The sequence below is a fragment of the Kitasatospora sp. NPDC094019 genome (assembly GCF_044764505.1).
Lineage (GTDB): Bacteria > Actinomycetota > Actinomycetes > Streptomycetales > Streptomycetaceae > Kitasatospora.
The window spans coordinates 512,737-625,704 of the sequence record NZ_JBIWIF010000002.1 but is presented as its reverse complement, the minus strand read 5'-3'; the positions used below and the strand labels follow the sequence as shown (position 1 = coordinate 625,704).

Genomic DNA, 112,968 nt, shown 5'->3' with positions numbered 1-112,968 from the left:
TGACCGGGGAGTGCGCGGCGGAAGGCGACGTGCTCGTCGTGCCGGGCGAGGACGCGGAGGCGTTCGCCCTGCCGGGATTCCGGGGACGGGCCGGCCGGGTCGTGGTCACGGAGGGCATGCTCGGACTCCTCGGGCCGTCGGAGCGCGCCGTTCTGTTCGCCCATGAGCGGGCCCATCTGCGGGGGCGGCACCACGCGTTCTCGGCCGTCGTGGTCCTCGCCGCCGCCGTGCATCCGGCGCTCGCGCGGCTGGGACCGGCACTGGACTTCCACCTGGAGCGGTGGGCGGACGAGGCCGCCGCGACGGTGGCCGGGGACCGGAGGACCGCCGCGACCGCCATCGCCCGGGCCGCGCTGGCCGGCGCGGCCGGGTCCGGAGGACGCGGTGGCCGCTTCCCGTCGGTCAGCACCGGCCCGGTCCCGCTGCGGGTCCGGGCCCTGCTGGAACCGGAGCCCGCCGGGCCGCGCGGACGCGGACCACGCGCGGCGGCGGCCGCCCTCGTCGCGGCGGTGGTGGTGTCAGCTGTGCTGGCCCTGGGTCTCGCCTACGGGCTGCACGAGTACGTGGAGCACTCGGCCCGGGAGATCGTCGGCCGCTGACGGCACCGGTGCCGGACGGACCGGCCGGACAGCGGCCCGGAACTCAGTTCGGCACCGGCCCCGGGGCCGCCCCCTCCTTCGTGATCAGGGTCCCGTCGTCGCCGTCGAGCGCGAGCAGCAGATCAGCGTGCGCCGACAGCAACGGCAGGTCGTGGCTGACGAGGACGACGGCGAGGCCGCGGTCGGCCCGCAGGCCGCGCAGGAGTTCCATGATGCCCTCGGCGGTGTCGGCGTCGAGGGCCGAGGTGACCTCGTCGCAGAGCAGGACGTCGGGTTCCGCGGCCAGGGCCCGGGCGATGGAGACGCGCTGGCGCTGCCCGCCGGAGAGCTCGTGGGGGTAGCGGCCCGCGTGGTCGGGAGCGAGGCCCACGGCGGCGAGCAGTTCGGCGACGCGGGCGTCGCACCGGTCGGCCGGGTGGCCGAAGTGGAGCTTCAGCGGGCGGGCGAGGGCGGCACCGACGGTGCGGACCGGGTTGAGGGCGCCGAGCGGGTTCTGCGGGACGAGTTGGACGCGCCGCCGCTGGTCGCGGGTGCGCCGCCGGTAGGAGGGGGCCAGGAGTTCCCCGCCGAGGGTGATCCGGCCGGCCGCGGGGCGGTGGAGCCCGGCGACGGAACGCAGCAGGGTGGTCTTGCCGCATCCCGACGGGCCGGTGATCCCGGTCAGGGTGCCGGACCGCAGGGCGAGTTCGAGGCCGGCCAGGACCTGGCGGCGGGTCCGGCCGGTACCGACGTGGGCGTCGAGTGCCCTGACCTCGACGACGGCTCCCCCGGCCACGACCGGGGCCGGAGCCACGACCGGGACCGTCGCCGGGGCAGTGGCAGTGGCAGTGGCCGTAGCCGTACGGGCGGGCCGCAGCGCGAGCACGTCGTCGGAGCAGCGGGCGACGAAGTCCGCGTCGTGGCTGGTCAGGGCGATAGCGATGCCTTCGCGCGCGGCGAGGCCCCGCAGCAGGTCGGCGATGTCGTCCCGCAGCGCGGCGTCCAGGCCGGCGGTGGGTTCGTCGAGGAGGAGCAGCGCGGGCCGCCTGGCGAGGGCGCGGGCGAGGGCGACGCGCCGCTGCTGCCCGCCGGAGAGGTTCGCGGGCCGGCGCTGTTCCAGACCTTCGCCGACCGGCAGGCGGACGGCGCGCATCAGGTCCGCGACCGGGGTCCGGCGTCCCTGCGGGGAGGTCTCGCGAATGAGCCGGTCGACGCGCGCGCGGGGGTTGAGGCCGGAGCCGGGGTCCTGGCCGACGAAGGCGAGCCGGTGGCGGCGCAGTCGGCGCAGTTCCTCGGCCGGGAGGGCGAGGATGTCGTGGCCGAGGACGTCGAGGCTTCCCGCCGCGACGCGCGCGCCCGGCGGGAGGGCGCCGACGAGGGCGCGCAGCAGGGTGGTCTTGCCCGCGCCGGAGGGGCCGGTGACGGCGGTGACGCGGCCGGGGGTGAGGGCCAGGGTGGCGTCGGCGAGCAGCGGGGTGTCCCCGAGCGCGATGGACAGGCCGACGGCGCGGGCGACGGGACCGGCGGTGCTCACGGCACGATCGGCGGTACTCGGGTCGGGTTGGGTGCTGCTCACAACGGGGTCTCCGGGGTGGGCCGGGCGGGGGCGAGGGCTTCGGCGGCGAGGTTGACGCTGATGGCGAGCAGGCCGATGGCGAGGCAGGGCGCCCCGACGGCCCACGGGTTGAGGGTGATGCCGGCGGCGTTCTCGCGGATCATCAGGGCCCAGTCGGCTTCCGGGGGCTGGGGGCCGAGCTGGAGGAAGGCGGCGACGGAGACGATGTAGATGCCTTCGACGAACCGCAGCCCGAACAGGGCGAGGAGGGTGGAGCGCAGGTTGGGGAGGACCTCGTGGACGGTCAGGTGCCAGAGGTTCTCGCCGCCCGCGGCGGCGGCTTCGACGAAGCCGGTGGTGGCGACCGGGGCGGCCGCGGCGGCCACGATCCGGACGGCGTAGGGGATGCCGAGGACGGTGGCGGCGGCCGCGACGGCGAGGCGCCCGCCGCCGGGCCAGGCCAGGGCGACGAGCATGATGGCGAGGACGGACGGCAGCAGGATCGTCAGGTCCGCGGCGCGTTCGATCCACCGGCCGAGGGCCGGGCGCAGGACGGCGAGGATGCCGACGGCGGTGGCGACCGCGGTGACGACCAGCGCGATGCCCAGAGCGGTGGCGATCAGGGGCGCGCCACCGGTCAGGAGGCGGCTGAGGACGTCCCGGCCGAGCTGGTCCCCGCCGAGCGGCGCGTCGCCGCCCGCTCCGCCGTAGGGGAAGGTGACCGGGGTGTCGATCGGGTGCGGGGCGAGCAGCGGTCCGGCCAGGGCGAGGGCGACCAGGAGGAGGGCGGGGACGGCGCGGGCGAGCACCCGCCGCCGGTGGCGTCGGGCGGTCGGGGCGAGGGCCGCGGTCGGGGCGTCGGCGGTCATCGTCGCTCTTCTCCGAGGGTGCTGGCGCGGACGAGGTCGGCGGCCAGGAGCAGCAGGCTGATGGCGGCTCCGGCGGCGGCCACGACACCGGCGACGAGGGGGGTGTCGCGGTCGGTGACGGCTCCGGCCAGGACGGCGCCGATGCCGGGGTAGTTGAAGAGCGTCTCCACCACGACCGTGCCGCCCAGCAGCATGCCCGCGGAGGTGGCGATGCCGACGCTGATGGCGGGCAGGGCGCCGGGGAGCATGTGGTGCCCCAGGACGCGGCGCCGCGGCAGGCCGTCGAGGATCGCGGCCCGGACGTGCGGCAGGTCCGCCTGGTCGGCGAGCGCGCCGCGCACGATGCGGGTGTTCCAGCCGATCTGCGGGACGGCCAGGGAGAGCAGCGGCAGGACGATCATGGTCCAGGTCTCGGGTCTGCCGTCGGGGCCGGTGAGGGTGACGGCGGGCAGCCAGCCCGTCCACCGGGACAGCAGCAGGAGCAGGGCGACGGAGACCACGAACTCCGGGAGGGCGAACGCGGCGGTCGACAGGGTGTCGACGGTCCGGTCGACCCGGCCTCCCGGGCGCAGCGCGGCCCAGCCGCCGAGGGCGAGCGCACCGACGGTGCTCAGGGCGAGGGCGAGGGCGCCGAGCAGGAGGGTGTTGGGGAAGGGGCCGGCCAGGACGTCGGTGACGTGCTGGCCGCGGGCGGTGGTGCCGAGGTCGCCGGTGGGAAGGCCGGTCATCCAGTCCCGGAAGCGCTCGGCGACCGGCCGGTCGAGGCCCAGGGCGGTGCGGCGGGCGGCGAGGTCGGCGGCGGTGACGCCCCGGTCGGTGGTGGCGCCCGCGGCGTCGCCGGGCAGGAGTTCGACGGCGGCGAAGACGGCCGCGAGCAGGGCGACGAGCATCACCAGCCGCCTCGCGGCCTGGCGGGCGGCCCGGCCCGCACCGGGGAGGATGCGGGCCGGGAGCCGTCGCGGCGCGCGGGCGCCGGCCGGGTGGAGCGCGGTCAACGCGCCAGCCAGGTCTTGTCGAGCTGGACGCGGCCGTAACCGGGGAGCCCGGGCAGGTCGCGGACGGCCGCTCCGGCGAGGTCGATGCCGTCGGCCATGCCCCAGAGCAGGTAGCCGGACCTGGCGAACTCGATCTCCTGGAGCTGGTGCAGCAGCTTGCCGCGCTCGGCGGCGTCCGCCGTGCCCATGGCCTTGCGGTACGTCTCGTCGAAGGCCGGCTCGTTCCAGCCGGACTCGTTCTGGCCGGCGTCGGAGAGCATCGTCTTGGAGGCGAAGAACACGACCGAGTCGTTGGTGCCCCAGTAGGTGGTGTAGAGCGCGCCCTTGAGCCAGGTGTCGTCCCAGAAGATCTTGGAGTCCTGCTTCACCACGTTGATCTTCACCCCGGCCTCGCGGACCTGGGTGGCGAAGAGGGTCGCGGACTCCGCCAGGCCCGAGATGTCCTCGGTGGTGACCAGGTCGTAGGTCTTCGAGGTGTCGAAGCCGGCGTCGGCGAGCAGCTGCTTGGCCCTGGCCAGGTCGCGGGCGCGCTGCGGGAGGTCCTTGGCGAAGGCCGGGTCGCCGGTGCCGAGGATGTCGTTGCCGACGCTGCCGTAGCCGGAGAGGACCTGCTTGACCATGGCGTCGCGGTCGACGGCCAGCTTGAGGGCCTCGCGCACCCGCGCGTCGGCGAAGGGGCCGTCGGCGGTGCGCATGACGATGGGCATCGCCATGTCGTTGGGTCGGCGGACGATCCGGACGTCCTTGCGGGACTCGGCGGTGCGGGCGGCGACGGCGCCGACGTTGGAGGCGACGTCGATCTGCCCGGCGAGCAGGGCGTTGGCCATGGCCTGGGGGCTCTCGAAGAGGCGCACCTCGACGGCGTCCAGCAGGACCTTGCCGCCGTACCAGTTGTCGTTGCGCACCAGCCGGGCGTTGCCGTCGCGGTACCAGTCGAGCTTGAAGGGGCCGGTGCCGGGGGCGCCGGCGACCGCGTCGTCCTTGGTGTCCTTCTTGAGGACGAAGGTGGTGAGCCGGGTCAGCAGCGGCAGTTCGGCGTTGGGGTAGTCGGAGACCAGGACGACGGTCCTCGGGCCCTCGGCGGTGATGCCCTCGGGCTGGATGCCGGGCAGGCGGCTCTTGCCGGCCGGGGTGTTGCGCAGGCGCTTCAGCGACCAGACCACGTCCTCGGCCGTGACGGGGGTGCCGTCGTGGAAGGTCGCGCCGTCGGCGAGGGTGAACCGCCAGCTCTTCAGGTCGTCGGAGGGCTTCCAGGAGGCGGCCAGGCGCGGCGCGGTGTTGGTGCTGTCCCCGGGTATCGCGAGTGTGTCGTAGATCAGGCTGAGGATCAGGTAGTCGCTCTCGTTCGCCTGGGTGCCGTGCGGATCGCGGGTGACGGCGGACGCCTTGCCGAGCGCGCCGATCTTCAGGGTGCCGCCCGCGCGGGGCTGCTGGGAGGCGCCCGCGGAGGGCGCGGCGTCCTTGGACCCGCCCGTGCCGCCGCTGCCGCAGGCGGCGAGCGCACCGGCCGCCCCCACGCCGGCTCCGGCCCACAGCAGCTGTCGTCTGGTGACGCCCACGTTCGTTCCTCGTTTCGGGGTTGTGCTCGATTTGCTTAGGTTTACCTACCCTAAGTTTCAGCCGCGGCGCAACCGGGCCGACAGGGCATACCCCGACCCCGACCGTGCGTCAGCCACCCACAATTATCCCTCTCAGCAGGGAAGTTGAGGCTTCGATGCCCGCGCCGAGCCCGACAGAACTACGACTACGTAAATGTAGACACAAAGTCGGGGTAAGGCTTGCCTTACCCCGAAGACGTTGTTACGTTTCCTGTCGTCCGGCCGTTCGAGCCGCCTTCGAGCCGCCCCGGACCATCACCCGACGAGCACCTCCCGTCGCCGTCCCGCACCGGCGCGGTGATGCCGTGCGCCCGCTGCCTCCCCCTCTCCGTTCCCGCCCCCGGAAGGCTCCGCCGTGCCCACCTGCCCTGCCCCGGTACGCCGTCTCGACGCCGACGCCGTCACGGAACTCACCTCCGCCGCCGCCCGGCTGCTGGACCGCCACGGCTCGGCCACCAGCCCGGCCCTGCTCGCCGACCTGCCCGCGGCCTGCGCCGGGCTCGGTGCGACGCTCCACCGCCGGCTGCGCCCCGTCGACACCGCCGACGGCCTGTTCGTGCTCCGCGGCCTCACCGTCGACGACACCGATCTCGGCCCCACGCCCGGCCACTGGTCCACCGTCGGCGACGCCGGCGCGCTCTGGGACGTGGTCCTCCTGCTCGTCTCCACACTGATGGGCACCCCGATCGCCTGGGACGGCCAGCAGGACGGCAGGTTCGTGCACAACATCGTGCCCTCGCCCGGCCACGAGAGCGAGCAGACCGGCGCCTCCAGCTCCGTCCTGCTCACCCCGCACACCGAGGACGCCTTCCACCCGGGCCGCGCGCACCTGCTGCTGCTGTGCTGCATGCGCAACCACGACGCCATCGCCACCACCGCGGCCAGCGTGCGCCTCGCAGAGCTGTCCGAGGCGGACGTCGAGCAGTTGAAGCGGCCGGTGGCCCCGATCCTGCCCGACGACGCCTACGAGCAGGCCCGGCAGTTCGGGGGCCGCCCCGCACCGGTGCCCACGCTCTTCCCCGCGCCCGACGGCCTGACCATGCGCTACGACCCCGCCTACACCCCGCAGGACGGGGCGGACGAGGCGTGGCGCGAGGCGTACGGGCGCCTGGGCGGGGAACTCGCCCGCGTCTCGGTCGCGGTGAGCCTGGAACCGGGTGACGTCCTGGTCGTCGACAACGACCTCGTCGTCCACGGCCGGGTCCCGTTCCGGGCCCGCTACGACGGCACCGACCGCTGGCTCAAGCGCGCCTCCGTCCGGGTCGGGAACCGGCCCACCCGACCGGCCGCCGAGGCCGGGGAGCACGGCTACGGCCAGACCGCCCTGACCGCCTGGGCCTCCTGAACCGCCCGGGCCCCCGGGCCCGCCACCACCGCCGCTCACCACTCCGAAGGGCACACCCATGGACCGGGACGACACCACCCTGCGCGTACTGTCCACCAGCGACCTCGCCGGCCTGGACATCACCCTCGCCGACGTCGTCGACACCGTCGAACAGGCGTACCGCACCCTCGCCGCCGGGCAGTCCGACAACCCGCGCAAGCTCACCGTCAAGCCCGCCGACGGCCACTCCGTCTCGTACGCCATGCTCGGCCGCGACGGCGTGCGCAACGTCGTCGCCGTCAAGACCTCGTACAAGCACGGCCTCCACGAGAGCCGCGAGAACCAGCACTACTACACGACACTCACCCTCTACGACGACCTCACCGGCCTGCCCGTCGCCATGATGGACTGCTCCCGCATCGGCTCCCTGCGCACCCCCGCCGTCTCCGCCCTGCTGGCCCGCGAGTGCGCCGCACCCGGCGCGTCGACCGCGCTCGTCATCGGCACCGGCACCCAGGGCCGGCTGGCCCTGCCGTTCCTGCTCACCGCCCTGCCCGGGCTGGAGCGCCTGCTGCTCTCGGGCACCCACCCCGACGGCATCGCCGCCGTCCGCGCCGAACTCGCCCGGCACTTCCCGGAACGGGAGATCGAGCTGGTCACCGACCTCGGGGCCGCCGCCCGCGACGCCGACGTCGTCCTCGCCACCGCAGGCGGGCACACCCCGGCAGCCGTCGAGGCCGACTGGCTCCGCCCCGGCGCGGTCTCGATCCTCGTCGGCCACGGCCTCGCCCCCTCCACCCTCCACCGGGCGGACCGGGTGATCGCCACCAGCGAGGCCCAGATGCGCGTCACCGGCACCGACATGGCCGACCCGGACGGCGAGCTCCCCGCCGTCGACCTGGAACTGCCCGTCGTCCTCTCCGGCGTCTCCAAGGCCCGCACCGCACCCGAGCAGCGGATCTTCGCCTACAACAGCGGACTCGTCGTCACCGACATCGCCCTGGGCCACCGCTTCGCCCAGCTCGCCGCCGACCAGGGCCTCGGCACCGAGGTGGCCTTGTGGCGCTGACCCTGCCCGCCCGCCCCGACCCGCTCGCCGACCGGATCCACGGCAGCGGCCTGCTCCAGGAACTCGCCCACGGCCTGCGCGGCCCCTTCCACTACCTCCTGCCCGAGCGGTTCGACGCCAACCTCGCCGCGTTCCGCGCCGCCCTCGCCGACGCCGGGGTGGAGGGCCGGATCCACTACGCGAAGAAGGCCAACAAGGCCGCCGTGTTCGTCGAGCGCTGCGCCGCCGCCGGCGCCGGGCTCGACGTCGCCTCCCTCGGCGAACTCCGCGAGGCCCTCGGCCACGGTGTACGCGGCGAGGACCTCGTCGTCACCGGCCCCGCCAAGTCCGAGCAGTTGCTGCGCGTCGCCGCCCGGCAGGGCGCGCTGATCGCCGTCGACGCCCTCGACGAACTGGAACTCCTGCTCGGCCTCGGCGGCGACCGCCCGGTCCGGGTCCTGCTCCGCCGGTACCCGCCGGAGCAGCCGCGCAGCCGCTTCGGTCTGGACGACGCCCAGCTCGACCGGGCGCTGGAGCGCTGCGCCGCGGCCGGGGACACCGTCCGGATGGAGGGCTTCAGCTTCCACCTCTCCGGTTACGCGGTCCGACCGCGCGCCGACCTCGCCGGCGAACTCCTCGAACTCTGCCTCAAGGCCCGGTCGGCGGGCCTGCCGGCGGACCGGCTCAGCATCGGCGGCGGCTTCCCCGTCGACTACGTCGCCGCCGACGTCTGGCACGCCTTCCTGGCCGAGCAGGGGCCCGGGCACTACCACGGCGGCAAGTCCTTCGCCGCGGACGACTTCTACCCGTACCACTCCCCCGTCGCCGGCGCGGACGCCCTGCGCGCGATCCTCGCCACCAGCCCCGGCGGCACGGGTCCGAGCCTCGCCGCCCGGCTGCGGCGGGCCGGGGTGACGCTCCTGCTGGAGCCCGGCCGCGCGCTGCTGGACGGCGCGGGCTCGTCCGTGTTCCCCGTCCAGGGCGTCAAGGACCGCGCCGGGTACGGGATCGTCACCGTGGACGGGACCAGCCTCAGCCTGTCCGAGCAGTGGTTCAACAGCGAGTACCTGCCCGACCCGGTGCTGCTGCGCGAGCGCGCCGACGATGCCGACGCCAATGGCGACACCGCCGCCGATTATCCCTACCCGGCCTGCGTGGGCGGGGCCAGCTGTCTGGACTCCGACCTGCTGACCTGGCGCAAGATCCCCTTCCCCGCCCGGCCCCGGGTCGGCGACCTGCTCGTCTACCCCAACACCGCCGGCTACCAGATGGACTCCAACGAGTCCCCGTTCCACGAACTCCCGCTGCCGCCGAAGGTCGTCGTCGACCACCGCGGCGACCGCCCGCGCTGGCGCCTCGACCGCTGACCCCCGCCCCGCCGTCCCCACGGAGCCCCACCATGACCGACGCCCTGAACCGCCCCCCGGTGGTCGACCGGATGTCCGACCTCATCGGCCGCACCCCGCTGTTCGAGCTCGCCCGCGCCGACAACGGCGCCCGGCTGCTCCTCAAGCTGGAGATGTTCAACCCCACCGGCAGCGCCAAGATCCGGATGGCCCGCCAGATGGTCCTCGACGCCGAGGAGCGCGGCGAGCTGCACGAGGGCGGCCACATCATCGAGTCCACCTCCGGCAACACCGGCCTCGGCCTGGCCGTGGTCGCCGCCGAACGCGGCTACCGGTTCACCGCCGTCGTCGACAACCACGCCGCCGTCGACAAGCTCCGCGGCATGAAGGCGATGGGCGCCGAACTCGTGTACGTCGACGCCGACACCGACGGCGAGGAACTCCACACCGCGGCCCGTGAGGAACTCGCCGAGGAGATGGCCCGCGGCAAGGACAACACCTTCTTCACCGAGCAGCACAACAACCCCAGCAACGCGGTCGGCTACCACGCCGTCGGCCGCGAGATCGCCCAGGCCCTCGACCACCGGGTGGACGTGCTGATCGGCGCCGTCGGCACCGGCGGCGGCCTGTGCGGGACCGCCCGCGAGCTCAGGAAGTCCGTGCCCGGCGTCGCCGTCGTGGGCGTCGAACCGAAGGGCTCGATCGCCTTCGGCCCGCCCGCCCACGACTACTACCAGTCCGGCACCGGAACCCCCGAGGGCGCCAGCATCGGCCTGCTGGTCGACTACGACCTCATCGACGAGGGAGTGAAGGTCGGCGACATCGAAGCCTTCGCGACCGCCCGCGTCGTCGCCCGCCGCACCGGCCTGCTCATCGGCGGCTCCGCCGGAGGTGTCGTCCACGAGGCCCTGACCCGCCTGGGGACCCTGCCGCCGGACGCCGTGATGGTCGCATTCATCAACGACGGGGGCGAGAAGTACATGGACACCGTCTTCAACGACGACTGGATGAACGCCCGGGCGCTGCTCGACGACGCCGTGGAGGCCGACATCGACGAGACGCTCACCAAGCTCCGCCGGCCCTGACTTCCGAGAAACGTGACACCCACGATGCAGCAGCCAGCCACCCTCGCCCGCGACAGCCGCGCCCTCGCCGCACTCGCCGTCCCGCTCGCCCTCACCCAGCTCGCCCAGGTCGCCCTCACCACCACCGACACCGTCATGATGGGCGTGCTCGGGACCGAGGCCCTGGCGGCCGGCGGCCTCGCCCTGGTCGTCTTCAACCAGCTTCGGACCATGGGCGTCGGACTCGTCACCTCGGTCGGCAACCAGGTCGCGGCCGCCGCGGCCCGGGCCGAACGGGCCCGGGGCCCGGAGGACGGGAACCCGGGTGACGGGGACGGGAACGCCGCCGCCCTCGGCGCGGGCAGCCTCGACAGTGGCGGGGACGCTCCCGTCCGGGGCGCGGGCGACGAGGACGTCCGCGACCTGGTCCGGGCGGCGATGGCGGTCGCCACCCTCGCGGGCCTCGCCGGCGCCGTCCTCATGGTCCTCATCGGCCAGGCCGCGACCTGGCTCGGCCAGGACGCCGCCGTCGCTCACCGGGCGCAGGGCATGATCGCCGCGCTGGCGCCGGGCCTGCTGCCCTGCCTCTGGTTCCAGGCGATCCGCCAGTTCACCGTCGGCATGCGCCGCCCGCAGGCCCTGCTCCGGATCACCATCGCCTCCGTCGCCGTCAACGCCGGGCTCGACTGGATCCTCATCCACGGCACCTGGGGCCTGCCGGTACTCGGTCTCACCGGTATCGGCGTCGCCACCAGCTGCGTCCACCTGCTCTCCTTCCTCGCCCTCTACGCCTCCGCCCGCCGCGACCCGCGGCTCGCGCCGCTGCTGCGCCCCGACTTCTGGCGCGCCGACCCGGCCACCGTGCGCCGTCTGCTCGGCCTCGGCACCCCGATCGCCGCCACCTACGGCTCCGAGGCCGGGTTCTTCTCCGTCACCGCCCTGCTCGCCGGCAGCTTCGGCGCCGCCGCGCTCGCCGCCCACACCGCCGTCAACCAGTTGGTCTACATCGTCTTCCAGGTCGCCGTCGGCCTCTCCCACGCGGCATCCATCAACGTCAGCCGGGAGCTCGCCCTCGGCGAGTACGCCGCCGCCCGCCGGATCAAGAACACCGCCCTCGCCTGCGGCGCCGTCGTCACCACCCTGGTCGGCATCGTCTATCTCGCCCTCCCCGACCTCGTCCTGCGGCCCTACTTCGACGCCGGCTCGGCGGCCGACCAGCGGGGCCTGGAGATCGCCACCGGCCTGCTGGCCGTCGTCGCCGTCCTCCAGTTCTTCGACTGCGCCCAGAACATCGGTGTCGGCCTGCTGCGCGGCCTCGACGACACCGGGAGCGGCTTCCGGATCACCCTGATCGGTTACTGGCTCGTCGGCCTGCCCACCGCCTGGCTCCTCGCCCACCCGCTCGGCGGCGGGACCCGCGGCCTCTGGCTCGGCCTGCTGGTCGGCCTCGCCACCACCGCCGTCCTGCTGCTGCGCCGCTACGGCCTCGCCCTCAGCGCGAAGGCCGCCGCCGACTCCGCCCCGGAACCGGCCGCCGTCTGAACCCGGGGCGCCGCCCGGCCCCGACACCGTGTCGGCGCCGGGAGACGGCAGGGCCGGGGCGCCGCCGAGCGGGGGCTCGGCGGTGCCCCGGCACCCCGCGATCACGCACCCTCCGAGCCCCCGCAGCGAGGCCCGGAAGGTGCGGACCGGGAAGGGCACGTACTCCGACGCGGGGGTGTCGAGCTCTCGCGTCCGGGCACGCACCGGTCCTGGGAGGGCCCGGTCAGACGGTGAGCAGCGCCGGGGAGGCGGCCTTGTCGACGGGCAGGAAGTCGTCCGGGACGGGGTACTGACCCAGCACGTAGTTCAGGATGGCCGCGTGCATCGCCTCCACCGGGGCGATGGTGGCGGCGGTCGCGATGCCGCCCGCGCCGGTGACGTTGTAGGTCGCGAACAGGTAGGTCTGCGCGGCCTGCTCCTCCAGCATCAGGGCGAGCTTGGCGACGTCGCCCACACTGGTGGCCTTGCCCAGCGCCTCGGTCGTCTCGGCCTGGTTGGTCAGCGGCACATTGGTGATCGCGGGCCTGCCGGCCCCGGTCAGCACGGCGTTCCAGGCCCTGGCGTGGTCGGCGTGCTGGGCCATCGCGGTGGTGACGAAGGTGGCGACGGCCGGCGGCACGGTGCCGAGCCGGCCCTTCCCGGCGGCGTCGAGCGTGGCCCGGTAGGCGCCGACCGCCTGGTTCTCCAGGGCGGTGGCGAGCGCGACCACCTTCAGGTCCCCGGTGTACTGCCCCGACTCGGAGGCGGACGGCGGCATCGAGGCACCGGCGGACACCGGCGGGGCGCTGCCGGTGGACTTCCCGCTGGAACAGGCCGCGACGGTGAGCGCGACCGCCGCCCCGCCCGCGCCGAGCAGGAAGCGGCGGCGCCCGAGGTCGCGCGACCGGCCCTCCCGGCGGGCGCGCAGCTCATCGGTCAGGTCCAGGGCACTCGCCCGCATCGCGGGCAGGGTGTCCCGGTGCGCCTGGTCCATCTCGGCCGTCAGGCGGGTGAGTTCGCCCTCGCTGATGGGAAGCTCCCAGCCGCCCTCGGTGCTACGCGTCACTTGACGGCTCCTTCACTGATCGGGGACGCGTTCTCGGTCCGGTAGAAGGCGTCGGGGAAGCCGACGCTGCCGGCTGCCGCCGGGAGCTTGGCCGGGTCCACCGGGATGGTGACCAGGTCGGCGGCGTTCCCCGCGAGCAGCGCCTGCACGGCCAGCAGCGTGGCCCGGTGCTGGGCCTCCACCGGGGCGACCGAGGCGAAGAGCTTGCGCAGGTCCGCGTTGGAGACCTGGGCGACGTTCTTGGTGTAGGTCTGGGCCGCCACGTCCTCCAGGGTGATGGCGAGCTTCACCACGTCGGCCGGTCCCTTGATGGTCGGCAGCGCCTGGTCGACGACGGCCTTGTACTTCGGGTCCGGGTTGTTCTGGGCCTGGCCCCCGGCCTGCGTGGCGGCCGCGTTGAACGCCATGGCGTGGGCCTGGTGCTGCTGGGTGGTCTTGGCGATGAACGCCGCCACCGTCTTGTTGCCGTCCTTGATGAACGGCAGCCCGGCGGCGGTCTGGTAGACGGCCACCGCCAGGTTCTCCAGGGACGCGGCGGTCTGCAGCGCCATGATGTCGTCGGCCGCGGAGGCCGAGGCCGAGGGCGACGGGCTGTCCGCGAAGGCCCGGGTCCCGCCGATCAGCGCGGCCATGCCGGCCGCTCCGGCCAGGAAACCGCCGCGCTGCCACCAGCGTCCGCGCCGGACGGGTTCGGCCGCCTGCCCGAAGTCGATCAGCGCACCCCGCGTGATTCGCAGCGCGTCGCTGTTCAGGTCCTCCGACTGCTCGGTGAGTTCATCGAGCAGCCGGGTGTCGATGTGCTCTGAAGGCATCATGCTCCCGTCTCCGGCCTGGGCCCGCGGCTCGCGGGCTCGTCCGTCCGGGATTCGGGGTGGGGCGCGCCGCGGCTTGCCCGTCGGGCCGAGAAGTTCTGTATTCACCCGTCGGAGTGACGGGTCGGCACGGCGTTGCCCTGCCGACCCGCCACCCGGACCCGCCACCCGGACCGGACGGACGAACCGGGCGGATGAGGCGAGCAGACGAACGGTCAGGTGAACGGCAGCACGAGGACGGGTTGCCCGCTCGGGCGGGCCGATCCGCCCGAGGGCTCCACGGTGACCCCGACCCCCCTGGCACCGTCGATCCGGCCCGTCAGCAGCAGCTGACCGGTCCCGGTGGGCAGCAGTCCGGCCGGGCGCATGGTGCCGGCGTCGTCGAACCACAGCTCGTAGGCGCGGTCCGGGGGCAGTTCCGGCAGGCCGGCGGCGAGGAACACCGCCTGCCCGCGCTCCCGCGACCACACCACCGTGCCGGTTCCGGCTCCGGCGCCTGTGCCCGCCGTCGCGAGTCGGGCGTCGGCCGCGGTCAACAGCTCCCCGACCGCGGCCTGCCCGTCCCGCGACCGCGCTGCCTCGGCCCGGGCCCGGGCGGCCTCGCCCCGCTGGTGCACCGCGATCGCACCCGCCCCGGCGGCCAGCGCCAGGCAGGCCGCCAGCGCGACCCGCGACCGGAGCCGCCCCGGCCGGGCGGCGCGACCGGAGCCGCGACCGACGGCTCGACCCGTCCGGCGGCCCGTGCGAACGGCAGCAGCGGGGCCGCCGCTCCCGGCGGCCGGACCGACCGGCGGCGGCAGCTGGCGGATCCCGGCGAGGCCCGCCATCACCTGCGCCTTGAGCGCGGGCGGCGGCGTGAGCCAGTCGGCCGAACCGAGCCGGGCCAGCGCCGACCGGAACCCGGCCACCTCCTTGACACAGGCCGGACACCCGTCGAGATGCCTTTCGAACGCGGCCCGCTCCGCCTCCGGCAGCGCGTGCGCGGCGTACGCCCCGGTGAGACCGTGCAGTTCCGGTGCCGCGCTCATGATCCGACCCCCAGGCAGTCGCGCAGGCGGATCAGACCGTCCCGCATCCGGGTCTTGACGGTGCCGAGCGGGGCGCCGAGCAGATCCGCCACCTCGGGGTAGGTGTACCCCCGGTAGTAGGCGAGCGAGATCGACTCGCGCTGGAGCTCGGTCAGCGCCTCCAGACAGCCGCGGACCTGCTCGCCCTCCAACCGGTGCTCCACCTGCTCCGCCACCTCGTCGAAGGCCGGACTGTGCGACCGGGCGGCGACCCGCTGCTCCCGGTCGGTGGCCGCCTGCGCCGACCGGACCCGGTCCACGGCCCGCCGGTGGGCCACCGTCAGCGCCCAGGACATCACGTCCCCGCGCTGCGGGTCGTAGCGGCCGGCCGTGCGCCACAGCTCGAACATGACCTCCTGGGTCACCTCCTCGGACTGCTGGGGATCGCGCAGCACCCGCCGCACCACCCCGAGGACCGGGCCCGCCACCGCGTCGTACAGCCGGGCGAACGCCTGCTGGTCGCCCCCGGCGGCTCGGGCGACGAGTTCCTTGAGCTCCGGGCCCCGCTGCCCCGGGACCGGTAGCCGGACGACGGTGTTCATCCGCCCGCCCCTCGGCCGCGGGCGGCGTCGCCGCCCCGGGACGGGGCCGACGGCGGGGTTTCGCCCCACGGCCTCACAGCGGACATCGCGACCTCCCATCGAGGCGGGAGCCGTCCCGGCACGGACGGCTCCCGCGGCACACCCCGGGCATTCGGTGCCGGGCGGGAGCCGGATTGGTGCGCCGCGAAGTATCACTCGTACGAGTGACGGCCGGTCGGGGGGTACGGGTGCGCCGGTCACCTCCCGGGCGGGGTGAGGGCCGGGACGGTTCCAGGACCGGCCCGCGGACTCAGGACCGGCCGGCGGTTTCAGGACCGGCCGGCGGTTTCAGGACCGGCCCGCGGTGGACGCCCGGAGGTTCAGCGCCCAGTCGTGGCGGCGGACGACGCCCGGTTCGGCCGTCCCCGCCAGCAGGTCGCTCAGCAGGGCCGCGCACGCCCGCCCGTACTCCCCCGCCCGCAGGTCGACGGCCGTGACCTGGGGGTTCGAGCCGCGCGCCGCCGCGCCGTCCACGCAGGCGGCCACCAGCAGGTCGGCCCCCGCCCGCAGTCCGGCCCGCGCCGCGCCCGCCAGGACGCCGGAGACCGCGCCGTCGGGGGCGCACACCACCGCGTCCAGGTCCGGGACGCCGGCGATCAGGTCGGCGGTGGCGGCCTCGGCCTCGGTCGGCGTGGCCGCGAACGGGACCGTACGGACGATCACCTCCACGCCCTGTGTCCGGCTCCAGGTCCCGGCGGCCTCGCGCAGCGCGGCGGCCCAGTCGGAGCCCGGCCCGGGGGCCAGCAGGGCGGGGCGGCGGGCGCCGCGTTCGGCGAGGTGGTCCAGCAGCGCGGCCAGCGAGGCCGCGTTGTCGCAGACCACCGCGCCGCTCGGCGCGACGCCCCCGCCCAGGTAGCGCTCGCCGGTGACCACCGGCACGCCTGCGGCGAGGAGGTCCGGGACCTCCGGGTCGTCGACCTCGGGGTCGATCACCAGCAGCCCGTCCACCCGGGAGGCGAGTCCGCCCGCGGACGCGCTGCCGGGGGCCAGCAGGACGAGGTCGAGACCGTCCTCCCGGGCCCGCTCGACCGCGCCGAACGCCAGGTTCATGTAGTAGTCCAGGCGGGTCGCGGTGCGCGGGAGGTGCAGCCCGATCGCCCCGGTGCTGGCCCGGCGCAGGCTGCGGGCCGCGGTGTTCGGCCGGTACCCGAGCGCCCGGGCGACGTCCTGGATGCGCTCGCGCGTCGCCCCGGACACCCGCCCGGAACCGCCGAGGGCGTTGGAGGCGGTGCTCTTCGACACGCCGGCCGCCCGGGCCACGTCGATCAGGGTCACGGGGCGGCTGGTCACAGCCCGGAAGTCTAGGCCCTCGCCCCCGCGATCTCGCGGCCCGCTCCCGCACCTCCTTGCTGGAACGTTCCAGCACTGCATAAAGTGCATCTTGCTGGAACGTTCCAGCACCAGCTACCCCACCCCTGGAGAGATCCGCATGACGCGTGGATTCGATGTTGTGGAGACCGGTGTCGCCGAGCTTCGCGCGGCACTGGAGACGGGCCGGACCACCTCGGTCGGCCTGCTCGACGCCTACCTCGCGCGGATCGCGGCCTACGACCGCCCCGGCACCGCCACCGCACTCAACGCGCTCGTCGTGATGAACCCCGACGCCCGCGCCGACGCCGAAGCCTCCGACGCCCGCCGCGCGCGCGGCGAGAGCCTCGGCCCGCTCGACGGCATCCCCTACACCGCCAAGGACAGCTACCTCGCCAAGGGCCTCACCGCCGCCGCCGGCTCCCCGGCGTTCGAGCACCTCGTCGCCCAGCGCGACGCCTTCGCGATCGAGCGGCTGCGCGCCGCCGGCGCCGTCCTGATCGGCCTCACCAACATGCCGCCGATGGCCAACGGCGGCATGCAGCGCGGCGTCTACGGGCGCGCCGAGAGCCCCTACAGCGCCGACTGGCTCACCAGCGCCTACGGCTCCGGCTCCTCCAACGGCTCCGGCACCGCCACCGCCGCCTCCTTCGGCGCGTTCGGCCTCGGCGAGGAGACCTGGTCCTCCGGCCGCGCCCCCGCCTCCAACAACGCCCTGTGCGCCTACACCCCCAGCCGCGGCGTGATCTCGGTGCGCGGCAACTGGCCGCTGGTCCCGACCATGGACGTCGTGGTCCCGCACACCCGCACCATGGCCGACCTCCTCGAACTGCTCGACGTCGTCGTCGCCGACGACCCGGACACCCGCGGCGACCTGTGGCGCGCCCAGCCCTGGGTGCCGATCCCCGCCGCCTCCCAGGTCCGTCCCGCCTCCTACCCGGCCCTCGCCCCCGCCGACGCGGCGGCCGCCCGCGCGGCCCTCGCCAGCAAGCGCGTCGGCGTCCCCCGGATGTACATCAACGCCGACCCCGAGGCCGGGACCAACCCCGAGGGCGGCATCGGCGGCCAGACCGGCCAGCCGATCGAGACCCGCGCCTCCGTCCTCGACCTGTGGCAGGCCGCCCGCCGCGACCTGGAGGCCGCCGGCGCCGAGGTCGTCGAGGTCGACTTCCCCGTGGTCACCAACTACGAGGCCGACCGCCCCGGCGCGCCGTCCCTGCTCACCCGCGGCCTGGTCGGCCGCGACTTCCTCGCCGTCGAGATCGAGGACCTCTCCGCCTGGGCCTGGGACGACTTCCTGCGCGCCAACGGCGACCCGGAGCTCAACACCCTGACCCAGGTCGACGGCGACGGCATCTGGCCCAAGCACAACGGCGAGCTCCCCGACCGCTACCCCGGCTTCGACGACACCATCGGCGACTACCCGCGCTTCGTGCGCGAGCGGCCGTACGCCTCCTTCACCGACATGCCGCACCTGGAGGACGGCCTGCGCGGACTGGAGCAGACCCGCCGGACCGACCTGGAGGACTGGATGGACGGACTCGGCCTGGACGCCGTGGTCTTCCCCACCGTCGCCGACGTGGGCCCGGCCGACATGGACGTGGACGAGGCGTCCGCGGACCTCGGCTGGCGCAACGGCGTCTGGGTCGCCAACGGCAACCTCGTCCCGCGCCACCTCGGCATCCCGACCGTCAGCGTGCCGATGGGCACCATGGCCGACATCGGCATGCCGGTCGGCCTCACCTTCGCGGGCCGCGCCTACGACGACACCGCCCTGCTCACCCTGGCCGCCGCCTTCGAGGCCACCGGTGACCGCCGCACCACCCCGCTCCGCACCCCGCGGCTCACCGCCGAGTGAGCCCCCGGCGTGGGGGGCCCCCCCCCGGGGCGCGCCCCCCCCCGGGCCGCGCGGGGCGGCGCGGGGCGGGGCGGGGGCCCCCCCCCCCCCCCCCCCCCCCCCCCCCCGGGGCCCCCCCCCGGGGGCCCCCCCCGGGGGGGGGCCCCCCCCGGGGGGCCCCCACGCCCTCGGGACGGCTCGGGACGGCTCGGGACGGCTCGGGCCTCCGCCGCCCGGCCGTCCGCCGCCCCGGGCCAGCACCGCCGCCCCGGGTCAGTACCGCCGCCCCGGGTCAGTACCGCTGGGCCTGGGCGACCCGCGGGACCAGCGCCTTGTCCCGGTCGAGCGGGCTGAACGCCGTCGGGGCGGCCGTCGCGCCGGCGGCCAGGTCCTTCACGTTCAGGAACGTGGTGTCCACCACCGAGCCCCCGTCCAGGAACTCCACCTTGATCGCGTAGGAGGCCGTGTCACGGGTGCTGTTCACCACCGTGACCAGCGCCGCGTTGAAGCCGGCCGCCTGCGCCTTCGGCAGCCCGGTGATCGTGACGTCCGAGGTCGCGTTGCCCGCGCCCTCCACCTTGGCCAGCGCCGCCTGGGCCTCGGCGCGCCCGGCCGCGATCTGCGCCGAGACCGAAGCCTCGAACGAGGCCGCCGCCGCCGAGGCGGAGGCCGCGGCGGCCGACACGGACTCCAGCACCGACTCCTTGGCCGAGGCCAGGGCCGACGGCACCTGCCCGGAGAAGGAGTTCGCGTCCGGGGAGAACGGGCGCGAGCTCGTCGCCGGCGAGGAACTCGTCGAGGACGAGGAGCACCCGGCCGCCACCAGGACCGCGCAGCCCAGCGCGACCGCCGTGAGCGCCGATCGCCGGTGAGCGGAGGAGGCCGCGGGAGCCCGGTGGGACCCGTCGAGGAATCGTGACATGGGTCGCTGCCTTCGCGTCGCGGTCGGACCACGAACGGTCCGGACCTGCTGCGCTCCAGCTTCGGCGCCCGGTGGACGGCCCCGCGAGCGTGCGTGGGCCGAACGGGCCACCCGGCCCGGCAGGGGACCCGCACCGGCACCCGCACCCGCACCCGGGCGGGATCCGCACGAGGTGGCCGCGCCCCGGGACGGGTCCCATCATGGAACCGGGGGCGTGCGCCGCCCTGCTGTTCCGGCGGCCCGCTTCCGCCGAACGGGTCGTCCGTCGCGGACCCGGGCCGGTGCGCGGGGCGGTACCGCGACGCGAAGTGGCGGGAGGACGCCCGTGGGTGTGGTCGGCGAGGTGACGCCGCTCGCGCTGGGCATCGCGTTGTCACCGGTCCCCGTCGTCCCGGCGATCTTCCTGCTGTTCACGCCGCGGGCCAGGGCGACCGCCGGAGCGTTCCTGCTCGGCTGGACCGCCGGGATCCTCGCGGCGGCCTCCGCGTCGGCCGCGCTCGCCGTCGTCGTCGAGGCCCGGGAGGAGACACCCGCCTGGGCCTCCTGGACCAGGATCGTCCTCGGCCTGGTCCTCCTGCTGCTCGCGGCCCGGATGCGGGCCACCGGCGGGAAGAAGGGGACCCCGGCCTGGATGCGGACCCTGACCGGCGCGACACCCGCCAAGGCGCTGCGGCTGGGCCTGCTGCTGTCGGCGGCCAACCCCAAGGTCCTGCTGCTGTCCGCGGCCGCCGGGCTGACGATCGGCTCCGCCGAACTCGGCGCGGGCCGCGGCACCGCCGCCCTGCTGGTGTTCACGGCCGTCGCCGTCTGCACCGTCGCGCTGCCGCTGCTGCTCCACCTCGCCGCGGGGGAGCGCGTCCTCGGACCGCTGGGCCGGGTGCGGGCCTGGCTGGAGACCCACAACAGCGCCGTCACCGCCGTCGTGCTGTCCGTGATCGGTGTCCTGCTGGTCGTCGAGGGCGCCACCGCGCTGTGACCGCCCTCGGCCGGGCCCGGCGTCAGCCCGCGCGGTGGAGGTCGCACTGCTGCTGGACGGCGGAGGGGGCGTCGCTGCTGACGATGGAGACCCTCGGGGGCGGCCCGGGCGCCGGAGCGTCCTCGGTGGTGCAGACGAGTTGCTGGACGGCGGTGGTGGTCAGGGACGCGGTCGGCCAGGACAGGCGCAGGGTGACGAGGCCCGGGGTGCTGGTGGCGAGGACGGTGGCGGAGGCGGGCAGTGCGCTGTAGAACCCGGCCCGGGCCTCGGCGTCGTCGGGGCCGGCCAGCAGGGTGTTCAGGGTCTGCTGCAGGTCCTGCCGCACCGGGCCCGGGCGGATCGCCAGCCCGATGCCCTGCGGTCCGGGGAAGTACAGCCGGGTGCCCGGCTGGATACCGGTGGCGGCCCGGCCGCTCCTGACCGCGCCGGTGCTGGGGATCGAGCAGCCGGTGGCCAGCAGGAGCAGCGAGGCCGCGCCCACGACAAGGCGGCGGTGGCGGTGGCGGAGGGTCACGGGGAGTCCTCCGTCGGATCGCCGTCGAGCGGGGCGGGCCCGCGGGGCAGGAGGAGGGTGAACACCGCACCGCCGTCGGGAGCGTTGGCCGCCTCGATGACGCCGCCGTGCAGGCGGGCGTTCTCCTGGGCGATGGCCAGCCCGAGGCCGCTGCCCTCGGACCGCCGGCGCGCCTTGTCGGCCTTGTAGAAGCGGTCGAAGAGGTGCGGCAGTTCGGCGGGCGGGATGCCGGGGCCGCGGTCGGTGACGGTGAGCACGAGGTCGTCGTCCGCCTCCCGCAGGCGCAGCCGGACCGGCGGTCGGCCGTGGCGCAGGGCATTGCCGACGAGGTTGGCGACGATGACGTCGAAGCGACGCGGGTCGAGCCGGACGGGCAGCGCTCCGGGCAGGTCCAGCTCGACCCGGTCGCGCCAGCCGCGGAGGTCCAGGGTCTCGCGGACGGCGGTGGCGGCGTCGACGGACTCGGTGTGCAGCGGGGCGGCCCCGGCGTCGAGGCGGGAGATCTCGATCAGGTCGTTGACCAGCCTGGCCAGCCGGGCGGTCTCGTTGCTGATCATGCGCAGCGCGGTGGCGGTGTCCTCGGGCAGTTGCTCGGCGTCCTCGTCGAGGATGTCGGTGACGGCGACCATGGCGGCCAGCGGGGTGCGCAGTTCGTGGGAGACGTCGGCGGCGAACCGCCGGCCCTGGGACTCGACCGCCCGCAGGTCCTCGATGGTGCCCTGAAGGGTGCGGGCGGTGTGGTTGAACGTCTTGGAGAGCTGGGCGAGCTCGTCGTGCCCGGTGACGGTGAGGCGGGTGTCGAGCCGGCCCTGGGCGAGGGCGTGGGCGGCGTCGCCCAGGGCCCGGACCGGGCGCAGTACCTGGCGGGCGGCGAGCAGGGCGAGCCCGGCGGCGAGGACGAGGGCGAAGACGCCCGCCCCGGCGGCGGCGGCGAGCAGGCCGGTGGCGGCGTTCTGCTCGCGGTCGAGCGGGAGGACGGCGTAGACGGTGAGGCCGGAGGGCGCGTGGGGCGCGGCGGCACCGGTGACGGGGACGCCGGTGGCGAGCCAGGGCCGGCCGTCGGCGGTGAAGCGCTGGAACGCGGCGTGGCCGGCGGTCACCGTCGCGGTCAGGGCGGGCGGGACGTCGACGGGCTGGGTCCACTCGGAGTGGTCGTCGCCGTGGGCGGCCAGCACCCGCCAGTCGCGGAATCCGGCGGTTCCGGACAACTGTCCTACCAGGCTGTCGAGTTCACCTTGGGTCGGCGGGAAGGGCAGGCCGGGGGCGAGGGTGTCGACGCGGCGGCGCAGCTCGTCCAGGGTGGTGTCCTGGGTGAGTTCCAGGGTGGAGTTGGTGGCGGCCCGGTAGGTGAGGGCGGCGGTGGCGAGCGCGCTCAGCGCGGCGACGGCGAGGAACCCGGCCAGCATCCGGGGCCGCAGGCCGGCGAGCGCGCGGCGCAGCCTGGTCCGGCGCGGCGGGGGTTCGGCGGTCACAGCGGCCCGAAGCGGTAGCCGAAGCCGCGGACGGTCTGGATGTAGCGGGGCTCGGCCGGGTGGTCCTCGATCTTGGTGCGCAGCCGGTTCACCCCGGCGTCGACCAGGCGGATGTCGTCCTGGCGGCCGAGCCCCCACACCGACTCCAGCAGCTGTTCGCGGCCGAAGACCCGTCCGGGCGCGGCGGCGAGCTCCAGCAGCAGCCGCAGCTCTCCGGCCGCGAGCGGGACCGGGACGCCGCGCTTGGTGACGGTCAGCGCCGCCCGGTCCAGTACCAGGTCGCCGTGGACCTCCCGCTCCGCCTCCGGGCCGGGGCCGCCGGCGCGGCGCAGCACGGCCCTGATCCGGGCGTCCAGCACCCGGGACTGGGCGGGCTTGACCACGTAGTCGTCCGCTCCCGCCTCCAGGCCGAGCACGGTGTCCACGTCGTCACCCCGCGCGGTCAGCATGATCACCGGGGTGGGGCCGGCCTGTCGCAGCCGTCGGCACACCTCCAGACCGTCGATGCCGGGCAGCATCAGGTCCAGCACCACGATCTCCGGCGGCTCCCGGCGGGCGCGCTCCAGCCCCTCCTCCCCCGAGGCGGCGCCGCGCACCTCGTGGCCCTGGCGGCGCAGTCCGAGCGCCAGCGCCTCCCGCACCGAGTCGTCGTCCTCGATCAGCAGTACCCGTGACATAGCGGCCAGTATTCCGCCCCGACCTGCGGGAACAAGGCCGTGGCGCGGGTGGGCCGAAGGTTGTTGCAGAACGCTCATACGCGGCTCACAGCTCCCGCAAGGGCGCGGCGGAGGGTCGTGGACAGAGGCCGGGCAGCGCCGCCGGGCCGTGTCCCCGAAGCCGCGAGGAGCGAACCGCCGTGCGTCACCACCAGGACCCGAAGCCGTCCGGAGCCACGCCGTCCGAGGTCGGGCCGTCCAACCCGACCCCGTCCAGCTGGTACCCCCGGGCCGACGCGCTCCCCCGTCCGGCCCGCCGTCCCGATCCCCGGCCGGCCCGCCGCCGCACCGCCCTGCTGCGGGCGGGCGTCCTGGGCGCGGCGGCGTTCACCCTGCTGGGCGCCGCGGGCGCGTGGATGGGGACGCCCGGACCGCTGCACCGGCTGACGGGATCGCCCGCCGACCCCGCCCCCACCGTCACGGCGCCGGACCCCACGCTGCCACCGCCGGTGGTGGACATGAGCATCTCCCGGCAGTCCGAGGACGCCGGCCGGACCGTCAACCTCACCATCGACGACGGCCCCGACCCGCAGTGGACCCCGCGGATCCTGGACGTCCTCGCCCGGAACGGCGCCAAGGCCGTCTTCTGCATGCTCGGCCCCAACGCCCGGGCACACCCGGACCTCGCCCGCCAGGTCGTCGCCGCGGGGCACCGCCTGTGCGACCACACCGTCAGCCACGACACCGCCATGGACCACAAGGACGTGGCGTACCAGGAGCGGGAGATCACCGAGGGCCTGCGAATGATCCAGGAGGCCACCGGAGGCGCGCCCGTCCCCTACTACCGCGCCCCCGGCGGCGCCTTCACCCCCGAGAGCCGCCAGCTCGCCGCCGCCCACGGCATGCGCCCGCTCGGCTGGAACGTCGACACCCGCGACTTCGAACGCCCCGGCGTCGAGCGCATCGTCGAGACGGCGAAGGCCCAACTGCGGATCGGCCCGACCGTCCTGCTGCACGACGGCGGCGGCAACCGGGCCCAGACCCTGGCGGCCCTGGAGGAGCTGCTGCCGTGGCTGAAGGCCAACGGCTACGCGTTCAGCTTCCCCCAGCGCTGAGTCCCACCCGCGCCGAACCGCGCACGCTCCGCGCCCGGGAGGCGGGGGCGGGGTCAGGGGCGCCAGTAGTTGTTGGCGGCGGCGATGGTCCGGAACTCGACGGCGACCACGTGGGCGGCGGCGACGAGGCTGTCCGGGTCGGTCGAGTAGTTCGGCCGTCCGCCCTTGAGCACGTCCAGGTCGGGCTGGACGTTGTGGACGGTGTGCCGGGCCAGGGTGAGCGCCAGGGCCCGGCCCTCCTCCGGCGTCGCGGTGATCAGGGTGTTGCCGGGGACCAGGACCAGTCCCTCGTCGGGTACACGATTCATGAGCCTTACTGTCCGGCCGCGGGAGCGGTCGCGCGGCCCGGGAGCGGCGGCTGCTGCGCCGCGCGGGTGAGAGGACGGGCCGGACGTCCGGGTCTCGGCGACACTGGGCCGCATGGACGACTTCCTGTCCGAGTCGACGCTGCACGACGTCGTCGACCTGTTCGTACGGCTGGTCGAGTTCGCGGGCGCGCTGATCATCTTCATCGGCGCGGTGTGGGCGTTCGTCCGTTTCGCCGCCCTCTGGCTCCGGCCCGCCAGGGCCGCCGGACCCGGGACGGACCCGCGCGGGGACTTCACCCGGATCCGGCTGGGGATGGGCCGCTTCCTCGTCCTGGGCCTGGAGTTCCAGCTCGCCGGCGACATCCTGCGCACGGCCGTCGCCCCCACGTTCACCGAGATCGGCCAGCTCGGGGCGATCGCCGCGATCCGCACCGCGCTGAACTACTTCCTGGGCAGGGAGATCCGGGAGGAGCGCGCGGAGATCGAACGCTCCACGGGCACCGGACGCCCGGAGGCTCCGGGCCCCGCCGCCCGGCCCGCCAAGGGATGACCGGCACCCTCCTACCGCAGGCGGCGCTCTGGGTCACCGTGCTCGGGATCGGCGCGGCGGCCCTGGCCGCCCTGCGCCTGCGCCGGGTCCGGCCCGCGGTGACGCTGCTCTCCGACTACCTCCTCGCGGCGGGACTGATCCATCTCTCCGGCCGGGCGTCCTGGGCGGCGCTGGCCCTGGCCGCGGGCACCGCCGCCCTGCGCGTCACGCTCGACCTCGACCTGCGGGCCCTCGCCGTCCATCGGCGGGAGAGCGACGCTCCGCCGAGGGACTGAGGTCGTCCCGGCGTGGTGTGCCGGGTGAACGCACGACGCCGCTGGCACCGGACTGTTCCCCTGGGGTGGGGGTGGTCGGGTGTCAGCGGCGTGTGTCGTGGTGCGCCCCTGTCGGGGGCGGGGGTGTTACTTGGTGAGGCCGGCCTTGACGGAGCAGACGGGCCAGGCGCCGGGGCCCTGGGCGGCGAGGACCTTCTCGCCGATGGTGATCTGCTGGGCCTTGGTGGCCTGGTGGGCCTGGGGGGCGTAGGCGGTGCCGCCGAAGGCGGCCCAGGTGGAGGAGGTGAACTGGAGGCCGCCGTAGAAGCCGTTGCCGGAGTTGACGGCCCAGTTGCCGGTGGCCTCGCAGGCCGCGACCTTGTCCCAGACGGTGGCGGGGGCGGCGGAGGCGGCGTTCGCCGTGACGAGGCCGGCCACCGGCAGGGCGAGGACCGCCCCGGCCATCAGTGCCGTCCGGACGCGGTTGCGGCGCTTGGTGGCGGTGGTGGCGGTGGTGGTCTCGTTACGGAAGGTCATGCGGTTCCTTTCGGAGGTGTGCGGGCGTGCGGAACCAGGCCCTGGGGGCTTGTGGTTTCGCGGGGCTCGCACGGCGTTCCTGGTGAGCGTGTGCTCGTTCGGTGCGACGCATTCGAAGTTACGGGGGTGGGGGTGGTGTTTCAAGGATTCGCAGGTTCGGGCACGTCAGTGAGGGGTTACCGCTGGTATGGATCATGAAAATGGGTTGATTTGAAGGCAAATGCCCCGATTTTCAAGATCGAAGATGGCCGAAGGTGGCCCAGCCCACACCCCTCCCCCCGTGAGCCCGCGCACATCCTCGACACCCCGTGACGGCCGCCCGCACCACCGGTGACAGCACGACCCCCACCCGGGTGGCCCGGACCACAGCCCTCACCCCTGGTACGGCTGCCGTCGCACCGCGCGACGGAATCCGCCCCGGACTCCCGGGCGGGCCTTGCGGTGACGGGTGGGCATGACAGAGGATCGGGCCCACTCACCATGATCGACTTCTGCTCGGTCGTGGCGACCTGCTGATTCACTTCCCACCGGGGGTACCGATGACCGCGCACGCAGACCGCCAGCACGACGGCGCCACCGAGGAGGGCGGGCGGCGGCCGGGGCGGCGGGCGCTGCTCGCCGGGCTGACCGGGGCAGGGGCGGTCGCGGGCGGCATGGTCCTCGGCACCGGCGGCGCCTCGGCGGCGCCCGCGGCGGTCACCGCCGGCCCGGCCGACTACGTGGTCGACGTCATCACCAAGGGCGCCGACCCGACCGGCCGCACGCCCAGCGACGACGCGTTCCGCCGGGCCGCCCTGGAACTGCTCGGGGGCGCCCCCAAGACCGGTTACTCGCCCAAGAAGGTGCTGCTCGTCCCGCCGGGCACCTACCTGCTGACCCAGCCGGACTCGCTGCTGCCGATCACCCACGGCACCGACAACCCGGGCGTGATCGACGGCATCTCCATCAGCGGGTACGGCAAGCGGCTCTCCCGCGTCGTCTACGCGCCGACCGTCCCGGACACGGTCCTGTGGACCAACGACGGCCGCTACAAGAACATCCGCCTCAGCGGCCTGACCTTCGAGAGCCGCGACGCCACGGCCACCTTCAACCTCGCGGTCTCCGGCGTCGGCAAGGGCGTCCAGGACACCTGGTACACCGACGTCGAGTGGCACGGCACCTGGAAGGCCGGCATCGTCCTGGACGGCCCGGCCGGCACCTCCAACCTCAACAGCGAGATGGGCTGGGACCACTGCCAGATCAGCGGCTCCTACGCGGACGCCTTCCTGGTGATGGGCGGCAAGCCGACCGAGAGCCAGCAGGACCAGTTCCTCAACTACTGGTTCCGTGACTGCAAGGTCGAGTTCCAGTCCGGCGTCTTCGTGCGCAACGAGCGCGGCGGGTCGATGAACTTCATCGGCGGCTCGTACATCCTCGTGGACGAGAACTCCACCGGCACCTTCTTCAAGCTCAACGCCAACAGCCCGCGCGCCGACTCGGTGATGCGGCTGTACGCGCAGGGGATCCGCTTCGAGGTGCGCGGCAAGGACCACAAGGTCATCGACTCGGCCTGGTACAAGGGCACCATCACCTTCGTCTCCTGCGACGACACCGCGAACTCCTTCAAGTCCTTCGCCACCGACGCCGTCCCGCACGTCTACCGCTTCAACGCGGTCAACCCCTCGCGCGGGCCGATGATCCGCTACCAGGACTGCGCCCTGCTCGGTTCCCACCACGTGACGACGGCCACCGCCACCACGGCCGGCAAGGTGCTCTACGACGGCTGCCGCTTCGCCGACACGGCCACCGCCGCCACCGCCCTGCGCTGGACCGGCCCGACCCCCTGGTACGAGTTCCGCGACTGCCTCGGCGAGGGCGTCCGCATCCCCGACGTCAAGGCTCCGTAGCCGCTCGCCCCGGCCCTACGGTCACAGGCCCGGGGCGGCGCCGGTCCACTCCCCCGGGGCCGACGGCTTGTCGAGGGCCACCCCCGCCCTCGACAAGCCCCGCGCTGCCCCATCACCAGCCGGTGGTGGAGTACCTGCGCGGCCGGGCGCCCGCCGGGACGGTCTGGATGTACCGGCGGGGCGAGGACGGAGCCGACGAACTGGTCGCGCGGGTCGCGCCCGTCGGCCCGTGATCGGCGCTCGGCGGTGGCCCCGCCGCGGTGTCGCGGCTACCGCTCGGGCGAGGCGGAGCCGGTGGCGGGGGCCGGGTCGGGCGGGAGTGCCGCGCGGATGGCGGTGAGCAGCTGTGGCACCCCGCGGCCCGGGGCCGTTCCGCCCTCCGTGCCTTCGAGCAGGTCCGGGGGGAGGCTCGCGAGCAGGTGTTCCGCCTCGCTCAGCAGGTCGCGGCCGCGGCGCAGTTCCTGCTTCATCCGGGAGACCTGGGTCCGCAGTCCGCCGAGCTGACGGCGGGTGGCTTCGAGGCCGTCGTACTGCTCGGGCGTCAGGACGACGACCTGGACGCCGTTCAGCGTCACCACTCGGGGCTTCCCGGCCTTCGGCATGGCGAGGGACCTTTCCGGATTCAGAGGAGCGCCGTTCCCGCGGACCCTGCGGTGGCTTCCGCGATGGGGCGGCCGGGGCCCTCCGGCCCCTCGAAGCGCACGGTGGGCTCGAAGTTGGCCCGGCGGGCGGCACGGCGGAAGACGGTGAGGACGGCGGGGCCGACGACGAGCACGGCGGTGAAGGTGGTGACGGCGCGGCCGGTGTCCCAGCCGAGCGAGGTGGCCAGGTCGAAGAGCAGGTAGCGGTGCCACTGCTCGGTGAAGGGGAGGCCGGGCAGGTAGGCGACGGAGCTGTTGGGGTCGGTGGAGAACGGCCAGAAGGAGAGGTTGAGCAGGAAGCCGAAGAGGTAGCCGGAGAAGGCTCCGTACGCGGCCAGCATCGGCACCTCCCAGCGGCGCCGGATGCGCGGCAGCAGCCCGGCGAGCAGGCCGACGAAGGCGCAGCCGAACATCTGGTAGGGCATCCAGGGGCCGACGCCGCCGGTCAGCAGCGCGGAGGCGAACAGGGAGGTGCAGCCGAGGGTGAAGCCGAAGCCGGGACCGAAGACCCGCCCGGCCAGGACGAGGAGGAAGAAGACCGTCTCGACGCCGGCGGTACCGGCCCCGAGCGGTCGCAGGCCGGCGTTGACGGCGGAGAGGACGCCGAGCATGGCGAGGGCCTTGGCGTCGATGCCGCCGGAGGCGATCTCGGCGACCACCACCGCGAGGACCAGCACCAGCAGGGCGCCGAAGATCAGCGGCGGGGCGTAGTTGGAGCCGAACTTCCCGGGGGCGACGACGAAGGGCCAGGTGAAGGCCACCAGGCCGATGAACGCGGCCAGGGCGATGACGATCCGGGCCCGGCCGGGGATGCGCACGGCGGTCATCGGGCGGCCGCCGCGGGCTCCAGGGCCGCCGCCACCTGACCGACCGTCAGGCAGGCCAGCGGGGCCATGATCTTCGCGGTCTGCGGGGCGAAGGTCGGCGAGGCGACGATGACGTCCTCCGTGCGGCCGTCCGCCACGATCTCGCCCTCGGCCATCACCACCACCCGGTCGGCGGCGGAGGCGACGAACTCGACGTCGTGGGTGGAGACCACGATCGTCCGCCCCTCGGCGGCCAGGGCGTCGACGATGCCGGTGAGCGCCTCCTTGCCGTGGTAGTCCAGCCCACGGGTGGGCTCGTCCAGCAGCACCACCCTTGGTGCCGCAGCGAGTTGGATCGCCAGGACCAGGGCCAGCCGCTGGCCTTCGGAGAGGTCCCGGGGATGGGCCTCGTCGGCGATGCCGGGGGCGAGGCGGTCGAGGATCTGGCGTGCGGCCGGCCCGTCCGCGCGGTCGGACTCCAGGTCGCTCTGGCCGAGTTCCTGGGCGACCGTCTCCAGGTACAGCAGGTCGGTGGGGGTCTGCGGCACGAGTCCCACCAACCGGCGGGCGCGGGCCGCCGACAGCCGCTTGGGGTCGGCGGCGGGCCCTCCGTCGGCGCCGACGACCTGGACGCTGCCGCCCTGCCGGGGGCCGGAGCCCTGCAAGGCCCACAGCAGGGAGGACTTGCCGGAACCGTTGCGCCCCATCAGTGCGGTGACCTCGCCGGCCCGCAGTTCCAGGCCGACCTCCCGGACGGCGACCACCGGCCCGTGCCGGACGACCACCTTCCGGGCTGTCAGCACCGTCTCCCCCGCCGGGGCGGACCGGCGCGGCGGGGGGATCCGCACACCGGTGAGGCTTTCGCGCAGGGGCGCGGCGGCGCGACGGGCGTCGCGGACCGAGAGCGGCAGGGGCTGCCAGCCGGCGAGACGGCCGAGATCGACGACGGGCGGCGCGATCACGGTGTCGCGGAAGACCTCGGCGGGCGGGCCGTGGACCACGGTGCCGTCACCGGGCAGGTAGGCGACCCGGTCGGCGTACTGGACCACGCGCTCCAGCCGGTGTTCGGCCAACAGCACGGTCACCCCGAGGTCGTGCACCAGCCGGGTGATCGCGGCGAGCACCTCCTCGGCCGCGGTCGGGTCGAGTGCGGAGGTCGGTTCGTCCAGGACCAGGACCCGGGGGTGGGCGGTGAGCACGGAGCCGATGGCGACGCGCTGCTGCTGGCCGCCGGACAGCTCGTGGAGCGCGCGGTGGCGCAGTTCGGCGAGGCCGAGCAGGTCGAGGGTCTCCTCGACACGCTTGCGCATCACCTCCGGCGGAACGGCCAACTGCTCCATGACGTAGGCGAGTTCCTCCTCCACGGTGTCGGTGACGAAGCCGGCCGGCGGATCCTGGCCCACCACGCCCACGACGTCGGCCAGTTCGCGCGGCGGGTGGTGCGCGGTGTCCCGGCCGTCGACGGTGACCCGCCCGCGCAGGGTGCCGCCGGTGAAATGCGGCACCAGACCGTTGACGGCGCCGAGCAGGGTCGACTTGCCGACGCCGGTGCGGCCGACCACCAGGCAGAGTTCGCCCTCCGGGATGTGGAGGTCGACATCGCGGAGCACCGGGGCGGCCCCGCCGTCGTACACCACACCGACCTGGTCGAATCGGATCACTTGGTCACCTCGGTGGTCGTGCGGTCGGTGCTGTCGGCGCTGGCGACGCGAGCACGGCGGGTACCGGTGCTCTCGGCGCGGGTGCTGTCCGCGCCCGTGGTGTCGGCGCCGGTGCTGTCCGTGCGCGCGGCGCCGACGGTCGGCCCGGGCGGGCGGCCGGGTGGTGGCGCGATCACCCCGGCCGCGCCGGCCAGCAGCAGGGCCGCCACCGGGACGAGCGGAAGGGTCGGCCAACTCAGCGGGTAGAGGGAGGGGTTGAGGTCGGTGACGTCGTAGCCGACGGTCCCGAACAGCAGGGCGGCGGCGGCCACCCCGCACCCGGCCACGCCGAACTCGGCGGCCCGCCAGCGGTCCGGGCGGTAGGTGGTGCGCCTGACCCGCCGGCCCCCGAGCACCAGACCGGCCGCGCACAGCCCGGTCCCCGCGAACAGGGCGGGAAGTCCCAGCGCGGCGGGGGCGGTTCCGTCCAGCAGCCCGTACACCCCGGCGCAGAGCCCGCACATGCCGAGCAGCATCAGGGCGCCCGTGGTCCGGCGGGACCGGCGGGTGGCGGCCCCCGCCCGCCCGTAGCCGCGCGAGTCCATCGCGGCGGCCAGGTGCAGCGACCGCTCCAGGGCGTCCTCCAGCACCGGGACGACGATGCTGCGCAGCGCGCGCACGCCCTTGGTCCGGCCCGCCCGCAACCTCCGGGCCCGGGCGACGCGTTGGACGCTCTGCACCAGTTGCGGGGCGACGCTGAGCGACACCGTCACGGCGACGCCGAGCTCGTAGAGCGCGCCCGGCAGGACGCGCAGCGCGCGCTTGGGGTTGGCCAGGGTGTTGGCGGCGCCGATGCAGCAGATCAGGCACGCCAGCCGCAGTCCGTCGAAGGCCGCCGAGAGGGTGGCCTCCAGGGAGACCGGGCCGCCGATCTCGATGCCCGCGTACCAGGCGGGGGTGGGGAGGTGCGGAAGCGAGAACAGCAGGTGGTCGTGCGGGGTGATCCCGGTCGCGAAGACGCAGCGGAACACCACCCGGATCGCCACCACGGTCAGGGCCAGCCCCAGGTAGTACTTGAATCCCCGGGCCCACGGTGCCTCGGTCCGGCGGGCGGTGACCACGAAGCCGAGGACCGCCAGGACGAGCAGGAGCAGCAGCGGGTTGGTGGTGCGGCTGGCCGCCGTCGCCAGCGCGAGCGCCCAGGTCCACCAGGCCAGCGGGTGGAGGTCGCGCGGGATCCGCCGGCCTCTCCCGGCCCGCCCGGAGGCGGGGTGCGGGAGGCCGGCGGCGGGCTTGTCGAGCGTGCTCACCCGGTCACTCGGCCTGTCGCCGGCGGCGACGGCCGACACCCAGCGTGGTCAGGCCCAGCAGCACCAGGAGCACGACGCCCACCACGGCGGGGACGATCGAGCCGGAGTCGTGCGGCGCGTCGGCGGCCGGGGCCGCGTTCATCACCACCGGGCCGGCGGCCTGGGCGGCCGCCGAGGTCGTCGGCGCGTCGGTCGGCGCCGCCGGAGCGGTCCCGACGGCCTCGGGCGTCTCCACCGGGGCGGGGGCGGGCGGCTCCGTGCCGGCGCCGTCCGGGGGCGGGAGCACCGCGGTGTCCGTCGCCGGTGCCGGATCCGTCGGCACCGGTGCGGGGGCCGGGGCCCCGGCCCCCGGGGTGACCGGCTGGGGACGTCCGGCGCCGCCGGTGGTGCCGGTGGTGCCGTTGGTGCCGTTGGTGCCGTTCGGAGTCGCCGCCCCGGGGGCCGGCTTCTTCGGCGTCGTGGCACCACCGCTCGTGCCGCTGCCGCTCGTGTTGCCGCCGGTGCTGCCACCGCCACTCGCGCCGCTGCCTCCGCCGGAGGTGCCTCCGCCCGAGGAGCCGCTCCCCCCGGTGGCGGTGCCGCCGGACGAGGCGGAGCCACCGGAGGCGCCCCCGGTCGCCGCGCCGCCCGTGCCGCCGCCGGTGCCACCGCTCGTGGAGCCGCCGTTGCTTCCGGTCCCGGGGTCGGTCGGCGGCCGGGTCGGCTCCGGGGACGTGCCCGTCCCGCCGCCCGTCGACGTGTTGTGCGCCCGCAGGGTGTCGGGCGCGACGGTCGGCCGGCCCTCGGTGCCCTCGATGTTGGTCCCGCCGAAGATCCACAGGTCGACGCTGCCGGGCTTGGGCTGGTAGCTCATCGCGCCCAACTGGCTGTACGACCAGTCGTTCTGGCCGGGATCCGCGTGCCAGTACGACCAGTAGGCCGAGGCCGGGGGCGTCAGGACGCACTTCTCCTGGTCCGGGGCGGGGAACTGCTTGCCGCCCTGGAAGCCGCTGTAGCCGATGCGGCAGATGAACGCCGGACCGTCGTGCCCGGTGCCGGTGGTCTTCCAGCCGCCCTGGTTGAGCAGCGTGAACCCGGTGGTCGGGGTGGTCCCGCAGGAGCGAAGCAGTGGACCGCCCCACTTGCTGAAGTCCACCGCCAGCACGACTCCGGACGTGGTGGTGCACTGCTCGATCGGCAGCGGGGCCGCGACCGCCGGGCTCGTGGCCGCGCCGAGACCGCCGGCCGCGAGGGCGAGCGTCGCCGCGGCGGCTCCGAGCAGCCGGCCGATCCCCCGGATCACCGGTGACGCCCCGGGGTCGAGCCCGCGCGGCGGCGGGCGACCAGGACCGCGCCGGCTCCGGCGGCGGTCAGCAGTGCCGCGACGGTCGCCAGGCCCAGCGCCTCGGCTCCGGTGCCGGCCAGGCTTCCCGTGTCCGGCCGGGTCTGCACCGGCCCGGCCGGGACTCCGCCGCCGGGTCGCGGGCCGTCGACGGCACCGGGGTACGGTCCGTCGCCGCCACCGGCGACAGGTCCGTCGGCGGGCGGGACGACGCTCCCGCCCGCGGGCGGGGTGACCGACCCTCCGGAGGGCACGGGACTACCGGTGGCCGACGGGGAGGCGGACGCGGTACCGGTGGCGGTCGGTGTCGGTGTCGCCGTGACGGTGGCCGTCGGGCTCGGGGTCTGCGTGACCGTGGCGGTGGGCGTCGGCGTGTCGGTCGCGGTGGGCGTCGGTGAACCGGTCGGCGTACCCGTTGCCGTCGGCGTAGGCGTGCCGGTCGGCGTACCCGTCGCCGTCGGCGTACCCGTCGCAGTGGGCGTCGGCGAACCGGTCGGCGTACCCGTGCCCGTCGCGGTCGGGGTGGGCGTCGGCGTGCCGCCGAGCTCGCGGCGCAGGGTGCCGAAGGAGATCCCGGTGGCACCCCCGACCGCCTGGGTGGAGGCCCGGACGTCCGAGCCCCGCTGGCCCTCGGAGGCGACGTTGAAGCCGCCGTCGCCGTTCTGCTGCCCGGCGAGGGAGTCGAGCGCCTTCGCGATCCTGGGTGCGTGGGCGGACTGACGAAGAGTCATGCCCTGGATCGCGAGGGCGGCCGAGTTGGTCGAGTTCCCGGACGCGCCGGGGAAGCCGCCGTCCGGCAACTGCCGCCCGGCCAGCCAGGAGACGCCCTTGTCGATGGCTTGGGCGGCCTCGTCCCCGGGGACCAGCGCGAGGGCCATGACGGCCATCGCGGTGCTGTCCACGTCGGAGTCGCCGGTGGCGGGGATCAGGCTCGGCCAGGAGCCGTCGGTGTGCTGGAGGCTCTTCAGGTAGGTGACGGCGGCGGCGGCGTTGGCCGTGTCGCCGGCCCGCAGCTGCGCCATGATGCCGAGCGCCTGGGAGAACACCGAGGTCGCCCAGGTGTAGTTGCCGGGTCCGGCGCATCCGGCGTTGTCGTCGGCCTTGGCGCAGACGGCCGCGGCCAGCGCGGCGATCAGGTCGTGGCCGCCGAAGGCCCGCGGGTCGCGGCCGACCACCTCGGCCAGGAGGGCCTCCTTGCCGATCGAGCCGCCGCCGGCGTACTCGGTGCCGATGCCGGTCCAGTCGTTGACGGTCCGCTCGCCGGTGTCCTTGCCCTGCTGGTCGAGGAAGTCCACGATCCGGCGCAGGGCCGCGTCGTCCGCACCGGTGGCGGCGAGCGCGAAGGCCCCGTCGATGGTCAGGCCGAAGTCCGCGAAGTCCGGGAACGCCTCGTAGTAGTGACCGCCGATCAGGTTCGCCGGGGCGGTCAGGTAGGCACTGCCCCGGGCCAGGTCGGGGATCCTGCCCGCGGGCGCGGTCGGGGTGGCGGTGGAGCCGTTCGGGTTGTGGCGGACCGTGGTGGGATCGGTGCCGGTCAGCGCCAGCACGGCCTGCTCGGTCGCGGCCGCGTCGGCGTCGGTCGTCGACTCGTCGGGGAGGAAGCCGCCGTCCTTGCCCTGACGGCCGCCGAGCCATGCCTTCGCCGCGCTCTGCCTGGCGCCCTGGCCGATGGCGAGCAGGGCCTGGGCTCCGGCGGCGGTGCTCACGGTGTCACCGGCGGCGCCGACGTAGGGGGCGTAGGAGCCGTCGGCCTGCTGGCCCGCCACCAGGCGGTCGGCGGCCTTCTTCGCGATGGCCTCGCCCCCGGCCGTCCCGCGCAGGGCGAGGACGGTGAGGCCCGTGGCCACCGGGTCGGCCTCGCAGTAGCCCCCGGCCACGATCATCGAGCCGGCGATCCCGCCGTCGGCGCACTGGAGCACCGCGAAGCGGGCGAGCGCCGACGCGGGCGGCGTCACACCGGCGCGCCGCAGGGCGACGACGCCCCATGCCTGGGTCCAGGGCGAGGCCGCGCCGTAGAAGTCCCCGGCGGCCGTGCACTTGCCGTTCTCGCCCTGCCCGGCGCAGACGTGGTCGGTGAGCGCGGCGATCAGGTCACGGCCGCCGAAGGCCCTGGGGTCGCCCTCGGTGCTCTCGGCGACCAGGGCCAGCAGTGCGGCGGCCCTGGAGTCGGGCTTCCCGGCCGGTCCGTCCGGGAACAGGAACTCGTCGGTGTGTGCGGCGAGGTGGGCGACGACCTTGCGCAGGGCGGGGTCCTGGGTCCCGGCGGCGGCGAGGGCGATCGCGGTCTGGGCGGTCCGGGGGAAGTCGGCGCCCTCGAAGGCCCAGTTGCCCATGTATTCGCCGTTGACCAGCTGGGCGGCCAGCCAGGCGGCCGCCGCGGCGGGGTCGCCGGGGGTGGCGGACGGAACGGTCGGGCTGGGCGAGGGGGACGCGGTGGCCGACGGCGAAGGCCCACTGTTCTTGGCGCGGACGGAGTCCGGGGTGAAGCCGGGCGCCCCGCTGGTGCCGCCGATGTCGGTACCGCCGTAGACCCATGCCTCGACCTCGCCCGGCTTGGGCTTCTGGCTCGCGGCACCGAAGCGGCTGTAGGTCCAGGTGTCCTGGCCGGCCTCCGCGATCCAGTAGGACCAGTACGCCGTCGCCTGCGGGGTGGTGGTGCAGGGCTCCTCGGCGGCGGTCGGGTACTGGGTCCCGTTGTCGAAGGTCCCGTTGCCGAGCCGGCAGATGAAGGCGGGGCCGTCGTGCTCGGTGCCGGTGGTGCCGAAGCCCGCGTTGTGCAGCAGGTTCATGCCGGTCGTGGGGTGGGCGTCGCAGCCCCGGACGACGCCGCCGCCCCAGTGGCCGAAGTCGACGGCGACGATCGCGCCGGTGGTGGCCGTGCACTCCTCGATCGGGTCGGCGGCGGCCCGGCCGGGATGTCCGAGCAGCACGGTGCCGCCCGCGGCGACCGCGACGGCGCTGGTGGCGACGAGGGACGTGAGCCCCCGGAATCTGTGGCTCGTACGACTGCTGCTGGGCCTCACTGGCGACTCCCCGATCGGTCATCGGGTCGCACGACGCAGCCGACGGCTCCTCGCACGAGGAACCGCCCGGACCGCGTCGTAGTCCACGACGACGCAAGCACTTCTGAACGACGCCCCGGCGCAGGCATTCCGGCTCATCCGCCGGTGAGGACGGATCTACGGTTGCGGGTCAGCGCCGGAATCGGACCGGCTTCCCCTGACTGCCGAGGAGTGAAAATCGGTTCATCAGACCATGTGGCTCCGAGAGCCGTCAACGGTGCGTCATGTCACCTTCCCCACCTCGTGGTCCTTCCGGCGGTGCGGTAGCGTCCCCGGTGGCCGAGCGGGGGAACCCGGTGCGAATCCGGGGCTGACGCGCAGCGGTGTGGAGCGGCGCGCGGCGTCGCTCCGAGCCCGAATGCCCGTGCGGCCGCGCAGCATCAGCGACAGCCAGCCCACGCGATCCGGGCGGCGGCCGCCCCGCCGCCCCGCGCCCTCACCGGCGCCCGGGCCGGGGCCGGATCGGCGCCCGCCACTCCGAGGAGTCCCCGTGTCCGTTCCCGCCCTCCCGCGCTCCGTCCCGTCCCGCGCCGCCTCCGCGGTGACCGTCGCGGTGGCCGCCGGTGCCCTGGTCCTGTCGGCCGTTCCGGCCCACGCGACCGCGACCCCGGCCCAGATAGCCACCTCGAAGAGCACCGGTGTGACCTACCTGAAGTCCCTCCAGGCTTCCGACGGCAGCTATGTGACGGGTGGCGGCCTCTCCAACGAGTGGGCCTTCAGCGCCCTGGCCGCCGCGGGGACCGCCGCCGCCGACGTCACCCCCGGCGGCGACCCCACCAAGAACGCCCGCCTCGTCTACCGCAACCAGCTCGCGGCCGCCGGCTGGCCGGGGGCCGCCCCCGTCGCCACCGACTACCAGCGCGGCACCCTCAACGCCTACGCCGCCGGCATCGACCCGGCCCGCGTCGGCCCGGGCCGCAACCTGATCGCCGACCTCGTCGCGTACTGGCAGACCGCCGAGCCCGGCTACTACGGCCCGTCCGCCAACTTCAACGGCACCGTCTTCGGGCTCCTCGCCCTCGGCGGCGCCAAGACCCAGGGCGGCACCAAGCGCGTCCCGCAGGCGCTGCTCGACGCCTCCGCCACGGCCGTGCGCGCCAACCAGCACACCGACGGCGGCTGGAACTACAGCAAGGCCGCCGGTGACCCGACCGAACTCGGCAAGGGCAGCGACATCGACATGACCGGCGCGGCGATGGCCTCGCTGTGTGTCGGCGGCGTCCCCAACACCGACCCGGCGGTCGTGGCCGCCAAGAACTTCCTCAAGGGCAAGCTGCTGTCCTCCGGCGCGTTCAACGCCATGTGGGGCGCCAACACCGACTCCAACGGCTGGGCCGTCTCCGGCCTCAACGCCTGCGGCATCAACCCCCAGGGCACCGACTTCACCAGCGGCACCGGCAAGACCCCGGTCGACTTCCTGATCGCCCAGCAGTTCAAGCCCGGTGGCGGGTTCAAGTACCTGCCCACCGACACCAGCCCCTCCTCCTACGCCTCCGTCGACGGCCTGCGGGCCGTCGCGGGCGCGGGCTTCACCGCCACCCCGCCGGCGCCCACCGCGGCCGGGGAACCGGCGTGGGCCGCCACCACCGCCTTCACCGCCGGCACCGCCGCCCGCCTCGCCCTCGTCGTCGACAACGGCACCGCCACGCCCAAGGTCTGCGCCGTCACCCTCACCCCGACCGGCAGCACCGTCACCCTGGGCGACGTCCTCGACGCCGCCGCCACCGCCACGCCGAGCGGCTGCGTCACCTCCGTCACCCCGGCCACCGGCACCGGTACCGTCACCGCGATCAACGGCACCGCCAACAGCGGCCCGTCCACCTGGAAGGTCAGCCTGGACGGCGGCACCGCCACCGCCGCCGCCCGCGCCACCACGGTCAACGTGGGCGACACCGTCTCGCTGCGCTACGGCAGCTGATCCGGGACGCACCACGGGCCGAGGGTCCCCGGGTACCGGCTACCGGCTACCGGCTACCGGCTACCGGCTACCGGCTACCGGCTACCGGGGACCCTCGGCCAACCGCTCGTTCCGCCGGGGTGGCGGGAACACGCGGCAGCGAGGACCATCACCGTGCGGCCCGGCCGCACCGGCGAACACACACAGGGGGACGGATCCACATGAGGGCTTCCAACTGGGCGGCGGCGTGCTACGTCGCCCTGGTCACGGTGTCGGCCGCGCTGGGCGGGGCGACCGAGAACGGCCGCTTCTACCTCGCGGCCGTCGTCCTGACCCTGCCGATCGGTCTGCTCGCCCTGGTGGCGGTCTACGTCGTCCGGGGGCTGCTGACCGGCGTGGGCGGCCTGTTCGCCACCACGCGACTGCCCGACAGTTCCGACCCCGCCTGGCTGACGGACGCGGGGATCGCGGCCAACACGGCGCTCTTCGCGGCCGCGGCGGTCGCCACCGTCCTCGTGGCCCGCCGCCTCTCCGCCCGCCGCCGGACCCACCGGACCGCCTGAACCAGGCCGAACGCGGTCTCAACCAGTGGGCAGAATGGTGGAACGGGCTGCCCGGGGCGACGGTCTGCGTCTACGCTGGCCCCTGTAGCTGGTTCGTCCTGCCCGCCAGGCAGGACGTCGTAAGAGGGAACCCGGTGACGCCATTCGACTGGCCAGTCCGGGACTGCCCCGCAGCGGTGAGCGGGAACGACCGCCGTCATACGCACTGGGTCCGAGCCGGACCCGGGAAGCGACGGCCAGTAGGTACCCGTCCTCGACGAGGACGGGTGTGCCCGCGAGTCCGAAGACCTGCCCGCTGCCCGCCCCCGGAGGATCCGCGGGCGGCTGTCCGATGACCTCGAGGGCGGGTCGGCGACCACAGCAGGCGGTTCAGGCACGCCCGTCCACGGCGGCCGCCGTCCGGCTCGTCGTCCCTTCGCGCCCTCGTCCCGTCACCGGGCACTTGAGGAGCAAGACTCGCGAAGGAGAGTCCCTTGACCACGAAGTCCGCAGCCGCGGCCACCCGGGCCACCGTCCACGGCTACCCCCGCCAGGGCCGCAACCGGGAGCTCAAGAAGGCCATCGAGGGCTACTGGAAGGGCGCGGTCACCGCGCAGGCGCTGCTGGCCACGGCCGCCGACCTGCGCCGCGGGAACTGGCAGCAGCTCGCCGACTCCGGCATCGAGGAGGTCCCGACCGGGGACTTCTCGCTGTACGACCACGTGCTCGACACCACCGTCGCCGTCGGCGCGATCCCCCTGCGCCACCGGGCCGCCGTCGACGCCGACCCGCTCGACGGCTACTTCGCCATGGCGCGCGGCACCCAGGACGTCGCGCCCCTGGAGATGACCAAGTGGTTCGACACCAACTACCACTACCTGGTGCCCGAGCTCGGCCCCGACACGGTCTTCACCGCCGACTCCGCCAAGGCCGTCGGCGAACTCACCGAGGCGCTCGCGCTCGGCCACGACGCCCGCCCGGTGCTGGTCGGTCCGGTCACCTACCTGCTGCTCGCCAAGCCCGCCCCGGGCGTGGCCGCCGACTTCGAGCCGATCACCCTGCTCGACCGACTGCTGCCCGTCTACGCGGAACTGCTCGCCGCGCTCAAGGCTGCCGGCGCGCGGTGGGTCCAGCTGGACGAGCCCGCCCTGGTCCAGGACCGCACGCCGGCCGAACTGAACACCGCCGCCCGCGCCTACCGCGAGCTCGGGGCCCTCACCGACCGGCCCAAGCTGCTGGTCGCGAGCTACTTCGACCGTCTCGGCGAAGCCCTGCCGATCCTCGCCAAGGCTCCCGTCGAGGGCCTGGCGCTGGACTTCACCGGCCCCGCCGCCGCCAACCTCGACGACCTCGCCGCCGTGGGCGGTCTGCCGGGCAAGCGCCTGGTCGCGGGCGTCGTCGACGGCCGCAACATCTGGATCAACAACCTGGAGAGGTCCCTCGCCACCCTGGCGACCCTGCTCGGCCTCGCCGACCGCGTCGACGTCGCACCCTCCAGCTCCCTCCTGCACGTACCGATCGACGCCACCACCGAACGCGACATCGACCCGCAGATCGCCCGCTGGCTCGCCTTCGCCAAGCAGAAGGCCGCCGAGACCGCCCTGCTCGCCCGGGGACTGCGCGAAGGCACCGGCGCGATCACCGCCGACCTCGCCGCCAACCGTGCCGATCTCGCCTCCCGCGCCACGTCGCCGATCACCCGCGCCCCGGCCGTCCGCGACCGGGTCGCCGCCGTCACCGGCGCCGACGCCCGGCGCGCCCAGCCCTACCCGGTGCGGGCCGAGGCCCAGCGCGCCCGCCTCGGCCTGCCGCTGCTGCCCACCACCACGATCGGTTCCTTCCCGCAGACCACCGAACTGCGCGTCGCCCGGGCCGATCTGACCGCCGGTCGGATCGACTCCGCCGCGTACCGGGAGCGGATGGAGGCCGAGGTCCGCGAGGTGATCGCCTACCAGGAGAAGGCCGGCCTGGACGTCCTGGTCCACGGCGAGCCCGAGCGCAACGACATGGTCCAGTACTTCGCCGAACAGCTCACCGGCTACCTCGCCACCCGGCACGGCTGGGTGCAGTCCTACGGCACCCGTTACGTCCGCCCGCCGGTCCTCGCCGGCGACATCTCCCGTCCCCACCCGATGACCGTCGACTGGTTCCGCTACGCCCAGGACCTGACGGACCGCCCGGTCAAGGGCATGCTCACCGGTCCGGTCACGATGCTCGCCTGGTCCTTCGTCCGCGACGACCAGCCGCTCGGCGACACCGCCCGCCAGGTCGCCCTCGCCCTGCGCGACGAGGTCACCGACCTGGAGGCCGCCGGCGCCGCCGTCGTCCAGGTCGACGAACCCGCCCTTCGCGAAACCCTCCCGCTGCGCGCCGCCGACCGCCCCGCCTACCTGGACTGGGCCACCGAGTCCTTCCGCCTCGCCACCTCGGGCGTGCGCGCCGACACCCAGATCCACACCCACATGTGCTACGCCGAGTTCGGCGCCATCATGACCGCGATCGACGAACTCGACGCCGACGTCATCTCCCTGGAAGCCACCCGCTCCCACATGGAGGTCGCCGGCGAACTCGCCGCCGCCGGCTACCCCCGCGAGGTCGGACCCGGCGTCTGGGACATCCACTCCCCCCGCGTCCCCAGCACCGACGAGGCCGTGGAACTGCTCCGGGCCGGCCTCGCGGCGATCCCGGCCGAACGGCTCTGGGTCAACCCCGACTGCGGCCTCAAGACCCGCGGCTGGACCGAGACCCGCGCCTCCCTCGACAGCCTGGTCGGCGCCGCCCGCCGCCTGCGCGAGGAACTCGCCGGCTGACCCGTCGGCACGAACTCGGGGGGCGGGCGCGGCGGCGGTGCCGCGCCCGCCCAGGCGGCGCCACTGCCGCCCGGGCGGCAGTGGCGTTCAGACGGCCACGGAGGACAGGCCCAGGTTCTGGTAGATCTCCGTCGTGACCGTGGAGAAGTTCATGGTCATGAAATGCAGCCCCGGCGCACCCTCGGAAAGCAGCCGGCCGCACATGGCGGTGGCGTGCTCGATTCCGGCGGAGCGGACCGCCGCCGGGTCGCCCTGAAGGCGGAACATGCGCTCGGAGAAGTCCGACGGAATGACCGCGGTGCTGAGACTCGGAATGCGCTGGAGCGACCGGATCGTGGTCACCGGCATGATTTCCGGGATCACCGGCATATCGCATCCGACGCTCTGGAGACGGTCACGGAATCTGAGGTAGCTGTCCGCTTCGAAGAACATCTGGGTGATCGCATAATCCGCGCCGGCCCGCCATTTGGCAAGGAAATGGCGGATCTCCGAGTCCCAGTCCGGCGATCTCGGGTGCATTTCCGGGAAGGCCGCCACGCCGACGCAGAAGTCCCCGGACTCCTTGATCAGCCGCACCAGGTCCGCCGCGTACTCGACACCGTCCGGGTGACGGGCCCACGGACCGAGCGGGTCGCCGGGCGGGTCGCCACGCAGCGCCAGGATGTTGCGAACTCCCTGGTCGGCGTAGTGTCCGAGGATGTTCCTGAGTTCGGCGACGCTGTGGTCGACGGCCGTCAGGTGGGCCGTGGGAGTGAGGGTCGTCTCCTGGGCGATGCGGCCGGTGACCTTCACCGTCCGCTCCCGGGTCGACCCGCCGGCGCCGTAGGTCACCGAGACGAAGGTCGGGGAGAGCGCCTCCAGACGGCGGATCGCATTCCACAGTCCGGCTTCCGCCGCGGTACTGCGCGGTGGCATGAACTCGAACGAATAGGAACGCTTCCCGGTGGCGAGGAGATCGCGCACGGATGCCGCCCGGTCGTTACGGGTGGAGGGGGTTCCGAGTGTCATGCCGAGAGGCTATACGGAATCCGGGACAGGGCACTGCTGGCGTCCGTAGAGTGATACGGGCTTGTTCGGAAAGACATCCTTCGATGTCCGGATCCAAGGCTCGCGCAGTGGATCCGCAGCGGCTCCGGACGTTGCACAATAGAGGCATGGAAAGACAGGCGAACACTCTTCCCGGCCTTCCCGTCCGGGGCCGGTGCGCGGTGATGGGAATTCTCAACGTCACGCCCGACTCGTTCTCGGACGGCGGCAGCTGGCTGGATCCGGGCCGGGCCGTGGCGCACGGGCTCGCGCTCGCCGCCCAGGGTGCCGACATGGTGGACGTGGGCGGGGAGTCGACCCGCCCGGGCGCCCGCCGGGTGCCGGTCCAGGAGGAGCTCGCCCGGGTCCTCCCGGTGGTGCGGGGCCTCGCCCGCGAGGGTGTCCTGGTGAGCATCGACACGATGCGGGCCGAGGTGGCGGAGGCGGCGCTGGACGCCGGCGCCCGGATCGTCAACGACGTCAGCGGAGGCCGGGCCGACGACCGGATGGCGAAGACCGTCGCCCGGTCCGGCCTGCCGTTCGTCGTCATGCACTGGCGGGGGCAGTCCCGGGCGATGGACGCGCTGGCCGGCTACCGGGACGTCGTGGCCGACGTGACCGCGGAGGTGGAACGCCAGCTGGACGCCGTGGTCTCGGCCGGGGTCGACCCGGCCCAGGTGATCGTCGACCCCGGCCTCGGCTTCGCCAAGAGCCGCGACGACGACTGGGCGCTGCTCGCCGCCCTGGACGCCTGGCACGCGCTGGGACGACCGCTCCTGGTGGGACCGTCACGCAAACGCTTCCTCGGCGAACTCCTCGCGGACCCGGCGACCGGCGAGCCCCGCCCGGCCCGGGAGCGGGACGACGCGACCACGGCGACCGCCGTCCTGGCCGCCGCCCGAGGCGCCTGGGCGGTGCGCGTCCACGAAGTGAGGTCCGCCGCGGACGCCGTGCGGGTCGAGGCGGCCGTGCGCGCCCACCGCCCGGTGGCCGACCGGTGGGCGCCGTACCGCGGCGGGTAGGGGTCGGCCATGGCCCGCCGCGCCGCCGATGGCCCCTCACCTGCGGATTCCTCGCAGGGAAGCGGCGGTTCCTGCGAATTCGGCGAACCGGCCGCGGTGGTACGTTCGCAGCGTCCGGACAGGAGAGGAACGGTGGGCGCCATGGCACGTCCGACCGGGCGGAAGATCTACGCCCACGCCAAGCTGCGCCGGCTCCGCCGCGAGCACGGGATGAACCAGGTCGAGCTGGCCCGCGAGCTCGGCATCTCGACCAGCTACCTCAACCAGATCGAACACAGCCAGCGGCCGCTCACCGCCGTCGTGCTGCTGCGGATCTCGGAGGTGTTCGGGATCGACCCCGAGTTCTTCTCGGAGGCCGAGGAGGAACGTCTCGGCACCGACCTGCGCACCGCGCTCGCCGACGAGATCTGCGGCGGCGCCGTCCCGGCCGAGGAGATCGCGGAGGTGAGCCGCGACCACCCCGAGGTCGCCCGCGCGCTGATCGCGCTGCACCGGGGTTACCGGGCGGCGGCCGCGCGCATCGCGGATCTCGGCGGGACCGGGGAGCCCGGGGCCGCGGAGGGCATTCGGCCGGCCGAACCCCATGACGAGGTCCGGGACTTCTTCTACGCCCACCACAACCACATCGCCACCCTGGACGAGGTGGCCGAGCGGACCGCCGCCGCGCTCGCGACCGGCGCCGCCGGAAACAGCAGCGGACACGGTGCAGGACGAGGTGCCGGACACACGGCAGGACACACCGCCGCCGCCCTGACCGCCCGGCTCGCCGAGCGGCACGGCGTACGGGTGGTGGAGGCCGATCCCCGGCGGGCCGCCGACCTGCGGCGCCACGACCCCGGGACCGCCACGCTCCACCTCTCGCCCTGGCTGACCGACGGCCGACGCGCCTTCCAACTCGCCACCCAGCTCGCACTGCTGGAGCACCGACCGCTGCTCGACACGCTCGTGGCCGCGGCCGGGCCCGACCTCACCTCGCCCCAGGCCGCCGACCTGGCGCGGATCGGCCTGGCCAACTACTTCGCCGGCGCGCTGCTCATGCCCTACACCACCTTTCACGCGGCCGCCGAGGAACTCCGGTACGACATCGACCTGTTGCAGACCCGGTTCGGCGTCGGCTTCGAGACCGTCTGCCACCGGCTGAGCACACTCCAGCGTCCGGGCCACCAGGGCGTCCCGTTCTCCTTCCTGCGCGCCGACCGGGCCGGCAACATCTCCAAGCGCCAGTCGGCCACCGACTTCCACTTCTCCCGCCTCGGCGGCACCTGCCCGCTCTGGACCGTCTACGAGGCGTTCTCCTCGCCCGGCCGGATCCTCACCCAGGTCGCCGAAATGCCGGACGGGAAACGCTACTTCTGGATCGCCCGGACCGTCTCCCACGGCGGCTGGGGCCACCGCGCCCCGCGCAGCGAGTTCGCCGTCGCACTCGGCTGCGAACTCCGCCACGCCCACCGCCTGGTGTACGCCGAGGGCGTCGCGGTCAACGCGCCCGGAGCGGCGACCCCGATCGGTCTGGGCTGCCGGATCTGCGAACGCCGCGACTGCGCGCAGCGGGCCCGTCCGCCGGCGGGCGGCCGCCTGCTGGTCGACCCCGACCGGCGCGGCCGAGTGCCCTACCCGGTACTCGGCGAGACGTCCGACGCCGGTCCGTGAGACGTCGGCCACCTCTTCCCGCCCCGCGGTCTACGACTCCGCCGCGCCGGTTCCGGTCCTCCCGGCGAGGATCGGCACCGGCCGCTGGCCGGGGCCGTGGTAGGAGGCCAACGGGCGGATCAGGGCGTTCCGGGAGAGCTGTTCGGTGATGTGGGCGGTCCAGCCGGTGATCCGGCTCATCACGAAGAGCGGGGTGAAGACCGGGGTGTCGAAGCCCATCAAGTGGTAGGCCAGACCGGCCGGGTAGTCGAGGTTGGGGTGGATGCCCTTGCGTTCCAGCATCGCCCCGCGCAGGGCCGTGTGGAGTTCGGCGAGCCGGGGTGCGGCGGGGTCCGCCGATCCGGCCAGCAGATCGTCGAGCGCGGCCTGCATGATCGGGACGCGGGAGTCACCGTGCTTGTAGACCCGGTGGCCGAAGCCCATGATTTTCCGCTCGACGGCGAGCGCCTGGTCGAGCCAGCCGGCGGCGCGGGCCGGGTCGCCGATCTCCTCCAGCATGTGCATCACGGCCTCGTTGGCACCGCCGTGCAGCGGGCCCTTGAGGGCGCCGATCGCGGCGGTGACCGCGCTGTAGAGGTCGGAGAGGGTGGAGGTCACCACCCGGGCGGTGAAGGTGGAGGCGTTGAAGCTGTGCTCGGCGTACAGCACCAGGGAGATCTCGAAACAGCGCACCACGTCGGGCGCCGGAACGGTCCCGAAGCACATGTGGAAGAAGTTCTCGGCGTACCCGAGCCCGGGGTCCGGCGCGATCGGTCGCAGGCCGCGCCGTCGGCGCTGGTCGGCGGCGACGACCGTCGGCAGCTTCGCCAGCAGGGCGAGGGACTTGACGAGGTTGGAGGCCGGACGGCCGTCGTCCTCGGTCGGGTCCTCGGCGCCGAAGAAGCTGACGGCGGTGCGCAGCACGTCCATCGGGTGGCAGGTCTCCGGGAGCTTCGCCAGGACCTCGGCGGTGGTCCGGTCGAGCGGGCGCAGGGCACGCTCCCGGGCCCGGAACTCGCGCAGCTGCGCTTCGTCCGGCAGCTCCCCGTGCCACAGGAGGTACGCGACCTCCTCGAAGGAGCGGTGGGCGGCGAGGTCCTGGACGGGATAGCCGCGGTAGGTCAAGGAGTTGGTCTCCTGGATGACGGTGGAGATCTCCGTGGTGTCGACGACGACACCGGCGAGGCCGCGATGGACCTCGGGTGCGGTGACGGGCATGGTGGCGCCTCCGATGGGCCGGGTGTCGAGGAGTCAGGTGCCGACAGGTCGGGCGCTGTCGGGTCGGGCGCCGGGAGGGAGGGTGAAGTCGAGGACACCCGCGTCGAAGGACGCGTAGTCGGCGTAGCCGAGGAGTTCGTAGAGCCGGGAGCGGGTCTGCATCCGGGGCAGCAGGGACTCCTGGGTGCCCTCGGCGGCGATCGTGCGCAGGCCGTCCTCGACCGCGCCCATGGCCAGGCGCAGCAGGGTGACGGGGTAGAGGGCGATCTCGTACCCGAGGTCCTGGAGGGTCCGGGCGTCGAGCAGCGGGCCCTTGCCGAACTCGGTCATGTTGGCGAGCAGGGGCACGTCGACGGCCTTGCGGAACGCCTCGTACTCGGCGATGTCGGCGAGGGCCTCGGGGAAAACCGCGTCCGCGCCCGCGTCGACGTAGGCCCTGGCCCGGCCGATCGCCGCGTCGAGTCCTTCGACGGCGCGGGCGTCGGTGCGGGCCATGAGCAGGAAGTCGGGGTCGCGGCGGGCGTCGACGGCGGCGCGCAGCCGGCGGACCATCTCGGCGCGGGGCACGACCGTCTTGCCGTCGAGGTGGCCGCAGCGCTTGGGATTGACCTGGTCCTCCAGGTGCAGCCCGGCCAGGCCCGCGTCCTCCAGGAGTTGGACGGTCCGGGCGGCGTTCATGGGTTCGCCGAAGCCGGTGTCGGCGTCGACGAGGACGGGCAGGTCGGTGGCCCGGGTGGTCTGCTGGGCGCGCTGGGCGATCTCGGTGACGGTGGTGAGGCCGATGTCGGGCAGACCGAGGTCGGCGGCGAGGACGGCACCGGACAGGTAGGCGGCCTCGAAGCCGAGGTCCTGGATCAGCCGGGCGGAGAGCGGGTTGATGGCGCCGGGCATGGTCAGCAGTCGCCCGGAGGCCAGGCGTTCGCGCAGCGCGCGACGGCGTCCGGAGGCGGTGGTCCGGGTGTGCAGCATCAGAACAGGCCCTTCGGAAGGGTGGCGTCGAACGCGCGCACGGCCTCGGTGTCGACCGCGGGGAAGAGGCCGTCGAGGTCCGCGGCCCCGGAATCGGCGAGGCTCTCGGCGGCCAGCAGGAAGCGGTCCTGGTCGGCGGGCGCCACGATGCCGTCGGCGAGGGTGCGGAACTTGCCCTGGTAAGCGGCCCGGTCGAAGGGGCGGGCACCGGCGGGGTGGGCGTCGGCCACGGCCAGTTCGTCCTCGACCACCGTGCCGTCGTCCAGGGTGATCACCACCCGGCCGCCGAAGGCCCGGCGCCGCGGGTCGGGGTCGTGGTAGCGGCGGGTCCACTCCGGGTCCTCGACCGTGGTGATCCTCCGCCAGAGCCGGACGGTCTCCGGACGGGCGGCCCGTTCGGGGGCGTACGAGCGCTGGTGGTGCCAGCCGCCGTCCTCCAGGGCCACGGCGAGGATGTAGGGGATCGAGTGGTCGAGGGTCTCCCGGCTCGCGGTCGGGTCGTACTTCTGCGGATCGTTCGCGCCGGAGCCGATCACCTGGTGGGTGTGGTGGCTGGTGTGCAGGACCACCGAGCGGACCCGGCCCAGCGGCCCGGTCTTCTCCCGCAGCCGCCGGGCCAGGTCGATCACCGCCTGCGCCTGGTACTCGGCGGAGTACTCCTTGGTGTAGGTCTCCAGGATCGCCCGGCGTGGCTGGCCGGCCTCCGGCAGCGGCACGGTGTAGTCGGCGTCGGGGCCGTCGAGCATCCGGGCGAGGAAGCCGTCCTCGCCCTCGTAGATCGGCGAGGGGGAGGTCTCGCCGCGCATCGCCCGGTCCACGGCCTCGATCGCGGCCTTGCCGGCGAAGGCCGGGGCGAACGCCTTCCAGCTGGAGATCTCGCCCTTGCGGGACTGCCGGGTGGCGGTGGTCGTGTGCACCGCCTGCTGGACCGCCTGGTACACCGTTCCCGTCGGCAGCCGCAGCAGCGCGCCGAGGCCGCAGGCGGTGGCGGCGCTGAGGTGCGCCACGTGGTCGATCCGGCGCTCGTGCAGGCAGATCCCCTTGACCAGGGCGACGTGCACCTCGTAGGCGGCGACGATGCCGCGCAGCAGGTCGGCCCCGGTGCGGCGGGTGTGCTGGGCGACGGCCAGCAGCGGCGGGATGTTGTCGCCGGGGTGGGAGTAGTCGGCCGCGAGATAGGTGTCGTGGAAGTCCAGCTCGCGCACCGCCGTGCCGTTCGCCCAGGCCGCCCACTCGGGCGGCACCCGGACTCCGGTGCCGAACACCGACGCGCCCGAAGCCCCCGGACCGCCCGCCCGGTTGGCGGTGGCCTGTGCGCGGGCGACGGCGACCGGGCGCCGCAGCAGCGAGGCGACGGCGACGGCGGCGTTGTCGACGACCCGGTCGACGGCCGTCGACACGCTCTCGGGGTCGAGTTCCCCGGTGCCGGTGGCGACGGCGGCGAGCCGCCAGGCCAGTTGCTCCTCGCGCGGCAGCCGTTCGGCACTGGGGTGGACGCGGACGTGGTGCTCGATCACGGGACTCCTCATGGACGTCGGGCGGCCCGTGGCTCGGGCTCGGGCCGAGGCGCGCGGCTGGGAGACGCGGCCGGGGCACAGGGCCGGTGCACGTGGCTGGGACACGCGGCCGGGGCACGGGGGCTTCCCTGACGAGCCTGCTCCCCCGGCGGCCGGGGATCCAGCCTGCCAATCGGTGGAATCCGTACCCGGCCGATCTGTGAATCTGCGGATTCTGCGGATTCCGGAGGCGCTGCGGATGCGGCGGGCCGCCAGGGGGCAGGGCGGGCGCACAGCGCCCGGACGTTCTCGGGCCGACCGCGGCGCGGTCGGCCCGACACCGTGAGCGCAGCTCGATCGGTCCGGTCGTCGGCGCGGGCACGGACAATCCGTCTCCCCCGCGCACGTGTCACCCGGATTCGTGCGGCCGGCGGGCCCGTACCGCCGACGAACGGAGTGCCGCCGTCAGGCGGTCGGTCCCGGGCGGCGGGTGACGGCCTGGCGGGCGATTCTGGCGAGGACCGAGGGGTGCATCAGCAGCGAGGGCGGGGCGGTCATGTTGGCCACCTTGACGAAGCGGGTCCAGACGTCGGCATCGTGCCTGGCCAGCGCGAAGACCCGCTGGTTGTACCAGTGCGCGAAGCGGGCGGCCAGGGGTTGGCCGGTCGGGCTCCACATCAGGTCCGAGGTGGTGGAGAGCGACCACGGCACCTTGATGATCCCGGCCGCCGTGCGCAGGTACTCCCGGCTCAGTCCGGTCAGGTCCTTGCCGCCGGAGCGGCGGCCGAGCAGCGAGCCGAGCGCCTCGGCCTCGATGGCGGGCACGGTCAGCCCCTGGCCGTAGACCGGATTGAAGACGCAGAGCGCGTCGCCGATCGCGATCAGCCCGTCCGGCCAGCCGGGGTTGCGGTGGTGCAGGCGCCAGGTACTGCCGGGGTTGGTGTAGCGGTACAGCTCGTCGTGGCCGCCCCGGCGGGCGATCTGCTCGGCCAGCCGGGGGTTGTCCAGGGTTCGCGCGTAGTCCAGGAAGCCGTCGGGGTCGGTGGGCGGGTCCTGCTCGAAGCCGAACAGCGAACAGACCCAGCGACCGTTCTCCACCGCCAGCATGGCGCCGCCGCGGCGCACCGCGGGGGCGAAGGTCATCTGGTAGGCGAGGTCGTAGTCCTTCTCCTCGGGGGTGCGGTCGAAGACCATCGTGGTGTAGGTGATCCTCGCCTTCACCGTGTTCTTCGCCGAGACCGGCAGTCCGGCCTCGGCCAGCCAGTCGTCGATCGCGGTGGTGCGCCCGGAGGCGTCCACCACCAGGTCGGCCATGACCTCCCGCGGCCCGCCCGCCCCGGTCGAGTAGCGGACCCTGTCGATCCGACCGTCCGGGCCCTTCCCCAGGCCCCGGACCCGGGCCTCGCCGAGCACCCGGACCTGTGCCAGGTCGAGCACCCGGCCCCGGATCCGCCGCTCCAGCTCGTCCCGGGTGAAGGACTGGATCCGCACTCCGGTGGTGGCGCGCACGGCGTAGCCGGTGGGCAGCAGGAAGCTGATCCGCTCACCGTAGTCGTACACGGGCGCGCCGAGCTCCTCCAACTCCGCGCGCAGGCCCGGGAAGAGCAGCTCCAGCGCCTGGGCGCCCCGGGCCAGCATCGCGTGCGCGTGGTACGACTGCGGCGCGGTCGGATGCGCGCCGGTCGTACGGTCGACCGCGTCCCGCTCCAGCACCAGGACCTCGGCGAAGTGGTCGGCCAGGACCCGGGCCGCCAGCAGTCCCGCGTAGCCGCCGCCGATCACCACGGCACGTTCCCGGCCCCGGCCGGCCCGGGCCTTCCCCGCCCTCGTGTCGGCGCTCGGGTCCGTGCTCGGGTCCGCAGTCGTCTCGGCGCTCGGGTCCGTGCTCGGGTCCGTGCTCGGGTCCGTGCTCGGGTCGGCGCTCCCGTCGGGGTTCGCGCCCGGTGCCGAGGTGTCCTTGTCCGCGTCCGTCATACCGGTCCCCGTTCGTCGGGCCGCCGGGGGCCCGGTCGGGCCACCGTCCGCGCACCACTTCACCGGGCCGCTCCGGGGATGATCAAGGGGGACGGAGGGGCGTGCGGGGGCGTACCAGGGGCGCTGGACCGCGGCGTGCCGGACCGGCGCGCCGCGTACCCGGCACCGGAGCCCGAGGCGGCCGGACCCGTCCGGGACGGCGGCGCGTTCGTCGTCGAGGCCCACGTGTCAAGACTCACCCGGATGATTCGCCAGACCCTCTGACTACTTCTCAAGTCGCATGAGCATCCACCTGTGGGCGGATCCTCTGCGCCCTGTGGGTGGAGGACCGGTTCGTGCCCGTCTGAGAAAGTGTCAGCCCCTCACACGTTTCGAGTGTTACGCAAGCTGTCGACACGGACACAGGAGGACTCATGAGGGTGACGGAGCAGCACGACAGGGCTCGGACGGCGCCGGGCGCGCGGGCCCACGCCGGACGGCGCCGCACGGCCGTGCGGGTCGTCGCGCTCGCACTCGCGGGCGCGGGTCTGATCGGGGTGAGCGCCCCGACGGCCGGCGCCCTCGGCACCGGTCCGACCGAAGTGGTGACCGGCGTGGCGGGCGGCGGCGGCCCGCGCCCGGGCGGCGTGGACGCCCGGGCGCTGAACGAGGCGCTGGCGGGCGTGGTCGGGATCGGCGGCGCGTCCAGCTCCCTCGCCCGGGTGACCGAGTACGGGCGCACGGTGTGGAAGGGCACGGCGGGCGTGGGCGACTTCTCGACCGGCGCCGAGCCCTCGGCGGACGGCCGGTTCCGGATCGCCAGCGTGACCAAGACCTTCGTGGCGACGGTCGTCCTCCAACTGGTCGGCGAGGGCCGGTTCGGGCTGGACGACAGCGTGGAGAGCCTGCTGCCGGGTGCCGTCCCGGGCGGCGGCTCCGTCACCGTGCGCCAGTTGCTCAACCACACCAGTGGGTTGTTCGACTACACCGAGGACCCGAGCGTCGGCCTTGACCACGAGACCTGGCTCCGCGAGGGACGCTGGCGGAGCTGGACACCGCGGCAACTCCTCGCCGTGGCCAACAGCCACCCGCCGTACTCCGCGCCCGGCACGGCCTGGCACTACGCGAACACCAACTACCTGCTGGCCGGCATGATCGTCGAGCGGGTCACCGGCCACGACTGGCGCCGGGAGGTGGAGCGCCGGATCGTCGACCGCCTGGGGCTGACCGGGACTTCGATGCCGGTCCACTCGACCGGGATCCGCGGCCCGCACGCGCACACCTACCTCGACCTGCCCGGCGGCCCGGTCGACGTCACCGAGATGGAGCCCAGCGAGATGGACGCGGCGGGCGTCGGCATCTCCACCACTGCGGACCTCGCCGCCTTCCTCCGGGCCCTGCTCACCGGCCGGCTGCTCCCCGCGCCCCTGCTCACCGAGATGCTGACGGTCGCCCCGGAGAGCGGCGGCGCCCAGTACGGCCTGGGCATCGCCCGGCTGACCACGCCCTGCGGCGAGATCTGGGGCAACAACGGCAGCACCGGCCGCGGCCACAACAGCGCCGTCTACGGCACCCCGGACGGTCACCGGCTGATAGCGGTCTCCACCAACGGCTACCGCGCCACCGGCCAGGGCTGGCCCACCTCCCAGAAGCTCCTGGCCACCGCCTTCTGCGGCCGCCGGCCGACCACCGGCGCGCCCGCCGCCCCGACCGGCTGAGCACCGCCCTGCCGCCCGGCCCGACCGGCCGGGCGACGGGCGTTCGTCACCCTCGACCCGGCGGTGGTCGGCACCGTGGGAGGCCGAGCTCGTGCTTGCCCGCCCCAGCTGTCACACTGTTGACCGAACGTCAGGTATCACACCACCCTTCGGGCCGTCGCGCGGCCGCGGGGAAAGAGCGGGGAGCAGCGGCGATGAACGTGGAAGACCAGGGCCTGGAGCAGCCGCTCAGCGCCGCCATCCGGCAGGACGTACCGCACAGCGCCCGCATGTACGACTGGTTCCTGGGCGGCAAGGACCACTTCGAGGTGGACCGCACGGCCGCCGAGCAGGTGCTCACGGTGTTCCCGACCATGCGGATCGCGGTCTGGGCGAACCGGGCGTTCATGCACCGGGCGACCCGGACGCTGGCGCAGCGGGGCCTGCGCCAGTGGCTGGACGTCGGCACCGGCATCCCCACCTCGCCGAACCTGCACGAGGTCGCGCAGTCGGTGGCCCCGGAGGCGCGGGTGGTCTACGTCGACAACGACCCGATCGTGCTCGCGCACTCGCGGGCACTGATGACCAGCGCGCCGGAGGGGCGGACGGCCTACGTCCACGGCGACGCGCGGAATCCGGACGCCGTCCTCAACGCCCCCGAGGTGGCGCGGACGCTGGACCTGGGGCAGCCGGTGGTGCTGTCGATGGTGGCGCTGCTGCACTTCGTCCCGGAGCTCGACGAGGCACGCGCGATCGTGGAGCGCCTGCTGAAGCCGTTGCCGGCGGGCTCGGCGCTGGTGCTCTCGCACGCGACCGCGGAGCTGGACCCGGAGGGCGCGCCGAGGGTGCAGGAGATCTACAACAAGGCGGGCACGACGCTGCGGCTGCGTCCCCGCGCCGAGTTCGAGACCCTCTTCGACGGGCTGGAGCTGCTGGAGCCGGGGATCGTGCCCGCACACCGCTGGCGCCCGGACGCGGACGGCGCCGCCGACCGGCGGCAGGACACGGTCACCGATGCCCAGGTGTCGTTCTACGCGGGTGTGGCCCTCAAGAGGTAGCCGTCCACCGACCGGTCGGCCCCGGCCTCGGCCGGCAGCGCCGACCCGCCACCGCCCCACCACCGGGCCTCGCCACTCCGCCGTCGGCGGGGGCGGGGCCCGCGCGTTTTCCCTCCCCAGGGCCGCACCCTTCGGGAGGTCGTTCCGACCACAGCCGAACGCCCATGGCCGTCTTGTCTTCAAGATTTGAATGCCTGACGGGGCAGACGGGCGTCGTGGTGGCGACTCCCGTTCACAGTTGTCATGGATGGATCCGGTTCTGTACGGATAAACACCGGAATGTTGCACTCCGAAATTCTTTACCTTCGGGCTGTGAACCTTTCGCCCGTTCGAGGGATTGGATGCCCCTACCGGCACAGAGCGCTCGTGCCCCCCAGCAGAGCGTGATCATGTGCCGTTCCCTGCCCGACGAGAAGGACTTCCGAAGCCCATGTGCATCCATCCCCCCGTCCCACCCCGACCCGCCGCCGCACCCGCCCTGCCCCGGCCCGGCCGTTCCACCCGGCCCCGCGGCAGCGTCCCGGACCCGGCCCGGGAGGCGTCGTGAGCGAGCCACCCTTCGCCGACACCGCCGACACCGCCGGTGCCGCCCCCGTGGAACTGCCCATAACCCTCCAGGCGTTCCAGCGGATACACGCCGACGCGTACTTCGACTACACCTACGCCTGCCTCGGCGACGCCGACCTCGCGCAGAAGATCGTCACCGAGGCGTTCATCGACCTCGCCGACTGCTGGGACCGCGTCCTGACCCACCGCCGGCCCGCCGCCACCGCCTGGGCCGCGCTGCGCCACCTGGTGGAGGTGACCCGCGAGCACCGGGAGCGCCTGGACGAGCGGGTCGCGTTCTCCATCGCGCTGCGCCTGGAGTGGGAGCCGTTCCTGGACGACCTGGACGCCATCACCACCGGCGTCGACGGCCTGGAGGCGGGCATGGCGCTCGGCGCCGCCATCAAGGACCTCCCGGCGGCGAAGTTCGACGTCATCGTGCTCCGCTTCGTGGTCGGCCTCGGGGTCACGGCCGCGGCCCAGGCCATGGGAATCGACGAGGGCACGGTCAAGTCGCTGACGACCCAGGCCCGCAACAAGCTGGAGGCCCGGCTCAGATCCCGCCGACTCCTCCGTCCCAGCAGCACCAGGAAGGACCAGGAGCGACTGTGACACCACCTCAGGACGGCCCTCGCCTCCCCGACGTCGACCGCCTGCTCGACGCCGCCGGCCCCCTGCCCGCCGACCGCCCCCGCTACGACCTGGACGCCGGGCGCCAGCACCTCGCCGACGCCATCGCCGTCCGCCGGGCCGGACGCGCCGGTACCTGCCCCGGCGCCGCTACCGGCATCGGCAACTGCCTCGCCCCGCCGCCGCTCCCGGGATCGGCGGACATCCGCGCCGACGCCGGCCGCGACCTGCGGACCCTGGACACCGTCGTCATCAACGAACCCGGCGCCTGGGAGGAGATCGAGAGCCTCGTCACGGACTGGGAACCCCACGGAGCCCTGATCTTCGGCTGCCTCCTCGACCTCTCCGACCGGCACCACTCGGCCACCTGGTGGTGGCAGTTCGCCGCCGGCGCGGGCAGCCACCTCGCCGCCTACTGCATGTACCTGCACCACCTGCGCCGCGGCGAACTCCGGGACGCCGAGAACTGGTTCACCCAGACCGCCTGCCTGGAGAACGGCACCAGCGCCCCCCTCGCCCCCAAGCTCCCCAACCTCCCCGGCTACGCCCGCCTCGCCTCCCGGCTGGCCCCGCCCCTGCCCGACTCCACCGGCCTGCCCCGCCCCGACCGCGCTCTCCAGGACGCGATCAACGGACTCCCCCGCGAGGACGAGGCGGGCGGCCTGCTGAGCCTGCCGACCGACGCCATCGCCGACCGGCTCCAGGAACTCGCCTCCCACTGACCGCCGCCGCCCCTCCCGCCCGCACCACCCCGGTGCGGGCGGGACCGACCCGAACGGAACCACCGATGCCCACCGTCCACGACCCCGCCACCCTCGCCCTGGCCACCTCGGCCGCCGGCTACCTCCTCACCCTCGCCACCCTGGCCCTCACCGCCGTCGCCGCCCCCAGTCCCGCCCGCCGCCACGAGGCCCGCACCGTCCTCGCCCTCCTCCTCACCGGCCGCCCCTGACACTTCCCCGGCCCGGCCCCGGCCCGCCAGGCTCCGGCCTGTCGGCCGGGGCCATCCGGTGGGCCAGGGAACGGATCTCACCCAGCAGACCGGCCGGCCCCCGGTCCAGGTCCAGCGCGTGCTGGTGGATGACGACGCCGGCGTGCCGCACCCGGTGGGCGGCGTGCGGGGCGTTGCCCTTGGCGTAGACGAGATGTCCCTCCCGCAGGCCGAGAGCCGTGCAGTAGGCGAGCATCTGGTAGAGGTCGGCGTCGGGGTAGCCGCCGGACTTCTCGACCTTGTACTTGGCGTCGGCCACAGCCTGCGGAGCGCCCTCCGGGCCGTACAGGACGAAGTCGGGTTGCATCCGGATCTCTCCGGCCTCGTCGAGGTGGTGCGGGTCCTGGAGCCGGCAGGTGCGATCCGTTCCCCGGTACGCCTCGCGCAGGGCCACCGTCACGAAGTCCTCGAAGAGCTTGTTCATGTTCAGCAGGAAGCCGTCGATGCGCAGTTCACCGGCGGTGTGCTCGGGTGACGATCCGCCGAGGACGGCGTGGGCGAGACGGAGTGCCTGGTGGTAGCGGGCGTTGAGGCGGGTGGCGTGCCAGACCGGGAGCTCCTGGCCGCGTACGAGGGGAGAGACATCCACGAGGCGTGACCGTTGGTGCAGCAGGCGGCGACGCACGTCCTGGGGCACCCCGGGCAGGCGGAGCAGGCGTTCTACCGCGGCCCGCAGGATACGGTTCTCCGCGATGTCGGTGGTGAACTCGTCGTACGCGATCTCCACGGGCAGGACCGCGCCGAACCGGCGGCGCATCTGCTCGGCTTCGCGGATCCGGCCCCGGACGACGAGCGCCGACTCCTCGACCGTGCGGTAGCCCTGAAGGGCACCCTTGCACAGCGCCCGGTCCACCTGCCGCTCCACGGCGTGAGCGAGGGCCGGCAGGACTTCGTCGTGGCCATCGACCTCGACGTCCCCGTCCCGCCAGCCTCGTGGGTCGAGGCTGTACCCGATGAGGAAGAAGAGGCGGGCGATCGGCACCTTCGGATTGATCCGCACGCTGAGAGGATCACCACCCGGCACCGCCAGACTCACCACGCCCACCTTGCTGCCGGCCCGTAGTACCCAGTGGTCCTTCCGATACGGATCGGGGGCCGCGGTGTCGAGGATCCGGGATGCGGCGACGGCCCGGCCGGCGGCGTCCGGAAGGGGAACGGACACCGCCGGGGCGTGCTCGGTCAGGTGGACGACGGTCACGAATCGGCCTGTGCCTCGTCCTGCCACACGATGTCGCCCGGCTGCACGGCGAACCTGGAGCGCTTCGCGGCCACTTCGGCCTGTAGTGGGCCGAGGCCGTAGCGCTTGTCGATGTCGACGCCCTCGCCGTAGTGGTGCTCCTCCAGCAAGGGAAGAATCCTGGTCCGCCAGGTGCGGGCAAGCCCGCCATCGCGATAGACGCCGGGCTTCATCAGGTACGAGGGCCCGATCCGGAAGTCCGCGTCGTCGATCCGGGCGTTGAGCGCGTCCAGCAGGTCGGCCGGTTCGCCGCCGCGCTCCTGCGCCGCGAGCCAGCGCCGCAGCAGACCACTGGTCGGCTCCGTCCGCGGCGACAGCTCGACGAACGCGAACCGGCGCCGCATCGCCGCGTCCACCAGGGCGATGGAACGGTCGGCGGTGTTCATCGTGCCGATGACGAAGAGGTTCGGCGGGAGGGCGAAGTCGTCACCGGAGTAGGTGAGCCGGACGGCCTTGTTGCGGTACTCCAGGAGGAAGTACAGCTCTCCGAAGACCTTGGCCAGGTTGGCCCGGTTGATCTCGTCGATGATCAGGAAGTGCGGCACGTGCCGGTTGCCCTCGCGGGAAGCCAGGTCGGCGAGTTCACGCAGCGGGCCGGCGGTGAGGCGGAAGGCGACTTCGCGAGTCTCCGGGTCCTCCTTCGGGCGGAACCCCTCGAAGAAGTCCTCGTAGGCGTAGGAGGGGTGGAACTGGACGAGCTTGACCTGCTCGGGGCCACCACCGAGAAACTCCGCGAGCTTCTGCGCGAGGTACGTCTTACCGGTTCCCGGAGGGCCGTAGAAGACCAACTGGCGCTCGTCCCAGAGGAGGTCCCGCACCTCCCGGAGCCACTCCACGTCGTGGACGAGCAGCTCCTGGGCGAGTTCGGGGGTCGGCTCGGGCAGTGCCAGCTCGCGCCGGGCGATGCGGATCTCCGTACTCGGGTCACTCTCTATCGCCTCGGCCTCCTCCTCCAACTCCTGGTCGCTCAGCCCGAGGCCCTTGACAAGAGCCTGTTCGGAAGTGATGTCCACGACGTCGTGCTGCACCGACAGCTTCTGCTGGAGCTCCTCGGGCAGATCGGGAACGGAATACCCCTCGCTCTGCCACTCGACCGGGCGGCGCAGGTTGGACCGCCCGCCCTCCGAGGACGTCTGTTCCACTGGTCCGGTCACCTCGCCGACGTACAGCAGGCCACCGGAGATGGTGCACACGGTGTCGCCGGGCTTGACCCGGGAGAGAAAGGCGTGCAGCGCCTCGACGAGATCCTGCTTCTGGCCGTACGTCGCCGTGGACTCGTAATCCTCCCGGACGAACGCGCTCAGCTGTTCCTTGCTCGTGCCCTGCCCGACGCCCTGCCGCAACCGGGACGCGGAGAGGGTGACCCGACCCTCGGGCAGCCAGAGCCGCTGGACGAGGTCGAAGCCGGAGACGTTGGAACCGCGAACCAGCCAGGCACGGTTGGGCCCGGCCCAGACGCCCGACATGAACTCCGACAGCGGCCGGTCGTTCTTGGTGCGCCATCGCGTCCAACCATTGGCCGAGCGGCCCATCATCACTTCGGCAGCGGCGGAAGGGGAGCCGAACTCCACGTCCTCGGCGAGTTCGAGGTGTCCGGCCCAGCGCTCGGAGGGGCGCAGCCTGCCCTCCTCGATGAGCTGCGTCCGGAGGCGACTGGAGGACGCCCTGCGCTCGGAGTACGACGGAACGACCTGGCCCCGCGCCGGCGCCCCCTCGTACACCAGGAACTTCTGACTGCCGTTGCTCCCCTTCTCCGACAGCAGCCGACCGCGCGCGACCGGCCCGCCGTAGGGCAACCGCAACTCGAATTCCTGGTACTCGTCCTCCACGCCCCGCTCCCACCCTCACGCTCGAAGATCCTGTACGCACCATACGGCCTGGCACCGACAAAGAGAGCCCCGCCCCCACCCGGGTCAGCGGTCGAGCATGCCTCGCGCCGGAGCCCAGCTCGATCTGTCGAGGACGACCTCCCTGGCGAGGTCGTTGCACGCGTGGGGACGGTGGTTGCCCGGATCGACCGTGAAGACGAAAGCCCTCGCCCGGTCCGCGAACGCGCATGCGGGTTTCGTGGCAGAACTCTCCGACAGCACCAGGAGCCGTCGTCCCGCCACGGCGGCCACGCCGTACAGACGCTGCACGTCCCCGAGGCCCATGGCCTTCGAACGGTTCCACCACTCGATGTGGAAGGTCTCCGACTCGAGTCGACTGCACGTGTCGTCCGGTACGACGTCCGCGAATCCCATCCGGGCCAGCTCCCGTGCCGCGCCTTCGACCGCAACCGAACGCGTCGGCGGGCCTGCCGCCTGCGAGCGCTGCGCGGGCAGGTCCTGGATCCGGTCCTCTGCGGTGGCCGTGCGAGGAAGGCGGGCCAGATCCGCAACAACCGCCGCGAGCTTCGCCCGGTCGACACGGCCGGGCTCCACCCCCGGGACGACGAACGGCTCACCGAACAGGAGAGCGCCCAGGTCGAGCCGCTGCCAGACCGTTCCCTCCTCGGCCCGGACGCTAGCTCCCCACCCCGACAACGGCTTGCTGGACACCTTGATCAAGCGTCCCAGGCCCTGAACGACGACGAAGTCCCCTTGGTCGCTCCCGAAGTACTCGGCCTTCGTTCCCCGCTCGGCCTCCACCGCGCGACACCGGTTCTGCGCCACGGCCATCAGCACGTCCACTCCGAGGGCCGAAAGGTCGTCCGCGAGCGCCACCATCTCGCCGACCGAAGGCTCGTCCCACCTCCAGGGGCTTAGCTCTTCCTCCCGTTCGAGCTCGGCCACGGCTCTGGCGTGGAGAGCGTCCACGAGGACATCCATGTCCGTGAGACCGGACCAGACGCGTGGGCGCTCGGAGATCCTCGGACCCGCGACAGCCCAGACCGGGGCGTAGTCGTACGGCTTGGCGAAACGCACCTGGGCGAGACCCACGGAACGTTCCCCGGCGAGCGGTACCGAGAGCCACGACGTCGGCGATCGCGGCACCGTAAGACGCCCGGCGAGATGAGGATGCCGCGTACGGAACCTCTCGCCGAGCGCCTCGTACATGAGGAAATTCCCCACCGCTGCAAGCATGTCACTCGAAGGGAAGCCCACAGCGGCCCCACTTTCCTGATGTCGCACCAGTACCGCTCCTGCCGAACCGGATGCTATCGCCGCCCACCGACGAACGCCGTCGATGTCCGAGCGCTCGTACTCGGCGGACCCTCCGGGTAGTCCTCCCCGACGCGCAGGCCGATGCCGACCCGAGTCCCGTTGACCTCCGCGCCGGCGGGCCCTCGGCGGCAGCCTACGGCTCGTCACCACGGTCGGGGCCGGGCAGCGTCTCACCGAACCGCTCCTGTGCCTCCTCCGGCTCGCAGCCGAAGGCCCGGCCGATGTACTCCCAGGTCATCAGGTTGCCCCGGGCCCTGCGGCCGGCCATCAGCGCGGTCGCGCCGGCGGCGCGCTCGAACCGGGCGGCCGCACGGGCGGCGGCGTACGGCTTGCTCTCCGTCAGGTCGCAGATCCGGCCCACCAGGGCCGCGACCAGCTCCTCGACCTCGGGCGGCACCACGCCCTCGGCCAGGTCGACGTGCCACTCCCAGTCCGCGAACGGCCCGGTCGCCTCGCCCACCGCCTCGGTCGCCGCGTCGTCACCGAAGTCCAGCAGGTGCACCCGCTCACCCCGCCAGCCGCAACTGCAACCGCCCCGCACCGCGGCGGCCCGAGGGCCGTCCGCTCCGTTGTAGAGCCACCAGGTGGTGCGCCCGTCCGGCAACGGCGGCGGCTCACTGCCGTCCGCCAACGCCGCGGCCGGGAAACCCTCGTGGCGCCCACTCTCGTCGACCCATGACATGTCGTGCCCCTCACGTCCCTGGAATACAGCACCAGCGTTCTCAGCCCGTGACGCACTGTCAAGGCTTCGTGACACTTCCCGGGCTGCCGCCGGCGAGGTTCCGGGCGTTCATCCACGGTCATCGCGGCCCGGCGCCGTTGACGGAAGCGGACGTAACGCCCGTACGTCTCCCGTCGATTGAGTTGACAGTTCACCGTCATTTCTGAGGCTCGCCTCCGCGCGCGGACGGCGATGACCAGCGCCCCCACCAGCGTCTCCCCCTCGCCTCGGGAGACCGCCCCCACGAAAGGACAGCCATGCTCCCCTCGAAGTGGTTCGCAGCGGCCGGGACCGCCGCGGCCGTCGCCCTGCTGATGGCACCCACGGCACAGGCCGTGACCACGCGGGAAGCTGTCGCACCGACAGGCGTTTCCGCAGTGACCACGCTCCACTACGACGCCTCCCGCGCCCCCGGCTGGGAGGCCGCCGTCGCCGCCGGAGTCGCCTCCTGGAACTCGAACGCCCGCAACGTCAGGCTGGTACCGGCCCAGTCCGGTACCCGGGCCGAGATCCAGATCGTCGCCACCAGCGGCTGGCCGCAGGCCACGCTGGGCCCGGTCCGCCCGGGCGGCCAGGCCAGGGTGGAACTCGGAAACCAGGCCGTCACCGAAGGCCACGACCGGACCCGCATCGCGGCCCACGAGATCGGCCACACCCTCGGCCTGCCGGACACCAAGCCCGGGCCCTGCTCCCAGTTGATGTCGGGCTCCAGCGCCGGCACCAGCTGCAAGAACGCCGTCCCCGACGCCACCGAACGGGCCCGGGTCGATTCCGCCTACGCCGGCCGCACCGCCGCACCGGCCCCGGCGGACGGCCGCGTCCTGGTCGACGCCAGCTGATCCCGGGGGCAGCCCGCCCGACCGAGTGACCCGCTGGTCCGCCGCGACCGCGGGGCCCGCGCGGAACACCCGCCCCGGCCGGAACGACAGCGGCCGGCACCGGACGAAGCCGGTGCCGGCCGCCTCACCCGACGACAGCCCTCCCGGCCGCGGCCTTCCTCCCCCGCCTCGGCCGCCTCGGCCGACCGGCCTCCCCCGACGGGCCCCGGCGCCGCGGCGATCCGTGCTGCGGCCGTCAAGGTCGCGCCAAGACCGGGCCCGCCGGCGTCACGGTCCCGTCAGTGCCGGGCCCCCGCCCGGCCGTCGGGGAGTCCACTGGAGAGGGGACCGACAGACAGCGGATACGCCGAAGGCCGGGGATTCGAACGCCCCGCACCGCGAAGGAGAAACGCGCTCATGACCGGTACCACCCGGGTGATCATCGGGCTCGACGGATCGCTGGGCAGCCTCGCCGCCCTGTACCGCGCGGTCGCGGAGGCGGGCGCCCGCAGCGCCGTACTCGTCCCCGTCGCCGCCTGGACCCCCACCGGAGCGGACGGCCCGCGCCCGGACTCCGAACTGGAACACGCCGCCCGGCGGCGGATCGACACCGCCTTCGAGCAGACCTTCGGCGGCTGCCCCGCCCACCTCGTCATCCACCCCGTGGTGGCCCGCGGTGAGGCCGGTCCCGCACTGACCTCCGCCGTGAACGGCCATGGTGACCTGATCGTCCTCGGCGCCGCCCGCTCCGGCCGCCTGCTCCCCGTCCGCCACGGGTCGACCGCCCGCCACTGCCGCGCGCACGCCGCCTGCCGGGTCGTCACCGTCTCCCCCTCCGACCTGCCGCACAGCCTGGAGCACGCCGCCCGCAGCGGCGCGCCGCTGCCACTCGCCGCGGGAGCCCGGGCACGCTGACCCGTCGCACGCCGGCCCGGCGCGCCCCAGCTGGGCGAGGTGCCCACGAGACCGGTGACCGTCCGGACCACGGACCGCGCCGACATCGGCCCGGCCACCCGGCCACCCGGCCACCCGGCCCAACGCCTTCGACAAGCTCAGGTCGACACTGCTGGACGGCTTGTCGGCTCGATCGGTTCCCCCTGGGCACCATCGGAATCGGAACAGTCGCTGTCGACCGGATCGGTGCCGGGCTCGGGCTCGGGCTCGGGGTTGACGCCGGCGGGCCGCGCCGGTTCCCGGCACCCCGCTCGGGCTCCGTTGCCGCGCGGTGTGTACGGTCGCCGGAGAGGTGCACGAATGGGTGGGGAGAGCGTGATGCGCGTCGCCGTGGTCGGTTCGGGAGTCCTGGGAGCGGCGGTGGCGGACGAGCTCGTGCGCCGCGGCCTGTCCGTCGTGGTGTGCACGGCGGAGCGGTCGCGGCCGCCCGTGACGGATGCGGCGTTCGGCTGGCTGACCTCGCACGGGTCGGCGGCGGAGCCACCGTCGGGCGCGCGCGACCGGGTCGGGCCCGCCCGGTCGCTGGGCGTGCTGCGCGACCTCACGTCGACGCCGCCGTTGCGCGGCCTCATCACCTGGAACGGCGCCGTGAGCTGGGCACCGACCGCTGCCGCGACGGCCCGGTTCGTCGAGCGGTCGGGTCCCGGCGTCTCGGCCGTCGAAGGGCAGGCGCTGAGGCGGGTCCTTCCCGGCCTTCGGCTGCCGCCTCCGGTCGTCGCGCTCGCGAGCGGCGAGGGCATGGTCGAGCCGGACGAACTGCGCCGCGCGTTCCTCGCCCGCGCGCGGGCCGGCGGGGCCGCCGTGGTCGCCGCCCAAGTGGATCGCGTCCGGGCACGGCCGACGGGCGGCTACGAGCTGCGGGGCACCGGAGCGGCACTCGTCGCCGACCGGGTCGTCCTCGCCTGCGGGACCGGCCTGCCCGCCCTCGCGGAGCAACTCGACGCGCACATCGAGGTACCCGGTGTCCCGGCCGCGCGCTTCGTCTTCTCCGCACCGGAACTGCGCCTGGACCGGGTGGTGTCCACACCGGCCTTCGAGATCCGGCCCTCCGCCCGGCACGGCTTCGTCGGCGCCGAGGACGTGGTCCCGGGCGAGACGGAGGCGGCGACACGGACACGGGTGCGCGCGTCCCTGAGCGCCGTGCGGCAGGCGTTCGCACTGCCACGGGAACCGGACCTGGAGGACGTGACCGTCGGGCTCCGCCCGATCCCTCCGGGCGACGGCGTGCTCTGCGCCCCGCTCGCGAGCGCTCCGGGAGTCCTCGCCCTGGCTGCGCATCCCGGGGTGACGCTCGCGGCCTCGCTCGCGCTGCGCGCGGCGGACCACCTGGCGCTGTGACCGGGAGGGTTCCACCGGGTGGGGACGGCCCGGTCGGCGGAGACCGTGTGGCACCGGGCCGGGCATCCGGGCGCGCGGCCTCGGCCAGCACGAACCGCTGCCGACGCCCTTCGAGAAGACGGCCGCCGACCACGCCGACCACTCCAGAGGATCCAGCCCGAGGGCCCGTACCTGGATTCCCCCTCACGGTCACGGTTCCCCATGAGACCGGCGGTCGTGCAGGGGGCGCCGTGGCATCCCGGCGGGTCGAATCCGTCGGGACCGGCCGCCGGGCCGACGTCAGCTGTAGTCGGCGGCGTTCCGCACCTCGCCGAAGCGCGGGAAGGTCCGCTCCACGGTGAGCTCGTGCTCGTCCGCGGCCAGTCCTGACATCGCGTCGGCCACGAACTCCAGTTGGTAGCCGTGGTCCGCCGCGGCCCGTGCGGTGGACTCGACGCCCATCGTGGTGACCAGGCCGGCGATCACCAAGGTGTCCGCACCCAGTTTGCGCAACTGCTCGTCCAGGTCGGTCCCGTAGAACGCGCCGATGGTGCGCTTGACCACCACTACGTCGCCGTCCTGTACCAGGCCGTCGGCGAAGTCGCTGCCCGGCGGCTGCTCGGCGACGTTCGGGCGCTCCACCCGTACCAGCACCACCGGCCGCCCACTCGCCCGGAACGACTCGGCCAACTCGCGGCATCGCGCGAGCACTTCGTCACCGGTGTGCGGGGCGAGGGGGAGGCCGATGATGCGCGGCATCAGGTCGATGAGGATCAGTGCGGAGGTCATAACGACGATCGTAGGGCCGTTCCGCGCACCGGGAGCCAGCTCACCCGTCGCCCACCCGGGCTGTGCTCGGCAGTGGGGACGGCACTGGCCCCGGCCGGGGGTGCCCTGCGTGAAGCGAGGAACCGGGAATTGCGGGCCCTGTCACTGATCTTGTGATCGGTTGGCGCTGACGCCGGTGCCTGACTTCCCGTCCCACGTTCACGTCGCCGAGTTCCGAGGTGCTTCTGCCTCATCTGTCCGGTGTCGTGGTGAAGTTGGTCGAACGGTCGGCGGGTTGACCAGCCCGCATGCCCGCCACACCCCGCTGATGCGCGGGAAGCCGACCTCGATCGCGCCGGCGTCGGCCGGGCGGACTGGCGACCGACTCGCGGTCGCGGCGGGGGTCCCGGTGGCGAAGGACACCCTGTTACACCTGCTCAGAGCCTTCCTCAAGGAGGCTGTCGGACAGGTCCGGGTGCTGGGCGTCGACGGTTTCGCGCTACGGAAGGGCAACTCGTACGCGACCGTCCTGGTCGACCTGGAGCGGCGACGCTCCGACGACGTCCGACTCGCGGTGTCGATGCGGGAGGAGCTGACGGAGGAACAGCGCACGGCCATCCCTTACACGGTGTGGCAGCAATTCTGGTCTCCGCCACCCTGGATCGCACGGCGGGCGACCGACCCGGAGGCGGCCCGCCGGATCGCGAGGTCGGCGCACGTGGGGCTGCGGCGGGTGCTCGCGGCTCAGCCGCACCTGGCGCCGGACGTGGTGGCCCTGCTGGCCGCGGACGAGGACGAGTGGGTGCGGCGCGGATTGGCCGAGTCGTGCGAGGAAGCGCCGCACGAGCTGCTGGTGGAGCTTTACGCCACCGTCCAGGACCGGTACTGGTCGGGGTACCGCAACCACCGCAACTTCGCACGGCCCGGGTTGGCCCGGTTCGCCGACGACCCCAACCCACGGCTGCGGCACGCCGTGTTGGACGACCCGGAGGCCGGGCCGGAGCTGGTGCTGCGGCTCGCCGACGACCCCGAGGTGGGCGGCTGGGCGGTCCGCGACCCCAGGCTGCCCACCGACGAACTGCTCCGGCGGCTCACCCTGCCGGCACATGCTGCGGCTGCCGCAAGCAATCCGGCACTGCCGGTGGAGGTCATGCACCACCTGCTGGACCTCGCCCGGGCACGCTGACCTCGGGCGAGCAGCTGATGCGTGGCCCGCAGGGCGATCAGCCCGCCGTCCAACGAGAGCTGCCCGACCACTCGGCCAGCACCACCAAGGCCGTCAGGCCGACGCGGCGTCACAGGATCAGCGACAGAGCCCCGCGCCCCACGGCACGTGCCCGCACGAGCAGACCGTCTGCAGATACCGGACTTGAGAATCGGGAGGCCCGTCGAACGACGTCCCGAGGAGATGCCGGGCCGACGAATGGCAGCCCTCCGCCGGGGTCGACGCATGCCCGCCGGCCCCGGCGACAACAACAGTCAGGCCCAATGCCATGGAGACATGCCCGGCGGTCAGCGCACCCGACCGCGGGCCTTCAGGGGGATGTCGGGGAGGGCCGGGGCGTGGAGACGGGCGCCGTCGTAGCCGTGGACCTGGCCGAAGCGGGTGCCGGCTTCCCAGTCGTTGCGGGCCTGGAGGATCTCCTCACCGGATCGGCCGATGAAGTTCCACCACATGACGAGCTTCTCCTCGAAGGGTTCGCCGCCGAGGAGGAGGAGCGTGGCGTCGCTGTCGGCGCGGAGGGGGAGGGTGCGGCGGCCGGTGCCGAGGTAGAGCATGGCGCCGGGGTCGAGGGGGACGGAGTCGACCGTGGTGCGGCCGGACATGGTGAGGACGGCGTACTCGAAGTCCGGGTCCAGGGGCAGCTGGAGGTCGGTGCCCTGGGCGAGGGTGAGGTCGGCGCCGACCAGGGGGGTGTGGATGGTGCCGGGCGAGGTGGCGCCGTCGAGGGTGCCGAGGATGACGGTGGCGTGCAGGCCGGGGGCGGTGACGGTGGGGAGGTCGGTGTGGTGCTCGAAGGCCGGTTCGCGGTGGCGGTGGGCGTCCGGGAGGGCGACCCAGAGCTGGGCGCCGTGCAGGACCGGGGCGTGCGGGCGGGGGGACTCCTCGGAGTGGGAGATGGCGCGGCCGGAGGTCATCAGCCCGAGTTCGCGGGGGCGGACGGTCTGCAGGCTGCCGAGGCTGTCGCGGTGCAGGACCTCGCCCGCGTGCAGCCAGCTGACCGTCTGCAGCCCCATGTGCGGGTGCGGCGGGACCTGCATGCCGGGCTCGTCCGCGATGTCGTCCGGCCCGTAGTGGTCGACGAACGCCCAGGCGCCGACCATCCGGCGGCCCAGGTTGGGCAGCAGGCGGCGGACCACCGTGCTGCCGCCGAGGGCGGCCTCGCGCGGGGCGAGGAGTTCGTGGACGGGGCCGCCCGGGGTTTCGGCGCGGCCGCCGCGGGCGGCGGGGCTGGGGAGGTCGGCGTCAGGCATGGTGGGCTCCGTTCGCGGTACGCGGGGCGGCCGGGACGATCGGGGTGCCGGCGGAGACGGCCCGGGTGACGGGCGTGCGGTCGGCGATGTCGAGCAGGCGGGCGCGCTGGGCCTCGTCGAGGTCGCCGATCAGCTCGATCCGGCGGGTGATGCGGACGGCCCGCTCCGGGCCCTTCTCGTAACCGAGGTGGACCCGCACGGTGGTCAGCGGCCACTGCTTGCGCTGGGCGTACATCCGCAGGGTGATCGCGGTGCAGGAGCCGAGGGCGGAGAGCAGCAGGCCGACCGGGGTGGTGGCGGTGTCGGCCCCGCCTGCCGATTCGGGCTCGTCGGCGGCGAGCCGGTGGCGGCCGGAGCGGATGTCGACGTGGTAGTCGTCGGCGGTGCTGGTCGCGACGGCGGCGGCGGAGCGGACGAAGACGGGCTCGGTGTCCGGGGCTCCCCCGGTGGCCTCGGCGGTCACAGGCCGAACCGCTCGTGCTGGGCGGCCGGGACGAGGTCGTGGTAGTCCGGGTGCTTGGTCAGCCAGCCGCGGATGAAGGGGCAGTACGGCAGTACGGCGAGCTCGCGGGCGCGGGCGTCGTCGAGCACCGCGCGGGCGAGGACGCCCCCGAGGCCCTGACCGCCGAAGCGCGGATCGATCTCGGTGTGGATGAAGGCGATCTCGTCCTCGTGGCGGAAGTACTCGGCGAAGCCGGCGAGTTCGCCGTCGGCGGTGATTTCGTAGCGGGACTTCTCGGGGTTGTCGGCGACGGCGGTCGTCGTCATGGCGTACTCCTCGGGGTCGGGCCCTGGCATCGGAGTTAATTTATCATTCAACTACTAGTGGATCAAGGCCACCGCGCGGGAACAGTCACCGACCCGGGCGGCGGGCGGGGCGACGGGCGCCGACCGTACGGCGGACCCGGGCGTCGACGGACGGCCGTGCGCGTACGTCACTCCTGCGCGGACGGGATCGCACCGACGCCGGGCCGGTCGCCCGCGGTGCCACGGACAGCACCGACCGCCGCAGACCGGGCGCGAGCAGCGCGGTGACGGCCAGCGAGGCGGCGGCGGTCCCCGCCATCGCGGTGGTGACCGAGGTCAGTTCGGCCAACCCGCCCGCCACCGCCGCACCGACGCCCTGCATCGCCAGCATGCCGGAACCGTGCAGGCCGAGCGCCTGCCCGCTCAGCTCGGACGGCGTCAGCGCGACCAGCCGCTCCTGGAGCAGCAGGCCCGCCCCGTACCCGACGGTGGCCACCGCGACCAGCGCCACCGCGACCGGCAGACCCGGGTCCAGCGCGAACCCCAGGTACGGCGCGGCCAGCAGGACACAGAACGGGACGGCCAGCCGCTCGCGGCGGTGCGCGGGCAGGACCCGGCCGACGAGGACGTCCCCGGCCAGCATGCCCAGCGCCCCGACGGCGAACAGCAGGCCCGCCGCATCCGGGCGGTACGGCACGTAGAGCGCCTCTGCACCCACGACCAGTCCGTTCGGCACCCACAGCGCGAGGTACACGCGCCGGCGCGGAGCGGAGGACCAGAGCCGCGCGTTGACCCGCCGGGTCGCGGCGACGGACGGCCGCCCGGCGGCCCGGGGCGGGCGCCGACGCAGTCCGGCGCGCGCCGCACCGGCGGACAGCAGGTGCAGTGCGGCGGCCGTGAGCAGCGCTCCGGACGGCGTGAGGGCGGCCACCAGCGCACCGCCGATCGCGAAGCCGCCGATCTGGACCGGACCGGACGCCAGACCCAGCGCGGAGCGGCCCAGCAAGTAGCCGTCCCGGCTCAGCAGTTCGTGCAGCAGCCCGTAGCGCACCCCGCCGCCCGCCGCGCCCGCCACCCCGAGGCCGAGCAGCACCGGGACCAGCGCCCCGGCCGGCAGGCCGGGCACCGCCTGGAGGGCCGTGCCGAGGGCGAGCAGCACGCCGAGGCCGGTCAGCGCGGCGCGCGGCGGAAGCCGGTCGGCGGCGGACAGGACTGTCGCCGCGCCGACGAGTTGGGCGAGCGCCGGGCCGAACATGGCGAGCGCCGCCAGCAACGGCGAGTCCGTCCGCCGGAACACCAGCACGCCGAGCGCGAGTCCGGCGACGGTCTGGGCCGCCGTCTGGGCGGCGGAGAACAGGAACAGCGCGGTGAACTCGCGCTCGCGGAACAACTCCCGGTAGGTGCGCATGCGGCGGAGTCTTTCCGGCCCGGACGGCGGCGCGTTACCTTTTCGCCCACGTGCGAAAGCCGGAAGGCGGCGGCCGAAGGCGGCGGCCGAAGGCGGCGACCGGAAGGTGAGAGTCCACATGGTGAAGGCCGAAGGTGGAACCCGAGAGGTACAGGCCGGTGCGCGAGGGCGGAGCACGGCAGCCCGGGGCACGGGGCCGCGGGCGAGCGACGATCGGGGGGCAGCCGGCGTGGGGTGGTGGCGGGTGGACGCGGACACGCTCGCGGGGAGCCGGTTCGTGCTGTCGCCGCTGGCCGAGACGGTCGCCGCGCTGAAGACCCTCCACCGGGGCGCGGGCGCCCACCCCGGCGAGCGGCGGTGGCTGGCGGCCGCGCTCCCCCGGTACCGGGAGCGGCTGGCCACCGACCCGGTCGCCGCCGCGCTGGTCCGGACGGCGCTGGGTCCGCACTGGAACGCGACCTTCCTCACCCCGGTACCGGGAGCGGCGTCGACGCCGGACGCGGCGGGGTCGTTCGCCCGGGAGCTGGCGGAGGTCCGGGCGACGGCCCCGGCCGTCGTCCGGGCCGATCTGGCCGAGGCCCTGGGCGGTACCGACGAATCGGCGCTTCCGGCGCTCCTGCTGCGGCACGGGGACCTCGCCGGGCACGCGGCCGGGCTGCTGTCCTGGGTGTGGACGGAGACCGTCGAACCGGACTGGCCGCGCCGGCGGCGGATCATCGAGGCGGACATCCTGGCCCGCACCGCCGCCCTCGGCGCGGGCGGCTGGGCGGCGGCGCTGGGCGACCTGCGGCCGGGGATGCGCTGGCTCGGCGGCGACGGCCTGCGGACCGGGACCGCACCCGCCGCCGAATCGCGTGAACTCACTGCCGCCGAGCTGCTGTTCGTCCCGGTGACACCGGGTCAGAGCTGGCTCTGCTGGGACATGCCGCCGCTCGACGGGCGGCGCACGCGGCCCGGCCGCCGGTACGCGGTGGTCTACCCGTGCTCGGGCGTCCTGGCGGACGAGGGCCGACGTCCGGCGCCGAAGGCACTCACCGCGCTGCTGGGAGCGGGTCGGGCCGAACTGCTCGCCCTCCTGGACGCCCCGAAGACCACCAGCCAGCTGGTCGCCCTGACCGGCCTCCCGCTCGGCTCGGTCGGCCGCCATCTGCGGATCCTGCGCGAGGCCGGGCTCGCCCTGCGCCGGCGGGCGGGCCGCTCGGTGCTCTACCACCGGACGGCGGTGGGCCAGGTCCTGGTGGACGCGGCGGGGTCCGGGGCTCAGGACCCCGGGGCCGGGGTTCCCGGGTCGGCAGGTTCCTGATCGCCGTCCGGCCACTCCTCCGCCTCGACCTGCACCGGAGGGCCCGGGCGCGGGGGCGGAGGCGGGGTGAGGAAACCGACCACCGCGCCCGCCACCGTGGCCGTCAGGGCGCAGAGGAAGGCCAGGCCGGAAGCCTGCGACCAGGCCGACAAACGGTGCCCCGCCCACAACAGGTAGGGCAGCAGCGCCACCGCCACGACGGCCGCCCCGCCCGCCGCCAGGGGGAGCAACCGGCTGCTCGCCCGGTCCGGGCCGTGCCGCAGGGCCCAGAGAATCGGGAGCAGTCCCACCGTCAGCACGCCCGCCACCAGGACCCCGGGCACCCTCCACACGAGTTCTCCGCCGCAGAGCCAGGCCGCGAGCCACACCCAGAACAGGCAGAGGCCCTGGCGGAGCAGCAGGAACCACACTTCCCGGCGGCGCCCGGCCGGGGCGGTGGTGCGCAGCAGCCAGACCGCCGCGACCGCCAGCACCCCCGCGAACCCTGCGGCCACCGCCACGGGCAGCCCCAGGAACCAGTGCCGGGGCTGCTCCGGGGCGACCCAGTTCGCGCGGAGGGGATAGCTCTGGAGCGTCCACACGCCGTCGGGAGTGCCGCGCACCAGACCGCGGCCCGGGTAGTTCACGATCACCGCCCAGCCCTCGGGCGCGGTGACGACGAGCATCTCGGCAGGGTGGTTGACCGGCTGGGCGGCCGGGCGGCGCAGAGTGGTGGACGGTGATTCACCGGGCGTCCCGGCCGGTGCCTCCGCCGGTGCCTCGACCGGCGTCTCGGCCGGTCGCTCGGACCGTGTGACAGCCGGGAACGACGGTGGTGTCCGGCGCCGGCGCTCCCCGGGATCGAAGGCGGTGTACCACGTCTGCCCACCGTCCTCGCTGGTCTCGATCGGGGAGGCGTCGTCGCGGACCCGGAAGCAGAGCGGGCGCTCGGACACCGTGCACCGCTTCTCCCCGTGCTGACCCCCGGCCTCCTCGGCACCGAGGTCGGAGCCCCACGAAGCGGGGCTCCAGCTCGCACCACCGTCCTTCGCCGTCCACCAGCCCTCGTCGGTACTGAGCATCGCCCGGGAGCCCTTGACCCACAACGACTCGGGCCGGTCCATCGTCGACGTGGCCACCATCGCGAACACGGCCAGCGGCACCCCGAGGACGGCCGCCACCGGACGCCACGACCCCCGTCGGGCGGTCCGCGAACGCTTCCACAGCCACCACGAGACCCCCAGTGCCGGCAGTGCGACCAGGTCGCTCCGGTCGCCCTGGATCCGGCTCGGCACCCCGCTCCAGGACCAGACCGCCGACGCGACCTCGCCGCCCCACGGTCCGGACTTGGCGAAGCCGAACATCGCGCCCGTCACCGCCAGCCCGGCGATCGCGGGACGGTCCCCGCGCAGCCGCAGCACCGGGGTCAGCAGCAGGGCCAGGACCACCGGTGACACCAGCATCCACGCCAGGTCACTGACCTTCCCGGTCACCGCGCCCGGCCACAGCCGTTTGCCCAGGTGGTCGTTGACCAGCAGCACCACCAGCGCGGCCAGCGTCCCCGGATGCCCCGCCCAGCGGACCACGGCCCGCACGGCTCCCCGCTCCCCCGCCCCTCGCATGTCCCGCAGTCTCCCCGGCCCGACACCCCCGCACGCCGGGGACGGGTAACGGTTCGCGCTCGATGACGCCGCCGAGGGCGGAGGACTGCGGGACCTGCGAGGGACGGAGGCGGCGCTCAGAGCACGGCGAGCCGGTCCACCAGCAGCTCCACCCTGGAGCCGGTGTGCTCCGGCGGCAGCCGTCCCGCGCGGGTCAGCGTGGCCAGCCCGTGCAGGGCGGCCCAGAACGTCTCGGTGAACAACGCCGGGTCGACCCCGTCCCCGGCGACCTCGCCGAGGCTCTCCAGCAGGGCGGCGAAGGCGTCCTTCAGCGGCTCGGGGGTGTCCTCCCGGGCGAACGCGAGGCCGCCGTCGAGTCGGAACATGGCGTCGTAGACGGCCGGGTTGCTCTCCGCGTACCCGAGGTAGGCGTGGGCCAGGGCCGCGACCCGGGCGCGGGGCCCGTCCGCGGCGGCGGTGGCGGCCCGCAGTGCCGCGGCCATGTCGGTGGCGCCCTCCAGGGCGACGGCGCCGATGATCTCACGCTTGCCGCGGAAATGGCTGTAGAGGACGGGCTGGCTGTACTCGATGCGCTCGGCGAGCCGTCGGGTGGTGACCGCGTCCCAGCCCTGTTGCTCGGCGAGTTCGCGGGCCGTGGCCACGATGAGGCGCTCGCGGTCCGCCCGTTCGCGCTGCTTGCGTTCCTGTAGCGACATAGCCGAATTCTAGCACTGCTAGACAACCGAGCGGCAGAAGGTCTAGCGTTGCCTCACCACCTAGCAGCGCTAGATCCCAGGAGGGGTCATCATGCTCAACGCACTTGAGGTCTTCACCACCGTGGTCGTCGGCGTGATGGTGGGCGTGGAGTTCTGCGTCGCCTTCGTCGTCAACCCGATCCTCGGCGCACTGCCCGAGGACGCCGGCCAGCTCGGCCGCGCCCACGGGGGTCGGATGCTCGGCGCCCTGATGCCGGTCTGGTACATCGGCTCGGTCGCGCTGAGCGCGGCCTGGGCGATCGCCGGGCGGCACCACCCCGGCGCCGGTCTGGTCGTCGTCGCCGCCGGCCTGCTGGTCCTGAGCGTGCTGATGTCGATCCTGCTGCTCGTCCCGATCAACAACCGCAGCAAGACGTGGACGCCCGAGAACCGGCCCGCGGACTGGAAGGAGCAGCAGAACCGCTGGGACCGCTGGCACTACCTCCGCGTCGCCGTCATCGTCGCCGCCTTCGCCCTGCTGGCCAGTGCCCTCGCCTGAACCCGCGGGCGGCAGGCAGCGACCGACCGACCCTCCTACGCCTCCTCGGCCGCGCGGCGGGCCGCCTTCACCCGGGCGGCCAGCTGGTCGGCGGGGAGGCGGCGGAGGGTCGTGCCGTGTCGGGCGGCCAGCTCGTCGGCGAGTTCCGGGGAGGACTCGACCATGTCCAGCACCAGCATCGAATGACCGTCCTCCACCTCCTCGCCGAGGACGATCAGGCCGGCGCCGCCCTCGTGGTCGCGCCAGGTCTCGGCGGCGTTGCCGAGCGCGGTCCCGGCCACGAAGCCCAGCAGGACGCCGATCGGGCCGCCGAGCAGCCCGGCGATGCCGCCGGCCACCCCGGCGCCGACCGTCGTCACACCCGCGCCGCGGACCTGGCTGGCCGGGAAGTCCAGGGTGCCGTCCGCCGCACGCTCGACGATCGCGGACTGCCGAAGTCCGGGCAGGTGCTCGGCCTCGTCGAAGGCGGCGCGGCAGTCGGCGCCGTCGGTGAAGTCGAGCAGCAGGACGTGGTGGTTCTCGCTCATGGTCGCGACGGCTCCTCGCTCGGGGGTGGGGCTGGCACCGGAGCGGCCGGAGGCCCCTGCCGGAGGAGCCCGCCGGGACGCCCCGGGACGAGTCCAGCATCGTCCGGGGCGGGGCGGCCCGCCACCGTCCGTGGGCCTACCGGGCCGCCGGGGGGCGGGCCGGACTCTGCGGCGGGACCGACCGGAAGCGGGCCGTCGGCGACAGGGTCAGTCGGCGGCGTAGGTGCGGCGCACGGTCCCCTTGGTGTCCGCCAGCAGGTAGCCGCTGTTGTGGTACTCGTCGGACAGGTAGACGCGGATGGCCGCAAAGCCGTCGGACGACATGTCGATCAGCAGGTAACGGTTGGTCGGGTTCGGCACGTTGAGGGTCTCGTTGGCCTTCTTCAGCAGGGCCGGGACGACGTCCCAGTCGTACTGCGCGAGGTCGACCGTCTTGTTCGTACCCATCGACCCGCCGACCCGTTTGGCGACATTGCCGTCGCGGTAGTCGTACCAGTCGTAGCCCCGACCGTCGGCCGTGGGGACCTGGGCGGCCGCGTACGTCTGGTACACGGCGAGCTGCTTGACCTTGGTGCTGCCGCTCTGGGCGGTGATCGCGGCGACGACGGTGCGCACGCCGTCCGGGGTGAGCAGGTCCTTGGCCGGGGCGGTGGTCTTCGGCGCGCTGGGCGAGGGCTTCGCCGTGGGGGCGGCGGAGGCGGTCGTGTCCGGGTCGGCGGGCGCGGCGGTTCCGGGCGAGGCCGGGGGGCCGGCCGGGTCGGCGGGCGAGTTCGTCACCTTGGGGGCGGAGCCCGTGCCGGTGGTGCCACTGCCGCCCGAACCGGTCCGGTCCGGCAGCAGGGTCCAGCCGAGCACGCCCACCAGGGCCACGCCGGCGACGGCGAGGGTGACGGTGGCGCCGGTGCGGCCGCGGCGCGCGGGCGGCGGGAGCGTGCTGGGGCCGGTGGCGCCCAGGTACTGGGTCCCGGTAGCGGTGCCGCCGAAGTGCCCTCCGTCGGTGGCGGGTTCGTCCTCGTAGCCGGTGTGCGGAGCCCCGTGGCCGGGCGGCGGGGTGCCGAAGGCGGGGTTCGGGGTGCCGAAGGCGGGGTTCGGCGTGCCGAAGGCGGGGTTCGGCGTGCCGAAGGCGGGGTTCGGCGTGGCGTAACCGGCGTGCGGAGCGCCGTAGCCGGGCTGCGGGGCACCGAAGGCAGGGTTCGGCGTGCCGGAAGCAGGGTTCGGCGTGCCGGGAACGGGGTTCGGCGTACCGAAGCCGGCAGTGGGCTCCGGACCGGTCGGCGGGCGCGGGGTGTCCAGGAAGGTCGGCTGCCAGGACGGCGGCGGCACCGCCGGGCCGGGGCCGGCGCTCGCCTCGGCGGCGGCGAGCGCCTGGTCGAGCTGTACTGCGTCCGGCCGCGCCGCGGGGTTGCGGGCCAGCACGGCGGCCAGCACCGGTCCCAGCGGACCCGAGCGGGTCGGCGGCGGCAGCGGCTCGTCCAGGACGGCCGCGAGGGTGGCCAGCATGGTGCCGCGACGCAGCGGGTGGTGGCCCTCGACGGCGACGTACAGCAGCATGCCGAGCGACCACAGGTCGGAGGACGGGTTGCCCTCCTCGCCGCGTATCCGCTCCGGGGCGATGTACTCGGGCGAGCCGATCAGCGCACCGGTGGCGGTGAGCGCGGTGTTGGCGTCCTGCATCGCGGCGATGCCGAAGTCCGTGAGGACGGGCGTGCCGTCGGCGCGCAGCAGAACGTTGCCGGGCTTGACGTCGCGGTGCTGGATGCCGGCCGCGTGGGCGGCGCGCAGCGCGGAGAGCACCCCTCGGCCGATCCGGGCGGCCTCCGGGACGGTGAGCGGGCCGCGGGCGATCCGGTCGGCGAGGCTGCCACCGCTCACCAGCTCCATGACCAGCCACGGGTGGGGGTGGTCGGGGGTGTCGACGATGTGGTGGATCACCGCGACGTTCGGGTGCTGGAGGCGGGCGAGCGAGCGGGCCTCGCGCAGGACCCGCTCGCGCAGCTCGTGGGCGGCCTCGGGGTTGGCCGCGGCCATCGCCGGGTCCGGTGGGCGGACCTCCTTGAGTGCGACCTCGCGGTGCAGCATGGTGTCACGGGCTCGCCAGACCAGGCCCATGCCGCCGCCACCGAGGCGTTCCAGCAGTTCGAAGCGGTTGTCGATGAGCCGTGTCTCCGGCCCCCCAGTGTTCATGGCCGCCATCGTAGGGGCCCGCGCGCGGAGCGGGCCGACCGGCCGGCGCGGCCCAACGGTGCGTGGACGCCCGGTCCTTGTCCGGTCCGGCCCCGCGCCGGAACCGCGCAGGTACGAACGGCGGGACCGGTGGACGGGGCGGGGTTCCGGAGGGCACGGGCCGGAGGGTGATTGCACCCTCCCGAGCGAGCTGCGGCCTCCTTCCGGGTGGCCGTGGGCCTGCGCGGTCGGCCACCGCCGGATCGGCTCGTTGTGCCCGGTATGCCTGCACACCTCGGAAGGGTCAGCTGGACCGCGCTCTCCCTTCTGATCCTCGTCCTCCCGGCGATGGCCGCCGGGACCGACCTGCCTCCGCCGCCGGAGCGGCACGCCGGACCGCCCCCGCAGAACGCTCCGCGCGGCTGGGTGGTCACGGTGAACGCCGCCAATGTGCGGCGCGAGCCCTCGGTCGACGGGGCGGTGCTGGGCCTCGCGCACTGCGGGGAACGGGTGGAGATCGTCGATACCCGGATCTCCCCGCTCGGGACGCGCTGGAGCCGGGTCGTGGTGGCGCGCACCGGGCAGACGGGGTGGGTGCTCTGGTCGCTGCTGGGCCACCCGGCCCCGCCGGGGCACCCCGCCGCGGTGTGCCGGACTCCCCCGCCGGGCGGGGAAGAGTGAGCGGCGGGAACGGTGAGCGGTCGGAGGTGAGCGGTGGGAACGGGCGAACGGAGCGCACGGAGCGTGCCGGGCGGCGAGTCCGTGGATCCGGGGACGGCGTCCGGCGGCGGGCGTTCCGCACCGGACCCGGGCGGGTAGGGGCCGCCGGGAACACCCGGCGCGGCCGGCCGGGCGCCGTGGACGGACGGAGGCGACCCGGGTGGACGTGGGCGGGAGCGGCCCGCGGGGACCGGCCGGACGGCGGCCGGAGGGCGCCCCCTGACGCCCGGTCCGGCCCTTCCGTCCAGGCCCCGCTGTTCCCCCTCGCCCAAGGAGACCTCCAGGTGCACCGTTCGTCCCTCCCCCTGCCGCCGACCGGGGCACCCGGCGCGGGCCCGTCCGCAGCCGGTGCGACCGTCCCCGAGGTGCGTTCCCCCGACGTACCCGTCCGCGCGGTGCCCGTCGCCGGGGCCCTGGTGACCGACCCGCTCGGCCGGGTCCTGCTGCTGCGCCGCCCGGACGGCCGCTGGGAGCTGCCGTCCGCCGCCGTGCAGCCGGGCGAGGACCCGGCGCGGGGAGCCGTCCGCGCGCTGGCCGAGAGCTGTGGGGTGGCCGGGGTGGCCGAGCGACCGATCGGGGTGTTCGAGGACGTCACGGAACCGGCGCTGCGGCACGTGTTCGAGCTGTCGGCGCGGACACCCGGAGCGCTGGACCGGCTCACGCTCCCCCGACACAGCACGCACGCCTGGTTCTTCACGGACAACCTTCCCGGCGTCACCCCGGAGACGGTGCGGTTCCTGCGCGCCCACGGCCCCGCGCGACCGCATCTGTCGCGCCCCCAGTGGCTGGCCACCACCCCGCGCTCGTGGCTGTGCACGGCCGCCGTGGTGACGGCCCCCGACGGGCGGCTGCTGATGGTCAAGCCCCGGGTCCGGGAGCCGGACCGGCGGCCCCGGGGCTGGGCCTGGAACTTCCCCGGCGGCGTGCTCGACACCCATGAGGACTCGCCGACCGGGGCGGCCCGCGAGCTGCGGGAGGAGACCGGGCTCGACCGGGTGGCCGGGCCGCTGCTGGCGGTGTTCTGGCGGCACCCCGAGCCGGGGGCGGACCACCCGATCGTCCAGTTCTTCCACGACTTCGGCACGGCCGACCCCGAGGCCGTCCGGCTCGGCTGCCCCGACGGGGAGGTCACCGACTGGGCGTGGTTCCACCCCGACGGCGGGGAACTGGACGCCGCGGCCGGCGCCGACCGCGCGGACCGGGCCCGGCAGGCCCTGGCCGCCCGCGCCTCCGGCCGCACCTTCGCCGGCACCGGGCCCGCCGCCTGAGGTTCGTCGTCCCGCCCCGAACACCGTCCCCGGGCCCGGGCGAGGCCCGTCGCCCGGCAACACGTATCGTCGACCGGTCGGGAGAGGCACCCTCAGCCCCGCCCCGCCCGGCGTCGACGACCAGGGAGGACACCCGTGACCCAGCGGACCGAACGCGCGGACGCCCAGCGCAACCGGGAAGCCGTCCTGGCCGCCGCCGACGCCCTCTTCGCCGCCAGCAGCACCCCTCACACGGTGTCGATGGACGAGATCGCGGCGGCGGCGGGCGTGGGCAAGGGCACCCTCTTCCGGCGCTTCGGCGACCGCTCCGGACTGATCGGCGCCGTGATCGCCGCCCGCCTCGAACCCCTCCGGCTGGCCGCCCGGGAGGCCCAGGACGCCGGTTCCTCACCGCGGCAGCGGGTGCGGGACCTCCTCGACCGGTCGCTGCTCTTCAAGATCGAGAACCGGCACCTGATGTCGGCGGCGGAGGACGCCGGGATCAGCAGCCCCTACCGGGCCGAGCACTACACCTGGTGGCACACCGTCCTGCGCTCCGCACTGGACGAGGTACCCGGCGTCCAGCACCCGGACTTCACGGCCCACGCCCTGCTGGCCACGATCCGCGCGGACCTCGTCGCCCACCTGGTCGACGATCGGGGGACGACCCCCGAGGCCCTGCGCGCCGCGCTCGCGGCCCATCTCGACACCCTCTTCGGCGACACCGCGAGCCCGTCCGGCCCCGGCGCTCCCGACGCGGCGTAACCAGCGGCGCCCGGTCGCGTCCCGTCGGCCCGCCCCGGATCGACGGCGACGCCCTTCTCGGCGGTCCCGGGCGGGCCGCGGCCGCGCGGCGGGGCGCCTCAGGAGTCGATGCGGCCGAGGTTGCGGGTCATCCGCTCGACGGTGTCGGTGGGCGGCCAGGGGAAGTCGGGCAGGTCGGCGCGGAGGGTGACCTGGCCGTGCAGGGCCGTCCAGATGGCCACGGCGTCGGCGAAGGGATCGGTACTGGACGAGCGACCGGCGCTCACGCAGGCCCGGAGATTGTCGACGAGGGTCTGGAAGGCGTCCAGGCCCTGCCGGCGGCCGGGCACCCCGGCGGCCGGGGCTTCCCGCTCCGGGTGGGCCCGGCCGAAGAGGACGCGGTAGCGCGCGGGTTCGCGGACGCCGAAGTCCACATAGGCGGCGCAGCCCGCGAGCAGCGACTCCACCGGATCCTCGTACCCCGCCACAGCGGCGGCGATCGCCTGGTGGAGCTGTGCGATCGCCTCAAGGACGACCGCTTCGACGATCGCGTCCCGGTCGGGGAAGTGCGCGTAGATCGAGGGCGCGGCGATGCCGACCTCACGGGCGACGGAGCGCAGCGTGACGGCCTGGTCGGAGCCGGTGCGCACGATCAGCGCGGTGGCCGCGCGGACGATCTCCTCGCGCAGGAGCAGGCCCTGCCCGCGCCGGTTCCGGGGTCGGGGTGAGGCGTCCTCGCCCTGCTCGGCGTGGTCGTCGGCGGGGTGGTCGGTCGCTGCGGGGGCCTTCGTCATGACCGTGACTTTACAGGTGTTAGGCGATCGCTGTAGCGTCCCGACCATCAAGCTAACAGTCGTAAGCTTACGAGCATGAGGACATGGGGAGATCATGCGCACCGAGGACCTGCCCGACCCCGAGTCGGGCCACCCGCGCCGTAGGCCCGCCCTGGCGGCGCTCTGTCTGGCCCTGGTCGTCACCACCATCGACAACACCGTGCTCAACACGGCCCTGCCCGCGCTCGCCGAGGCGCTGCCCGCCTCCACCGCCGACCTGCAGTGGATCAACAACGCCTACACCCTGGTGTTCGCCGCGATGCTGATCACGGCCGGAAGCCTTGGCTCCCGGTGGGGGCACCGCCGCACCCTGACCGGCGGCCTGGCGGTGCTGGCCCTGGCCTCCTCGGCGGCCGCCCTGTCCGACTCGACCGGTCAACTCGTGGCGTTCCGCGCGCTGATGGGCCTGGGCGCCGCGTTCGTCATGCCGGCCACGCTCTCGATCATCGTGGCGCTGTTCGGCCCCCGGGAGCGCGGCCGGGCCATCGCCGTCTGGTCCGCGACCGCCGGAATCGGCATCGTGGTCGGCCCGGTCACCGGCGGACTGCTGCTCGACCACTTCGCCTGGGGCAGCACCTTCTGGATCAACGTGCCGCTGGTCGCCCTCGCCCTCACCGCCGCCCTGCTGCTCGTACCGCCCCTGCCGGGCCGCCGGGCCGGCCGGCTCGACCTCCCCGGCCTGCTGCTCTCGGCCGCCGGGCTGGCCGCGCTGGTGGACACCGTCGTCCAGGGCCCGGAACGCGGCTGGCTGACAGCCACCGCCCTGACCGAGGCCGCCGCCGCGGCCGTGCTGCTGACCGCCTTCACCCTCTGGGAGCTGCGCACCGCCCACCCGATGGTCGACGTCCGCCTGTTCGCCGACCGGACGTTCAGCCTCGCCGGCGGCATCCTCGGTATCACCTTCTTCGCGCTGTTCGGCATGCTCTTCGGCTACACCCAGTACCTCCAACTCGTCCATGGCTTCAGCCCGCTCGAAGCCGGACTCGGCGCACTGCCGTTCGCGCTCTCGATGGCGGCCACGGCCGGCACCAGCGACCGCGCCACCGGCCGCTTCGGCCCCTGGACCACCGTCGCGGCCGGACTCGCCGTGATGGCCGCCGGACTGGGCGCGCTCTCCCTGATCACCGTCACCACCCCGTACGCCGTGCTCGCCCTCGCCATGGGGGTGGTGGGCGCGGGCATGGGCCTCGTCATGGCACCGGCCAGTACGGTGACCGTGGCCGCCGTGCCACGCGGGAAGGCGCCCATGGCGAGCTCCGTGAACAGCGTGGTCCGCGAACTCGGCGGCGCCCTGGGCATCGCGGTGGTGGGCACCGTCGTCTCCAGCCGCTACCGGTCGCAGCTGGCCACCGCCCTGCCGGACGTGCCCGCCCCGGCCGGCGCGGACCTGCCCTCCGCCCACCTGGTCGCCGCGGCGCTGCCCCCGGGAGCGGCGGACCGGCTGGTCACCGCCGCGAACGAAGCCTTCACCACCGCGCTCGACCAGGGCACGCAACTCTGCGCCCTGGCAGCCCTGTTGGGCGCCGCGGCGGCGATCGCCCGGCTCCGCCGGAAGACACCGGCCGGGCCGGTCCCGGGGCCGGGAAAGGCACCGAACAGGGCGCCGGGCCAGGCATTCGGGCAGCAGGGACCATCCGGTCGGGACAGGGCATCCGCACGCCAGGACCGGTGAGAACTCCGCAGGTCGTCATGCCGGTGACCTACCCCCCGACCGCGGGCCACCATGCCCGTTCCACTCGAAAGTGTGCTCCATGAGTAACGGGCCCGAGGGCGGGTAGCGTCACCGGCCGTGGAGAGCACCCTGCCGATCCGACCGATCCTCCCGATCCGATGGCCCGTCGACCCGGCGACCCCCGTGGCCGAGCCGGGCCGGGACGATCCGGTCTGGTACGCCGCCTACGGGTCGAACATGCACACCGAGCGGCTCGCCTGCTACCTGATCGGCGGGCGGCCGGCCGACGGTGCCCGGGAGTACCCCGGCTGCCGGGACGGCCGGCCGCCGGGGCGGTCGGTGCCCGTTCGACTGCCCGGAAGTCTCTACTTCGCCCTGGAGTCGCGGGTCTGGGGCGGCGGCATGGCTTTCTACGACCCGCACGGCCCCGGCACCGCGCCCGCCCGCGCCCATCTGCTCACGGCCGGGCAGTTCAGCGACATCGCCGCCCAGGAAATGGGCGGCGGGCCGGGCACCGATCTCGACCTGGGGACCGTGCTGCGGACCGGCCGCGACCCGCAGGGACCGGGCCGCTACCGGACCCTGCTGTGCCTCGGCACCCTGGACGACCTGCCGGTCCTCACCTTCACCGCCCCGTGGGCGCTCGCCGAGGCCGAACTGAACGCCCCGCGCGCCCGCTACCTGCGCACCGTCGCCGCCGGACTGGCCGACGCGCACGGCTGGTCCGTCCGCCGGACCGCCGTCTACCTGGCCACCCGACCCGGCGCCGCCGGGCACTGGACCGTCGAGTCCGTGTCCCGCGCACTCGCCCCGGACACCGGAGTGCCGGACTCCGCGACGGGTTCCGGCCTCCGTTGACATGACCATCCGTCATCATCGGGTGTGTATCCGCCAATTCGGTGGGCAAACGGCAGTTCGATGACGGATGATCGGCACGCAGGCCGCTCCGACCGGGCGGTACCGGGCGAAAGAACGGGGGCAGGGACGACATGGAGGCGATGCGGGTCTTCGCACTGGTGGCGGCGACGGTCACCACCGGACTGACCGCCGGACTGTTCTACACCTACGCCTGCTCGGTGACGCCGGGCCTCGGCAGCACCGGGGACTTCATGGTCGCCCAGGTGATGCAGCGCCTCAACGTGGCGGTCCTCAACGGCTGGTTCCTGGTGGGCTTCGTCGGGGCGCTGGTGTCCACCGGCGTGGCCGTCGTGCTCCACCTGCCGAGCGACGGCCGACGGGTGCTGCCGGCGGCGGTCGGCGCGCTGGTCTGCTACACCGCCTCCCTGGTGGTGACCAGGATGGTCAACCTCCCGCTGAACCAGGCGCTGGCGCAACAGGCCGGAGAACTCGGCCGGGCCCGGGAGTTGAGCCGGACGGCGGAGCTGGGCCGGACCGGCCAGCCGATGCCGATGGCCGGACCGTCCCGCGCCAGGTGGGTGCGCTGGAACGCGGCGCGGGCGCTGCTGTCCACGGCGGCCCTCGGCTTCCTCTGCTGGGCGCTGGTGCTGCACTGCCACCTCCGGCCGAGCTGAGATCCGGCGCGGACCACCGGTCGTGGTACGGCTGCCCGGGCCGGACCGACCCGGACCGACCGCGGCGGCCGCCGCTGGTTCAGCCGGCCGCCAGCACCACGGTGGTCGGCACGACGCCTGCCGACGGCGACGGCCCCGACGGCCCGGCCGGGACGGCGCCCGTCGCACCGTCCGCCGCTTCACCCGCTTCACCCGCTTCACCCGCCACGTCCGGTACGCCGTCCGCGCCGTCGCCCGCCGCTGCGGAGGCCGCCAGCCGGCGGTGCTCCTGCGGGGTCAGTCCGCGCACCCGCTTGAACGCGGTGCTCAGCGCGAACGCGTCCCCGTACCCGACCCGGCGGGCCACCGCCGCGACGGTCAGCCCCGGGTCGCGCAGCAGGTCCGCCGCCACCGCCAGCCGCCAGTTCGCCAGGTACGCCATCGGCGGCTCGCCCACCAGCGCGGTGAACCGCCGGGCCAGCCCCGCCCGGGAGACCCCGACCTCGCTGGCGAGCGCCGCCACCGTCCACGGCCGGGCCGGATCGTCGTGCAGCAGCCGCAGCGCCGGACCCACCACCTCGTCCGCCTGGGCCCGCAGCCAACCGGGCGCCGTCCCGTCCGGGGCGGCGAGCCAGCTCCGCAGCACTCCGACCACCAGCAGGTCCAGCAGCCGGTCCAGCACCACTTCCTGGCCCGGTTCGGCGCGGGTCACTTCGGTGGCGAGCAGCCGGACCAGGGTGTCCTCGGTGGTGTCCACCCCGGCGGGCCGCACCAGCAGTGTCGGCAGGTGGCCCAGCAGCCGACGGCCGATCTCGTGCTCGGCCAGATAGGTGCCGGACAGCATGACCGACGGGCGGTCGTCGCCCGACCGGGTCTCGCCCCAGGTCCGCACGCCCAGGGCCATCGAGGTGGCGACGCTCGCGCCGTCCCGGGAGCAGATCTGCCCGGGACCGATCAGGATGTCCGGCTCGGTCCGCGGGTGGTCGGCGACCGTGTAGGCGTCCGGCCCGCGCAGCAGGGCGAGGTCCCCCGGCCGCACCAGGACCGGCTCCGCCGCCCCGTCGGGCACGATCCACGCCTCGCCGTCCAGCATGGTGATCAGCGACAGCGGCGCGCGGTCCTCGATCCGCAGGGCCCAGGGCGTGCTGAGGACGGAGCGCAGCAGGAACGCGCCGCGGGCCTTGGGGCCGTCGAGCAGCCCGGTCAGGGTGTCCATGAGGGGAAAGCCTAGACGTGGCACGGACGCGGGCGTCGGCCACGTCGGCCGGTCCGGGCCCGGGTGACGGGTGCTCAGCGGTCCGGGGACGGTACGCCGGTGGTCGGCCGGCGACCGGCGGGCCTCCCACCGGCCGGTGGCCGACGGGCTCCCGGTCAACGGGCCCCGGGCCGGCGGTGCAGCAGCAGCGCGCGGGTGAGGGCGACGGCGGCGGCCGTGCAGAGCACCGTGCGGGCGATGTTGGCCGTGGTCCAGGTCGGTTCGAAGGCGGCGCGCACGGCGGCGAGGTCGGTGACGGCGGCGGGGTCCCCGGCCGCGGCGAGCCGGTCGTTGAGCGGCACGTTGACGGCGGAGGTGAGGACGAGGGCGGCGAGGTACAGCAGGGTCGCCACCGCCGTCCAGAGGGTGGCGGCTCGCTGCCCCGAGCGGTGCAGCAGCCAGGTGCCGACGGCCGGCAGGGCGAGGGCACCGACGAAGACCGCCCCGAAGACCGGGTTGAGGATGGAGGCGTTGATGTGCTGCATCGCGGTCACGAAGGTGCGGTCGTCGCCGGCGGCGAGGCCGGGCATGACGGCGACGTCGAAGGCGAAGAAGAGGCCGGCCATCAGACCGGTCGCGGCGGTGGCGGTGGCCAGCACCGGGCCGACGGCGCGGGAGGCGGTGGTGGTCGCGGCGGCGAGGTCGCGGACGGGGGCGGTGCCGAGGGCGGCGGCGGACATGGCGGGCTCCGGTGGACGTCGGGGTGAGCGGGGCGAACGGGCGAGGGGCGGTCCGGGGATCGCGGCGCGGCGGGCGGATCCCCGGACCGGTGGCCGGGAGGAGAGGAGGCGGGGAGCCGCAGAGGTGGGGAGCCGCCGAGGCCGGGGGCGTACAGGTCAGACGTTCCAGACGCCGGAGGCCGCGGCCGCTCGGGCGTAGTCCGCGAAGTCGCGCGGCGGGCGGCCGAGCGCGCGCTGAACGCCGTCCGCGAGATGGGCGTTGCGGCCGTCCAGGACCATCGAGAACAGGTCGGCGAACTCCCCGGGCAGGCCGATGGTGGCCAGCACCGCGCGGTACTCCTCCAGCGAGACCGCCGCGAACCGGATCTCGCGCCCGGTCGCCGCCGACAGCTCGGCGGCGACGTCCGCGAAGGACAGCAGCCGCGGTCCGGTCAGCTCGTAGACCTCGCCGTCGTGGCCGTCCCCGGTGAGCGCCGCCACGGCGACGTCCGCGATGTCGTCGACGTCGACGAACGGCTCGACGGCGGCCCCGGTCGGCAGCGCCAGTTCGCCGCCGAGCACCGGCTCCAGGAAGAAGCTCTCGGAGAAGTTCTGGTCGAACCAGGCGCAGCGGACCACCGTCCAGCCGGTGCCGGCTCCGGCGACCGCCTCCTCGGCGGCCTGCGCGGCCTCCTCACCGCGCCCCGAGAGCAGGACCAGGTGGCCGACGCCCGCCTTGGCCGCCCGGTGGGCGAAGGCGTCGACGGTCTCAACGGCGCCGGGGAAGGCGAGGTCGGGGTAGTAGGCGAGATAGGCGGCGTCGACGCCGTCCAGGGCCGCGTCCCAGGTGGTGTCGTCCTCCCAGTCGAACGGGACCGGGGCGGTGCGGGAGCCGATCCGGGCGGTGTGGCCGAGCGCGGTGAGACGCTCGGCGACCCGTCGGCCGGTCTTGCCGGTGCCACCGGTGACCAGGACGGTCCGGGCGGCCGTGGCGGCGAGGGGGGCGGAGGCGGTGGTGGCGGCGGGCTGCTGGCTGCTGTTCGTGTTCTCGTTCATGGGCATCAGTCAACTCCGCGCGCCACCGCGCCGACATGGTCCTCGCGCTCAGCCGCATGTGCACGCGTCTACGGCCCGGCGGCGGCGCGCGCCCGCGGCGGCCACCCCGGCCGCCGCGCGGCTACGGCCTCCCGAGCGGCGGCCGGACGGCCGTCACCACGGTGGCGTCGAGGTCCTCGTCGTGGCCGAGCACGGCGGTGAGCCCGGCCGCCGTCACCACCCCGAGGGCCGCCCCGGCCTGCTGGTCGCTGGTCTCGAACAGCAGCGCGCCGCCCGGGGCCAGCCAGTGCGGGGCCTCGGCGGCGACCCGGCGCAGCACGTCGAGACCGTCGGCGCCGCCGTCCAGGGCCGGCCGGGCCTCGTGCACCCGGGCCTCCGCCGGGAGGAACTCGATGTCGGCAGTGGGCACGTACGGGACGTTGGCGAGCAGCACGTCCACCCGGCCGCGCAGTCCGGTCGGCAGGGCGGCGAAGAGGTCGCCCTCGAACACCTCGGCGCCGGAGGCGGCGGACCCGGCCAGGTTGCGGCGCGCGCAGCGGACGGCGGCCGGGTCGAGATCGGCGGCGCACAGCCGGACGGGGTGCCCGACGTCGGCGGCGAGCGCGGCGCCGAGGGCCCCGCTTCCGCAGCACAGGTCGACGACCCGCGCGTTCTCTCCCGTGAGGGCGACGGCGGTGCGGACCAGGAACTCGCTGCGCCGACGGGGAACGAACACCCCGGGGTCGACGGCGATCCGCAGACCGGCGAACTCGGCCCAGCCGACGACGTGTTCGAGCGGGCGACCGGCGGCGCGGTCGCGGACCATGGCGGCCAGCCGGGCGGGGGTGTCGGCGGCGGAGAGCAGAACGCGCGCCTCGTCCTCGGCGAAGACGCAGCCGGCGGCGCGCAGCCTGGCGACGACGGACGAGCGGAGGGAGGTGGACGGGTGGACAGGCAAGGGAACCCCTCGGAGCACAGGTGGGAGGACATCGTCCGACCCGGGGCTCTCCGCGCACATCTCGCCGGACGGCGGACGCTCCACGCGGTACGGCCGGCTCAGGGCCGGGCGTGCACCTGCGTGGGGGTTCCGTGGTCGCGGCCGGGGAGCACCCGATCCGGTACAGCGGTCATGGGTTCTCACCTCCCCGTTCTTCGCGTTTCCTCTGCGGCGTCCGTCACCCTACCGCAACCGGCGTGGGCCGGGCGTCCGGTCCGCCGACGGGTGGCGGCGGACCGGACGCCCGGACCCGGAGGCCCGGGGATCCGGGGCTCGGCGGACCGGCGGCTCGGGGCCCGGCGGTCAGATGCCGTCGGCGAAGCTCCTGAACGCCGCCCGGGTACCGGCACCGGCGATGCCGTCGATCGCACCGCCGTAGCCCCAGCCCCCGTCCTTCAGCAGCCGCTGCAGCGCCTTGACCGTCTCGGTGCCGGGGATGCCGTCGATGGCTCCGGGGTAGCCCCAGAAGTCCTTGAGGGCGCGCTGGAACGCCTTCCAGCTCTCGGTGCCGAGCTGCCCGTCGATGGCGCCGTTGTAACCCCAGTTCTGCTTCAGCCAGTTCTGCACGTTCTGGGCCTGCGCGGAGCTCAGCCCGAAGTTCTGGACGGCGCGCACGGAGGGGGCGGCCGCGACCGAGCCGGTGGCGGCCGCGGCGGTGGTGGCCACGCCGCCGACGGCGATGCCGAGTGCCACACCGAGGGCGACGAGCGGCCGCGTCGTCGTGATGGATCGCATGGACATGGGGTGCTCCCTTTCGAGCGCAGGGACGGCCGACGCCCGGACGCACACGAACGCGGAAGCCGTACGTGACCGATTGGTCACCGAAAGTGTCGATCCGACACTAACCATCGCCACCCCACGCGGTCGAGCGACTATCCGGCCACCCCGCGACCGGCGACACGCGGACCCGGCGGCCGCCACCGGCCCCCGCGCACCCCCGGAGGCCGGACCCCCGAAGGATCCCGGCCCCCACCCGGAGATGGCCGGTTCGCACCCGGAGCATCACCGGCGCGCGAACAGGGCGCGCGCCCCGTGTGATGCGCCGACCCGAGGACGACCCCCGCGTCGGACGCCGCTGTCACCGGTGTCGCCGACGAGAAACGGACGACATGGCCGGCCGCCATGCGACGGTGCCGCCCGTCCCGGCCCGTGCGGGCGGGACGGACGGCACCGTCGGTGTGCGGTCGTCGGTGGGCGACCGTCAGAAGCGGCGGCCCGACTCGCGCTCGGCCTTCTCCAGCTGGTCGATCCGGCGCTGGATGGCATTGGCCTCGGCCCGGGCCTTGGCGGCCTCGGCGTACATGCCGTAGTGGTCCAGGGTGGCGGCCTTCTGGCGCAGGTCCGAGACCTGCTGGCGCAGCTGGTTGATGTTCACCTTGATCGAACCGGCGGCCGCGGGCTGGGCGGTGGCGACCTGGGCCACGGTGGCCAGGCCACCGCCGGCCAGGACGGCGGTCAGGACGAGGGCGGGAAAGCGTCGACGCATGGCGATTCCTTACGGTCGTGCGAGGTTCACTGACGGGACATCATGCGATAACCCGTCAGTAACATCATGACACGATCTTGAACCCCGGCCGCACCCGGTCCATCCGTCGACGCCTTCCGCAACGGCCTCCGCCTCAGCGCGTCGTGGACGCACCGTCCTCCGGCTGGACGGCGCAGACCGCACTCGCGGTCGAACCCGCGAAACCGAGGAAGCTGCCGAGCATCTGACGGCAGACGGCGGCCTCCTTCGCGTTGTGCGGGCCCTCGGCCGCGGCCGGCTGCGCGGCGGCCAGCGGCAGCGCGAGCAGCGGGGCGGCGAACAGCAGGACGGAGCCGACGGCGCGGGCGGCGGACTTGGCGAAGGTCATGACGAACCCCTTTCGGGTGGCGATGGGACGAGCCATTGACTACCGGACCCGTCGCCCCGGGTGTCGGACCCTGCGCCGTTGGTGAGCGTGTCCCGGACAAGACCCTCCGTCAGAACCCGGCCGGAAGGACACCCGCCGACCCGCGGGCGCCCTCTTCGCCGTCCAGGAAGCGGTACGGCCTCAGCCCATGGACTTGGCGCCGTCCAGCGACTCGCGCAGGATGTCGGCGTGGCCCGCGTGCTGCGCGGTCTCGGCGATCACATGGAGCAGGACCCGGCGGGCGGACCAGCTCAGGCCGGCCTCGAACCACGGGGCCTCCGGCAGCGGGTGCGAGACGTCGAGGTCGGGCAGGGCGGCGATCAGCTCGTCCGTACGGCGCGCCGTCTCGGCGTAGTCGGCCAGCACACCCGCGAGGGTCTCGCCGGGCAGCAGCTTGAACTCGTCCGTGCGCCGCTCCAGGTCCTCCTGGGTCATGTCCGCGAAGTCGGGCATCGCGGAGGGGCCTTCGAGGATGAAGTCGACCCAGGTCCGCTCACAGCTCGTCACGTGCTTGATCAGGCCCCCCAGACACAGCTCGCCCGCGGTGGTGCGGCGCGCGGCCTGCTCGTCGGTCAGGTCCCGGGTGGTGAACCGCAGGAAGTGGCGCTGCTTGCCGATCTGGTCCAGCAGGTCGGCGCGCTCGCCGGTGGCCGCGACGGTGGTGGTGGTCGTGGTGCCGTTCATGGTGCTCCGCCTTCGTGGTTGCCGTTGTCCGTCGGGTCGTTCCGTCCGACGTGTTCCACGATAGGAGCCGTATAGGTCAGATCCTGTCCTGGACGGCCTCGCGCTCTCGGAGCACGGGATCCGCCCGGTCCCACCCCGAGTTCGGGATCGGACCGGGCGGGCAGCACCGCCGCTCAGTCCTCCGCGCAGGAGGCGCCCGGCGAGGCCAGCACCCGCGCCGCGCAGCGGTGCCCGCGCGCGGCGGCCTCGCGGAGGACCGGCACCCCCGGCCCGGCTCCGGCCGACCCCGCCCCCGTCAGCCGCGCGTCCAGGAAGGCCGCCAGGAAGCCGGCCGCGAAGGCGTCGCCCGCACCGGTGAGGTCGCGGACCTCGCCCACCGGCGGCACGGGCACGGTGAACGGCGCCCGGCCCGGCACATCGATCGTGGTCGCCTCCGCCCCCGACTTGGTGACCACCGTGGTGGCTCCGAGCCGGGCCCGCTCCGGACCGGGCCGCCCGTCGGCGAGCAGTCCCAGGTAGACGGACTCGGAGCGGTTGGCGAACAGCAGGGTCGGCGCCAGTTCCTCGGCGAGGGCGAGGAAGCGCCCGCGGCCGAAGCCCTCCAGCATCCCGGTGGAGGAGGCGTCCAGCGAGGTGGTCCCGCCGGCCGAGCGGACCCGGCGCAGCGCGTCGACGGCCGTCGTGCCGACCGGTTCGCCGTCGAAGGAGTAGGCGGGCACGTGCAGATGGGTCAGACCGTCCAGCCAACTGTCCGGAACCGTCTCCAGCAGGGTGGCCGCGCCCCGGTCGGGCAGCATGGTGCGCTCGCCCCGGTCGTCGATCAGCACCACGATGCTGCCGGTGCGGCCCCGGTGCGTGACCCGGACGTCCACGCCGTGGCCGGCCAGTTCGGCGGCCAGGCCGCCGCCGGCCGGGTCGTCGCCCACGCAGCCCAGGAACCGGACCGGGCACTGGCCGGCGGCGAAGGCCGCGACGTTGGCGGCGCTGCCGCCGCGTTGCCGGAAGACCCGGGCGGTGGAGTCGGTGCCGTGCCGCAGCGGTCCGACCACCCAGACGACGACGTCCTCCACGAGGTCGCCGAGCACTCCCAGCACCGGTCAGACCTCGTTCCGGACGGCGGCCAGCGCGGTGGCGATCTCGCCGCCCAGCCGGACGTTGCCCCGGTAGACCTCGATGTTCACCTCCAGGCTGCGGCCCTGGGTGTCGCGCTGGATGTAGTCGAGCAGGAACGGCGTGGAGACGTTGCCCTTGATGCCCCGGGCGTCGGCCTCGGCCCAGGCGCGGGTCAGCAGGGCGTCGAGTTCCCGCGGCGGGAGCTGCTTGTCCGGGTCGACCGGGTTGGCGATCAGGACGGCCTGCGGCAGGCCGAGGCCGTCACGGGCCTCGATCACGCTCGCGGCCTCCTCCGCGGTGTCGACCCGGTAGGCGATCTCGTGGCCGGAGTCGGTGACGTAGAAGCCGGGGTAGTGGCGGGTGCGGTAGCCGATGACCGGGATGTTGAGGGTCTCGAAGCGCTCCAGGGTGGCCCGGATGTCGAGGATCGACTTCACGCCCGCGCTGATCACGGTGACCGGGGTGGCGGCCAGGGTGGTCAGGTCGGCGGACTCGTCGAAGCTCTCGGAGGCGCCGAAGTGGACACCGCCGAGACCGCCGGTGGAGAAGACCCGGACACCGGCCCGGTGGGCCAGGAAGGCGGTCGCGGCGACGGTGGTGCCGCCGTGCCGGCCGAGCGCCGCCACCACCGGGAGGTCGCGCAGGCTCGCCTTGTCCAGGCCCTCGGCCGCCGACAGCTCCTCGATCTGCGCCGTGGACAGGCCGACCGTCGGGACGCCCGCGTGGACACCGATGGTGGCCGGGACGACACCCGCGGCGCGCAGCCGCTCCTCCGCCTCCAGCGCGACCTCCAGGTTGCGCGGCCGGGGCAGCCCGTGGGTGAAGATCGTCGACTCCAGGGCGACGACGGGGACGCCGGCGGCGACGGCCTCGGCGACTTCCTGGGAGATGCGGATGGGCAGTCCGGTCATGGCGTGTGCTCCCTGTGAGGCTGCCACCACGGTGTGGCAGCGGTGGGCCCAGCCTAGGGAGCGATCACATCGGGAACCAGAATGAATACCGGCCCTTCTCATAGACTCGTGACTATGAGTCGGGTCACGAGTCTCACCCTGCGCCAGCTGGAGGTCTTCCTCACGGTGGCCGACACCCTGCACTTCGGCCGGGCCGCCGAGCGGCTGCACATCTCCCAGCCGACGGTCAGCCAGGAGGTCGCCCGGCTGGAGCGGACCGTCGGGGTGGAGCTCTTCGACCGCAGCCGCCGGTCGGTGCGGCTCACCTCCGCCGGGGAGGTGATGGCCGCCGAGTCCGCCCGGCTGCTCGACCAGGCCGGCACCCTGCTCGCCCGGGTCCGGCTGCACGAGGAGACCAGGCTCGGCACGGCGCGGATCGTCGCCTCCCCCACCGTGGTCAACCGGCTGCTGCCGGCCGTCGTCAGCCGGGCCGAGCGCGAACTGCCCGCGCTCGTCCTGGCCGAGATCTCGGTGGACACCGGCCGGGTGTCGACGACCCTGGCGGGCGAACTCGCCGACCTCGGCCTCGGCCGCTTCCTCGACGAGGTGCCCGGCTACCGGCGGGAGCGGATCGCCGACGAGCCGGTGCACGTCGCCCTCAGCCGGGACCATCCGCTCGCCGGGCGGGACACCGTCCGGCTGGAGGAGCTCGGCGACCTGCCGCTGCTGCTGTGGCCGCGCGAGCAGAGCCCGCGCTACTACGACCACGTGCTGGCGCTGTGCGCCGAGCGCGGGGTGGAGCCGCCGGTCCTGGTCGGCCCGGCCCGGATCGTCGGCTCCCGGCTCTACCTGCTGTCGCAGAGCCGGGCCTTCTCCCTCGTCCCCGCCTCGATGACCGGCCACCTCACCGAGGACGTGGTCACGGTACGGCTGGCCGGCCGGGCCACGCTCCCGCTGGAACTCCAGTGGCGGCTGGACGACCGCCGCCCCGGACTCGCGGCGCTGCGCGAGCTGGTCCGGGAGGAGGCGGCCGCCCTGGAGACCTGCTGAGCGCACCGGCCGGCCGCCCCCGACCGGCGGTCGCCGCCGCCGTCGTACCGAGCCGACGGAGGCAGCCGACGGAACCGGAACACCCGCCGCCGTCAGAACCGGAGCGACCAGCTGTTGATCGTGCCGGGGAAGTAGCCGCCCACGTCGGTCACCCGCAGCCGCCAGACCCCGGCCGCGGTGTGCGCGGAGGCGTCCACCCCGTAGACGCCGACCAGGTCCGTGTACGCCTCGCCGATGTCGGTGTCGTGCAGCAGGAACGCGGCGCCGTCCGGGGCCACCAGCTCCACCTTGAGGTCGCCGCGCCACCAGTAGCCGATGTCGACGCTGACGTCGAGGTCGCGCGGGGCCTTGCCGGTGACGCCGGTGACCGTGACCGGTGAGACCACCGTGCCCTTCCCGTCGAAGCCCACCGGCCCGGGCGCGGCGAACAACGGTCCGCGCGGCCGGTTCGGCACCGTGCCGGTGTACAGCAGCCGGTCCGGCGAACCCGCGCCCAGCCCGTGCAGCGACCCGGCGGTCGCCGCCGAGGTCAGGGCCGCGGCCACCTGGGCGGGGGTGGCGGCCGGGTGGGACGCCAGGTACAGCGCGGCGGCGCCCGCCACGTGCGGGGCCGCCATCGAGGTGCCCGACATCTGGATCCCGAGGCCGCCGTAGTCGGTCACGTACCAGGCCGAGGTGATGTCCACGCCCGGCGCCCAGAGGTCCACCAGTGGACCGTAGTTGGAGAACGACGCCTGGACGTCGGAGCGGTCGGTGGCGCCGACGGTGATGGCGCTCGGCACCCGGGCCGGGGAGTGCTCGCTCGCGTCCACGCTCTGGTTGCCCGCCGCGACGGTGTAGGTCAGGCCCGTGGCGATCGACCCGGCCACCGCCGCGTCCAGCGCCGGGTCCGGATCGCTGCCGAGGCTCATATTGACCACCGCCGGGCGGACGGCGTGCCCGGTGACCCAGTCGATCCCCGCCACCACCTGCTCGGTGGTGCCCTCGCCGTCGTCGTTCAGCACCCGGACCGAGACGATCCTGGCCGCCTTGGCGATCCCGAACGAGCTGCCGGCCACCGTCCCCGCGACGTGGGTGCCGTGGCCGTAGCCGTCGTCGGCGACGTCGTCGCCGTCGATGGCGTCGTAGCCGTAGGAGGCCCGCCCGTCGAACTCCTCCGAGGTGATCCGCACCCCGGTGTCGATGATGTACGCCGTCACCCCGGCGCCGGCCGTGTCCGGGTAGGTGTAGCGGTCGTCGTACGGGAAGCGCCGCTGGTCGACCCGGTCCAGCCCCCAGGAGTCCGGCGAGGTCTGCACGCCGTCGACCCGCACCCGGCGGTTCTGCGACACCACCGCCACCGCCGGATCGGCGGCCAGCCGGCGCGCCTGCTTCGCCGTCAGCGCGGCCGAGAAGCCGGACAGCGCCGCGTCGTAGCTGCGGCGCACCGTGCCGCCGTACGCGCGGGCCAGCGCCCCCGCGCCGTCCGCGACCGAACGTCCCCGCGCCGCCGTCGGCTTGAGCACCACGACGTAGGTGCCGGGGACGGCGCCGGGCGAACCCTCGCCCTGCACGATCCCCTCCGGTACCGCCGCCGAGGCGGGGAGCGCCCCGCCGGCGCCGATCGACAGCGCGACGACCGCGCCGAGCACCGCGCAGATGTCGCGCAGGCGTGTTCCTGAAACCACCGTCCGACCCCCTCCGGTCCGAGGCCCGGTCCCGGCACCTCGCTCCCCCGCATGCTGACGCATCGTCAAGTCAGCAGCAACAGACTGTGGTTGTGCTTCGTCGACGACCGAACCCGAAGCCGGGCGGACCGGCGGCGCACGGTGCTCCGGGACTGACACCGCGGCGGGCGGTGCGCTATGTTCCGTACGGAATCGCCCCCTTGGGGGCGGGTTGCCGACCGGGTGGGGGCAGGCAGCATGGACAGCACACGGGACCGGTCCGGTACGGCGGCGGGACGGGCGAGACCCGGCACCGCCACGGTCGTTCCCTTCGAGCGCGGCCCGTTCTCCGGGCTCGGCAGCGACGACCTGCGGACCCTGCACGGCCTGGGCACCAAGCGGATCTACTCGCACAACGAGGCCCTGATGATCGAGGGCGAACCCGGCGACCGGGTCGTGGTGCTGCTGACCGGCTGGGTCAAGGTCGTGGCCGCCACCGAGGACGGCGGCGAGGCCCTGCTCGCCATCCGCCAACCCGGCGAACTCGTCGGCGAACTCGCCGTCCTCGACGGCGAACCGCGCTCCGCCAGCGTCCTCGCCGTCCGCACCAGCACCACCCGGGAGATCGGCGGCGCGGCCTTCCTGGACTACCTCGCCGACCGGCCCGCGGCCGCGCTCGCGCTCCAGCGCTCCGTCACCCGCAAACTCCGTCTGGCCACCCGCTACCGGATCGACGTCGGCCACGGCACCGGCCTCGCCAGGCTCGCCCGCACCCTGCTCATCCTGCTCGACTCCTGCGGCGTGCCCACCGAGCACGGCCTGCGGATCGACATCCCGCTCAGCCACGCCGACCTCGCCGCGCTCGCCCGGCTGTCCGCCGCCAGCGTCGAGCGCTCCCTGCGCACCCTCCGCGACCAGGGCGCCGTCCGCACCAGCTACCGTCGGCTGGTCGTCCGGGACCGCGCACCGCTCGCCGCGGCCGCCGGGCTCACCCTCCCCGCCGACCGGGGCGGCCGGGCATGAGCCCCGCCCTCGCCCCCAGGCTGCGCCGGGTCGTCCTGGTCGTCGACATCGAGGCGTACAGCGGCCGGCCCTACTGGGTGCAGCAGACCGTCCAGGAGCGCCTGGACCGCGCCCTGGACCACGCCTGCGGACGGGCCGGCGTCGACCGGGCACGCTGCGAGTCGCAGGACCGGGGGGACGGCCAACTCCTCCTGCTGCCGCCCGACGTCGACGAGGCCAAGGCGCTGCCCGGGCTCGTCCTCGGCCTCCGCGACGCCCTGCACACCCTCAACCGGACCCCCGGCACCGCGGGGCGGCTCCGGATCCGGGCCGCCCTCGCCCAGGGCGGGGTCCAACGCGCCGCGCTCGGCTTCGTGGCCCGCGCGGTGGAGACGGCCTGTCGGCTGCTCGACTGCGAGCACGCCCGGTCCGCGCTCAAGAACACCCCGGACACCGACCTGGCCCTGGTCGTCGCCGACGACCTGTTCGCGGACGCCTTCGCGGCCGGGGCCGGTGGCCTCCCCGTGAACGGGTTCACCAGCATCACGGTGTCCCTCCCGGCCAAACGCTTCAAGACGACCGCCTGGCTCGGCACCCCCCGGGACGGCGCCCTGGTGGCGCTCGCCCCGCCGGCCGCCGCCGGCACCCCGCGCCGGGGGCGGGGCCCGGCGCTGCTGCGCGGACTCGGCGACGCCGCCGTCGGCATCGCCCTCGGCGCGACCCCGCCGGCCGGGCACCACGACGACCCGCCGGCGCACCACGACGGGGACCCGGCCGACGGGCGGCACCACCACGGGCACCACGAGGGGACCGAGGGCGGACACCACGACGGGCAGCACGGGCCCGAGCAGCAGGGTGGGCACGACGGCCACGGCGACCACGACGGGTACGGCGAGGACCAGCACCACGGGCACCACGACGGGAGCACCGGCCACGACGGGGGCGACCACTCCCCCGAGCACGGGGGCGGAGCGCACCACGACGACGGGTGGCACCACGACGGCCACGGGACCGACGGCTGGTCCACCGACCCGGGCCACCACGACTCCTACCACGACTCCTCTCACGAGGACACCGGCACGCCGTACGTCGACGACCACGGCCACCACGACGGGCACCACGGCGACCTCAACGACCCCTTCGCCTCACCGGACCACCCCGACCACGACCCCGGCGGCGGCCCCTGGTGGCACGGCCCGCACCACTGATCCCCGGTCGGGACGCCCGGGCCGGGCCCGTGGACGTTCTCGCCGCGGTGGCGCTCCCGCAGCGGGTCGTGTCGGTCAGGTCTCCAAAGTCTCTCAGGTCGGTCAGGTCGGTCAGGTCGGTCAGGTCGGTCAGGTCGGTCGCGGGACGCCTTCCGGTGGGTGGCGGGGTCACACCGGTGGCGTGGCGAAGTAGATGCCCTCGCACAGTTCCCGGGCGATCCGCGCGTACCGGCCGACGTCGCGCAGCGGGCCGTCCTCCAGGCGGCGCCAGTCCCGGGCGGCCCGCGCCGCCGCCCGGCGCAGCTCGGCGGGGGCGGTGTCCTCGGGCAGTCGGAGCCGGGCGGCCGGGGTGCGGCCGGTGGCGAGGGCGATCAGGGCACCGGCGGCGTCCGGGTCGAGTTCGATCCGCCGCCCGGCCACGGCGGCCAGGGCGCGGGCGAGTTCATGGCGACGCAGCTCCGGGTGCCGGCGCAGTTCGCCGATCCGGGCGCGGGCCTGCCGGAGCAGGTCGGCGGGGAGGTCCTCGCCGGCGCCCAGGGCCGCCTCGACGGCACCGAGGGCGGCGGCAGAGCGCAGCACGTCGGCGGCGTCGACCAGGCGCAGACACAGGTGGTCGACCACGGCGGTGATGCCGGAGGCCGCGCGGAACTCCGTGAGCAGGCCGGCCGCCCCGATCGATCGGCCCTCGGCGCGGGTGCGGCGGGCGGCCGTGAGGGCGGTGTCGATGCCGTAGACGCCCAACAGGCCGAACAGCCGCTCGCGTTCGGTCCGGGTGAGCGGCCCGGTGTCCCAGTCGAGGAAGCGCCGGCCCGAGTAGAGGGCGCGGCGCGCCTCACCGGCGGGGGCGTCGGCGAGCCGGCGGACGAGGGCGGCGTCGGGTTCGGTGAACTCGTCCCCGAGGGCCGTCTGGGCGAGCAGTCCGACCACCGGAAGGACTTCGTCGACGAGCCCGGCCAGCCGGCCGGCGTTGGTCGCGGCCACCTGCCGGGCCCGTGGCCAGGGGTCTCCGTGGCCCTCGCCGAGCAGGTCGATCCGGCTGAGCACCCCGACGGCGTTGAGCGCGGTCATCCGGCCGTCGGCCTGGGCGCGCAGTGCGCCGAGCGCCTCGGCGTCGCCGGCACCGGGGTGCGGCATGACGTAGATCATCGCGTCCGCGTGGGCGAGGGCGTCCAGCGCGGGCCCGTCGAGGCCGCTGAGCGAGTCGAGGCCGGGGGTGTCGACGAGTTCGCAGTCGCCGACGGGGCGCAGGCCGGCGGCCTCGACCAGCACCTCGGCGATCTGGTCGGCGGGCACGCCCAGGTCCCGGGGATCGCGCGGCAGGCCGCCGACCCGCCAGTGGGCGGAGCCGTCGCGGTGGCGGACCTGGATCCGGTTGAGCGGTCCGGGCCGGAACCGGGCCACCACGGTGGTGCACTCGGTGGCGGCCGAGGCGGCGAGCCGGCGGCCGAGCAGGGCGTTCACCAGGGTGGACTTGCCGGCGTTCATCCGGCCGCCGACGGCGATCCGCAGGGTGCGGCCGGTCAACCGCTCGCGGGCCGCCCGGACCGCCGCGGCGGGCGCCCCCGGGGGCAGCGAGCCTTCGAGCTCGGCGGTGAACCCGGCCACGAGTGGCGCGAGTTCACCGCCCGGCGGTGGAGCGGCCGTCACCGGGCGGCCGCCGCGGCCGGTGCGGCCGCCGGGGGCCGGGTGCCGCGCTGCTCGCTCGCCAGCAGCCGGGCCAGGCGCCGCGCCGGCCGGCCGAGCCGGGCCAGCTCCGCCTTCTCCTCCCGGCCGACCTCCTCCCAGTACTTGAGCCGTTTGGCCGCGCTCTCCACCCCCTTGAACCAGGACACCAGGCTGTCGATCCCGTTGGCCTCCTTGCGCAGGTCCTTGATGAGCTCCTTGGTCGTCCCCAGGCTGCTGGCCACCTCCTCCGCCCGGTGGGTGAGCAGAGTGGAGAGGCACCACAGGACGGGTACGGCGACGCCGCGCGTCCTTGTCCCGCAGGAGACCGCGACGGCCGTTCCGCGCACCCGTCCGTCGCTGGCGAGCAGTTCCTCCAGCGGGGCCGCCGCGGCCCGGGCCCTGGCCCAGTCGGCGGGGTCGGTGACGAGGTCCGCCTTGGTGTAGACGAGCACGACCGGGAGCGGCGTGGGCTGTTCGTCGACGGCGCGGTGCAGCAGCACCACGGTGCGGCGCACCTCGTCCCGGGCCTCGGGGTCGGTGGCGAGGCGCTGGGTGTCGGCGAAGACGACCACCGCGTCCGCGTGGGTGAGCCGGGCCAGCAGCTGCGCGGTCTCCGGGTCGTCGGCGGCCGAACCGGTGAGCGCCCCGCCCCCGTAGTCGGTCCAGTCGAAGCCGACGACCTCGCGGCGGCCGAACTCCAGCCCGGCCGTCAGCTCCGTCCGGCGGGAGGACGGCTGGGGGTAGGTGCCTCGCCGCAACAGCTTGCCGGTGGCGCTGAGTTGCTCGGCGAGGGCCGCGTCGGCCGTGACCAGCCGGAAGCCCTTGCGGCCGGCCGCGAGGTGGGTGTACATCGCGGCGAGGTAGCTGCTCTTCCCCGCGCTGCTGTGGCCGAGGGCGACCAGCCGCAGTTGGGTGAGGTCCATGCGGTCAGCTCCGGTCCGGGTCGGGGCCGCCGGTGGCGGCCAGACCGTGCGCGAGGGCGAGGCCCTCGTCGCGCAGGGTGGTGAGGGCGCCGATCCGGCGCCTGGTGCGGTCCCGGGCGGCGGCGAGTTCGGCCGCGGAGGCGGCCAGGTTGCGCCGGTGCTCGGCCAGTCGGCGTTCCAGCCGGAGCCGCTCGTCGGCGATCGCGCGGTCCAGCGCGAGGCCGAGCCGGTCGGCCAGTCCGTCGACGTGGTCGGTGATCTGCGCGGGGATCTCGGTGCTCAGCTCGGTCAGCACCCGGTTGAGGTGGCGGGTGGCGTCGCCGCGCACCCGGCCGAGTTCGGCGCGCTGACGCCGACGGCGGGTGAGGACCGCGAGCATCGCGTAACTGGCCACCGCGGGCAGCAGGACGCTGCTGGTGAGCAGGCCGATCACGGTGCCGAAGGTGGCGGCGGTGCCGACGGTCGGGATCACGTTCTCCAGCATCCCGAGCGGGCCGCCGTCGCGGTGGGTGGAGTGCACCATCTCCGGCAGCAGGGTGTCGCGTTCGGCGCGGATGACGGCGCCGTCCTCGACCACCGCCAGTTCCGTGCCGGGCCTGGATCCGTCGGCGGGTCCGGCGTCGGCGCCGCCGTCGAGCACGGTGGAGCACTCTCGGCGGACCCGCTCCTCCAGGACGGCCAGGCCGCGGCGGGCCGCGTTGTCCAACTGCAGCCAGACCGCCTCCACCTGTGCTTCCAGCTCGGCCGGGAACTCCTCGGCGAGCGCGGCGGGTTCGGAGGTGGCGATCTTCTCCTCGGCCACCTTGCGGACGTCGTTGAGGCTGCGCCGGAAGCCGAGCTGGAGGGCGTTCTTGAGGTCGCGGGAGCCGGTCGTCAGGGCGCGCCGCCACTGCGCGCTGTCCGGCTGGAGCAGCCGCAGCGCCTCCTCGGCCCGCTCGACCTCGGCGGCCAGGCCCGGCTCCTGCTGGAGCGACCGGAGCCGCAGTTCCTGCTCGGCCAGCGGCGCGGCGAGGGCGGCGAGGGCGACGTGCACCACGTTGGCGAGCCGCAGTTCGGCGGCGCGGGCGGCGATCCGGCGGCGCAGCAGCGACTCCAGCGGTTCGAAACCGCTCTCCGCCAGGAGTTCGGCCGCCTCCTGGAGTTCGCCCGCGTCGGCGGCCGCGACGGCGTCCCGGCGGGCCCGGTTGCTGACCGGGAACCAGGGCGCCGCCGTGTGCCGGGGGGCGTGCAGGGCGAGCAGTTCCTGGTTGCGCTCGACGACGGCGGGCCAGGCGTCGTAGCTGTCGGTCTTGGCGAGCACGAACACGGTCTCGGCGGTGCGCTCGGTCGCCCGGGCGAGGAAGTCCAGCTCGGAGCGGGTGAGTTCGCTGGACCCGTCGACGACGAAGACCAGCGCGTCGGCGTTCTCCAGCGCGGCCAGGGCGAGTTGGGCGTGCCCACCGACGAGGCCGCCGACACCGGGGGTGTCGACGAGCTCCAGCCCCGAGGCCAGCAGCGGGACCGGCAGCTCGACCTCGACGTGGTGGACGTCGAGGCGGTGCGGACGGCCGGTGCGCGGGTCGACGGCGGCGTACTCGGCGATCCGCTCCAGGGGGATCGCCTCGCTCCGCGGCCGGGCGCCCGGGGCGTCACCGTCGGAGCGCAGGTGGGCGACGGCGCGCGGGTGCTCGCCGTGCCGGACGACGATGTGGACGCCGGTGGCGACGTCGGCGTCCACCGGCAGCAGGTCCGGGACGCCGACCAGGCTGTTGATGGTGGAGCTCTTGCCGCGCTTCTTCTCGCCGACCACGACCAGGGTGGCGGCGCCGTCGGCGGCCCGGGCGGCCTCGTCGCGGAGGCGCCGGACGCCGTCGCCGAGGGTGTCGGACGGGTCGGCGGGCGACCCGGCGGCGGACCGGGTGGCGGGCGCCTCGGCGGCGGTGCGGGCGGCGCGTTCGAGGAGGTCCGCGGTGCGGGCCGCGAAGTCCAGCACGCGGGTCCGGGAGGGGGCTTCGGGGCGGGGCGGGGTCATGAGGATTCTCCCTTGGCGATGTCGTCGGTGGCCTGCGGACCGCGGCCCTCGGGGCGGCCCTCCGATGGGTCCCCGGGGGTGACGGGCGGAGGTTCGGGCTCGTCGAACTCGCCGAACATGTTCGACAGGTCGGCGTGCTGGGGGTCGACGGCGTGGGCCCGCCGGTACGACGGGCGCTCCGCCGGGTGGCCGGGGGCGGCGCGGCCGACCGGCCCGCGATCGGTGGGGCCCTCATCGGTGGAGGCGGGATCGGTGGAGGCGGGGCCGGACGCGGGGCCCGTGGCTGCCGGGCCGGTGGGCGTCGGGTACATGGACGTCGGGTAGGCACCGCCGGGCGGCTGGGGCCGGCCGGTCGACGGCCCGTCCAGGTCTCCGTAGTAGCCGCGGCCGGTGGCCGGGTCGTCGCCGTGGCGCCGGGTCCCGGCCTTCCCAGCCGTCCCGGCCTGCTCCGCGGGGTCGGGCCCCTCGGACGCAAGCAGGCCGCGCGTGACCCACCTCAGCGCCCGGCGCCCGGCCCGGAGCGCCTCCCCGATCGACGACTCCTGGTCGGCGGACCCGCCGTCCCGCCCGGTCCTCCCGTCGTACCCGGCCGAACCGCCCAGGGGACCGGGCCCGGCCACGGGCGCGGGGCGCGGTGGCAGGGGCGGCGGGGGCGGCGGGGGTGGCGGCGGGGGCCGCAGCAGCTCGTACACCCGGCAGTCCGCGCTGGTCAGATGCGTGAACCGGTGCGCGGTCGGGTCGGAGCGCCGCCGCCAACCGGTGGCCAGCAGACACCGGTCCCGGCTCGCCGCGGCCGCCGCCCAGAGGGCCGCCGCGTCCGACTCGGGCAGCAGGTGGGTGCCGGCCGAGTGCGCCGGCAGCCAGACCGCCGCCGTGGGCGCCGACGCCGGCACCCCGCGCCACGGGGCGGCCACCGGCCGGGTGGTCCTGGGCTCGGCCTCCTCCCGGCCGACCGCCTCCCAGGTCGGCGCGATCCACTCGGCGTAGACCGGCCCGGCCCACTCGGCCAAGTACTTCGTCAGCTCGGCGAGTTCGGGGATCCGACCGACCGCCGCCCCCGGTCCCGCCGCCCGGTGCCAGCCCACGAAGCCGTACAGCGGCCGACCGAACCGGTCGTGCACCATGGTCGGGCTGATCAGGCCCAACTCGCAGGCGGCGCCGACCAGAACGCCATGGGCGTCCCGGTGGAGCAGGAAGCGCGGGCCCGCCTCCAGCCGGCTCCCACCGGCGACGACGGCGCGCACGGCGTCCGCCACCGCGCCCTGCCGGTCGACCCCGGCGGGGAGCGCCCGCCACCACTGGTCGACCTGGAGGGTGCGGCCGTAGACCAGCGCCGACCAGCCGCCCGGCGCGGCCCGGTCCGCCGCGGTGGGACCCTCTGCGGCGGGCTCAGGCGCGGATGGACCCTCTGCGACGGGTGCGGTGGGTGCGGGTGCGGCGGGTGCGGCGGGTGCGGGTGCGGGCGCCGGGAGGGACCCGTCGTCCGGTTCGGGCTCCGGCCCGTACTGCGTGTTCGTCGTCATCGCGTCAGTCCGTCCCTGGGTCGGTCCGTCGGTCCATCAGTCCGTCGCTCCCTCGGCGCCACACCATCGGCCTCAGTCCGTCAGCAGTCGGCCGTCGCGGAAGATCGGGATCCCCCGCAGCTCGTCGTCCAGTTCGCGGCAGCGGTCCTGCGCCTTCTGGAGGTCGGCGGCGGTCGCGGAGCTGCTCGCGACCAGCCGGTCGATCTGCTGACGGGCGCTGTCCTTCTGCTGTCCCTTGAACAGCCCACCGAAGAACCCCTGGCTGAGCGCGGCCAGTTCGCCGCGCGAGGCGTCCAGGTTGTCGGAGAGCCGCGACATCTCCTGCCGGTTCCGCACGATGCCCTCGCTGAGGTAGTGGCGGAGGCTGAAGATGATCGGCAGGTGCAGGTTCTTCGGGGCGATCCGGCTGGCGTCCACGGTGGTCTGGATCGCCCCGCCGAAGTTGCCGAGTTGGACGGCGCAGAGTGCCATCGTGACGCCTTCGGCCTCCTCGCCGGCCAGCCAGGGCAGGAGGTTCCGGAGGTTGCGGACCACGGCCTGCAGGGCCTCCGAGGCGCGCATGCCGGTGCGCTCGGCGAGCAGGTCGGCCTTGGTGAGCAGGACGGTCACGCCGGGAACCGGATCACCGGCGTCCAGCCGGCTGCTGAAGACCTCGGAGATCGCCCGACCGAAGCGGGAGATCTCCATCGGCTCGCCGAAGCGCTCCAGGTTCCCGGGGGTGCCGTGCCGGATCCACTCGGCCACGTGCTCGGAGTCGAGCGCCACGATGATGCTGTCGGACACCGCGATCCGGTCCTGCAGCATGACCACGTCGTCGGCGGTGCCGCGGCGGTCCACGGCGGCGTTGCCGCGGAAGTCGACGCAGTCGATGGTCATGAGGTCGCGCATGCCCCGCCGGAACACGAAGTCGAAGGTGATCGGGTCCTCCGAAGTGGCCTTGGGCATCGTGCCGTTGCGGCGCAGCAGGGCCCAGTGCTCGGCGAGGTCGAGGTCGAGGTCGGGATCGGTGGCGTAGAGGTAGTAGCCCTGAACGCCCATCGAGAGACGGTTGTACATGCCGTGCAGGTAGGCGGTCTTGCCGGAGCCGCTGGCGCCGAGCATGGTCAGGGTGAGCTTGGGGACGGCCATGGTGCGGGGTCCTCTCGGTGAGCGGGCGGGTCGGTCGGGGTCCGACCGGTTCGGTCGGGCCGTTCGGCTTCGGGTCGTTCGGGCCCGGTCGGATCGGTCGGGTCGGTCGGCTCCGGGTCGGGCAGCCCGGACGGCGGGGGCGCCGGCTCAGAACGAGAGGACGTCCTCCAGCAGTTCGCCCAGCCGGTTGGCCGGCGCCACCAGGGGTTCCAGGCGCGAGAGTTCGGCCGCCGCGCGGGCCCGGTCGCGGTCCCGGATCGAGGCCCAGGACGGCTCGTCCTCCCACCAACTGCTGATCCGGTCCCACAGGGTGTCCCGCTGATCGGCCTGCCGGGCGGAAGCCATCAGGCTCTCGATCGAGGCGGACAGCCCCATGGCCCGGCCCACGATGCCGAAGCGGAGCGTCCACAGCACCGGAAGTGCCACGCCCTCCGGCTCCGGACCGCAGACCAGCGGGATGAACGCGCCCTGGATGTGCCGGGTCTCCTGCACCGCCTGGATCAGCGGCAGGAAGGGGCCGAGGAATCGTTCCTCCGCGTCGTCGGCGCCGAGGTCGACCAGATCGGTCTTGGTGAGGGCGATCACCAACGGGGTGAGGCTCTCCTCCCGGTCGGCGACCGCCTGGTGGACGCGGACGACGAGCCTGCGGACGTCCTCGGCCGCCTCCGGGTCGGTGTCCAGCCGGAGGGCGTCGACGAACAGCACGATCCCGTCGGCCCGGACCAGGTCGTCGTGCAGGCTGGCGGCCTGCGGGCTGGAGCGGCGGTGCTCGGTCAGCGCGCCGCCGCGGTGGTCCGTCCAGCGGAAGGGGAGGATCTCGTCGCCGTCGTGGCAGAGCACGAACTCGTAGCACCGGGGCCGGTCGCTGGCACGCGGGTAGTGGCCGCGGAGGATGGCGCGGGCGTCGGCGAGCAACGAGCGGTGCGCGTCGCGGTCGGCGGTGCGCAGGGTCATGCCCTCGACACCGTCGCACATGGCGGCGTACATGAGCGAGAGGTAGCTGGTCTTCCCGGCCGCGCTGTGGCCGAGCATCACGATGTCCATGCGGTTCCTCGCGGTTGTCGCGGGTCTCGGGTCGGGTCGGTTCCGGTCGAAGCAGGGTGAAGCAGGGTGAAGCAGCTGGAAACAGGTCGGATCAGGTGGAAAGGTCCCGTTCTCGGGCAGCGCGGAGCACGGCGCGGCGGCGCACACCCCGCGGACCGCCCGGCAGGGCTCAGTCGTGGTCGAACCAGGGGTCGACCTCGGCCGGGTAGTGGGCGACCGCCCACCGCCCACCGCCGACGGCGGATCCCGCCTCCCCGGCGGCGGCCCCGGCCGGGAGCACCGGTGCGGGCGGGTCGGTGAGGGCGCCGAGGGCGACGGCGGCCTTCGGGTCGGCCGTCGGCTCGGGGATGCGGCCGAGCCGGGCGGCGACCAGGTCCGCCACCGGCGGCGTCCGGCTCGCCGCCCCGCACAGCACGACGGCCCCGAGTTCGGCCGGGGTCAGACCGGCGCGGGCGACGGTCCGTTCCAGCAGCCCCACCGAGGCGGTGAGCGCCGGGGTGACGGCGGCCCGGTACTCGCCGCCCTGCACGACGAACGGCTCCGGGTAACCGGGCACCGCGAGGTACACCGTGCCGGTGCTCGACAGCGACTCCTTGGCCAGGGTCACCTCACGTGACAACTGCGAACGCTGATGGGCACCGACGGGCGTCCGGTCGGCCTGGAGGCGCTGCCAGGGCACCGGGTCGAGGTCCAGGGCCCGCTCCCGGAGCAGTTCGAACAGGGCCTGGTCCAGGTCGCGACCGCCGAAGTCCGGGTCCCCGGCCACCGCGACGGCGCGGAAGCCGTCCCCCTCCCGGCGGAGGACGGCGGTGTCCACGGTGCCGCCGCCCAGGTCGTAGACGGCGATCGGCCCGAGGTCGCCGGCCGGGGTGTTCGCCGCGTGGAAGCGGGCGGCGGCGACCGGTTCGGGCAGCAGGTCCGGCGCGTCCAGCCCGGCCCGGCCGGCGGCCTCGACCAGCCGGTCCAGGTCGGCGGGCGACCAGTCGGCGGGATGGGTGAGCACGCGGCGCGCCGGGTCCGTCCCGCCGAACCGCGCCCGCGCCTCGGCGGCGACCCGGGCGAGCACGGCGGCGGCCAGGTCGACGGTCTCCACCTCGCGGTCGTCCAGCAGCACGGCCGACTGCCGCAGCAGCGCCCGCTTGGGATGGTGCTCGGCGCGTTCCGGGCGCTGGGCGGCGAGTTGGACGGCGGCCCGGCCGGTGAGCAGCCGTCCGTCGTCGCCCAGGCAGACCAGGGACGGCAGGTAGCGGCTGTTCTCGATCTCGACCGCCGCCGCTCCGCCCATGGCGCCACCTGTCGCGCCGCCCGTCGCCCCGCCGGACTCCGGGCCGGACTGCTCGACCCGGACGGCCGCAGTGGTGAAGCAGGTACCGAAGTCGATGGCCAATGACCAGTCAGACACGTTTCCTCGCAAGGGAGTTGCGGATTCACGGGGGCGCACGGACGGAGCCGGACGGCGATCCTCCGGCAATCCCGCGCAGGATGCTAGGGCCCCGGAGGCGTTTGTGGAGAAGTTCGGGACATCTTGTAACAATGGCATGGGCATTGCCGGTTGGAGCCGGGCGCCGCAAGCCGTTGCGGGTGGCACCCCGCTCCCCCGGGCCGGGGTGCCACCACCAGTCTCGGCACACGGTTCGACCGAGACACCGTCAGCTGACCGAATCCCGTGCCGCTCCTGTCGATTCGACCGGGCGGCCGGTCCGTGCGAGAGTCGGGACCGGACGACCGAGGGCGCACCGCGGCCCCGCCGAGGAGGTTCCGATGACCACGTCCGGCCCGATCGACGTCCCCGGGGCGTTCGCCGACACCTACCGCGCGCACGGCGCCGCCGAACGTCAATGGATCCGCGAACTACCCGGACTGGCAGCCGAGTTCATCGACCGCTGGAGCCTGCGCCCGGACGGTCCGGCCGCCCACGGAATGGCCTCCCTGGTCCTGCCGGTCCGTCGGCCGGACGACTCCCCCGCCGTCCTGCGGCTGCAGCAGGTCCGCCCCGAGACGGCCGGGGTGGCGGCGGGGCTGCGGACCTGGCGCGGAGCCGGCGCCGTCCTGCTGCTCGACCACCACGCCGACAGCGGAACCCAGTTGCTCGAACGTCTCGACGCCGCCCGCCCGCTCGGCACCGTGGCCGACGACGACACCGCACTGCACCTGCTCGCCGAACTGATGGCCCGGCTCACCGCCGCTCCCGCCCCGCCGGGGCTGCGCCGGCTCGACGCGATCGCCGCCGCGATGCTGGACGAGGCACCCCGAGCGATCCCGGCCCTGCACGACCCGGACGAACGCCGACTGCTGCGGGACTGCGCGGCGGCCGTCGCCCCCCTGCTCGACGAACCCGGTGACCGGCTGCTGCACTGGGACCTGCACGACGGCAACGTCCTCGCCGGCGAGCGCGAACCCTGGCTCGCCATCGACCCCGAACCGCTCTCCGGCGACCCGGGGTTCGACCTGCTCCCCGCGATCGACCAGCGCTGGGACGCCGTGCTGGCGGGCGCCGACGCGGGCCGCACCGTACTGCGCCGCTTCGACCTGCTCACCGAGACCCTCGACCTGGACCGCCCCCGCGCCGCCGGCTGGACCCTCGCCCGGGTGCTGCAGAACGCCCTCTGGGACATCGAGGACGGCCGGACCGCGCTGGAACCGACCCAGGCGGCCATCGCCACCGCACTGCTGCGTCACCGCCGCGACTGAAGACCGTCCGGCACACCGAAGCGCTCGACGGCGCCGGGCCCCGGGAATCGCTCGGGGCCGGTTCGTCGGCGGCCGGGCCCGATCCGCGATCGCGGGCAGGGCACGACCCGCGCGTGGAGAGCCCTCTCGGGCGTGTGAAGGACGGTTCGCCACCGTGCTCCCTGAATTTCGGAGACCGGCGACACGTGCCGTGATCTCAGCGCGTCGACCTCAGCACGTCGACCTCGCACCCGGGCGCGAACGGGTCGAAGCCGTGCTCGACCAGCCAGCGGACCACCATCAGGCTCCGCAGGGACCACCAGGCGCGGATCACGTCGAGGTCGACGTCGGTGCCGTAGCCGGCGAGGAGGTCCCCGAGGCGCTCCTCGTGTCCGAGCGTCAGGGTGGCGAGGTCGAACATGGCGTCGCCCCGGCCCGCTTCGGACCAGTCGATGATCCCCGTGACCTCGTCACCGTCGACGAACACATGGTCGATCTGCAGGTCCCCGTGCGTGAACGCCGGTGTCCACGGCCGGAGCGCGGCCTCGGCGATCCGGCGGTTGCGGCCGACCAGGTCGGCGGGCAGGACGCCGTTCCGCACGAGCAACGCGCACTCGGCGTCGAGATTCGCGGCCAGGGTGGTGCCGCCCCGGCCGGGCCAGGACGGCAGCGGCGCGTCGTGCAGCTTCCGGACGGCGGCGCCCGTCGCGGCCCACGCGGCCGGCGACGCGGTGGAGGGCGCGCCCAGGCGACCGAGCGCCGTCCCCGGGAGGGCGGCGAGCGCGAGCACGGACGGCTTCCGCCACAACACTTCCGGGGTCGGGACCGGCGCCAGCGCCATCGCCTCGACCTCCACGTCGACGCGCGCCCGGTCGGCGTCCACCTTCAGGAAGACGTCGCCGAGCCGCAGGGTCGCGCGCTCGGAATGGGCGACAACGATCTCGACCTCATCCATGGCGGCCAGTATCCCGGGACTGCCGTTGCCGTACATCGGATTATCGCCCGCCTGCACCACGGCCCGACCCCGCCCCGGCCCGACCCGCCCCGGCCCGCCCCGCCCGAGGCTCGCGCCGGCGCGGACGGGGCGTAGGCGGGGCGCACGGGGCGCACGGCCGGGTGACTGGCATCGGCCACCCGGCCGTCGGCCGGAACCGGTCGGGTGAGCCGCCGGTTGCACTCCCGTGAACCACCTCCGCCGTGCGCTTCGCGGTACCGCACACCTCGTCACCCGGCTCTGCTCCGCCGTCGAGCGTCTCGACGCCCATGCCGACGCGGCCCTCCGGACCCGGCTGCGCCCGCTCGTCACCCGGTTCGCGGGCCTGTTGCGACGGGTGGCCGCGGCCAACTGCGGTGACGCGCTCGCCCGCCACCTCCCCTGCCGCGCCCGCGACCGCAACCAGGACCGCGGCCCCGGACGGCGGCGCGACGGGCTCGGCGGCGCCCCGAACGCCGACGACTGACGCACCGCCGGTCAGGCGCGGCAGAGTCCGGTGGCCCAGTCGACGGTCGCCGTGGCCTGCGAGTAGCGCCACTCCGGCGCGAGCAGCTCGCGGTCCAGCTGCGCGGCGGCGTTGCCGTCCTCGACGATGTAGCCGAAGTCCTGCAGCCAGGCCGGGTAGAGGTTCTTCGAGCCGATGTAGAAGGCCGAGCCGTCCACCGCGACCAGCTTGTGGTGCAGCGCGTACGGGTGTCCGTCGGCCCAGGTGGCGGTGGGCGCGGCGCGGAAGGTGGCGAGCTGGAGGTTGCCGCACAGGGCGGTGGTGGCCTTCCCCCTGTCGCCGGTGAGCGCGGTCAGCCGGGCCCTGAGCACATCGCTGATCTCGGCGAGGGACTTGATCTGCGAGTAGCCGCCACTGCCGACGGCACCCCGGTTGGCCGGGTCGCTGACCACGATCCGCACCTTGACCCCGTCGGCGAGCTTGGCCGCGAGGGTGTCGTAGAGGCGGGCGTCGTAGCGGGCCAGCGGCGGACAGGTGGCGTTGAGGTCCTGCTGCGAGATCTCGATGTGCTCGCGCGCGCTGCCGACGAGGGCGCGCAGGGCGTTCTCCTCGGGGTTGACGGTCTCGTAGTCGCGGTCGGCGTTGGTGTTGTCGTGCAGGGTGAACATGCTGCACTTGGCGTCCGCCGCGCCCGCCACGGGCCCGGGCCGGTACACGGACCTGGCGTCGACGTCCTTGATGCCGACGCCGAGACCGCCGACGGCGATCACCGGGACGTTTCCGGTGGCGGCGGCCGGCGGGTTGAGTTCGCGCTCGATCGACGGGCGGCACCCGCCGCCGTCCGAGGAGGCGAACCACGCGTTGTCGAACACCCCGGTGCGCCCGCAGGTCCACTCCCAGAGGGTGTCCAGGTAGCGGGCGGCGGAGGTGGCGGCCGGACCGTTCAACGCGAGGTCGACGTCGGACACCGGGTGCGCGGTGTCGAGGTAGTCGTTCTTCCAGCCGTTGATGCCGCCGGAGATGACGGTGCGTCCGTCGACGACCAGGATCTTGGAGTGGTTCCAGGAGAAGGCGGTGCGCGAGGCGGTCATCGAGGCGATGTCGAGGCTGACCGAGGCGGCGGCGGGACCGAGCTTGGCGACCAGTTCGTCCCGGTAGCGGAAGGGCAGCACATTCGCGTGGTAGACCGGCGCGGCGCCGACCAGGATCCGGACGACGGGGCGGTTCCCGGCCGCGACGGCGGCCTTCAGACCGGCCACGACCGCGTCCTCGAAGCCGCCCTCGGGGAACGGCGCGAGGGTGGAGATGTCGACCGTGCGGGTCGCGGCGGCGACATCGGCGGTCATCTTCGCGAGCAGGGCGCGGGTGCCGGGCCGGTCCGCGCAGGCGGGGTCGCCCCAGCAGCCGGGGGTCTGGAGCAGCCAGTCGGCCGGGCCGGCGGCGTTCTCGGCTCCGGGCAGGCTGTTGCCCTCGGTGCGCTGCCACACGGTGCCCTCCAGTCCGGGGGACACCTCCCGGAGGACGCGTTCGACGGCGTCGAGGTGGGCGGCACCCGGGGCACCCGGAGCGCCGGACGCGGCGTGGGCGGGCGCGGTCGGGACGACGGCGAGCAGGGTGGTGGCCGCGGCGGCGGCGAGGGCGGTGCGCAGCGCGCGACCGGAGCGGCGGGAGCCGGGTCGGGACACGTGATGTTCCTTCAGAGCATGGCGGGTGCTTCGTCGTTCACCCGTCGGACGCCGCAACATTACCCAGAAGTAATATCTCGTCCAATTTGCACATGACAATGAGCCGGCGGGCCGGAATCCCACCCGCCGTTCGGCCCCCGCCACCCGGCCCCCGCCGTCCGTCGGGGACATCACCCCACGTCAGGCCGCCATCGGCGGGCCGCCGCCGCAGCCGGCACCTGGTGCAAGCCCTCCAAGATCCGCTCATGATCGTTGTCCCCGGACACCTCCCGCTTCCGTGCCCCCGCCGCCGCAGACTGGCAGCACAACGGCGGCCCCACCGGACGCCGCACCTCGTTCCCGGCCGACCCCGGCCGACCCCGGCCGACCCCGGCCAACCCCGGACGACCCCCCAGGACGGACCTCCATGACCCCCCGTGTTCTCACTCCCCGCAACCGGGGCTTCCTCTTCCTCGACGCCCACCCGGCGGGCTGCCGGCAGCTGGTGACCGACATGTGGGATGCCTGCCCCGCCCCGGACCGGCTGCCCGACGGTGACGGGCCGGTCGCCCTGGTCATCGGTTCCTCGGCCGGCTACGGCCTCGCCGCCACCGTCGCCGGCCTCAAGCGGGCCGGTGTCCGCGGGATCGCGGTGTCCTTCGAGAAGGCCCCGACCGGGCGGCGCACCGCCACCGCGGGCTGGTACCGCACCGCCGCCACCGCCGAACTCGCCCGCGCGGCCGGACAGGACCTCGTCCTCCTGAACGGCGACGCCTTCTCCGACGCGATGAAGGACCAGGTGGCCGAGCTCCTCCAGGAGCGCTTCGGCGGCCGCCTGGACCACCTGGTGTACTCCGTCGCGGCGCCCCGCCGCACCGACCCCGACTCGGGGACGACCTACGCCTCCGTGCTCAGGCCGATCGGCGCGGCGAGCCGCACCCGCACCCTGGTCTTCGACGACGAGGGCGCCGCGGAGGTCCGCGAGATCGAGACCGCGCCGGCCGAGGGCGACGACATCGAGCAGACGGTGGCCGTCATGGGCGGCGCGGACTGGGAACGCTGGATCGACCACCTGGCCGGCCGGGGCCTGCTCGCCGAGGGCTTCACCACCGCCGCGCTCTCCTACATCGGCTCCCCGTTGACCGAGGCGATCTACCGCAAGGGCACCATCGGCGCGGCCAAGGTGCACCTGGAGGACACCGCCCGGACCCTCGACGAGCGCCTCCGCCGGGAGCTGGGCGGACGCGCCGTGACCTCCGTCAACGGCGCCGCCGTCACCCAGTCCTCGACCGCCGTCCCCGGCATCGCCCTCTACACCGGCCTGCTGCGCGGCGTCCTCGGCGAGGACATGGTCCCGCCCGTCCAGCAGCTCGCCACCCTGTGGGACCGGCTGACCGGCGCCGCCCCGCTCGCCCTCGACCCGGAGGGCCGGATCCGCCTGGACGACTGGGAACTCGCCGACGCCGTCCAGGCCGCCGTGGCCGAACGCTGGCGGGCCGCCACCACGGACACCGTCGCCGGGCTCGCCGACCTCGACTGGTTCCGGGCCGAGGTCCGGCGCCTCTACGGCTTCGGCGTACCGGGCGTCGACTACACCGCCCCGGTCGCCACCGACGTCCCCTGGCCGGACGCCGACGCCTGATCGGACGCAGGCCGAGGACACGGCGGACGGGCGGACGGGCGGAGGGGCGGAGGGGGGGACGCGCGGACACCACGCTCCCGGGGTGCGGCCCGCCGTGTTCCGCGCGGAACACGGCGGGCCGCACCCGGATGCCCTACAGGCCCCGCGTCAGATGGGTGGTGAGCAGCCGGGTGAAGCGGGCCGGGTCCGGCAGGTCCCCGCCCTCGGCGAGCAGCGCGCCGCCGTACACCAGCTCGGCGATCTCGGTCAGCGCCGGGTTCGCCGGGTCGGTCGCGTGCGAGGTGCGCAGGGCGGTGATCAGCGGGTGGCCCGGGTTGAGCTCCAGGGTGCGCCGGACCGGGGGCATCTCCTGCCCGGTCGCCCGGAACATCTTCTCCAGCGTCGGGGAGAGGTCGTCGGCGTCGCCGACGATGCAGGCCGCGGAGGTGGTCAGCCGCGAGGACAGCCGGACCTGCTTCACCTGCTCGGACAGTGCCGAGGTCAGCCAGGGCAGCAGCTCGGCGAAGTCCTGCTCGCGCCGGGTCCGCTCGGCCTCGGCGTCCCCGCCCTCGTCGGCCGCCTCGTCCAGGTCGACCTGGCCCTTGGCGATGGACCGGAAGCGGTGGCCGTCGAAGGCGGGGATCCGGTCGGCCCAGATCTCGTCGATCGGGTCGCTGAGGA

General features: G+C 74.6%; 101 protein-coding genes, 1 pseudogene and 3 riboswitches (2 of these 105 cut by a window edge). Of the genes and pseudogenes, 41 read left to right on the top strand and 61 right to left on the bottom strand.

Annotated features, from left to right (window positions below; all coding sequences use genetic code 11):
- On the top strand, positions 1-599 hold the 3' portion of the coding sequence (locus tag ACIQ9P_RS07800) for a M48 family metalloprotease (protein ID WP_402351361.1). 343 nt of this gene lie to the left of the window's left edge; 599 of the gene's 942 nt are visible here — the last part of the coding sequence; its start codon lies beyond the left edge, outside the window; its stop codon occupies positions 597-599.
- A 43-nt stretch (positions 600-642) separates the two neighbouring features.
- On the opposite strand, the gene ACIQ9P_RS07795 is transcribed toward ACIQ9P_RS07800, so the two are convergent.
- From ACIQ9P_RS07795 to ACIQ9P_RS07780, 4 genes are all read right to left on the bottom strand, one after another.
- Positions 643-2,154: an ABC transporter ATP-binding protein gene (locus ACIQ9P_RS07795; RefSeq protein ID WP_402351358.1), complete on the bottom strand. Its 1,512-nt coding sequence runs from the start codon at positions 2,152-2,154 to the stop codon at positions 643-645.
- Complete coding sequence (locus tag ACIQ9P_RS07790; protein ID WP_402351355.1) at positions 2,151-3,002, bottom strand: ABC transporter permease; 852 nt, start codon at positions 3,000-3,002, stop codon at positions 2,151-2,153. The genes ACIQ9P_RS07795 and ACIQ9P_RS07790 overlap by 4 nt, the downstream gene beginning before the upstream one ends.
- Complete coding sequence (locus ACIQ9P_RS07785; RefSeq protein WP_402351505.1) at positions 2,999-3,892, bottom strand: ABC transporter permease; 894 nt, start codon at positions 3,890-3,892, stop codon at positions 2,999-3,001. The genes ACIQ9P_RS07790 and ACIQ9P_RS07785 overlap by 4 nt, the downstream gene beginning before the upstream one ends.
- A gap of 101 nt (positions 3,893-3,993) precedes the next feature.
- On the bottom strand, positions 3,994-5,556 hold the full coding sequence (locus ACIQ9P_RS07780; protein ID WP_402351352.1) for an ABC transporter substrate-binding protein: 1,563 nt from the start codon (positions 5,554-5,556) through the stop codon (positions 3,994-3,996).
- A 394-nt stretch (positions 5,557-5,950) separates the two neighbouring features.
- On the opposite strand from ACIQ9P_RS07780, the gene ACIQ9P_RS07775 reads away from it, so the two are divergent.
- Genes ACIQ9P_RS07775 through ACIQ9P_RS07755 form a run of 5 tightly spaced genes read left to right on the top strand, consistent with a single transcriptional unit; the run spans position 5,951 to position 11,919 of the window.
- On the top strand, positions 5,951-6,940 hold the full coding sequence (locus ACIQ9P_RS07775; protein WP_402351349.1) for a TauD/TfdA family dioxygenase: 990 nt from the start codon (positions 5,951-5,953) through the stop codon (positions 6,938-6,940).
- Between the two features lie 58 nt (positions 6,941-6,998).
- A complete protein-coding gene (locus ACIQ9P_RS07770) occupies positions 6,999-7,988 on the top strand; it encodes an ornithine cyclodeaminase family protein (protein WP_402351346.1) in 990 nt (329 codons plus the stop codon).
- A complete protein-coding gene (locus ACIQ9P_RS07765; RefSeq protein WP_402351344.1) occupies positions 7,979-9,334 on the top strand; it encodes a Y4yA family PLP-dependent enzyme in 1,356 nt (451 codons plus the stop codon). The genes ACIQ9P_RS07770 and ACIQ9P_RS07765 overlap by 10 nt, the downstream gene beginning before the upstream one ends.
- Before the next feature lie 32 nt (positions 9,335-9,366).
- On the top strand, positions 9,367-10,398 hold the full coding sequence (locus ACIQ9P_RS07760; protein ID WP_402351341.1) for a cysteine synthase family protein: 1,032 nt from the start codon (positions 9,367-9,369) through the stop codon (positions 10,396-10,398).
- Between the two features lie 24 nt (positions 10,399-10,422).
- On the top strand, positions 10,423-11,919 hold the full coding sequence (locus ACIQ9P_RS07755; RefSeq protein WP_402351338.1) for an MATE family efflux transporter: 1,497 nt from the start codon (positions 10,423-10,425) through the stop codon (positions 11,917-11,919).
- Between the two features lie 223 nt (positions 11,920-12,142).
- On the opposite strand, the gene ACIQ9P_RS07750 is transcribed toward ACIQ9P_RS07755, so the two are convergent.
- From ACIQ9P_RS07750 to ACIQ9P_RS07730, 5 genes are all read right to left on the bottom strand, one after another.
- Positions 12,143-12,964: a ferritin-like domain-containing protein gene (locus ACIQ9P_RS07750; RefSeq protein ID WP_402351335.1), complete on the bottom strand. Its 822-nt coding sequence runs from the start codon at positions 12,962-12,964 to the stop codon at positions 12,143-12,145.
- Positions 12,961-13,779: a ferritin-like domain-containing protein gene (locus ACIQ9P_RS07745; protein WP_402351333.1), complete on the bottom strand. Its 819-nt coding sequence runs from the start codon at positions 13,777-13,779 to the stop codon at positions 12,961-12,963. Before ACIQ9P_RS07745 ends, ACIQ9P_RS07750 begins: the two co-directional genes overlap by 4 nt.
- A gap of 212 nt (positions 13,780-13,991) precedes the next feature.
- On the bottom strand, positions 13,992-14,804 hold the full coding sequence (locus tag ACIQ9P_RS07740) for an anti-sigma factor domain-containing protein (RefSeq protein WP_402351330.1): 813 nt from the start codon (positions 14,802-14,804) through the stop codon (positions 13,992-13,994).
- A complete protein-coding gene (locus ACIQ9P_RS07735) occupies positions 14,801-15,385 on the bottom strand; it encodes a sigma-70 family RNA polymerase sigma factor (RefSeq protein WP_402351327.1) in 585 nt (194 codons plus the stop codon). The genes ACIQ9P_RS07740 and ACIQ9P_RS07735 overlap by 4 nt, the downstream gene beginning before the upstream one ends.
- Before the next feature lie 327 nt (positions 15,386-15,712).
- A complete protein-coding gene (locus ACIQ9P_RS07730) occupies positions 15,713-16,714 on the bottom strand; it encodes a LacI family DNA-binding transcriptional regulator (protein ID WP_402351324.1) in 1,002 nt (333 codons plus the stop codon).
- Positions 16,715-16,853: 139 nt separating this feature from the next.
- Here ACIQ9P_RS07730 and ACIQ9P_RS07725 point away from each other — a divergent pair, with 139 nt between their 5' ends.
- Positions 16,854-18,590: an amidase gene (locus ACIQ9P_RS07725; RefSeq protein WP_402351321.1), complete on the top strand. Its 1,737-nt coding sequence runs from the start codon at positions 16,854-16,856 to the stop codon at positions 18,588-18,590.
- A gap of 271 nt (positions 18,591-18,861) precedes the next feature.
- On the opposite strand, the gene ACIQ9P_RS07720 is transcribed toward ACIQ9P_RS07725, so the two are convergent.
- Positions 18,862-19,266: a hypothetical protein gene (locus ACIQ9P_RS07720; RefSeq protein WP_402351318.1), complete on the bottom strand. Its 405-nt coding sequence runs from the start codon at positions 19,264-19,266 to the stop codon at positions 18,862-18,864.
- Positions 19,267-19,273: 7 nt separating this feature from the next.
- Here ACIQ9P_RS07720 and ACIQ9P_RS07715 point away from each other — a divergent pair, with 7 nt between their 5' ends.
- Both ACIQ9P_RS07715 and ACIQ9P_RS07710 read left to right on the top strand, forming a co-directional pair.
- Complete coding sequence (locus ACIQ9P_RS07715; RefSeq protein ID WP_402351315.1) at positions 19,274-19,441, top strand: hypothetical protein; 168 nt, start codon at positions 19,274-19,276, stop codon at positions 19,439-19,441.
- A 375-nt stretch (positions 19,442-19,816) separates the two neighbouring features.
- Positions 19,817-20,467 carry a GAP family protein gene (locus ACIQ9P_RS07710; protein WP_402351312.1) on the top strand — a complete coding sequence of 217 codons (651 nt, stop codon included), beginning with the start codon at positions 19,817-19,819 and terminating at the stop codon, positions 20,465-20,467.
- 22 nt (positions 20,468-20,489) lie between these two features.
- Here the strand turns inward: ACIQ9P_RS07710 and ACIQ9P_RS07705 are convergent, their stop codons facing one another.
- The 3 genes from ACIQ9P_RS07705 to ACIQ9P_RS07695 are packed head-to-tail and all read right to left on the bottom strand — an operon-like array spanning position 20,490 to position 23,130.
- Positions 20,490-20,981: a GerMN domain-containing protein gene (locus tag ACIQ9P_RS07705; protein WP_402351309.1), complete on the bottom strand. Its 492-nt coding sequence runs from the start codon at positions 20,979-20,981 to the stop codon at positions 20,490-20,492.
- The gene (locus ACIQ9P_RS07700) at positions 20,978-22,453 is read right to left on the bottom strand and encodes a sensor histidine kinase (RefSeq protein ID WP_402351306.1); all 1,476 of its coding nucleotides are present in this window, start codon (positions 22,451-22,453) and stop codon (positions 20,978-20,980) included. Before ACIQ9P_RS07700 ends, ACIQ9P_RS07705 begins: the two co-directional genes overlap by 4 nt.
- Positions 22,450-23,130, bottom strand: a complete 681-nt coding sequence (locus tag ACIQ9P_RS07695) for a response regulator (RefSeq protein ID WP_402351303.1) — start codon at positions 23,128-23,130, stop codon at positions 22,450-22,452. The genes ACIQ9P_RS07700 and ACIQ9P_RS07695 overlap by 4 nt, the downstream gene beginning before the upstream one ends.
- A 395-nt stretch (positions 23,131-23,525) precedes the next feature.
- Here ACIQ9P_RS07695 and ACIQ9P_RS07690 point away from each other — a divergent pair, with 395 nt between their 5' ends.
- On the top strand, positions 23,526-24,224 hold the full coding sequence (locus ACIQ9P_RS07690) for a polysaccharide deacetylase family protein (RefSeq protein WP_402351502.1): 699 nt from the start codon (positions 23,526-23,528) through the stop codon (positions 24,222-24,224).
- A gap of 53 nt (positions 24,225-24,277) precedes the next feature.
- Here ACIQ9P_RS07690 and ACIQ9P_RS07685 read toward each other — a convergent pair whose 3' ends face one another.
- Positions 24,278-24,532 carry a hexameric tyrosine-coordinated heme protein gene (locus tag ACIQ9P_RS07685; protein WP_402351300.1) on the bottom strand — a complete coding sequence of 85 codons (255 nt, stop codon included), beginning with the start codon at positions 24,530-24,532 and terminating at the stop codon, positions 24,278-24,280.
- 112 nt (positions 24,533-24,644) lie between these two features.
- Between ACIQ9P_RS07685 and ACIQ9P_RS07680 the strand changes: the two genes are divergently transcribed.
- Both ACIQ9P_RS07680 and ACIQ9P_RS07675 read left to right on the top strand, forming a co-directional pair.
- Positions 24,645-25,082: a DUF1622 domain-containing protein gene (locus ACIQ9P_RS07680; protein WP_402351297.1), complete on the top strand. Its 438-nt coding sequence runs from the start codon at positions 24,645-24,647 to the stop codon at positions 25,080-25,082.
- Positions 25,079-25,357, top strand: a complete 279-nt coding sequence (locus ACIQ9P_RS07675; protein ID WP_402351294.1) for a hypothetical protein — start codon at positions 25,079-25,081, stop codon at positions 25,355-25,357. The genes ACIQ9P_RS07680 and ACIQ9P_RS07675 overlap by 4 nt, the downstream gene beginning before the upstream one ends.
- 129 nt (positions 25,358-25,486) lie before the next feature.
- On the opposite strand, the pseudogene ACIQ9P_RS07670 reads toward ACIQ9P_RS07675, so the two are convergent.
- A pseudogene (locus ACIQ9P_RS07670) lies at positions 25,487-25,873 on the bottom strand (transglycosylase family protein); the annotation flags it as partial.
- A gap of 539 nt (positions 25,874-26,412) precedes the next feature.
- Between ACIQ9P_RS07670 and ACIQ9P_RS07665 the strand changes: the two are divergent.
- Positions 26,413-27,759 (top strand): hypothetical protein, encoded by a 1,347-nt coding sequence (locus ACIQ9P_RS07665; protein WP_402351291.1) that lies wholly within the window; start codon positions 26,413-26,415, stop codon positions 27,757-27,759.
- Between the two features lie 269 nt (positions 27,760-28,028).
- Here ACIQ9P_RS07665 and ACIQ9P_RS07660 read toward each other — a convergent pair whose 3' ends face one another.
- The 6 genes from ACIQ9P_RS07660 to ACIQ9P_RS07635 form a co-directional block, all read right to left on the bottom strand.
- Positions 28,029-28,361, bottom strand: coding sequence for a hypothetical protein (locus ACIQ9P_RS07660; RefSeq protein WP_402351288.1), 333 nt, complete (start codon positions 28,359-28,361; stop codon positions 28,029-28,031).
- A gap of 20 nt (positions 28,362-28,381) precedes the next feature.
- Positions 28,382-29,227: an ECF transporter S component gene (locus tag ACIQ9P_RS07655; protein WP_402351285.1), complete on the bottom strand. Its 846-nt coding sequence runs from the start codon at positions 29,225-29,227 to the stop codon at positions 28,382-28,384.
- On the bottom strand, positions 29,224-30,867 hold the full coding sequence (locus tag ACIQ9P_RS07650; RefSeq protein WP_402351282.1) for an ABC transporter ATP-binding protein: 1,644 nt from the start codon (positions 30,865-30,867) through the stop codon (positions 29,224-29,226). Before ACIQ9P_RS07650 ends, ACIQ9P_RS07655 begins: the two co-directional genes overlap by 4 nt.
- On the bottom strand, positions 30,864-32,084 hold the full coding sequence (locus ACIQ9P_RS07645; protein ID WP_402351499.1) for a CbiQ family ECF transporter T component: 1,221 nt from the start codon (positions 32,082-32,084) through the stop codon (positions 30,864-30,866). The genes ACIQ9P_RS07650 and ACIQ9P_RS07645 overlap by 4 nt, the downstream gene beginning before the upstream one ends.
- A gap of 76 nt (positions 32,085-32,160) precedes the next feature.
- Positions 32,161-33,438 (bottom strand): hypothetical protein, encoded by a 1,278-nt coding sequence (locus tag ACIQ9P_RS07640; protein WP_402351279.1) that lies wholly within the window; start codon positions 33,436-33,438, stop codon positions 32,161-32,163.
- A complete protein-coding gene (locus ACIQ9P_RS07635; RefSeq protein WP_402351276.1) occupies positions 33,435-36,500 on the bottom strand; it encodes a prenyltransferase/squalene oxidase repeat-containing protein in 3,066 nt (1,021 codons plus the stop codon). The genes ACIQ9P_RS07640 and ACIQ9P_RS07635 overlap by 4 nt, the downstream gene beginning before the upstream one ends.
- Before the next feature lie 101 nt (positions 36,501-36,601).
- Positions 36,602-36,743: riboswitch (cobalamin riboswitch) on the bottom strand.
- Between the two features lie 82 nt (positions 36,744-36,825).
- Positions 36,826-36,903, top strand: a riboswitch (cobalamin riboswitch).
- Positions 36,904-37,080: 177 nt separating this feature from the next.
- Between ACIQ9P_RS07635 and ACIQ9P_RS07630 the strand changes: the two genes are divergently transcribed.
- The 3 genes from ACIQ9P_RS07630 to metE all read left to right on the top strand — a co-directional run bounded on the left by ACIQ9P_RS07630 (position 37,081) and on the right by metE (position 41,788).
- Positions 37,081-38,457, top strand: coding sequence for a hypothetical protein (locus tag ACIQ9P_RS07630; protein ID WP_402351497.1), 1,377 nt, complete (start codon positions 37,081-37,083; stop codon positions 38,455-38,457).
- 200 nt (positions 38,458-38,657) lie between these two features.
- A complete protein-coding gene (locus ACIQ9P_RS07625; protein ID WP_402351273.1) occupies positions 38,658-38,999 on the top strand; it encodes a hypothetical protein in 342 nt (113 codons plus the stop codon).
- Between the two features lie 72 nt (positions 39,000-39,071).
- Positions 39,072-39,310: riboswitch (cobalamin riboswitch) on the top strand.
- 162 nt (positions 39,311-39,472) lie between these two features.
- On the top strand, positions 39,473-41,788 hold the full coding sequence (gene metE, locus ACIQ9P_RS07620) for a 5-methyltetrahydropteroyltriglutamate--homocysteine S-methyltransferase (protein ID WP_402351270.1): 2,316 nt from the start codon (positions 39,473-39,475) through the stop codon (positions 41,786-41,788).
- Positions 41,789-41,875: 87 nt separating this feature from the next.
- Here metE and metF read toward each other — a convergent pair whose 3' ends face one another.
- Positions 41,876-42,796: a methylenetetrahydrofolate reductase [NAD(P)H] gene (gene metF, locus ACIQ9P_RS07615; RefSeq protein ID WP_402351267.1), complete on the bottom strand. Its 921-nt coding sequence runs from the start codon at positions 42,794-42,796 to the stop codon at positions 41,876-41,878.
- A gap of 203 nt (positions 42,797-42,999) precedes the next feature.
- On the opposite strand from metF, the gene folP reads away from it, so the two are divergent.
- Together folP and ACIQ9P_RS07605 are read left to right on the top strand one after the other, a co-directional pair.
- Complete coding sequence (gene folP / locus ACIQ9P_RS07610) at positions 43,000-43,836, top strand: dihydropteroate synthase (protein WP_402351264.1); 837 nt, start codon at positions 43,000-43,002, stop codon at positions 43,834-43,836.
- A 141-nt stretch (positions 43,837-43,977) separates the two neighbouring features.
- The gene (locus tag ACIQ9P_RS07605; protein WP_402351261.1) at positions 43,978-45,486 is read left to right on the top strand and encodes a short-chain fatty acyl-CoA regulator family protein; all 1,509 of its coding nucleotides are present in this window, start codon (positions 43,978-43,980) and stop codon (positions 45,484-45,486) included.
- A 30-nt stretch (positions 45,487-45,516) separates the two neighbouring features.
- Here the strand turns inward: ACIQ9P_RS07605 and ACIQ9P_RS07600 are convergent, their stop codons facing one another.
- The 4 genes from ACIQ9P_RS07600 to ACIQ9P_RS07585 all read right to left on the bottom strand — a co-directional run bounded on the left by ACIQ9P_RS07600 (position 45,517) and on the right by ACIQ9P_RS07585 (position 51,122).
- On the bottom strand, positions 45,517-46,683 hold the full coding sequence (locus ACIQ9P_RS07600) for a bifunctional 2-methylcitrate synthase/citrate synthase (protein ID WP_402351258.1): 1,167 nt from the start codon (positions 46,681-46,683) through the stop codon (positions 45,517-45,519).
- 33 nt (positions 46,684-46,716) lie between these two features.
- Positions 46,717-47,652 carry a methylisocitrate lyase gene (prpB, locus tag ACIQ9P_RS07595; RefSeq protein ID WP_402351255.1) on the bottom strand — a complete coding sequence of 312 codons (936 nt, stop codon included), beginning with the start codon at positions 47,650-47,652 and terminating at the stop codon, positions 46,717-46,719.
- On the bottom strand, positions 47,652-49,169 hold the full coding sequence (locus ACIQ9P_RS07590) for an MmgE/PrpD family protein (protein ID WP_402351252.1): 1,518 nt from the start codon (positions 49,167-49,169) through the stop codon (positions 47,652-47,654). Before ACIQ9P_RS07590 ends, prpB begins: the two co-directional genes overlap by 1 nt.
- A 444-nt stretch (positions 49,170-49,613) precedes the next feature.
- The gene (locus ACIQ9P_RS07585) at positions 49,614-51,122 is read right to left on the bottom strand and encodes an FAD-dependent oxidoreductase (protein ID WP_402351249.1); all 1,509 of its coding nucleotides are present in this window, start codon (positions 51,120-51,122) and stop codon (positions 49,614-49,616) included.
- A gap of 413 nt (positions 51,123-51,535) precedes the next feature.
- Between ACIQ9P_RS07585 and ACIQ9P_RS07580 the strand changes: the two genes are divergently transcribed.
- From ACIQ9P_RS07580 to ACIQ9P_RS07560, 5 genes are all read left to right on the top strand, one after another.
- A complete protein-coding gene (locus ACIQ9P_RS07580; protein WP_402351246.1) occupies positions 51,536-52,819 on the top strand; it encodes a serine hydrolase domain-containing protein in 1,284 nt (427 codons plus the stop codon).
- Positions 52,820-53,013: 194 nt separating this feature from the next.
- On the top strand, positions 53,014-53,856 hold the full coding sequence (locus tag ACIQ9P_RS07575; protein WP_402351243.1) for an SAM-dependent methyltransferase: 843 nt from the start codon (positions 53,014-53,016) through the stop codon (positions 53,854-53,856).
- Between the two features lie 543 nt (positions 53,857-54,399).
- The gene (locus tag ACIQ9P_RS07570) at positions 54,400-55,014 is read left to right on the top strand and encodes a sigma factor-like helix-turn-helix DNA-binding protein (RefSeq protein WP_402351240.1); all 615 of its coding nucleotides are present in this window, start codon (positions 54,400-54,402) and stop codon (positions 55,012-55,014) included.
- The gene (locus tag ACIQ9P_RS07565; protein WP_402351237.1) at positions 55,011-55,754 is read left to right on the top strand and encodes a hypothetical protein; all 744 of its coding nucleotides are present in this window, start codon (positions 55,011-55,013) and stop codon (positions 55,752-55,754) included. The genes ACIQ9P_RS07570 and ACIQ9P_RS07565 overlap by 4 nt, the downstream gene beginning before the upstream one ends.
- Before the next feature lie 65 nt (positions 55,755-55,819).
- A complete protein-coding gene (locus tag ACIQ9P_RS07560) occupies positions 55,820-55,984 on the top strand; it encodes a hypothetical protein (RefSeq protein ID WP_402351234.1) in 165 nt (54 codons plus the stop codon).
- On the opposite strand, the gene ACIQ9P_RS07555 is transcribed toward ACIQ9P_RS07560, so the two are convergent.
- The 4 genes from ACIQ9P_RS07555 to ACIQ9P_RS07540 form a co-directional block, all read right to left on the bottom strand.
- Positions 55,968-57,221: an McrC family protein gene (locus tag ACIQ9P_RS07555; protein ID WP_402351231.1), complete on the bottom strand. Its 1,254-nt coding sequence runs from the start codon at positions 57,219-57,221 to the stop codon at positions 55,968-55,970. The genes ACIQ9P_RS07560 and ACIQ9P_RS07555 overlap by 17 nt on opposite strands.
- Complete coding sequence (locus ACIQ9P_RS07550; protein WP_402351229.1) at positions 57,218-59,089, bottom strand: DUF4357 domain-containing protein; 1,872 nt, start codon at positions 59,087-59,089, stop codon at positions 57,218-57,220. Before ACIQ9P_RS07550 ends, ACIQ9P_RS07555 begins: the two co-directional genes overlap by 4 nt.
- An 84-nt stretch (positions 59,090-59,173) precedes the next feature.
- Complete coding sequence (locus tag ACIQ9P_RS07545) at positions 59,174-60,181, bottom strand: hypothetical protein (protein WP_402351226.1); 1,008 nt, start codon at positions 60,179-60,181, stop codon at positions 59,174-59,176.
- A gap of 358 nt (positions 60,182-60,539) precedes the next feature.
- A complete protein-coding gene (locus ACIQ9P_RS07540; protein WP_402351223.1) occupies positions 60,540-61,088 on the bottom strand; it encodes a hypothetical protein in 549 nt (182 codons plus the stop codon).
- Between the two features lie 296 nt (positions 61,089-61,384).
- On the opposite strand from ACIQ9P_RS07540, the gene ACIQ9P_RS07535 reads away from it, so the two are divergent.
- The 3 genes from ACIQ9P_RS07535 (at position 61,385) to ACIQ9P_RS07525 (ending at position 64,237) form a co-directional block, all read left to right on the top strand.
- Complete coding sequence (locus tag ACIQ9P_RS07535) at positions 61,385-61,966, top strand: snapalysin family zinc-dependent metalloprotease (RefSeq protein WP_402351220.1); 582 nt, start codon at positions 61,385-61,387, stop codon at positions 61,964-61,966.
- A 396-nt stretch (positions 61,967-62,362) separates the two neighbouring features.
- Entirely contained in the window at positions 62,363-62,860 is a 498-nt protein-coding gene (locus ACIQ9P_RS07530) for a universal stress protein (RefSeq protein ID WP_402351218.1), read from the top strand.
- A 339-nt stretch (positions 62,861-63,199) separates the two neighbouring features.
- Positions 63,200-64,237: an NAD(P)/FAD-dependent oxidoreductase gene (locus tag ACIQ9P_RS07525; RefSeq protein ID WP_402351215.1), complete on the top strand. Its 1,038-nt coding sequence runs from the start codon at positions 63,200-63,202 to the stop codon at positions 64,235-64,237.
- Between the two features lie 279 nt (positions 64,238-64,516).
- Here ACIQ9P_RS07525 and ACIQ9P_RS07520 read toward each other — a convergent pair whose 3' ends face one another.
- A complete protein-coding gene (locus ACIQ9P_RS07520; RefSeq protein ID WP_402351212.1) occupies positions 64,517-65,005 on the bottom strand; it encodes an isochorismatase family protein in 489 nt (162 codons plus the stop codon).
- Between the two features lie 274 nt (positions 65,006-65,279).
- Between ACIQ9P_RS07520 and ACIQ9P_RS07515 the strand changes: the two genes are divergently transcribed.
- The gene (locus ACIQ9P_RS07515; protein WP_402351209.1) at positions 65,280-66,170 is read left to right on the top strand and encodes a hypothetical protein; all 891 of its coding nucleotides are present in this window, start codon (positions 65,280-65,282) and stop codon (positions 66,168-66,170) included.
- Positions 66,171-66,496: 326 nt separating this feature from the next.
- On the opposite strand, the gene ACIQ9P_RS07510 is transcribed toward ACIQ9P_RS07515, so the two are convergent.
- From ACIQ9P_RS07510 to ACIQ9P_RS07495, 4 genes are read right to left on the bottom strand one after another with little or no spacing between them, the layout of a single operon-like run.
- Complete coding sequence (locus tag ACIQ9P_RS07510; protein WP_402351206.1) at positions 66,497-67,459, bottom strand: pirin family protein; 963 nt, start codon at positions 67,457-67,459, stop codon at positions 66,497-66,499.
- Positions 67,452-67,922: an OsmC family protein gene (locus tag ACIQ9P_RS07505; RefSeq protein ID WP_402351203.1), complete on the bottom strand. Its 471-nt coding sequence runs from the start codon at positions 67,920-67,922 to the stop codon at positions 67,452-67,454. The genes ACIQ9P_RS07510 and ACIQ9P_RS07505 overlap by 8 nt, the downstream gene beginning before the upstream one ends.
- Positions 67,919-68,257, bottom strand: coding sequence for a GNAT family N-acetyltransferase (locus ACIQ9P_RS07500; RefSeq protein ID WP_402351200.1), 339 nt, complete (start codon positions 68,255-68,257; stop codon positions 67,919-67,921). Before ACIQ9P_RS07500 ends, ACIQ9P_RS07505 begins: the two co-directional genes overlap by 4 nt.
- A gap of 55 nt (positions 68,258-68,312) precedes the next feature.
- Entirely contained in the window at positions 68,313-69,614 is a 1,302-nt protein-coding gene (locus ACIQ9P_RS07495) for an MFS transporter (protein WP_402351197.1), read from the bottom strand.
- Positions 69,615-69,843: 229 nt separating this feature from the next.
- Here ACIQ9P_RS07495 and ACIQ9P_RS07490 point away from each other — a divergent pair, with 229 nt between their 5' ends.
- Positions 69,844-70,917 carry a winged helix-turn-helix domain-containing protein gene (locus ACIQ9P_RS07490; RefSeq protein ID WP_402351195.1) on the top strand — a complete coding sequence of 358 codons (1,074 nt, stop codon included), beginning with the start codon at positions 69,844-69,846 and terminating at the stop codon, positions 70,915-70,917.
- Here ACIQ9P_RS07490 and ACIQ9P_RS07485 read toward each other — a convergent pair.
- Together ACIQ9P_RS07485 and ACIQ9P_RS07480 are read right to left on the bottom strand one after the other, a co-directional pair.
- Positions 70,875-72,518: a hypothetical protein gene (locus ACIQ9P_RS07485; RefSeq protein WP_402351192.1), complete on the bottom strand. Its 1,644-nt coding sequence runs from the start codon at positions 72,516-72,518 to the stop codon at positions 70,875-70,877. The genes ACIQ9P_RS07490 and ACIQ9P_RS07485 overlap by 43 nt on opposite strands.
- A gap of 116 nt (positions 72,519-72,634) precedes the next feature.
- Positions 72,635-73,213: a TetR/AcrR family transcriptional regulator gene (locus ACIQ9P_RS07480; RefSeq protein WP_402351189.1), complete on the bottom strand. Its 579-nt coding sequence runs from the start codon at positions 73,211-73,213 to the stop codon at positions 72,635-72,637.
- A gap of 91 nt (positions 73,214-73,304) precedes the next feature.
- Here ACIQ9P_RS07480 and ACIQ9P_RS07475 point away from each other — a divergent pair, with 91 nt between their 5' ends.
- The gene (locus ACIQ9P_RS07475) at positions 73,305-73,751 is read left to right on the top strand and encodes an anthrone oxygenase family protein (RefSeq protein ID WP_402351186.1); all 447 of its coding nucleotides are present in this window, start codon (positions 73,305-73,307) and stop codon (positions 73,749-73,751) included.
- Between the two features lie 35 nt (positions 73,752-73,786).
- Here ACIQ9P_RS07475 and ACIQ9P_RS07470 read toward each other — a convergent pair whose 3' ends face one another.
- Positions 73,787-74,278 (bottom strand): histidine kinase, encoded by a 492-nt coding sequence (locus ACIQ9P_RS07470; protein WP_402351183.1) that lies wholly within the window; start codon positions 74,276-74,278, stop codon positions 73,787-73,789.
- A 207-nt stretch (positions 74,279-74,485) separates the two neighbouring features.
- Entirely contained in the window at positions 74,486-76,462 is a 1,977-nt protein-coding gene (locus ACIQ9P_RS07465; protein WP_402351180.1) for a protein kinase, read from the bottom strand.
- Between the two features lie 261 nt (positions 76,463-76,723).
- Between ACIQ9P_RS07465 and ACIQ9P_RS07460 the strand changes: the two genes are divergently transcribed.
- From ACIQ9P_RS07460 to ACIQ9P_RS07450, 3 genes are all read left to right on the top strand, one after another.
- Positions 76,724-77,122, top strand: coding sequence for an SH3 domain-containing protein (locus ACIQ9P_RS07460; protein WP_402351177.1), 399 nt, complete (start codon positions 76,724-76,726; stop codon positions 77,120-77,122).
- Between the two features lie 323 nt (positions 77,123-77,445).
- Complete coding sequence (locus tag ACIQ9P_RS07455) at positions 77,446-78,429, top strand: NUDIX hydrolase (RefSeq protein ID WP_402351174.1); 984 nt, start codon at positions 77,446-77,448, stop codon at positions 78,427-78,429.
- A gap of 135 nt (positions 78,430-78,564) precedes the next feature.
- Positions 78,565-79,173 carry a TetR/AcrR family transcriptional regulator gene (locus tag ACIQ9P_RS07450; protein ID WP_402351171.1) on the top strand — a complete coding sequence of 203 codons (609 nt, stop codon included), beginning with the start codon at positions 78,565-78,567 and terminating at the stop codon, positions 79,171-79,173.
- A 98-nt stretch (positions 79,174-79,271) separates the two neighbouring features.
- Here ACIQ9P_RS07450 and ACIQ9P_RS07445 read toward each other — a convergent pair whose 3' ends face one another.
- Complete coding sequence (locus tag ACIQ9P_RS07445; protein WP_402351168.1) at positions 79,272-79,946, bottom strand: TetR/AcrR family transcriptional regulator; 675 nt, start codon at positions 79,944-79,946, stop codon at positions 79,272-79,274.
- Between the two features lie 94 nt (positions 79,947-80,040).
- Here ACIQ9P_RS07445 and ACIQ9P_RS07440 point away from each other — a divergent pair, with 94 nt between their 5' ends.
- The 3 genes from ACIQ9P_RS07440 to ACIQ9P_RS07430 all read left to right on the top strand — a co-directional run bounded on the left by ACIQ9P_RS07440 (position 80,041) and on the right by ACIQ9P_RS07430 (position 83,189).
- The gene (locus tag ACIQ9P_RS07440; protein WP_402351167.1) at positions 80,041-81,657 is read left to right on the top strand and encodes an MFS transporter; all 1,617 of its coding nucleotides are present in this window, start codon (positions 80,041-80,043) and stop codon (positions 81,655-81,657) included.
- Between the two features lie 117 nt (positions 81,658-81,774).
- A complete protein-coding gene (locus tag ACIQ9P_RS07435; protein ID WP_402351164.1) occupies positions 81,775-82,515 on the top strand; it encodes a histone deacetylase in 741 nt (246 codons plus the stop codon).
- Positions 82,516-82,655: 140 nt separating this feature from the next.
- Positions 82,656-83,189, top strand: coding sequence for a DUF1772 domain-containing protein (locus ACIQ9P_RS07430; RefSeq protein WP_402351161.1), 534 nt, complete (start codon positions 82,656-82,658; stop codon positions 83,187-83,189).
- A 79-nt stretch (positions 83,190-83,268) separates the two neighbouring features.
- Here ACIQ9P_RS07430 and ACIQ9P_RS07425 read toward each other — a convergent pair whose 3' ends face one another.
- From ACIQ9P_RS07425 to ACIQ9P_RS07380, 10 genes are all read right to left on the bottom strand, one after another.
- Positions 83,269-84,384: an AraC family transcriptional regulator gene (locus ACIQ9P_RS07425; RefSeq protein WP_402351158.1), complete on the bottom strand. Its 1,116-nt coding sequence runs from the start codon at positions 84,382-84,384 to the stop codon at positions 83,269-83,271.
- Positions 84,385-84,539: 155 nt separating this feature from the next.
- Entirely contained in the window at positions 84,540-85,103 is a 564-nt protein-coding gene (locus ACIQ9P_RS07420) for a DUF1772 domain-containing protein (protein ID WP_402351155.1), read from the bottom strand.
- Between the two features lie 156 nt (positions 85,104-85,259).
- Positions 85,260-86,138: an NmrA family transcriptional regulator gene (locus ACIQ9P_RS07415; protein WP_402351152.1), complete on the bottom strand. Its 879-nt coding sequence runs from the start codon at positions 86,136-86,138 to the stop codon at positions 85,260-85,262.
- 121 nt (positions 86,139-86,259) lie between these two features.
- Positions 86,260-87,135, bottom strand: coding sequence for a putative protein N(5)-glutamine methyltransferase (locus tag ACIQ9P_RS07410; RefSeq protein WP_402351495.1), 876 nt, complete (start codon positions 87,133-87,135; stop codon positions 86,260-86,262).
- A gap of 282 nt (positions 87,136-87,417) precedes the next feature.
- The gene (locus ACIQ9P_RS07405) at positions 87,418-87,849 is read right to left on the bottom strand and encodes a peptidoglycan-binding protein (protein ID WP_402351492.1); all 432 of its coding nucleotides are present in this window, start codon (positions 87,847-87,849) and stop codon (positions 87,418-87,420) included.
- 466 nt (positions 87,850-88,315) lie between these two features.
- Positions 88,316-88,600, bottom strand: a complete 285-nt coding sequence (locus tag ACIQ9P_RS07400) for a hypothetical protein (RefSeq protein ID WP_402351149.1) — start codon at positions 88,598-88,600, stop codon at positions 88,316-88,318.
- 133 nt (positions 88,601-88,733) lie between these two features.
- A complete protein-coding gene (locus ACIQ9P_RS07395; protein ID WP_402351146.1) occupies positions 88,734-88,967 on the bottom strand; it encodes a hypothetical protein in 234 nt (77 codons plus the stop codon).
- A gap of 180 nt (positions 88,968-89,147) precedes the next feature.
- Positions 89,148-89,690 carry a DinB family protein gene (locus tag ACIQ9P_RS07390; RefSeq protein ID WP_402351143.1) on the bottom strand — a complete coding sequence of 181 codons (543 nt, stop codon included), beginning with the start codon at positions 89,688-89,690 and terminating at the stop codon, positions 89,148-89,150.
- Positions 89,691-89,863: 173 nt separating this feature from the next.
- A complete protein-coding gene (locus ACIQ9P_RS07385) occupies positions 89,864-90,784 on the bottom strand; it encodes a carbohydrate kinase family protein (protein WP_402351140.1) in 921 nt (306 codons plus the stop codon).
- 3 nt (positions 90,785-90,787) lie between these two features.
- The gene (locus tag ACIQ9P_RS07380) at positions 90,788-91,714 is read right to left on the bottom strand and encodes a pseudouridine-5'-phosphate glycosidase (RefSeq protein WP_402351138.1); all 927 of its coding nucleotides are present in this window, start codon (positions 91,712-91,714) and stop codon (positions 90,788-90,790) included.
- 114 nt (positions 91,715-91,828) lie between these two features.
- On the opposite strand from ACIQ9P_RS07380, the gene ACIQ9P_RS07375 reads away from it, so the two are divergent.
- The gene (locus ACIQ9P_RS07375; protein WP_402351135.1) at positions 91,829-92,743 is read left to right on the top strand and encodes a LysR substrate-binding domain-containing protein; all 915 of its coding nucleotides are present in this window, start codon (positions 91,829-91,831) and stop codon (positions 92,741-92,743) included.
- Between the two features lie 92 nt (positions 92,744-92,835).
- Here ACIQ9P_RS07375 and ACIQ9P_RS07370 read toward each other — a convergent pair whose 3' ends face one another.
- Positions 92,836-94,410, bottom strand: a complete 1,575-nt coding sequence (locus ACIQ9P_RS07370) for a S8 family peptidase (protein ID WP_402351132.1) — start codon at positions 94,408-94,410, stop codon at positions 92,836-92,838.
- Positions 94,411-94,647: 237 nt separating this feature from the next.
- On the opposite strand from ACIQ9P_RS07370, the gene ACIQ9P_RS07365 reads away from it, so the two are divergent.
- Both ACIQ9P_RS07365 and ACIQ9P_RS07360 read left to right on the top strand, forming a co-directional pair.
- Positions 94,648-95,412 carry a Crp/Fnr family transcriptional regulator gene (locus tag ACIQ9P_RS07365; RefSeq protein WP_402351129.1) on the top strand — a complete coding sequence of 255 codons (765 nt, stop codon included), beginning with the start codon at positions 94,648-94,650 and terminating at the stop codon, positions 95,410-95,412.
- The gene (locus ACIQ9P_RS07360) at positions 95,409-96,599 is read left to right on the top strand and encodes a hypothetical protein (protein ID WP_402351126.1); all 1,191 of its coding nucleotides are present in this window, start codon (positions 95,409-95,411) and stop codon (positions 96,597-96,599) included. Before ACIQ9P_RS07365 ends, ACIQ9P_RS07360 begins: the two co-directional genes overlap by 4 nt.
- 168 nt (positions 96,600-96,767) lie before the next feature.
- Here ACIQ9P_RS07360 and ACIQ9P_RS07355 read toward each other — a convergent pair whose 3' ends face one another.
- The 7 genes from ACIQ9P_RS07355 to ACIQ9P_RS07325 form a co-directional block, all read right to left on the bottom strand.
- Entirely contained in the window at positions 96,768-98,204 is a 1,437-nt protein-coding gene (locus ACIQ9P_RS07355) for a dynamin family protein (RefSeq protein ID WP_402351123.1), read from the bottom strand.
- A gap of 38 nt (positions 98,205-98,242) precedes the next feature.
- The gene (locus ACIQ9P_RS07350) at positions 98,243-99,187 is read right to left on the bottom strand and encodes a hypothetical protein (protein WP_402351120.1); all 945 of its coding nucleotides are present in this window, start codon (positions 99,185-99,187) and stop codon (positions 98,243-98,245) included.
- A gap of 4 nt (positions 99,188-99,191) precedes the next feature.
- On the bottom strand, positions 99,192-101,198 hold the full coding sequence (locus ACIQ9P_RS07345; protein WP_402351117.1) for a dynamin family protein: 2,007 nt from the start codon (positions 101,196-101,198) through the stop codon (positions 99,192-99,194).
- Entirely contained in the window at positions 101,195-102,721 is a 1,527-nt protein-coding gene (locus ACIQ9P_RS07340) for a hypothetical protein (protein WP_402351115.1), read from the bottom strand. Before ACIQ9P_RS07340 ends, ACIQ9P_RS07345 begins: the two co-directional genes overlap by 4 nt.
- Positions 102,722-102,793: 72 nt before the next feature.
- Positions 102,794-103,849, bottom strand: a complete 1,056-nt coding sequence (locus ACIQ9P_RS07335) for a hypothetical protein (protein ID WP_402351112.1) — start codon at positions 103,847-103,849, stop codon at positions 102,794-102,796.
- Between the two features lie 147 nt (positions 103,850-103,996).
- The gene (locus ACIQ9P_RS07330; RefSeq protein WP_402351109.1) at positions 103,997-104,893 is read right to left on the bottom strand and encodes a hypothetical protein; all 897 of its coding nucleotides are present in this window, start codon (positions 104,891-104,893) and stop codon (positions 103,997-103,999) included.
- 169 nt (positions 104,894-105,062) lie between these two features.
- Positions 105,063-106,295 (bottom strand): Hsp70 family protein, encoded by a 1,233-nt coding sequence (locus ACIQ9P_RS07325; RefSeq protein ID WP_402351107.1) that lies wholly within the window; start codon positions 106,293-106,295, stop codon positions 105,063-105,065.
- Between the two features lie 359 nt (positions 106,296-106,654).
- Here ACIQ9P_RS07325 and ACIQ9P_RS07320 point away from each other — a divergent pair, with 359 nt between their 5' ends.
- Entirely contained in the window at positions 106,655-107,584 is a 930-nt protein-coding gene (locus ACIQ9P_RS07320) for an aminoglycoside phosphotransferase family protein (protein ID WP_402351104.1), read from the top strand.
- A gap of 196 nt (positions 107,585-107,780) precedes the next feature.
- Here the strand turns inward: ACIQ9P_RS07320 and ACIQ9P_RS07315 are convergent, their stop codons facing one another.
- Positions 107,781-108,518: a phosphotransferase gene (locus ACIQ9P_RS07315; protein ID WP_402351101.1), complete on the bottom strand. Its 738-nt coding sequence runs from the start codon at positions 108,516-108,518 to the stop codon at positions 107,781-107,783.
- Positions 108,519-108,744: 226 nt separating this feature from the next.
- Here ACIQ9P_RS07315 and ACIQ9P_RS07310 point away from each other — a divergent pair, with 226 nt between their 5' ends.
- Complete coding sequence (locus tag ACIQ9P_RS07310) at positions 108,745-109,023, top strand: hypothetical protein (RefSeq protein ID WP_402351098.1); 279 nt, start codon at positions 108,745-108,747, stop codon at positions 109,021-109,023.
- Between the two features lie 11 nt (positions 109,024-109,034).
- On the opposite strand, the gene ACIQ9P_RS07305 is transcribed toward ACIQ9P_RS07310, so the two are convergent.
- Positions 109,035-110,687, bottom strand: a complete 1,653-nt coding sequence (locus ACIQ9P_RS07305) for a phospholipase (protein WP_402351095.1) — start codon at positions 110,685-110,687, stop codon at positions 109,035-109,037.
- A 406-nt stretch (positions 110,688-111,093) separates the two neighbouring features.
- On the opposite strand from ACIQ9P_RS07305, the gene fabV reads away from it, so the two are divergent.
- The gene (gene fabV, locus ACIQ9P_RS07300) at positions 111,094-112,308 is read left to right on the top strand and encodes an enoyl-[acyl-carrier-protein] reductase FabV (protein ID WP_402351092.1); all 1,215 of its coding nucleotides are present in this window, start codon (positions 111,094-111,096) and stop codon (positions 112,306-112,308) included.
- A gap of 133 nt (positions 112,309-112,441) precedes the next feature.
- On the opposite strand, the gene htpG is transcribed toward fabV, so the two are convergent.
- On the bottom strand, positions 112,442-112,968 hold the 3' portion of the coding sequence (gene htpG / locus ACIQ9P_RS07295; RefSeq protein ID WP_402351089.1) for a molecular chaperone HtpG. The gene runs 1,423 nt beyond the window's last position; only the last 527 of its 1,950 coding nucleotides appear in the window; its start codon lies off the right edge, out of view; the stop codon is at positions 112,442-112,444.

Coding starts and splice junctions, on each gene's coding strand:
- ACIQ9P_RS07410 (WP_402351495.1), bottom strand. CDS start 87,135: ATGTGCGCGGAGAGCCCCGGGTCGGACGATGTCCTCCCACCTGTGCTC.
- ACIQ9P_RS07405 (WP_402351492.1), bottom strand. CDS start 87,849: ATGCGATCCATCACGACGACGCGGCCGCTCGTCGCCCTCGGTGTGGCA.
- ACIQ9P_RS07600 (WP_402351258.1), bottom strand. CDS start 46,683: ATGCCCGTCACCGCACCCGAGGTCCATCGCGGCCTCGCCGGTGTCGTC.
- ACIQ9P_RS07760 (WP_402351341.1), top strand. CDS start 9,367: ATGACCGACGCCCTGAACCGCCCCCCGGTGGTCGACCGGATGTCCGAC.
- ACIQ9P_RS07525 (WP_402351215.1), top strand. CDS start 63,200: ATGGGTGGGGAGAGCGTGATGCGCGTCGCCGTGGTCGGTTCGGGAGTC.
- ACIQ9P_RS07510 (WP_402351206.1), bottom strand. CDS start 67,459: ATGCCTGACGCCGACCTCCCCAGCCCCGCCGCCCGCGGCGGCCGCGCC.
- ACIQ9P_RS07445 (WP_402351168.1), bottom strand. CDS start 79,946: ATGACGAAGGCCCCCGCAGCGACCGACCACCCCGCCGACGACCACGCC.
- ACIQ9P_RS07360 (WP_402351126.1), top strand. CDS start 95,409: ATGAGCCCCGCCCTCGCCCCCAGGCTGCGCCGGGTCGTCCTGGTCGTC.
- ACIQ9P_RS07580 (WP_402351246.1), top strand. CDS start 51,536: ATGAGGGTGACGGAGCAGCACGACAGGGCTCGGACGGCGCCGGGCGCG.
- ACIQ9P_RS07695 (WP_402351303.1), bottom strand. CDS start 23,130: ATGTCACGGGTACTGCTGATCGAGGACGACGACTCGGTGCGGGAGGCG.
- ACIQ9P_RS07345 (WP_402351117.1), bottom strand. CDS start 101,198: ATGACCCCGCCCCGCCCCGAAGCCCCCTCCCGGACCCGCGTGCTGGAC.
- ACIQ9P_RS07350 (WP_402351120.1), bottom strand. CDS start 99,187: ATGGACCTCACCCAACTGCGGCTGGTCGCCCTCGGCCACAGCAGCGCG.
- ACIQ9P_RS07480 (WP_402351189.1), bottom strand. CDS start 73,213: ATGTCGCTACAGGAACGCAAGCAGCGCGAACGGGCGGACCGCGAGCGC.
- ACIQ9P_RS07540 (WP_402351223.1), bottom strand. CDS start 61,088: ATGTCATGGGTCGACGAGAGTGGGCGCCACGAGGGTTTCCCGGCCGCG.
- ACIQ9P_RS07430 (WP_402351161.1), top strand. CDS start 82,656: ATGCGGGTCTTCGCACTGGTGGCGGCGACGGTCACCACCGGACTGACC.
- prpB (WP_402351255.1), bottom strand. CDS start 47,652: ATGCTGCACACCCGGACCACCGCCTCCGGACGCCGTCGCGCGCTGCGC.
- ACIQ9P_RS07375 (WP_402351135.1), top strand. CDS start 91,829: ATGAGTCGGGTCACGAGTCTCACCCTGCGCCAGCTGGAGGTCTTCCTC.
- ACIQ9P_RS07520 (WP_402351212.1), bottom strand. CDS start 65,005: ATGACCTCCGCACTGATCCTCATCGACCTGATGCCGCGCATCATCGGC.
- ACIQ9P_RS07535 (WP_402351220.1), top strand. CDS start 61,385: ATGCTCCCCTCGAAGTGGTTCGCAGCGGCCGGGACCGCCGCGGCCGTC.
- ACIQ9P_RS07340 (WP_402351115.1), bottom strand. CDS start 102,721: ATGACGACGAACACGCAGTACGGGCCGGAGCCCGAACCGGACGACGGG.
- ACIQ9P_RS07440 (WP_402351167.1), top strand. CDS start 80,041: ATGCGCACCGAGGACCTGCCCGACCCCGAGTCGGGCCACCCGCGCCGT.
- ACIQ9P_RS07740 (WP_402351330.1), bottom strand. CDS start 14,804: ATGAGCGCGGCACCGGAACTGCACGGTCTCACCGGGGCGTACGCCGCG.
- ACIQ9P_RS07560 (WP_402351234.1), top strand. CDS start 55,820: ATGCCCACCGTCCACGACCCCGCCACCCTCGCCCTGGCCACCTCGGCC.
- ACIQ9P_RS07605 (WP_402351261.1), top strand. CDS start 43,978: ATGGCACGTCCGACCGGGCGGAAGATCTACGCCCACGCCAAGCTGCGC.
- ACIQ9P_RS07470 (WP_402351183.1), bottom strand. CDS start 74,278: ATGAGCGAGAACCACCACGTCCTGCTGCTCGACTTCACCGACGGCGCC.
- ACIQ9P_RS07425 (WP_402351158.1), bottom strand. CDS start 84,384: ATGGACACCCTGACCGGGCTGCTCGACGGCCCCAAGGCCCGCGGCGCG.
- ACIQ9P_RS07500 (WP_402351200.1), bottom strand. CDS start 68,257: ATGCCAGGGCCCGACCCCGAGGAGTACGCCATGACGACGACCGCCGTC.
- ACIQ9P_RS07320 (WP_402351104.1), top strand. CDS start 106,655: ATGACCACGTCCGGCCCGATCGACGTCCCCGGGGCGTTCGCCGACACC.
- ACIQ9P_RS07680 (WP_402351297.1), top strand. CDS start 24,645: ATGGACGACTTCCTGTCCGAGTCGACGCTGCACGACGTCGTCGACCTG.
- ACIQ9P_RS07465 (WP_402351180.1), bottom strand. CDS start 76,462: ATGAACACTGGGGGGCCGGAGACACGGCTCATCGACAACCGCTTCGAA.
- ACIQ9P_RS07495 (WP_402351197.1), bottom strand. CDS start 69,614: ATGCGCACCTACCGGGAGTTGTTCCGCGAGCGCGAGTTCACCGCGCTG.
- ACIQ9P_RS07585 (WP_402351249.1), bottom strand. CDS start 51,122: ATGACGGACGCGGACAAGGACACCTCGGCACCGGGCGCGAACCCCGAC.
- ACIQ9P_RS07785 (WP_402351505.1), bottom strand. CDS start 3,892: ATGCTCGTCGCCCTGCTCGCGGCCGTCTTCGCCGCCGTCGAACTCCTG.
- ACIQ9P_RS07335 (WP_402351112.1), bottom strand. CDS start 103,849: ATGGCCGTCCCCAAGCTCACCCTGACCATGCTCGGCGCCAGCGGCTCC.
- ACIQ9P_RS07660 (WP_402351288.1), bottom strand. CDS start 28,361: ATGCCGAAGGCCGGGAAGCCCCGAGTGGTGACGCTGAACGGCGTCCAG.
- ACIQ9P_RS07485 (WP_402351192.1), bottom strand. CDS start 72,518: ATGCGAGGGGCGGGGGAGCGGGGAGCCGTGCGGGCCGTGGTCCGCTGG.
- ACIQ9P_RS07365 (WP_402351129.1), top strand. CDS start 94,648: ATGGACAGCACACGGGACCGGTCCGGTACGGCGGCGGGACGGGCGAGA.
- ACIQ9P_RS07745 (WP_402351333.1), bottom strand. CDS start 13,779: ATGATGCCTTCAGAGCACATCGACACCCGGCTGCTCGATGAACTCACC.
- ACIQ9P_RS07460 (WP_402351177.1), top strand. CDS start 76,724: ATGCCTGCACACCTCGGAAGGGTCAGCTGGACCGCGCTCTCCCTTCTG.
- ACIQ9P_RS07380 (WP_402351138.1), bottom strand. CDS start 91,714: ATGACCGGACTGCCCATCCGCATCTCCCAGGAAGTCGCCGAGGCCGTC.
- ACIQ9P_RS07390 (WP_402351143.1), bottom strand. CDS start 89,690: ATGAACGGCACCACGACCACCACCACCGTCGCGGCCACCGGCGAGCGC.
- fabV (WP_402351092.1), top strand. CDS start 111,094: ATGACCCCCCGTGTTCTCACTCCCCGCAACCGGGGCTTCCTCTTCCTC.
- ACIQ9P_RS07330 (WP_402351109.1), bottom strand. CDS start 104,893: ATGGACATCGTGATGCTCGGCCACAGCGCGGCCGGGAAGACCAGCTAC.
- ACIQ9P_RS07625 (WP_402351273.1), top strand. CDS start 38,658: ATGAGGGCTTCCAACTGGGCGGCGGCGTGCTACGTCGCCCTGGTCACG.
- ACIQ9P_RS07395 (WP_402351146.1), bottom strand. CDS start 88,967: ATGACCTTCGCCAAGTCCGCCGCCCGCGCCGTCGGCTCCGTCCTGCTG.
- ACIQ9P_RS07685 (WP_402351300.1), bottom strand. CDS start 24,532: ATGAATCGTGTACCCGACGAGGGACTGGTCCTGGTCCCCGGCAACACC.
- ACIQ9P_RS07315 (WP_402351101.1), bottom strand. CDS start 108,518: ATGGATGAGGTCGAGATCGTTGTCGCCCATTCCGAGCGCGCGACCCTG.
- ACIQ9P_RS07415 (WP_402351152.1), bottom strand. CDS start 86,138: ATGAACGAGAACACGAACAGCAGCCAGCAGCCCGCCGCCACCACCGCC.
- ACIQ9P_RS07475 (WP_402351186.1), top strand. CDS start 73,305: ATGCTCAACGCACTTGAGGTCTTCACCACCGTGGTCGTCGGCGTGATG.
- metF (WP_402351267.1), bottom strand. CDS start 42,796: ATGACACTCGGAACCCCCTCCACCCGTAACGACCGGGCGGCATCCGTG.
- ACIQ9P_RS07530 (WP_402351218.1), top strand. CDS start 62,363: ATGACCGGTACCACCCGGGTGATCATCGGGCTCGACGGATCGCTGGGC.
- ACIQ9P_RS07400 (WP_402351149.1), bottom strand. CDS start 88,600: ATGCGTCGACGCTTTCCCGCCCTCGTCCTGACCGCCGTCCTGGCCGGC.
- folP (WP_402351264.1), top strand. CDS start 43,000: ATGGGAATTCTCAACGTCACGCCCGACTCGTTCTCGGACGGCGGCAGC.
- ACIQ9P_RS07755 (WP_402351338.1), top strand. CDS start 10,423: ATGCAGCAGCCAGCCACCCTCGCCCGCGACAGCCGCGCCCTCGCCGCA.
- ACIQ9P_RS07770 (WP_402351346.1), top strand. CDS start 6,999: ATGGACCGGGACGACACCACCCTGCGCGTACTGTCCACCAGCGACCTC.
- ACIQ9P_RS07735 (WP_402351327.1), bottom strand. CDS start 15,385: ATGAACACCGTCGTCCGGCTACCGGTCCCGGGGCAGCGGGGCCCGGAG.
- ACIQ9P_RS07420 (WP_402351155.1), bottom strand. CDS start 85,103: ATGTCCGCCGCCGCCCTCGGCACCGCCCCCGTCCGCGACCTCGCCGCC.
- ACIQ9P_RS07790 (WP_402351355.1), bottom strand. CDS start 3,002: ATGACCGCCGACGCCCCGACCGCGGCCCTCGCCCCGACCGCCCGACGC.
- ACIQ9P_RS07575 (WP_402351243.1), top strand. CDS start 53,014: ATGAACGTGGAAGACCAGGGCCTGGAGCAGCCGCTCAGCGCCGCCATC.
- ACIQ9P_RS07665 (WP_402351291.1), top strand. CDS start 26,413: ATGACCGCGCACGCAGACCGCCAGCACGACGGCGCCACCGAGGAGGGC.
- ACIQ9P_RS07675 (WP_402351294.1), top strand. CDS start 25,079: ATGACCGGCACCCTCCTACCGCAGGCGGCGCTCTGGGTCACCGTGCTC.
- ACIQ9P_RS07725 (WP_402351321.1), top strand. CDS start 16,854: ATGACGCGTGGATTCGATGTTGTGGAGACCGGTGTCGCCGAGCTTCGC.
- ACIQ9P_RS07690 (WP_402351502.1), top strand. CDS start 23,526: ATGGGGACGCCCGGACCGCTGCACCGGCTGACGGGATCGCCCGCCGAC.
- ACIQ9P_RS07655 (WP_402351285.1), bottom strand. CDS start 29,227: ATGACCGCCGTGCGCATCCCCGGCCGGGCCCGGATCGTCATCGCCCTG.